This window comes from Nitrospira sp., from assembly GCA_029194675.1.
GTDB lineage: Bacteria > Nitrospirota > Nitrospiria > Nitrospirales > Nitrospiraceae > Nitrospira_D.
Genome location: JARFXP010000001.1, coordinates 1,324,380 through 1,439,722, shown reverse-complemented (window position 1 = coordinate 1,439,722; position 115,343 = coordinate 1,324,380). Strand labels below are relative to the sequence as shown.

Annotated in this window: 109 protein-coding genes, 1 other RNA gene and 3 pseudogenes (2 of these 113 cut by a window edge); 46 read left to right on the top strand and 67 right to left on the bottom strand. The window is 55.5% G+C overall.

The annotated features are described in order from the left end of the window. Positions 1-1,592, top strand: the 3' portion of a protein-coding gene (locus P0120_06900; protein ID MDF0674055.1) for a response regulator. The gene continues 1,177 nt to the left of window position 1, outside the view; only the last 1,592 of its 2,769 coding nucleotides appear in the window; its start codon lies beyond the left edge, outside the window; the stop codon is at positions 1,590-1,592. A gap of 34 nt (positions 1,593-1,626) precedes the next feature. On the opposite strand, the gene P0120_06895 is transcribed toward P0120_06900, so the two are convergent. From P0120_06895 to P0120_06840, 12 genes are all read right to left on the bottom strand, one after another. Then, on the bottom strand, positions 1,627-2,322 hold the full coding sequence (locus tag P0120_06895; GenBank protein ID MDF0674054.1) for a SprT-like domain-containing protein: 696 nt from the start codon (positions 2,320-2,322) through the stop codon (positions 1,627-1,629). After that, entirely contained in the window at positions 2,319-3,311 is a 993-nt protein-coding gene (locus tag P0120_06890) for a hypothetical protein (protein MDF0674053.1), read from the bottom strand. Before P0120_06890 ends, P0120_06895 begins: the two co-directional genes overlap by 4 nt. Then, positions 3,295-3,873: a D-sedoheptulose 7-phosphate isomerase gene (locus P0120_06885; protein ID MDF0674052.1), complete on the bottom strand. Its 579-nt coding sequence runs from the start codon at positions 3,871-3,873 to the stop codon at positions 3,295-3,297. Before P0120_06885 ends, P0120_06890 begins: the two co-directional genes overlap by 17 nt. A gap of 202 nt (positions 3,874-4,075) precedes the next feature. Beyond that, positions 4,076-4,978, bottom strand: coding sequence for a hypothetical protein (locus P0120_06880; GenBank protein ID MDF0674051.1), 903 nt, complete (start codon positions 4,976-4,978; stop codon positions 4,076-4,078). Between the two features lie 3 nt (positions 4,979-4,981). Further along, on the bottom strand, positions 4,982-6,694 hold the full coding sequence (locus tag P0120_06875) for a DUF3696 domain-containing protein (GenBank protein MDF0674050.1): 1,713 nt from the start codon (positions 6,692-6,694) through the stop codon (positions 4,982-4,984). Next, on the bottom strand, positions 6,688-7,941 hold the full coding sequence (locus P0120_06870; protein ID MDF0674049.1) for a restriction endonuclease subunit S: 1,254 nt from the start codon (positions 7,939-7,941) through the stop codon (positions 6,688-6,690). The genes P0120_06875 and P0120_06870 overlap by 7 nt, the downstream gene beginning before the upstream one ends. Next, positions 7,938-9,581, bottom strand: coding sequence for a class I SAM-dependent DNA methyltransferase (locus tag P0120_06865; GenBank protein ID MDF0674048.1), 1,644 nt, complete (start codon positions 9,579-9,581; stop codon positions 7,938-7,940). Before P0120_06865 ends, P0120_06870 begins: the two co-directional genes overlap by 4 nt. A 9-nt stretch (positions 9,582-9,590) precedes the next feature. Beyond that, complete coding sequence (locus P0120_06860; GenBank protein MDF0674047.1) at positions 9,591-11,861, bottom strand: DEAD/DEAH box helicase family protein; 2,271 nt, start codon at positions 11,859-11,861, stop codon at positions 9,591-9,593. 15 nt (positions 11,862-11,876) lie between these two features. After that, complete coding sequence (locus P0120_06855) at positions 11,877-12,158, bottom strand: hypothetical protein (protein MDF0674046.1); 282 nt, start codon at positions 12,156-12,158, stop codon at positions 11,877-11,879. A gap of 96 nt (positions 12,159-12,254) precedes the next feature. Next, a complete protein-coding gene (locus tag P0120_06850; protein MDF0674045.1) occupies positions 12,255-13,334 on the bottom strand; it encodes a sigma-54 dependent transcriptional regulator in 1,080 nt (359 codons plus the stop codon). A 680-nt stretch (positions 13,335-14,014) separates the two neighbouring features. Beyond that, positions 14,015-14,953, bottom strand: coding sequence for a paraslipin (locus P0120_06845; protein MDF0674044.1), 939 nt, complete (start codon positions 14,951-14,953; stop codon positions 14,015-14,017). Between the two features lie 26 nt (positions 14,954-14,979). Beyond that, a complete protein-coding gene (locus P0120_06840; protein ID MDF0674043.1) occupies positions 14,980-15,408 on the bottom strand; it encodes an NfeD family protein in 429 nt (142 codons plus the stop codon). A gap of 146 nt (positions 15,409-15,554) precedes the next feature. On the opposite strand from P0120_06840, the gene P0120_06835 reads away from it, so the two are divergent. Then, positions 15,555-16,811, top strand: coding sequence for a TIGR02710 family CRISPR-associated CARF protein (locus P0120_06835; GenBank protein ID MDF0674042.1), 1,257 nt, complete (start codon positions 15,555-15,557; stop codon positions 16,809-16,811). A gap of 236 nt (positions 16,812-17,047) precedes the next feature. Further along, a complete protein-coding gene (locus P0120_06830) occupies positions 17,048-17,476 on the top strand; it encodes a YbgC/FadM family acyl-CoA thioesterase (protein MDF0674041.1) in 429 nt (142 codons plus the stop codon). 204 nt (positions 17,477-17,680) lie between these two features. Here the strand turns inward: P0120_06830 and P0120_06825 are convergent, their stop codons facing one another. The 3 genes from P0120_06825 to P0120_06815 all read right to left on the bottom strand — a co-directional run bounded on the left by P0120_06825 (position 17,681) and on the right by P0120_06815 (position 20,271). Next, entirely contained in the window at positions 17,681-18,148 is a 468-nt protein-coding gene (locus P0120_06825; protein ID MDF0674040.1) for a hypothetical protein, read from the bottom strand. 106 nt (positions 18,149-18,254) lie between these two features. After that, positions 18,255-18,992 carry an RES family NAD+ phosphorylase gene (locus tag P0120_06820; GenBank protein ID MDF0674039.1) on the bottom strand — a complete coding sequence of 246 codons (738 nt, stop codon included), beginning with the start codon at positions 18,990-18,992 and terminating at the stop codon, positions 18,255-18,257. Positions 18,993-19,413: 421 nt separating this feature from the next. After that, the gene (locus tag P0120_06815; protein MDF0674038.1) at positions 19,414-20,271 is read right to left on the bottom strand and encodes a methyltransferase domain-containing protein; all 858 of its coding nucleotides are present in this window, start codon (positions 20,269-20,271) and stop codon (positions 19,414-19,416) included. A 261-nt stretch (positions 20,272-20,532) separates the two neighbouring features. Between P0120_06815 and P0120_06810 the strand changes: the two genes are divergently transcribed. Next, complete coding sequence (locus tag P0120_06810) at positions 20,533-21,759, top strand: hypothetical protein (protein MDF0674037.1); 1,227 nt, start codon at positions 20,533-20,535, stop codon at positions 21,757-21,759. A 98-nt stretch (positions 21,760-21,857) separates the two neighbouring features. Here P0120_06810 and P0120_06805 read toward each other — a convergent pair whose 3' ends face one another. The 10 genes from P0120_06805 to P0120_06760 all read right to left on the bottom strand — a co-directional run bounded on the left by P0120_06805 (position 21,858) and on the right by P0120_06760 (position 31,460). Next, the gene (locus P0120_06805) at positions 21,858-23,585 is read right to left on the bottom strand and encodes an OmpA family protein (GenBank protein MDF0674036.1); all 1,728 of its coding nucleotides are present in this window, start codon (positions 23,583-23,585) and stop codon (positions 21,858-21,860) included. Between the two features lie 467 nt (positions 23,586-24,052). Next, the gene (locus tag P0120_06800; GenBank protein MDF0674035.1) at positions 24,053-24,427 is read right to left on the bottom strand and encodes a hypothetical protein; all 375 of its coding nucleotides are present in this window, start codon (positions 24,425-24,427) and stop codon (positions 24,053-24,055) included. A 589-nt stretch (positions 24,428-25,016) separates the two neighbouring features. Beyond that, on the bottom strand, positions 25,017-25,193 hold the full coding sequence (locus P0120_06795) for a hypothetical protein (protein ID MDF0674034.1): 177 nt from the start codon (positions 25,191-25,193) through the stop codon (positions 25,017-25,019). Between the two features lie 167 nt (positions 25,194-25,360). Next, positions 25,361-25,822, bottom strand: a complete 462-nt coding sequence (locus P0120_06790; GenBank protein ID MDF0674033.1) for a hypothetical protein — start codon at positions 25,820-25,822, stop codon at positions 25,361-25,363. A gap of 416 nt (positions 25,823-26,238) precedes the next feature. Next, positions 26,239-26,925 (bottom strand): hypothetical protein, encoded by a 687-nt coding sequence (locus tag P0120_06785; GenBank protein MDF0674032.1) that lies wholly within the window; start codon positions 26,923-26,925, stop codon positions 26,239-26,241. Then, entirely contained in the window at positions 26,873-27,613 is a 741-nt protein-coding gene (locus tag P0120_06780; protein MDF0674031.1) for a peptidoglycan recognition family protein, read from the bottom strand. Before P0120_06780 ends, P0120_06785 begins: the two co-directional genes overlap by 53 nt. 171 nt (positions 27,614-27,784) lie before the next feature. Then, positions 27,785-28,183, bottom strand: coding sequence for a hypothetical protein (locus tag P0120_06775; GenBank protein ID MDF0674030.1), 399 nt, complete (start codon positions 28,181-28,183; stop codon positions 27,785-27,787). Between the two features lie 120 nt (positions 28,184-28,303). After that, positions 28,304-29,326 (bottom strand): DUF2278 family protein, encoded by a 1,023-nt coding sequence (locus P0120_06770; protein MDF0674029.1) that lies wholly within the window; start codon positions 29,324-29,326, stop codon positions 28,304-28,306. A 926-nt stretch (positions 29,327-30,252) separates the two neighbouring features. Next, positions 30,253-30,426: a hypothetical protein gene (locus tag P0120_06765; GenBank protein ID MDF0674028.1), complete on the bottom strand. Its 174-nt coding sequence runs from the start codon at positions 30,424-30,426 to the stop codon at positions 30,253-30,255. Positions 30,427-31,025: 599 nt separating this feature from the next. Continuing rightward, entirely contained in the window at positions 31,026-31,460 is a 435-nt protein-coding gene (locus tag P0120_06760; GenBank protein MDF0674027.1) for a GFA family protein, read from the bottom strand. Positions 31,461-31,767: 307 nt separating this feature from the next. On the opposite strand from P0120_06760, the gene P0120_06755 reads away from it, so the two are divergent. Together P0120_06755 and P0120_06750 are read left to right on the top strand one after the other, a co-directional pair. Continuing rightward, on the top strand, positions 31,768-32,037 hold the full coding sequence (locus P0120_06755) for a hypothetical protein (GenBank protein ID MDF0674026.1): 270 nt from the start codon (positions 31,768-31,770) through the stop codon (positions 32,035-32,037). An 812-nt stretch (positions 32,038-32,849) separates the two neighbouring features. After that, positions 32,850-33,623, top strand: a complete 774-nt coding sequence (locus P0120_06750) for an EcsC family protein (GenBank protein MDF0674025.1) — start codon at positions 32,850-32,852, stop codon at positions 33,621-33,623. Positions 33,624-33,742: 119 nt separating this feature from the next. Here the strand turns inward: P0120_06750 and P0120_06745 are convergent, their stop codons facing one another. From P0120_06745 to P0120_06710, 8 genes are all read right to left on the bottom strand, one after another. Then, positions 33,743-33,880 carry a hypothetical protein gene (locus P0120_06745; protein MDF0674024.1) on the bottom strand — a complete coding sequence of 46 codons (138 nt, stop codon included), beginning with the start codon at positions 33,878-33,880 and terminating at the stop codon, positions 33,743-33,745. A 268-nt stretch (positions 33,881-34,148) separates the two neighbouring features. Continuing rightward, on the bottom strand, positions 34,149-35,480 hold the full coding sequence (locus P0120_06740) for a serine hydrolase (protein MDF0674023.1): 1,332 nt from the start codon (positions 35,478-35,480) through the stop codon (positions 34,149-34,151). 108 nt (positions 35,481-35,588) lie between these two features. After that, a complete protein-coding gene (locus P0120_06735; protein ID MDF0674022.1) occupies positions 35,589-35,861 on the bottom strand; it encodes a hypothetical protein in 273 nt (90 codons plus the stop codon). A 562-nt stretch (positions 35,862-36,423) separates the two neighbouring features. Then, a complete protein-coding gene (locus P0120_06730; GenBank protein MDF0674021.1) occupies positions 36,424-36,672 on the bottom strand; it encodes a hypothetical protein in 249 nt (82 codons plus the stop codon). Between the two features lie 35 nt (positions 36,673-36,707). Next, a complete protein-coding gene (locus P0120_06725) occupies positions 36,708-36,875 on the bottom strand; it encodes an XRE family transcriptional regulator (protein ID MDF0674020.1) in 168 nt (55 codons plus the stop codon). 218 nt (positions 36,876-37,093) lie between these two features. Further along, the gene (locus P0120_06720) at positions 37,094-38,041 is read right to left on the bottom strand and encodes a phospholipase D family protein (GenBank protein ID MDF0674019.1); all 948 of its coding nucleotides are present in this window, start codon (positions 38,039-38,041) and stop codon (positions 37,094-37,096) included. A gap of 994 nt (positions 38,042-39,035) precedes the next feature. Continuing rightward, the gene (locus P0120_06715) at positions 39,036-39,869 is read right to left on the bottom strand and encodes an IS4 family transposase (protein ID MDF0674018.1); all 834 of its coding nucleotides are present in this window, start codon (positions 39,867-39,869) and stop codon (positions 39,036-39,038) included. Between the two features lie 57 nt (positions 39,870-39,926). Further along, positions 39,927-40,523, bottom strand: a complete 597-nt coding sequence (locus P0120_06710; protein MDF0674017.1) for a thermonuclease family protein — start codon at positions 40,521-40,523, stop codon at positions 39,927-39,929. Positions 40,524-40,644: 121 nt separating this feature from the next. Here P0120_06710 and P0120_06705 point away from each other — a divergent pair, with 121 nt between their 5' ends. Together P0120_06705 and P0120_06700 are read left to right on the top strand one after the other, a co-directional pair. Then, complete coding sequence (locus P0120_06705; protein ID MDF0674016.1) at positions 40,645-40,875, top strand: hypothetical protein; 231 nt, start codon at positions 40,645-40,647, stop codon at positions 40,873-40,875. A gap of 117 nt (positions 40,876-40,992) precedes the next feature. After that, positions 40,993-41,154 carry a hypothetical protein gene (locus P0120_06700; protein MDF0674015.1) on the top strand — a complete coding sequence of 54 codons (162 nt, stop codon included), beginning with the start codon at positions 40,993-40,995 and terminating at the stop codon, positions 41,152-41,154. 24 nt (positions 41,155-41,178) lie between these two features. On the opposite strand, the gene hemL is transcribed toward P0120_06700, so the two are convergent. The 3 genes from hemL to P0120_06685 all read right to left on the bottom strand — a co-directional run bounded on the left by hemL (position 41,179) and on the right by P0120_06685 (position 43,706). Then, positions 41,179-42,462, bottom strand: coding sequence for a glutamate-1-semialdehyde 2,1-aminomutase (hemL, locus tag P0120_06695; protein ID MDF0674014.1), 1,284 nt, complete (start codon positions 42,460-42,462; stop codon positions 41,179-41,181). A gap of 237 nt (positions 42,463-42,699) precedes the next feature. Further along, a complete protein-coding gene (locus P0120_06690; protein ID MDF0674013.1) occupies positions 42,700-43,125 on the bottom strand; it encodes a barstar family protein in 426 nt (141 codons plus the stop codon). Positions 43,126-43,274: 149 nt separating this feature from the next. Further along, positions 43,275-43,706, bottom strand: a complete 432-nt coding sequence (locus tag P0120_06685; GenBank protein ID MDF0674012.1) for a ribonuclease domain-containing protein — start codon at positions 43,704-43,706, stop codon at positions 43,275-43,277. A 339-nt stretch (positions 43,707-44,045) separates the two neighbouring features. Between P0120_06685 and P0120_06680 the strand changes: the two genes are divergently transcribed. The 7 genes from P0120_06680 (at position 44,046) to P0120_06650 (ending at position 51,198) form a co-directional block, all read left to right on the top strand. Beyond that, positions 44,046-44,510 carry a hypothetical protein gene (locus P0120_06680; protein MDF0674011.1) on the top strand — a complete coding sequence of 155 codons (465 nt, stop codon included), beginning with the start codon at positions 44,046-44,048 and terminating at the stop codon, positions 44,508-44,510. Further along, positions 44,510-45,157, top strand: a complete 648-nt coding sequence (locus tag P0120_06675) for an HAD-IA family hydrolase (protein MDF0674010.1) — start codon at positions 44,510-44,512, stop codon at positions 45,155-45,157. The genes P0120_06680 and P0120_06675 overlap by 1 nt, the downstream gene beginning before the upstream one ends. Continuing rightward, positions 45,154-46,764: a pitrilysin family protein gene (locus P0120_06670; protein ID MDF0674009.1), complete on the top strand. Its 1,611-nt coding sequence runs from the start codon at positions 45,154-45,156 to the stop codon at positions 46,762-46,764. The genes P0120_06675 and P0120_06670 overlap by 4 nt, the downstream gene beginning before the upstream one ends. Before the next feature lie 20 nt (positions 46,765-46,784). Next, positions 46,785-48,239: a pitrilysin family protein gene (locus tag P0120_06665; GenBank protein ID MDF0674008.1), complete on the top strand. Its 1,455-nt coding sequence runs from the start codon at positions 46,785-46,787 to the stop codon at positions 48,237-48,239. Between the two features lie 254 nt (positions 48,240-48,493). Continuing rightward, positions 48,494-49,336, top strand: coding sequence for an MBL fold metallo-hydrolase (locus P0120_06660; protein MDF0674007.1), 843 nt, complete (start codon positions 48,494-48,496; stop codon positions 49,334-49,336). Between the two features lie 62 nt (positions 49,337-49,398). Continuing rightward, the gene (locus tag P0120_06655; protein MDF0674006.1) at positions 49,399-50,328 is read left to right on the top strand and encodes a site-2 protease family protein; all 930 of its coding nucleotides are present in this window, start codon (positions 49,399-49,401) and stop codon (positions 50,326-50,328) included. A gap of 294 nt (positions 50,329-50,622) precedes the next feature. Continuing rightward, on the top strand, positions 50,623-51,198 hold the full coding sequence (locus P0120_06650; protein ID MDF0674005.1) for a hypothetical protein: 576 nt from the start codon (positions 50,623-50,625) through the stop codon (positions 51,196-51,198). 120 nt (positions 51,199-51,318) lie between these two features. Here the strand turns inward: P0120_06650 and P0120_06645 are convergent, their stop codons facing one another. Both P0120_06645 and P0120_06640 read right to left on the bottom strand, forming a co-directional pair. Beyond that, positions 51,319-51,765 (bottom strand): putative toxin-antitoxin system toxin component, PIN family, encoded by a 447-nt coding sequence (locus P0120_06645; GenBank protein MDF0674004.1) that lies wholly within the window; start codon positions 51,763-51,765, stop codon positions 51,319-51,321. After that, complete coding sequence (locus P0120_06640) at positions 51,732-51,980, bottom strand: hypothetical protein (protein MDF0674003.1); 249 nt, start codon at positions 51,978-51,980, stop codon at positions 51,732-51,734. The genes P0120_06645 and P0120_06640 overlap by 34 nt, the downstream gene beginning before the upstream one ends. 311 nt (positions 51,981-52,291) lie before the next feature. Here P0120_06640 and P0120_06635 point away from each other — a divergent pair, with 311 nt between their 5' ends. The 9 genes from P0120_06635 (at position 52,292) to P0120_06595 (ending at position 64,221) form a co-directional block, all read left to right on the top strand. Beyond that, positions 52,292-53,068, top strand: a complete 777-nt coding sequence (locus P0120_06635; GenBank protein MDF0674002.1) for a hypothetical protein — start codon at positions 52,292-52,294, stop codon at positions 53,066-53,068. 220 nt (positions 53,069-53,288) lie between these two features. Further along, positions 53,289-54,479, top strand: a complete 1,191-nt coding sequence (locus P0120_06630) for an outer membrane beta-barrel protein (GenBank protein MDF0674001.1) — start codon at positions 53,289-53,291, stop codon at positions 54,477-54,479. A 219-nt stretch (positions 54,480-54,698) separates the two neighbouring features. Then, positions 54,699-54,788, top strand: a complete 90-nt coding sequence (gene kdpF / locus P0120_06625; protein ID MDF0674000.1) for a K(+)-transporting ATPase subunit F — start codon at positions 54,699-54,701, stop codon at positions 54,786-54,788. Next, a complete protein-coding gene (gene kdpA / locus P0120_06620) occupies positions 54,788-56,590 on the top strand; it encodes a potassium-transporting ATPase subunit KdpA (protein ID MDF0673999.1) in 1,803 nt (600 codons plus the stop codon). Before kdpF ends, kdpA begins: the two co-directional genes overlap by 1 nt. An 18-nt stretch (positions 56,591-56,608) precedes the next feature. Next, on the top strand, positions 56,609-58,732 hold the full coding sequence (gene kdpB / locus P0120_06615; GenBank protein ID MDF0673998.1) for a potassium-transporting ATPase subunit KdpB: 2,124 nt from the start codon (positions 56,609-56,611) through the stop codon (positions 58,730-58,732). Positions 58,733-58,877: 145 nt separating this feature from the next. Next, entirely contained in the window at positions 58,878-59,483 is a 606-nt protein-coding gene (gene kdpC, locus P0120_06610; GenBank protein MDF0673997.1) for a potassium-transporting ATPase subunit KdpC, read from the top strand. Between the two features lie 124 nt (positions 59,484-59,607). Continuing rightward, a complete protein-coding gene (locus P0120_06605) occupies positions 59,608-62,310 on the top strand; it encodes a sensor histidine kinase KdpD (protein MDF0673996.1) in 2,703 nt (900 codons plus the stop codon). Positions 62,311-62,337: 27 nt separating this feature from the next. Beyond that, positions 62,338-63,030, top strand: coding sequence for a response regulator (locus tag P0120_06600; GenBank protein MDF0673995.1), 693 nt, complete (start codon positions 62,338-62,340; stop codon positions 63,028-63,030). A gap of 654 nt (positions 63,031-63,684) precedes the next feature. Then, a complete protein-coding gene (locus tag P0120_06595) occupies positions 63,685-64,221 on the top strand; it encodes a hypothetical protein (GenBank protein ID MDF0673994.1) in 537 nt (178 codons plus the stop codon). Between the two features lie 49 nt (positions 64,222-64,270). Here the strand turns inward: P0120_06595 and P0120_06590 are convergent, their stop codons facing one another. Together P0120_06590 and P0120_06585 are read right to left on the bottom strand one after the other, a co-directional pair. Beyond that, positions 64,271-65,014: a hypothetical protein gene (locus P0120_06590; GenBank protein ID MDF0673993.1), complete on the bottom strand. Its 744-nt coding sequence runs from the start codon at positions 65,012-65,014 to the stop codon at positions 64,271-64,273. 138 nt (positions 65,015-65,152) lie between these two features. Next, complete coding sequence (locus P0120_06585) at positions 65,153-65,620, bottom strand: hypothetical protein (protein MDF0673992.1); 468 nt, start codon at positions 65,618-65,620, stop codon at positions 65,153-65,155. A 112-nt stretch (positions 65,621-65,732) separates the two neighbouring features. Between P0120_06585 and P0120_06580 the strand changes: the two genes are divergently transcribed. The 5 genes and pseudogenes from P0120_06580 (at position 65,733) to P0120_06560 (ending at position 70,690) form a co-directional block, all read left to right on the top strand. Next, positions 65,733-67,100 (top strand): M20/M25/M40 family metallo-hydrolase, encoded by a 1,368-nt coding sequence (locus tag P0120_06580; GenBank protein MDF0673991.1) that lies wholly within the window; start codon positions 65,733-65,735, stop codon positions 67,098-67,100. A 297-nt stretch (positions 67,101-67,397) separates the two neighbouring features. Beyond that, positions 67,398-67,727, top strand: a complete 330-nt coding sequence (locus P0120_06575; GenBank protein MDF0673990.1) for a divalent-cation tolerance protein CutA — start codon at positions 67,398-67,400, stop codon at positions 67,725-67,727. A gap of 132 nt (positions 67,728-67,859) precedes the next feature. Then, positions 67,860-68,879, top strand: a complete 1,020-nt coding sequence (locus P0120_06570; protein ID MDF0673989.1) for a M23 family metallopeptidase — start codon at positions 67,860-67,862, stop codon at positions 68,877-68,879. 183 nt (positions 68,880-69,062) lie between these two features. Next, positions 69,063-70,319: pseudogene (locus P0120_06565) on the top strand (formate--tetrahydrofolate ligase). 80 nt (positions 70,320-70,399) lie between these two features. After that, the gene (locus P0120_06560) at positions 70,400-70,690 is read left to right on the top strand and encodes a formate--tetrahydrofolate ligase (GenBank protein MDF0673988.1); all 291 of its coding nucleotides are present in this window, start codon (positions 70,400-70,402) and stop codon (positions 70,688-70,690) included. Positions 70,691-70,714: 24 nt separating this feature from the next. On the opposite strand, the gene P0120_06555 is transcribed toward P0120_06560, so the two are convergent. From P0120_06555 to P0120_06540, 4 genes and pseudogenes are all read right to left on the bottom strand, one after another. Further along, the gene (locus tag P0120_06555; GenBank protein MDF0673987.1) at positions 70,715-71,575 is read right to left on the bottom strand and encodes a protease modulator HflC; all 861 of its coding nucleotides are present in this window, start codon (positions 71,573-71,575) and stop codon (positions 70,715-70,717) included. Beyond that, entirely contained in the window at positions 71,572-72,699 is a 1,128-nt protein-coding gene (gene hflK, locus P0120_06550; protein MDF0673986.1) for an FtsH protease activity modulator HflK, read from the bottom strand. Before hflK ends, P0120_06555 begins: the two co-directional genes overlap by 4 nt. Positions 72,700-73,837: 1,138 nt before the next feature. Continuing rightward, positions 73,838-74,152: a PepSY-associated TM helix domain-containing protein gene (locus tag P0120_06545; protein ID MDF0673985.1), complete on the bottom strand. Its 315-nt coding sequence runs from the start codon at positions 74,150-74,152 to the stop codon at positions 73,838-73,840. A 6-nt stretch (positions 74,153-74,158) separates the two neighbouring features. After that, positions 74,159-74,737 (bottom strand): annotated as a pseudogene (locus P0120_06540) (PepSY-associated TM helix domain-containing protein). Between the two features lie 270 nt (positions 74,738-75,007). Between P0120_06540 and P0120_06535 the strand changes: the two are divergent. Further along, the gene (locus P0120_06535) at positions 75,008-75,967 is read left to right on the top strand and encodes a hypothetical protein (GenBank protein ID MDF0673984.1); all 960 of its coding nucleotides are present in this window, start codon (positions 75,008-75,010) and stop codon (positions 75,965-75,967) included. 95 nt (positions 75,968-76,062) lie between these two features. Here P0120_06535 and P0120_06530 read toward each other — a convergent pair whose 3' ends face one another. From P0120_06530 to P0120_06485, 10 genes are all read right to left on the bottom strand, one after another. Then, complete coding sequence (locus tag P0120_06530; GenBank protein MDF0673983.1) at positions 76,063-77,082, bottom strand: cysteine synthase A; 1,020 nt, start codon at positions 77,080-77,082, stop codon at positions 76,063-76,065. A 294-nt stretch (positions 77,083-77,376) separates the two neighbouring features. Further along, on the bottom strand, positions 77,377-78,216 hold the full coding sequence (locus P0120_06525) for a phosphate ABC transporter ATP-binding protein (protein ID MDF0673982.1): 840 nt from the start codon (positions 78,214-78,216) through the stop codon (positions 77,377-77,379). Then, positions 78,213-79,076, bottom strand: a complete 864-nt coding sequence (gene pstA / locus P0120_06520; GenBank protein ID MDF0673981.1) for a phosphate ABC transporter permease PstA — start codon at positions 79,074-79,076, stop codon at positions 78,213-78,215. The genes P0120_06525 and pstA overlap by 4 nt, the downstream gene beginning before the upstream one ends. Further along, complete coding sequence (gene pstC, locus P0120_06515) at positions 79,069-79,947, bottom strand: phosphate ABC transporter permease subunit PstC (protein ID MDF0673980.1); 879 nt, start codon at positions 79,945-79,947, stop codon at positions 79,069-79,071. Before pstC ends, pstA begins: the two co-directional genes overlap by 8 nt. Continuing rightward, positions 79,904-80,737 carry a phosphate ABC transporter substrate-binding protein gene (locus P0120_06510; protein ID MDF0673979.1) on the bottom strand — a complete coding sequence of 278 codons (834 nt, stop codon included), beginning with the start codon at positions 80,735-80,737 and terminating at the stop codon, positions 79,904-79,906. Before P0120_06510 ends, pstC begins: the two co-directional genes overlap by 44 nt. 68 nt (positions 80,738-80,805) lie before the next feature. Then, positions 80,806-81,843 (bottom strand): arsenosugar biosynthesis radical SAM protein ArsS, encoded by a 1,038-nt coding sequence (arsS, locus tag P0120_06505; protein MDF0673978.1) that lies wholly within the window; start codon positions 81,841-81,843, stop codon positions 80,806-80,808. A gap of 30 nt (positions 81,844-81,873) precedes the next feature. Next, positions 81,874-82,245, bottom strand: coding sequence for a metalloregulator ArsR/SmtB family transcription factor (locus P0120_06500; protein MDF0673977.1), 372 nt, complete (start codon positions 82,243-82,245; stop codon positions 81,874-81,876). Next, a complete protein-coding gene (locus P0120_06495) occupies positions 82,246-83,433 on the bottom strand; it encodes a methyltransferase domain-containing protein (protein MDF0673976.1) in 1,188 nt (395 codons plus the stop codon). 361 nt (positions 83,434-83,794) lie between these two features. Then, positions 83,795-83,980, bottom strand: coding sequence for a hypothetical protein (locus P0120_06490; protein ID MDF0673975.1), 186 nt, complete (start codon positions 83,978-83,980; stop codon positions 83,795-83,797). A 212-nt stretch (positions 83,981-84,192) separates the two neighbouring features. Then, on the bottom strand, positions 84,193-84,537 hold the full coding sequence (locus P0120_06485; GenBank protein MDF0673974.1) for a hypothetical protein: 345 nt from the start codon (positions 84,535-84,537) through the stop codon (positions 84,193-84,195). Between the two features lie 352 nt (positions 84,538-84,889). On the opposite strand from P0120_06485, the gene P0120_06480 reads away from it, so the two are divergent. The 7 genes from P0120_06480 to P0120_06450 all read left to right on the top strand — a co-directional run bounded on the left by P0120_06480 (position 84,890) and on the right by P0120_06450 (position 92,480). Further along, positions 84,890-86,041, top strand: a complete 1,152-nt coding sequence (locus tag P0120_06480; GenBank protein ID MDF0673973.1) for a RelA/SpoT domain-containing protein — start codon at positions 84,890-84,892, stop codon at positions 86,039-86,041. 51 nt (positions 86,042-86,092) lie between these two features. Further along, a complete protein-coding gene (locus tag P0120_06475; protein ID MDF0673972.1) occupies positions 86,093-87,940 on the top strand; it encodes a hypothetical protein in 1,848 nt (615 codons plus the stop codon). Between the two features lie 231 nt (positions 87,941-88,171). Further along, positions 88,172-88,501, top strand: coding sequence for a GNAT family N-acetyltransferase (locus tag P0120_06470; protein MDF0673971.1), 330 nt, complete (start codon positions 88,172-88,174; stop codon positions 88,499-88,501). Then, on the top strand, positions 88,501-88,917 hold the full coding sequence (locus P0120_06465) for a hypothetical protein (GenBank protein ID MDF0673970.1): 417 nt from the start codon (positions 88,501-88,503) through the stop codon (positions 88,915-88,917). Before P0120_06470 ends, P0120_06465 begins: the two co-directional genes overlap by 1 nt. A gap of 195 nt (positions 88,918-89,112) precedes the next feature. Then, positions 89,113-89,637, top strand: a complete 525-nt coding sequence (locus tag P0120_06460) for a hypothetical protein (GenBank protein MDF0673969.1) — start codon at positions 89,113-89,115, stop codon at positions 89,635-89,637. Between the two features lie 110 nt (positions 89,638-89,747). After that, a complete protein-coding gene (locus P0120_06455) occupies positions 89,748-90,560 on the top strand; it encodes a class I SAM-dependent methyltransferase (protein MDF0673968.1) in 813 nt (270 codons plus the stop codon). 57 nt (positions 90,561-90,617) lie between these two features. Beyond that, positions 90,618-92,480, top strand: a complete 1,863-nt coding sequence (locus P0120_06450) for an ATP-dependent DNA helicase (GenBank protein MDF0673967.1) — start codon at positions 90,618-90,620, stop codon at positions 92,478-92,480. A gap of 162 nt (positions 92,481-92,642) precedes the next feature. On the opposite strand, the gene P0120_06445 is transcribed toward P0120_06450, so the two are convergent. Beyond that, positions 92,643-92,870, bottom strand: coding sequence for a hypothetical protein (locus tag P0120_06445; protein ID MDF0673966.1), 228 nt, complete (start codon positions 92,868-92,870; stop codon positions 92,643-92,645). 739 nt (positions 92,871-93,609) lie between these two features. Between P0120_06445 and P0120_06440 the strand changes: the two genes are divergently transcribed. The 4 genes from P0120_06440 to P0120_06425 all read left to right on the top strand — a co-directional run bounded on the left by P0120_06440 (position 93,610) and on the right by P0120_06425 (position 96,500). Continuing rightward, the gene (locus P0120_06440) at positions 93,610-94,044 is read left to right on the top strand and encodes a hypothetical protein (GenBank protein MDF0673965.1); all 435 of its coding nucleotides are present in this window, start codon (positions 93,610-93,612) and stop codon (positions 94,042-94,044) included. A 191-nt stretch (positions 94,045-94,235) separates the two neighbouring features. Beyond that, a complete protein-coding gene (locus P0120_06435) occupies positions 94,236-95,480 on the top strand; it encodes an NnrS family protein (GenBank protein MDF0673964.1) in 1,245 nt (414 codons plus the stop codon). 232 nt (positions 95,481-95,712) lie between these two features. After that, positions 95,713-96,061: a transfer-messenger RNA gene (gene ssrA / locus P0120_06430) on the top strand. 178 nt (positions 96,062-96,239) lie between these two features. Then, positions 96,240-96,500: a hypothetical protein gene (locus P0120_06425; protein ID MDF0673963.1), complete on the top strand. Its 261-nt coding sequence runs from the start codon at positions 96,240-96,242 to the stop codon at positions 96,498-96,500. A 14-nt stretch (positions 96,501-96,514) separates the two neighbouring features. Here P0120_06425 and P0120_06420 read toward each other — a convergent pair whose 3' ends face one another. From P0120_06420 to P0120_06400, 5 genes and pseudogenes are all read right to left on the bottom strand, one after another. Continuing rightward, a complete protein-coding gene (locus P0120_06420; GenBank protein ID MDF0673962.1) occupies positions 96,515-97,093 on the bottom strand; it encodes a plasmid pRiA4b ORF-3 family protein in 579 nt (192 codons plus the stop codon). A 1-nt stretch (position 97,094) separates the two neighbouring features. Next, positions 97,095-97,286: a hypothetical protein gene (locus P0120_06415; protein ID MDF0673961.1), complete on the bottom strand. Its 192-nt coding sequence runs from the start codon at positions 97,284-97,286 to the stop codon at positions 97,095-97,097. Then, positions 97,283-97,531: pseudogene (locus tag P0120_06410) on the bottom strand (DUF2442 domain-containing protein). Before P0120_06410 ends, P0120_06415 begins: the two are co-directional and overlap by 4 nt. Positions 97,532-97,841: 310 nt before the next feature. Continuing rightward, the gene (locus P0120_06405) at positions 97,842-98,117 is read right to left on the bottom strand and encodes a hypothetical protein (GenBank protein MDF0673960.1); all 276 of its coding nucleotides are present in this window, start codon (positions 98,115-98,117) and stop codon (positions 97,842-97,844) included. A gap of 461 nt (positions 98,118-98,578) precedes the next feature. After that, positions 98,579-99,148, bottom strand: coding sequence for a hypothetical protein (locus P0120_06400; GenBank protein ID MDF0673959.1), 570 nt, complete (start codon positions 99,146-99,148; stop codon positions 98,579-98,581). Positions 99,149-99,527: 379 nt separating this feature from the next. Between P0120_06400 and P0120_06395 the strand changes: the two genes are divergently transcribed. The 4 genes from P0120_06395 to P0120_06380 all read left to right on the top strand — a co-directional run bounded on the left by P0120_06395 (position 99,528) and on the right by P0120_06380 (position 107,316). Continuing rightward, positions 99,528-101,762 carry a trehalose-6-phosphate synthase gene (locus tag P0120_06395; protein ID MDF0673958.1) on the top strand — a complete coding sequence of 745 codons (2,235 nt, stop codon included), beginning with the start codon at positions 99,528-99,530 and terminating at the stop codon, positions 101,760-101,762. Between the two features lie 10 nt (positions 101,763-101,772). Further along, positions 101,773-102,600: a trehalose-phosphatase gene (gene otsB / locus P0120_06390; protein ID MDF0673957.1), complete on the top strand. Its 828-nt coding sequence runs from the start codon at positions 101,773-101,775 to the stop codon at positions 102,598-102,600. Between the two features lie 459 nt (positions 102,601-103,059). After that, positions 103,060-106,230, top strand: coding sequence for a BTAD domain-containing putative transcriptional regulator (locus P0120_06385; GenBank protein MDF0673956.1), 3,171 nt, complete (start codon positions 103,060-103,062; stop codon positions 106,228-106,230). A gap of 441 nt (positions 106,231-106,671) precedes the next feature. Continuing rightward, a complete protein-coding gene (locus P0120_06380) occupies positions 106,672-107,316 on the top strand; it encodes a hypothetical protein (protein MDF0673955.1) in 645 nt (214 codons plus the stop codon). A 128-nt stretch (positions 107,317-107,444) separates the two neighbouring features. On the opposite strand, the gene P0120_06375 is transcribed toward P0120_06380, so the two are convergent. Both P0120_06375 and P0120_06370 read right to left on the bottom strand, forming a co-directional pair. Continuing rightward, on the bottom strand, positions 107,445-108,020 hold the full coding sequence (locus tag P0120_06375; GenBank protein ID MDF0673954.1) for a site-specific integrase: 576 nt from the start codon (positions 108,018-108,020) through the stop codon (positions 107,445-107,447). 52 nt (positions 108,021-108,072) lie between these two features. After that, the gene (locus P0120_06370) at positions 108,073-109,620 is read right to left on the bottom strand and encodes a fused MFS/spermidine synthase (protein MDF0673953.1); all 1,548 of its coding nucleotides are present in this window, start codon (positions 109,618-109,620) and stop codon (positions 108,073-108,075) included. 183 nt (positions 109,621-109,803) lie between these two features. Here P0120_06370 and P0120_06365 point away from each other — a divergent pair, with 183 nt between their 5' ends. Beyond that, positions 109,804-111,135, top strand: coding sequence for a UDP-glucose/GDP-mannose dehydrogenase family protein (locus P0120_06365; protein MDF0673952.1), 1,332 nt, complete (start codon positions 109,804-109,806; stop codon positions 111,133-111,135). 5 nt (positions 111,136-111,140) lie between these two features. Here the strand turns inward: P0120_06365 and P0120_06360 are convergent, their stop codons facing one another. The 5 genes in view from P0120_06360 to P0120_06340 are tightly spaced (at most 54 nt apart) and all read right to left on the bottom strand, a layout consistent with a single transcriptional unit that may run on beyond the window. Then, positions 111,141-111,845 carry a HEAT repeat domain-containing protein gene (locus P0120_06360; GenBank protein MDF0673951.1) on the bottom strand — a complete coding sequence of 235 codons (705 nt, stop codon included), beginning with the start codon at positions 111,843-111,845 and terminating at the stop codon, positions 111,141-111,143. A 25-nt stretch (positions 111,846-111,870) separates the two neighbouring features. Continuing rightward, entirely contained in the window at positions 111,871-112,638 is a 768-nt protein-coding gene (locus tag P0120_06355) for a HEAT repeat domain-containing protein (protein ID MDF0673950.1), read from the bottom strand. Continuing rightward, the gene (locus P0120_06350) at positions 112,631-113,731 is read right to left on the bottom strand and encodes a HEAT repeat domain-containing protein (protein ID MDF0673949.1); all 1,101 of its coding nucleotides are present in this window, start codon (positions 113,729-113,731) and stop codon (positions 112,631-112,633) included. The genes P0120_06355 and P0120_06350 overlap by 8 nt, the downstream gene beginning before the upstream one ends. Positions 113,732-113,764: 33 nt before the next feature. Next, a complete protein-coding gene (locus tag P0120_06345; protein ID MDF0673948.1) occupies positions 113,765-114,865 on the bottom strand; it encodes a HEAT repeat domain-containing protein in 1,101 nt (366 codons plus the stop codon). 54 nt (positions 114,866-114,919) lie between these two features. Continuing rightward, positions 114,920-115,343 carry the final stretch of a HEAT repeat domain-containing protein gene (locus tag P0120_06340; GenBank protein MDF0673947.1) on the bottom strand. The gene runs 932 nt beyond the window's last position, so the window shows 424 of its 1,356 coding nt (coding positions 933-1,356); the start codon falls outside the window, past its right edge — the gene reads right to left on this strand; it ends in the stop codon at positions 114,920-114,922.

Sequence of the window (115,343 nt, the reverse complement as noted above, 5' to 3'; positions counted from 1 at the left end):
CGACCATGAGTCACGAAATCCGGACACCGATGAATGGTGTGATCGGGATGACCGGTCTTTTGCTGGAGACCACACTGACGGATGAACAGCGTGAATACGCTGAAACAGTTCGGACCTGCGGCAATCACCTGTTAACGCTCATCAACGACATTCTAGATTTTTCCAAGATTGAAGCGGGAAAACTGGATTTGGAGGTGATTGAGTTCGATCTTCGGCTTGCCATCGAGGAGTCCTTGGACCTCGTGGCGGAACGCGCGTCATCCAAGGGGCTCAATTTGGCCTGTCTCTTTCACGCCGATGTGCCACGAAATCTCCGTGGTGATCCGAGTCGCCTCCGGCAGATTGTGATGAACTTGACGGCGAACGCCATCAAATTTACCGATAGCGGAGATGTGGTGGTGGAGGTGACGGTTGAGGCTCAATCGAAGGAGGAAGCGACGATTCGGGTCGCGGTTACGGACACAGGGATCGGCATCTCCGAGGCATCCCGTGAACGGTTGTTTCAGTCGTTCAGTCAGGCCGATGGATCCACGACGAGAAAATATGGTGGGACCGGCCTCGGTCTTGCGATTTGCAAACGTCTTGTCGACATGATGGGAGGAACGATTGGGATGATGAGCCGGGTTGAAGAGGGAAGCTGTTTCTGGTTTACCATGAATCTGCATAAGCAAGCTGATGATGCTTGCGGTGCCGATACCTCCGCCGCCCTGTTGGCAGGTCTCCGCATCTTGATCGTGGATGATAAGGCCGTCAATCGAAGGATGTTGGAGCTGATGACGAAGGGATGGGGGATGCAACCGACGGTGGCCGACAGCGGCTCCGAGGCGTTGGATGTCCTGAGAGGGCAGCAGGGGCAACCGCGGTTCGATCTTGGGCTGTTGGATGTGGATATGAGTCCGACAGACGGGATCGAATTGGCCCGTGCGATAAGGGCACGAGCTGAAGGAGGCGATATCAAACTCGTGTTGCTTACGTCGTTCGGTCGACGGGGAGATGCGAAGACAGCCAAAGAAGCGGGATTAGCAGCCTATCTGACCAAGCCGATTCGTGAGCGACAGTTGTACGATGGTCTCGTCGCGGTCATCACGCCAGGCCCTGGTGCTTCAGGTATGCCGCCCCCGAGGAAGTCGCTCCCACTCGTCACACGGCACACCCTTGCAGAAACCAAGGCTAAGATGGATCTCCGCATTCTCCTGGCCGAGGATAACATCATTAATCAAAAAGTGGCCGTTCGTCTCTGCCAGCGGTTAGGGTATCGAATTGACGTCGTGGCCAACGGGCGTGAGGTGGTCGAGGCGGTGTCTCGTATTCGCTATGACGTGGTGTTCATGGATTGCCAGATGCCGGACATGGACGGCTTCGAAGCGACAAGCCGCATTCGGGAACAAGAGGCCTCCGGAATTTGCCATCGTGTGTTGATCATTGCCATGACGGCGAATGCCATGCAGGGAGACCGTGAACGCTGTCTTGCTGCGGGAATGGACGACTATCTCTCAAAACCTATTTCGGTAGACGCGCTGGCCGCAGTCTTGGACCGAGTCAATCAGGATCACGAACGTTCTCGTCGGGACGAAAACCAGGAGGCCGCATAGCTCGCATTCCCTCCTTAGAGCCCGCTTTCCCCCATCATGTCAATTTAAGCTTCAATTGCTCCGGCGTCCTGCCGGGCTCAATCGGTCCGACTGATCGGGGTGATGAATCTAAGGCAGGAGTCAGGTAGGACTTGGGACGATCCTCGATCAGTTGGGTCGGCGACGCGAGCTCTTGCAACGGGCCTTGACAGGCACCGCAGTGGTGACGCTTGGGTTGGATCGTTCTTCGGTGCCGTCGATAGAGACGCCCGCAATCTTGGCATCGCCAGGCGAATTTCGACAAGGCAATGACTTCCTTCTCCAGCGAATGGTACGTCGTAATGGCCACTTCTCCGGTTCGATTGATCTGGGTCATCTTCCGCAAGAACTCCAAGCCGTGATCAGGCCGACGCTTCAGCACATCGAACTGCCATTGATGGATCATTTCATGAGCCAAGGTGTTGAGCAGTTCCTGTTCCGCGTACGGCGTCCCTGCGGCGAGCTGTTCAAACAACGGGAGAGAAAGGCGAATTTCACGAAGACTGTTGGTCATGGTGAGCGGGGAGAATGTCTTTGGACCCTGACGACAGGCAAACATCCCAACCGACGCGGTCAGCCGCTGACTCCAGACGATCTCGATCGGCCTGAGTGAGCCGGCAAAGTACCGTGCGTTCAGGTGCTGCCACCGAGCCTGTAACCCTTCGGTAGGGAGGGGTATCGAAAGGCCCGGGTCCGTGGAAGTCGGGATCATGCCAGTTTCTCCAGCACAGCCGCCGCGAGCAGCGGCAGCATGATTTCGTGGTGACCGGTCAAGGAATAGCCTTGTCCACCTTTTTGCGTTGGGCGCCGTATGACGTTGGTCTGCGGCCTGTATTGGGAAAGAAAGTCCATGTTCACGGTCGTAATGTCGGCGATCGGATGGCCTAGGTTTCTCCCCAACGACAGTGTTTTTAGAAAGACCTCCGGAAGAATCACAGCCGAGCCGACGTTTAGATAGACGCCGCCTTCCATCCCGGCGACGACGGCGGTCAGACGCCTGAAGTCCAGGAGAGAAGTGGCTCCGATGGCGGCGCCATCCGCCGAGGGGTGCATATGGATGATGTCGGTCCCCACCGCGACATGCACGGTTACCGGAATACCGAGTCGGGCACCAGTCGACAGAATACTAACGGCGTGATTCGGGAATTGATCGGCAGTTTGGTTTATGTAGCGGCCAATGGCCTCACCCAACCCATGGCCGTCTTTCGCGCCCCGCGTGATGGCTTCATTCAGCATCCGTCCCGTTTCCTCCGCCATGCCGAACCGACCCTCGTCGATCTCGGCATCAACTTCTTCGGAGGTATGGCCCATGAAGGCCAATTCGAAATCATGAATAATCCCTGCCCCGTTCATGGCGACTGCCGTGATGATGCGTCGTTCCATCAAGTCCGTAATAATCGGAGCCAGCCCCACCTTGATCACATGGGCGCCGATTCCGACAATGACGGGGCGGCGTTTCCGATGAGCCTTCACGATGGCGTGGGTGACGGCCCGCAAGGTCTTGACCGCTAAAATATCGGGAAGCGTTTCATAGAACCTTGTGAACGATCCGCCGGGCTTCCAGGGGGCGGCGAAGTTCGAGAGTTGCACCAGGCTTCGGCGTTTCTTCAGTGGATAGGTCTTAAGGGCCGAGACATCGATCGGCTGAATCAGTTGAGGCGCAGGCCGACGCGGAGGAGTTCGATCAGGACGCTTTCCCAAGGAGATGATCCTCTACCAGTTCGCACAAGACGTGGCCGAGCGTGATGTGACTTTCTTGAATCCGAGACGTGACCGTAGAGGGGACGATGAAGGGATAATCGACCAACCCGGCCAGCTTTCCGCCGTTGGAGCCGGTCCAGGCAATCGTGGTCAAGCCACAGTCGCGGGCGGCCTCGACACCTTTCAGTACGTTGAGAGAATTCCCACTCGTGCTGATGCCGATGGCGATGTCGCCTTGTCGGCCGTGCGCCCGCACTTGGCGGGCAAACAATTCCTCATATCCATAATCATTGGCGATGCAAGTAATGGCGGCAATGTCCGTCGCGAGGGCGATTGCAGGCAAAGGTATCCGCTCGCGTTGGTATCGGCCAACGAACTCTGCTGCGATATGTGCCGCGTCGGTCGAGCTTCCCCCATTACCGAACAGGAGAACTTTATTACCGTTCTGGAAGGCTTTCGCAATGAGCGTCGCGACCTGTACGATACGATCGGCGTGATCATGCGCAAACTGCTGTTTGACCCGGGCACTTTCTGCAAAAGCCGTCAAAACAATTGTTTGCATGACGCGATTCTAGGCGAGGTAGTCCGGCGTGTCAAACACAGGCGCAATCTGTCGGCTGGGCAAATGCTTCGTTTCCTGAGCGGCTCATGGATGCTCGCTATGTAAATGGCCGAGGCCAGGGGAAGGCTATTAACTTGTTCACTGAGGTGCATACGGTGAGCCTGCCGCCTCAGGGGATAACTACCTTTCAAATCGAACTCGTTTATCGCTTTGTACCTATGATGGTAATGGTGCTCACTTGGTCGAACGCATGGTTTGGACCCGCATATTGAGCAAGCCGCAGTTTATGCTGTTCGTCACTCAATAAATTAACGTCATCGGATGTGCCAGTATCTCCTTCACGGAGACTGTTGCCGAACTTCACGCCACCCCTATCGGTTAAAACATACCGATTATGGATTTCCTCGCCATCCACTCGTTGACTCCACAATCCGATCGTGACTTGCATTCCGACTGGAATGAGGGCCGGAATATATTTCTGGCATTCGTCAAAGAAGTGTTGTCCGGTACAACTGATCTTGTCTGATACAAAAATTCCCACAGAAGCCAGGCCGAAGCTTCTATCCTGTAGAAACAGCTCAAAAAGTTCAGCAAAGAGCATGCGATAATTGTGTTGGCTGGGACGAAAATAGGGGTCTACAAAAAGAATCTGTTTGGATATTCTTAATAGTGGACCGACGCACGCACAGATTTGCTGTGGTGTGCGGGCAACAGGTTGAGACACCTCAACTTTCCAGAGCGGATGATTCTCTTCAACATCATTGCCCTCAAGGACAAATGGTTGCGAACGTGGGTTGTGATGCGCCAAGATTGCCCGAAAAGGTCGCAGCCCATGTTCTGTTTCTGCATTTAGCAACCATTCCTTATGCTTGTCCCATGTATTTTGGCGAGTGATCATCCTGTCTTTAAGGCGTGAAAGCCTTTCCACAATCTTTGCTTTCTCTACAGGCGGACACGCAGTCAAGGACTCATACACCATCCTCTCCCAGCGTTTGGGATAACGAGAGATGAGTCGGCCTCGCGAAACGCCAAATTGTCCTGAGAAATATCGAAAGTTAGTCCAGTTGCTCAAGAGTTCTGGTTCGACGGCGTACTCGTAGATCACAGCTCAGAACAGCTCCTTTGCGCGATCGTCAAAGAAACCGTGGGGCCATTGCTTGGCAAATTCCCCTTCTGGGAGGATTGGAATTTCGATTACCCGTGAGCCACTACTCGTCGCATCGATAAATAGGACTGCCACATCATCGGGTTTGATAGGAATGGCATTGCTCGGCAATTCATTTTCAGTAGTCTCTCTGATACGCCGAAGAATACGGAGCATCAGATGTTCGCTATGGGTTTCGAGGATCATTGTGTTCTTTCGTTCACCAAGAGCAGATTCTATAAAGACATCCCCGAGCTCGGCCTGGAGCGCGGGGTGCAGGTGGATCTCTGGCTGCTCCATCGCGAGGATTTTGTTCCTCGAAGCATAAGCCGTGACTAGCACGGGGAGAACCTGGCTGATCCCGATACCAACGTCGCGATGGCTCACCTGCGTCCTCGTACGGTTATCCATCAGGATCAATTCATTGATCTTGTCGATCTCGCCTGAGCTGACTTTCTTCACGAAAGCAGTTGCGGCAGATTCAGGATCATCGAATATGGGGATAACACCTTCCTCGCTCACGAGCTCAGCCGCTTGCTGCAACATGTCGGTCAGCGGGGTTTGGAGATCCTCTGCTCCAACAAGTTCACGAATGGCCAGCAAGTAGGGAGTCTGCAAGCGCTCAGGAGAATTCAGCCATGCATTCACAGCCGCCCGAACCTGCCTATTCTTTCGAACGACATCCCAGGCGTATCCTCCGCCAGCAAACCAATTCTGATCGTGGTGTTGGGCAAACGCGATGTGTCTGGGCGGGTACGAGCGAAGAGGACCCAGATACTGTAGTCTTCCAAGCTCATTTCCGATCACATCCCGCAGCCCACGAATTAGCTCATCGATCGTACGAGGCAGGAAGAATCGGATCGCGTTTGCAAGGTCCTCTTCCCTCCGTCCTTGGCTGATGGGAAAGAGCATTGATTCTTCTGATGCGGTCGGAAGGTCTAAAGGAGACTTCTCAAATAGCTCACGTTGGAGGAACTGTTTTATTTCGATTTGTCCTTGTCCGGCATACTCACGCACACCAAACCGCAGTAGCCCACGTGGCAGCAACCCATCGACGCGCGTCAGAATGTGAGGGACTAATTCGGAAATGGCTCGGTTTATGCCCTCTTGATCAGCAGGCCCAATGTTTTCGGCTGTTGTGGTCGTTTCTAGGATGGCTTTGATGAGAATGCGCAGAACGGGATGGTCTTGCGCCAACCGATCAAGCTGAAGCGTCCCGTCTGGACGATGACTCATACGGAGTAGGCTTGCTCCATCGACCAGTATTTCATAGGTTTGGACTTGGGGGATCACGCCCACCTTCGGGACCCCCATGTCATCCTGTTCAATCCCAATCGTCACGGTCACTGCCACACGTCGAGCCGGAGCGAGGATTTCGACAATTCTTCCTCGAAGCGGACTAATATCGATCTCAGTAGAATACTCAACGCTGCGGCCGTAGTTCCTGCGATGAATGTATTGCCGAAATCCGCCTAGATCGACGGATTCTCCGCCGACTCGCGTACGGTGAATATCCAATTCCCCTGTTTCCGAAGCATGGCAAGCCAGTAGGAGACTATGGATCACGCTCGACTTGCCGGCGCTGTTCGCGCCGAAGATGAGAGTTAGTGGACGGATGGGAATGTATTGAGTGTCGGCAAAGGCTTTGAAGTTACCGAGGCGAAGACCAGTTAGCATGCTTTGCTCAAAGCTCTCGTTTGCTCTTCCATCTCAGCTAATAATCCTTTCATATGAGCCTCGCGCCATTTGGCGGTGAGTTCGCCAGAGAAGGCCCGGTGAAGTAAGCCACTCCAAAGCCTCTCTAATCGTTCCCGTAAGGTCTTTGTGCTCTGTTTCGTGGCGCGTATTTTGTTGATGATAGAAGCGAATTTGCGCTGAACTTCAATCGAAGGTAGCGGAATTCGCACACCACGAAGCTCTCGAAATCCAAGACCTGGTTTGATCTGTCCATACTGGAGACGAGCTAGGATCGAGGTCCCTCCAGCGGGAAGATTTGCAAGGGCAGTAAGGTATTCGGGCTCCAACGATGATTTTGTTCTTAAAAGTGCAACGTGCTGACTAACGTATGCTTGTCGCCCGCAATCCTTATAGACAGCGGCTTTTCCCACCACTCCTGTTATTGTGATAACAACATCACCATCCTGCAGTCTGGTCCTATTCGCTTCAGCTCCAGAAGGAGGATCAATCGGTAGCAGAGTTGAAGAGATTTCTCCATCAAGCACGTCTTGAGTCCGAACGAACAAAGAATTTCCATTACCGGCGTATATCGCCCAGCCTCTAGATCCGCTGGTTATGACCGAACAAAGGTCACCAAGCTCATGCATATCCCACCCTCGCGAGTTCGTTAGTGGATCGCCGAACATTTTGTAGAAGAGGGTGGGGAGGATGCGATCAGCTTTGGCGTCCGCCTCGGCCCGCTTCCTTCGAATAGCGTCGGCTTGGTCGAGGATCTCCACGATGCGATGCTGTTCTTGAATGGGAGGCCATGGGATCGAAGCTTGTCGAACTATAGCGTCTGTCACTGCAGGATAGTTTGCACCTCGCATTCTTGCTGTTAAGTAGCTGATGAAGTCAGGGGTCAGGGTACGATAGAAGAGGTACTTTCCGACAACGTATTTGGCATTAGGTCTCAAAACGCAAAATCCTGTCGAGGCTATCTGCTGATCAAGGCTTTCAGGGACAACCGCCACCGTATTCAGGTTTGGGCGTACCGTTGAAACTAAGACATCGCCTTTGCAAATAATCTTCCTAGCCCGGCTCGGTGCTTCGGAACCAAGTATTGTTTGAGTCTGACTTATTACTTTGAAATCCTTGTCGACGGACGAAATATCGATGTACTCAAAAAGCTTGCCCGGATTGTCGCGAGGATCAGCGTGATCAATAGTGAGGCATAGCTGTCCAATCTCAACTTCAGACCATTTCATCCTGCAGACTCCACGTCCTTCAGTAACTTCTCTAGACCATCAGTGATGTCTCGCTCAATGGTAATCATTTGCCGGATAAGGTGGGTAGGGTCTTCATCCGGGGGCTTCTCGGCCAGCTGCGGCTTGTACCGTCCAGCGGCGAGGTTGTAGTCGTTCTCCGCAATAGTCTTGAATGGCGCCCACCAACAGCGGGGCTCTTCGCTGCCAGGATCGAGGAGCGTCTCCGCTTCAACACCGGGAGCTTTCTTGAAACTTGATTTTTTATAGTTTTTCCACTGGGTGAGTAGATCAGGAATGTCGTTCCGCTCCGGAGATTCCGGGCGCCCCCCTCCGGTGATCTTGTCTGGATCATATCCATCAGCACGTATGTCGTAAAACCAAATCTTCTCGGTTTTCTTTGCCTTTGCATCAGTCGGCCGTCTGAAGACCACCACACCAGTCTTCACCCCTGCATACGGCTTAAAGACACCGGCCGGCAACGACACGACGGCAAGCAGTTCGTAATCTTCGACTAATTTCCGCCGAAGCTCGACGTGAGCGCTTGTTGAACCGAACAGTAGCCCTTCGGGGACTACAACGGCGCATCGGCCTCCTGGCGCTAGCGCCTCCATCATCACCCCAAGAAAGAGCAGCTCACTCTTTTTTGAGTTCGTCGGCAAATCTTTGCGGACTGATTCCTGAGGAAGGACTCCCGAGAATGGAGGATTTGAGAGAATCACTTTATATTTCCGACGAAGATCCTCTTCGGTCAATCCTCCCATTTCGGAAAGAGCATTGGCGCGCTTCACATGAGCTTTTCGGATGCCGTGCAACACCAGGTTCATCATGGCGATGCGCATCATCTGGCGACTGACGTCGAAGCCAAAGATGGAACGTTCTAGCAATTCCCAATCAGGGACCTTCTCGCCGGCTCCTTTCTTGTATTGTTGCAGCGTGGGCAAGCGTTTCTGTTCATCCGAAGCTTTTTCAAGCCATTCTTCGCCATAAATCGGTACCTGCTTCGGCTCCGTCGAATACTTGGCCAAGATGTACTCTACAGCGTCGATCAGAAAGCCGCCCGTGCCACACGCTGGATCGAAGATAGTGTCACCCAAATCAGGATCGACCATCTCAGTCATCATGGCGCGAATTTGACGTGGCGTTCGAAACTGACCGTTCAGCGCGGACTGCCCGAGATGGGTGAGGAGATATTCAAAAATGTCGCCTTTTACATCGGTGCCGAGCTTGCGGAAGTCGATACCATCAAGTTCGTCCATTACATGTTTCAGCACATTAGGATCGACGATTTCTAAGACCGCATCACGGAAGTACTCAGCGATCTGTGGTTCTTCCTTGACGAGCGAAGACATGTACGGAAAGACCTCATCGCGGAGAAAGTCGCGCAGGTCTGTGCCGCTCTTGAACCGCCACTTTGACCAGCGATAGCGCTCTGACTGCTTGGGGAATAGCAGCTTGTCGTTCCCGTTTCCTTTCCCACTTATCAGTCTTGCTCTTAATTCACGATCAGTTTCTTCTTCGTCCAGCAGTTTGAGGTAGATGAGATAGGAAATCTGCTCGATGTAGGTGACCGGATTGGTCACACCTCCTGCCCAGAGAATGTCCGTAATGCGATCGAGTTTTCGCCGAAGATCCTGATTCATACTTGAGGCTTACCCGGCCTTTCTTCGAAAGACAGATGTGTTGAGGTCTTGAAGGATGTCTTTCAATCCCTGCTCGCCAAAGAGTTCGACACCAAGGCCGGCTGCATTCAGAATGGAGAGTGGGGGTCGGAACAAGTCATCGAGTTCGATTTTTCCACTCGCGATCCCTCTATTCTTGAGCAATGAGAGATATTGTGCTTGCTGGGGTGTGAGCGATTTCGTGACAAGCCAAGCATGGAAATTTTCGGTGAGCTCTTCATCACGACTCTTAATCTTTATGCTTCCCAGTGCGGCCTTAATAAAGTCGATCAGGCTTCCGCCAGGCCGCCGATATGCCCGTCGCAAATTGTCCTCATTGAAATAGAACTTGGGATTGTTCAGCTTCGACGCGAGGGCCGATTCCTCATCACTTGTCAAGGTCTTTCCGTCTCGAATCTTCTGCAGCGTCCCATCATCTGGAACGCTCGAGCGAATAGTTCTTTCCCAATTCGTGACATAGTCCCGTTTATCGACTCGCTCACCTTCTGGCCCCACTTCGACGTATGTAACAGCCTGAAGCCATTCATCCTCTAGGCCAAGCTCAATGAGGTCGCGGGACGGCTTGGGCAACTTTCTTTGGCCTGAAGCGGCATGGCCTCCACCGGTTCCGGTGAAGATGTCAGTGTCGCTGTCGTTGAAATAGTCGTGATTGCCGAAAAAGTCATAGATCACAAACTTTGTCTTGTTCATATGGGGTGCAGTCCTTGTCCCTCGTCCGCGCATCTGCTGGTACAGAATTGGGCTTCTCACCCGCCGACACATCACCAAATGGAGGACTTCTCGGCAATCAAACCCTGTGTCCAACATGCCGACGCTGACGGCAATTTGGGGATAGTCTTCGCGTTTGAACTTGCGGATCAGACCATCGGCGTTCGGCACATCACTGGTAATGATCTCGGCATACCGGCCTTTGCATTCCGGATGTAACTCGTTGAGATAATAAGCAAGCCGAGCCGCGTGATGTTTGGTAATGGCAAACACAATCGTCTTGCCGGGACCAATCTTCTGACCAGGCGCTAGGTCTTTGTAGCTCTGCCAAGCCAGACGATCGAACTCCTGCATCATTTTTCTATTGGTATCTTCATTCGTCCACTTGCGCTCAAACTCCGCTGGGTCATAGTGCTCGTCGTGTAAGTCTGCGCCCTCAGCAAGAAGGACAGTAATCCCGGTCGCGAACCGATAAGGGACTAGGAAGCCTTCTTCAAAGGCCTTCTGAATGGAATAGGAAAAATCAGGCTGGTCCTCCTTGCATTGATAGAACTGAAAGGTGTTCCGTTCGATGTATGTCGCGGGGGTTGCCGTCAATCCGATATGCAGCGCATCAAAGTGCGTCAGCGCCGTTTGCCAGGCTCCATAGATCGAGCGATGACATTCGTCGGCGACCACAACGTCAAAGTACCCGCTTGTGAAGTCCTCATACCGACCGATCATCGTCTGGAGGAGACAGACCGTAATCTGCTGCTCCTGCCGATCCATGCCTGGTTTGAGCCAATAGCTCCCGTGTTGATTTAGGATGTCTTGCAACGCTTCAAGCGCTTGTTTGGCTAACTGTTCACGGTCTACAAGAAAGAGGATTCGTTCGGTACGACCAGCCTTGATGAGCCGCCGAAGATAGAGGCAGATGAGATCTGTCTTGCCAGTTCCCGTAGGAAGCTCTACCAGGAAGCGGCGCTTCCCCAGCTCAACCGCTTGGTCGAAGGCCTGCATCGCTTCCTTCTGGTACGGGCGTACTTTTCGCTGTTCCCCTTGTCTGAGGTAGTACTCGGGAATGGCAACGGTGGCTAACGCCTTCCGAGTCGAACGTATTTCAACCAAGCGTTCGAGATCCCGGCGGGAATAAAATGAATTGATGATTCGGGCATCGTCATTTCTGTAGTCCCAAAAGTAGATAAGCTCCCCATTGGTCAGGAAAATGAACGGAGCATCCAACCGCTTTGCGTATGGGAGGACTTGCTGCTTAGCCGTGTATGGCTCAGTCGCTCTACGCTTCGCCTCGATGACGGCAAGTGGACGCCCATTCTGACCCAACAGTACATAGTCTGCACGGCCAGCAAGATTCTGATCGCTCGCAAGTGAAGCTCCGGCCAATCCACTGACTTCTCCAGCAAAGGTTGCCACATCCACCATCAAAGTATGTACTTCGGTGAGGACCATAGATTTGTCGGCCGGATCCCACCCAGCTTGGCGCAGCAGGTCATCAATGACAATGCGGGCATCAGTTTCTTTCGAGAAATCCTTCAAAGACGCCCCATCTTGCTAATATCTGGAGAAGTAGTTCTCCAGTTTCTTGCCGTTGAAATACACGTCACACACCAGGCGGTCTCGATCGACTCTGTAGGCCGAACCCAATTCGATCTGTTTCCCAAGAATTAGTTTCGCCAGCCTGCCTTTGGCCATCTGACCCGCCAGTGTGTTCATTTCTGGCGTGTCATAGCCAGTTGGCCGCACTCTGTCCCCCGTGAGCTGCTGCCATTTCCAGCCGGGATTTACCTCGAACGTATCGCCATCGATGATTTGCTTCACTGTGAACAATGCCATCGCTTAGCTCCTTTCTCATGGGCGGTGGAAGACTCTTTGCCTATGGGGAACGGCAAGCGATGTGCCAAATGATTTAAACCGTAGAAAAGTTCTATTTCACCGAGACTTGCGAGTTTCGTTTGTCTTCCTCGCTCGACGGCTATCTTTAACCGAAGTTGAAGTTCTTTTCAAACCAGGTTGAAGGTCGACGCGTGTGGCCCGGAGAAACTTGTGGACAGCTTGAGGCGACACTCCCAGCAGACGTGCTGCCTCGCTCTGATTACCTTCAGCCATGTCTATGGCCTTGAGCATCAGCTGTTTCCGCGCGCTGGCAAGAAACTCTTCTATGGAAAAATCATCGGATGGCTCTGGTAGTCCTGACAGAGGGTCGGCGTAGGCAATTGGTTCAGAGATCAGCAGATCATCGGCCTCCAAGACATCTTGCTTGGCAAGTCGGGCCGAGCGTTCCAGACAATTCTCCAGGTCCCGAACGTTTCCAGGCCAAGAATGACCTTGTAGACGGGACAATGCGTCGGGAGAGAGTCGCTTTGGTTTCTTCAGTCCTGCATTGATTCGATCCAAGATATGCAGAGCGATCTTGGGAATATCGGATCGCCGTTCCCGGAGAGCTGGCAAGCGAATCTCGCCGACATTTAAACGATAGTAGAGGTCTCCCCTGAACTGGCCTTCTCGGATTGCCTTAAGGACATCGGCATTTGTTGCTGCCACAATGCGCGCGTCAACTTTGTGCGACTGCTTCGCTCCAATCGGCTCAACCTGACCATCCTGGAGAACTCGAAGTAGCTTGGCTTGCGTGGGTAGCGGTATTTCTCCTAGTTCATCGAGAAACAGCGTGCCGCCGTTTGCTTGGTCAAACTTCCCAATTTGATCGGCAGTTGCTCCCGTAAACGATCCCTTTTTGTGCCCAAACAAGATGCTCTCCACCAGTTCTTTTGGGAGGGCTGCGCCATTTACCGGAACAAATCGTTCAGCGGGGCGACCGCTGAGCAAATGCACGAATCTGGCGAACAATTCCTTCCCGGTTCCCGTTTCTCCCAGAATAAGAACCGGTGCGGCTGAAGGAGCTAGAGCCTCGGCGATTTCAAGAACTTTGCGGGTTCTTGGGTGTTCACCAACAATACCTAGTTGTTGTGCAACCACAGCGGCTACCGGGTTTCCCTCTACGACAGTTCCCATCAAGGGCATTTGAGAACGTACTATGGGGAATTCACGAGATGTGAAGTCTATCTCAGATACTAAAGGGGCGGCAGTAGTAACGAATTTGCGTGGCCGTACCTGAAGCACTCGCGCGGGAATTTCACCTGAGGCTGCGAGCAAGAGCCAACAAGCATGCATTTGTGGGGTGCCGGATGCCACCGAGATAAAAAATTTCGCTCCAGGGAATGATTCCATGATGTTTTTGAGATGTGGTCGTAGTCCTCCCAAAATCCCATGGTAGTCAGTGGGATCTGACAGAGAGAGATGTTGTGTTTCCACTAACGAAGAGGGACACGTTTTCTTCAGGGCGGACTGGGTGGCAGAGGTGTGTTTTTCTGTGTTTGGCGTGGAGAAAAGAATCACACGGTCGAACTCACTAGACATGGTGAGAGATAGGATTGGGCCAGGAACCTCCTCTTCGCCTACGAGTCCTAAAGAGTAGGGGTCGTTGAACCCCGTGAATGTCAGGAGGATGTTCATCTACTCAGAAATCCTGAGGGAATCAGCTATCTGACTGGGAGAACTTGCCGCTGAAGAATACTCTCTTCCATCATGAAAAATCACCAGAACTTAGGAGGGAAAGAGCTCCAAGAGAATTTGGTCGCCTACTCTCCATCAAACTCGTACAATTGCGGAATCCGGAATAACGCGGGTTATCATCATGACTTCACTGGAGGTGAAATTCCGGGCTGTCTCATGGCATTCATCGCCAGCGCGATCATCGATCCCACATCGGAGACACTTGCCGGAAGCACAAGCGTGTTGCTCGATTTTGCAAGTTCGCCGAACTTGGTAATGTACTGCTCAGCGACACGAAGTTGCACGGCTTCTTGGCCTCCGGGAACTTTGACGGATTCTGCCACCTTGCGGATTCCGTCGGCGGTGGCCTGCGCAATGGCGAGTATGGCAGCCGCAGCTCCTTCCGCCTCGTTGATCTGCTGCTGTTTCTTGGCTTCAGACGCCTTAATCACTTGTTGTTTTTCACCTTCGGCCTGATTGATCGCGGCGTCGCGCTCTCCTTCCGACGTCAGAATCAGTGCGCGTTTTTCCCGTTCGGCTCGCATCTGTTTTTCCATTGCGTTGAGTACATCTTTCGGTGGAGTGATGTTCTTGATCTCGTATCGAAGGACTTTCACACCCCAGGGTTCCGACGCCTTGTCTAATTCATTGACTATCTGGGCGTTGATGGTGGTTCTGGCCTCAAAGGTCTTGTCCAGCTCGATCTTGCCGATCTCGCTTCGCAGCGACGTCTGGGCCAATTGTGTGAGCGCAAACTGGTAGTCGTTGATCCCATAAGACGCACGCTCAGGATTAAGAACCCGCATGTACAGGACTCCGTCGACGTGGACCTGGACATTGTCGCGCGTAATGCACACTTGTTCGGGAATATCCACGGCATTTTCCTTCAGCACGTGCCTATATCGTATTGCGTCGACAAAGGGCACAAGAATGTGCAGTCCCGCATCAAGCGTGGAACTGTATTTCCCCAAACGTTCCACGACGTAGGCATTCTGCTGAGGGACGACGATGGCAGTTTTCGCGAGTGCGATTAACACGATCAGGGCCAGCACGATGAGAACAAACGTTCCAGCTTCCATGCCCACACCTCGTTTGATAGCATTTGTTATTCTGATCTGACCAAGAGCATTAACCCGTCCACGCTTGTCACTATTGCGCGCTGGCCTTTGGCCAGCGGAGAGGGTCCGTCGTTGCGGGTAGTCCACGTAGTGCCGCGCAATTCTGCTTTGCCTGTGTGCCCCGAAGGAAGATCGTCAAGTAGAACGGCGGATTCTCCAACCATGCTGTCCACCACATGAGTCGGAGTACTTCTGGTCATTCGCAGCAGAGGGCTACGGAAAAGCAGGAGCGAAACGACAGCCAGAATGGAGAACAGCAGCCATTCCAGCCATGTAGTCTGCACGATACCAAGACCGGCCAGTGCGCCAACGATCAGCGCCGCAATGCCGAAGAACAGGAGATAGAATCCCCCCGGCGCAATCATTTCTGCGCCGGCAAGGACTAATCCCATGAACAACCAGTACGACCAGGTCATTGAAAAACCTCGTTGTGCGAGAGACACCGATGGGATATCGAGAGCCCTTGCGAAGTCTAGGGATCATTCGAACAACCGTCAAGAGGAGTACGGTTGAACGGCAGCGAATTGAATGGGCCTGAACGCGATGATATAGTCGTCCCGCTATGGCACAAGATCAACCTATCAAGACACTCGTAATCGCATTGGTCGATGACGCGGCGTCGGCGGTCTACTCAATCAACCGGCTCAACCCGGATATCTTGTGTTTCGTGTTGCCTGAAGGGAGCAAGGCCTTGGTGGAGTCGGACGTCCAACCGAAGATCCAACAGATGCCGAGGCGGTGGGATTGGATCGTGTTGGCGGGCGCTTCGGAGTTTCCATCCACTTACCAGACCATTGCACGGTCCTTGCCGGATCTCTTGCGGACATGGGAGGTACAGCCGGGAGAGCTGGTTGTGGATCTCAGTGGAGCGACGGCGGCGATGGCGGGCGCGCTCACATTGGCGGCGTTCCCTCTGACCTCTCGGGTGGTCGAGCTGGTTCAGGCGCGAGAAGGTCTGGAGGGTGATCGTGTGGAGTTGGGCTCCAAGACGCTGGTCTGGACTCAGACGAATCCATGGGATGAACAGGGGACGGTGTCGCGTCGGGAAGGATGTGAGTTGTTCAACAGAGGTCTGTTTCACGGCGCCGCCAAAATGTTTCACGACATAGAACTGTTAGTAAGTGGTGGACAGAAGCCGTTGTATCGGGCGTTGAAGGATTTAGCCGAGGGCTATGAACTGTGGGAACGGTTTCATTACCGCCAAGCCTGGGATAAATTGAAGACCGCCATCAAGGCCCTTGAGATGGCTTCGCTGTGGGGCGGACCATCTGGGTTGAAGGCGGTACTACCACCCATCAAGGCAAACGCGGGATTCCTTGAGAAACTCGTGCTCGATCCCGCTGAGATCAAAGAATTTGTATCCTTGGATTTGCTCGCCCATGCAGAGAGAAGGCTCCGAGCGGGACATGATCCTGAAGCGGCCATGACCGCACTTGTTCGCGCGCTGGAGGCGTTCGCGCAAGTCCGGCTCTATAAGTTGCACAAGATCAAAAGCTGGGATGTGTCGCCGGGACAGCTTCCGCACGCGCTTCAAGAGACTTGCCGCGCTTGTTATCTTGAAGATATAGACGGCAAGTACAAACTGCCGCTTCAAGCACAATTTCGTGTGCTGGCCGGGTTGGGCGATCAGTTGGGCCAAGCCTTCCTCAGAGAATGGCAGAAGATGAAGCCGTTGCTGGACGCAGCGAACCGCGCGGTCTTGGGGCACGGCTTCGAGCCGATCAAGGCAGAGCGAGTGCAGCAGCTCTATGAGGTGGTCGTCAAACTGTCGGGCGTCAATGAGCCGTCACTGCCGAAGTTTCCTGCGTTGCATCTCTAGCCCACATTATTCATGAGCGCTTCTACTGCAACCACCGATACGCCGCTGCGACTAGCCTGGACGCGAGCTTTGCGCGACCAGGCGGACGGGCTCGCCCCGCGTGGCGTCTTGGCGGTTTCGTCACGAACCGTCATGAATAATGTGGGCTAGGTGCCGTCGTTCGTGAAGTGCGATGTTGAGCAATCTCACCAAACGACTCTGAACAGTACTGGTTCTCGGGATACGAGTTCCGACACATGCGAGATACGCTTCACGAACGACGAGATACGATCGAAGTTAAAATCTACTACGAAGATACCGATTGTGGTGGGGTCGTCTATTACGCCAATTATCTGAAGTATTTTGAGCGGGCTCGTACCGCATACCTTGAAATGCGAGGATATTCGGTTGCTGCCTTGATGAAGCAGGGCGTCTTCTTCGTGGTCGTGCATGCCGAACTGGACTATTGCTCGCCCGGCCGCTACGGAGAAACGCTGGTCGTCGAAACGGACGTAGGCGACGTGACGAGGGCTGCTCTGACATTTTCCCATGTCGTGCGCGAAAAAGTGAGTGGCCGCGTAGTGGTGAAAGGCTCGGCTCGGTTGGCGGCAACGGACGGGAACGGAAAAATCACACGACTGGACGGAGTCATGATCACTGCCTTGAAAGCGGGCTCGCCTGCTTGACGGAAATCCGATGCGCTGAGTCGCCGGCGGGAACTCCCTTTTCCTTTCTGCCTCCCTGCCGCCCTGAACAAAGTCCCTATTTACGCCTGCTCCCCAATTCTGACGGCGGGGTCTTCCATGACTGGTGCCAGGGCTCCGGGCGGCTGGCAAGATCAGCAGCCCGATAACACACAGTTCAAGATCCGACCCCGTGTTCAGGTGCTGCTATGTGAGTCTGTTCGCGCTGAAGAAAGTGTTCCAAGCCTCGATGCAATCCGTTGCCAATTGGAACGCGTCGATTGCTCCACCAGTCGTGTCGATCTCGTATTTGAGATTGATGGTGGTCGGTCCTGTCCCCAACGCAAGACCGAACTGCTTCCGGCCGAAAGCCGGGTTTTCGCCGCTACGGCTGGACGTGAGATGTAGATGCTTTAGAGAGTTACAGATATCTGCGCACAGCTTCAGCGCGCGGCTTGAGTTGATGTGCGCCTCGACCACCTGCTTGGTTGCAACGGTAACCGTGGCATCATGCTTGATCCAATCCTTAAGGTGATAGCAGTTCATGAAGAAAGCATAGATCTCGTCCAGGTAATTGTCAGAGGGCACATTATGCGGTCGTCCCTGATCGAGCGCAGCAAACCTGTCGTACCAACGCTTCATCCGGTCGTATTGTTCACGGTAGGGTGCCGCCATCTATGTGACCTCTCACAGGATCGGTTGGAAGGTCTAACATTCGCCGTAACTGGCGTGCAAAAGCAGAGCGATGCGGAGCTTTTGCATGTCCGCGTTGATGGCGTTGTTATGAGCCGTTCCACTCATGCTTGTAGTTAACTCCCATTACCTTTGCACGCCGCACGATTTGAACTTTGGCAAGCGCGCAATCAAATAAAGCAATGTTCTGACCTGAAGGAGACAGGGCGCTTTCGTAGCGAATGCCGTCAAAGGATGCAGCTTTGAAAGCCTCTGCAAGAAATTGGGTGGGTAGATAACGCAGGCTATCTTCCTGGTGATGCGGTATTGAAAAGCTATCCCCCACCATACCCCATGTGAATTCTTGGCCCTTTTCCCAGTCTTCTGGCTCAGTAGCGGGAGGCAACTCCAATGTTGGCCGACAGAAATCTACGACGTTCACGTCTCGAACGAGGTACAAGGTGGCCACCGACACAGCAGCTCGCTGCCAGGGGCGCACTTCAGCAATCGCTGTTGCCTCGTTTGTGGCGATGTACAAGTACGGTATGCCTTCCGGATTCAGTCGGCCTCCCTTAGTTTTTTCGGCCGGTGGAGCATTCATTTCTTCGGGCGGAAGCGGATAAGAGGAGAGTTCCTCTGGATTGAAGGGATGAATTCGAGCCCGATGGAATACTTGGCCTTCAGCGAGAACACAGTGCCGTCGCAGCCGCGCATACTCGATGAGTTGACTCACCAGATATTGCGAAGATTTTGACGGAGTGAATCGATTTCGAGACCTGATGTCCTTAATGAGAGACTCGAACGAAAAAATATCTCCGAAGGGCAGATGAATCTTACGTACGACCATCGTGTGAGCCCCTCTTTCTCGTCTTTTGATCTTGGCGCATAAGAAATAAGTCTGCTGCGGCCTACCTTTGCTGCATATCACGGTAGACTCACGACTCCAGGGAAGCGCAGTCTACTGACAAATCCAACATTGATTCAATGAGTCACTTTGCTTCACACTTCGGGATAGACTGCGACTTCCGCAGGAAGGTCAGAATCGGGGGAGAAACTGAATTTTCGGTAACGGTCAGCCGGAACTCGCTCGTGAGTGTGTTCGTTCGGGCGGGATGAGGCTTTTCTTAACTGACCCTGGGAGTCAGGCTGCAGGCCAGCTTGGCGGCAACGGACGGGAACGGAAAAGTCAAACGTCTGGACGGAGTCATGATCACCGCGCTCCAGTCAGCGGATCACCCTTCTGAACTGCCTCGATCCTAAGGCGAGACTCAGGAGACTCCTCGTTGGCCCCAACAGGCATGGATGAGCGCATTGAGAAACCAAAAAGATGGGTCGGTCAAAGGGGCAGTGAGCACTCCGTACTCTTTGTCTCGTTTCTCAGTCAGGCTCCCATCGGTCTGTTCAGAATCACGTATTGCTTCCAGGCTTTGCAACCACCACCGCCCCCATGGGCTGCCTCCACGGACCACCGTTGCACTCGCTTCGTGATGGATATTCACCAAGCCGCAGCGTTCGAACAACAGCGGCAGCTTTCGTCCAAACGTAGGGTCGTATCCGCGAGACAACCACCATCCGCCGTTCTTCCAGACGCGATGGTAGGGGGCGTAGTGTGAATGAGAAGGATCGATCGGGGCGACCATGCCCCAGTCACCATCCTCGTCGATCAGCCATCCCCCCGGTCGCAGGCATTCCACCATGCGGTGGATGGCGATCTCCTGTTTGCCCGCAAGCCAAAATAACAGGAGCCGTGCACAGACAAGATCGAATGACCCGGGACTTAGCGCATCCAATGAATCGCTGAGGATGTTGTGCCGGTGGACTTCGAGATTCGGGAGGTCAAGTCGATGGAGGTAAGTGGTATCGACATCGGTCGCCACGACTCGACCGTCGGCCCCGACTTGCTGGGCAAGCCACACAGCCATAGATCCTCGGCCTGCGCCCACTTCGAGACAGCGCCAGCCGGGTTGGACCAAGGCACGTCGTTGACGCGAAAGGGGATCGAAGATGTCTTCGAGGAGACCGAGCCGCTCATCTTCAGTCTCATGGCGTCCCGTTGCAGACAGGCGATACCGTGGTTCGGATGTATGGATACGCTCACCGTTCGTTCCATCTCGCTGTTGCGCCACGCCTGTTACCGTAATCCGCCACCAACGGCCCTGTCAATCTTGCGTGAAATGACTTGATGGCAAAGGCCCGAATCGGTCTTTAGAACCGGCTTGAGTACCAACGCACGGTCTGTGCCGCTGAGCCGTGATTTGGCGACGCAGCGTCCCTTGTTGTTTTTCATGGTTTCTGGGATGGCGAATCCTGTCAATATAATCCACGACTTAAGACCCCAATCCTGGCTGCTACACTTCAGAAAGACTGGTTAATGGCTGAAATCATACATGAAGCATCCTCTATTGGTCGCGAGCCTAGTGGCGTTGTTCTTGGGCATCGTCTCTCAGACCTGGTGCAGCGATGGCTTCTTTCTGAACCCACCACTCTCGCATCGGTCCATCGAATTTCCGACTCCGCAAGCTGGTGACCTCATGTCTGCTCAAGCCGAAGGAGTGCGGACCATCTTCACATCACATGTTCAGTACCCCTCCGTTGTAACTCCTCGCTTCCGGGACCTGACTCCGGAGACCACGCGTCCGCGGATCGAACAGCTGCTGGCGACAACGACATGGTTCAGCGGAAAGTTAGGGACCGAGACGGAGGTCGCATACAGTCCGACCGGCGAGAGTGGGACGATCCCGTCGATCATCGGAAATACACAAACCGATGCGTCGGCACGCATGTTCAGGATTGGGCTCACCGGCGTGGAGGGAAGTCTTCGATACGGAGTGACATTTCGCCATGCAGGACAAGGTTTCCTACTCTCCCCTGACCGAGCCAGCCGCGAAATTTGGAGCGAGTGGAAAACCGGATGGATCACATTCCGGCATGCCGTTGGTCAAACATGGAACAATGTCGAAGGAGAAGTGACGCGGTCCCGATTGGGGCAGACGTATGGGCGAGTTGGCCTGTTTCTTAGCAAGCCCCTATGGCCGGAACTCAGCGTCACCTATTCGAGAAACTCCCTGAATAGCCTGTTCGAACCGATAGGAGTGGCTCCTCAGCGATCCTCGAACCACACGATTGAAGGTGCCGTGACTCTCCAGCGCCCCGGCTGGGATATCAGAGTCGCGTCGAGTTATATTCTGGCCAGCGATCTGCTCCGCAGCGACGCCGGCAGCAACATCAGGGCGCAATCGTTCTCGGTGATTCTTCGACCGATCAGCCAGCTGACCATCACACCGGTGCTCGCCTATCGCCAAGAGTTTCAATCCTGGTCCGGCGTACGCATCGACAACCCTACCGCCTCTCTTGCGCTCAGTTACCAGCAGAGCCCGCAGCTCCTTTTCAGCACCGTGGGCAACTATTCGAGTTCCCAGTCCTCCGACGGATTGATCCACAACGAAAACCTCAAGTGGAGAGGTGCCCTGGATTGGTCGTTGCACTCCTCAACCAGGTGGGTGACCAAGATTGGATTTGAAGGCGGTTACAATCGCGTGACCAATCGAATCGCCCGTTCCGCCGACACTGAGGATATCTCCGGGCTTATCCGGTTAGGGATCGTGGCTCGCTGATTGCTCGTCATGAGAATACCGGACTCGCTATTGTGAGGAGCTTCTGAAGCACTCTTCCCGCCCCCGATTAGGAGGGAACACGGTCGGTTCTGTTCCTGTCAGCGATGGGTCACAGCCTGAGTGGAGAATCCCCGGAGTTTCTTGCCGACTTGCGTTTTCGCATCGCCTGAATCGGCGCCGTGTTCTGACCACTGAGTAATCACGATTTCCATTCGTCGGTTCTTACTCCGACCCTTTTCAGTGTCATTAGTCGCGAGAGGTTTAGTGTCCGCGTACCCAACTGCTGTGACTCGATCGGCCTCAAGCCCTCCATTGACCAGCGCGTGGGTCGTACGTTCGGCCCGTGCACGGGAGAGCTCGATGTTATCCCGGAAGCCCTTCCGAGGATCGTTTCGGAGGGGCGTGTTGTCGGTATGCCCAGCAACCTCTATGCTCTGGTAACGGAAACCGTGCAGGACGGTTCCGACGCGCTCGAGCAACGAGGTGCCTCCTAGCGTAACTGTGGCGTCACCAGGGGTGAATAGTTCACCGGTCGCAAACGCAAGGGTCAATTTGTTGCCTCGCTGCCTCAAGGTCACATTGCCCTTCTTGAGTTCGGGCTGTAACAGGTTCGCAAGGCCATCACTCATTTTGCCGAGGTCGCTACTTAACAAGGCTTCTGCATCCTCTGCAACCGAGGGGCTGGGAGGCAGCAGGTTGGCCACCGAGAGGTTCTCCTCGACCGATTGCGGAGGAAGCGAATTCTTGTCGGGATGACTCTCCTCTTGAGCGGGATTTGCCTCGGCCGGTTTGGAGGACTTGCGTTCGATGTCCGCCAACAATTGCTTCGTACGTGCGAGTTCCGCCTCTTTCGCCATAAGTTGGGGATTGAGGGCTGCCAGCTTTTGCGTGACTTGTTTGAGGTCGTCCTTGGCCTGGGCCAGTTCCTGGTCTTTCCCCGCCGTCTGTTGTTCAGCTTCGGCGGCACGACGTTTGGCCTGGGCCAGGTCCTGGTCTTTCCCCGCCATCTGTTGTTCAGCTTCGGCGGCACGACGTTTGGCCTGGGCCAGGTCCTGGTCTTTCCCCGCCATCTGTTGTTCAGCTTCGGCGGCACGACGTTTGGCCTGGGCCAGGTCCTGGTCTTTCCCCGCCGTCTGTTGTTCAGCTTCGGCGGCACGACGTTTGGCCTGAGCTGGTTCCTGGTCTTTCCTCGCCATCTGTTGTTCAACTTCAGTTGCGCGACGTTTGGCCTGTGCCAGTTCCTGGTCTTTTCCCGCCATCTGTTGTTCAGCTTCGGTTGCGCGGCGTTTGGCCAGTACCAGTTCTTGCTCTTTCCCCGCCATCTGTTGGTCAACTTCAGCTACATGCCGCTTGCTCTGGTCCAGTTCTCGTTCCTTCCTCGCCGTCTGTTGTTCAGCTTCGGCGGCGCGGCGTTTGGCCTGTGCCAGGTCCTGGTCTTTTCCCGCCATCTGTTGTTCAACTTCAGCTACACGCCGCTTGCTCTGGTCCAGCTCTCGTTCCTTCCTCGCCGTCTGTTGCTCTGCCTCGGCAGCGCGGCGTTTGGCCTGACTCAATTCTTGCCCTTTCCCCGCCGCCATTTGTTGTTCGACTTCGGCGATACGGCGCTTGGCTTGGTTGAGCTCTTCAGTTTGTGATGCAAGATCTTCGCGAAGCTTCGCGGAATTCTCGTAGGCGCTGGATCTCAGGGCTGCGATCTCATTTTCCTTGGCATGGAGCTGGAGAATGAGCTCACCGATCCGGCGCTTTGCATTCTCCAGATTGCCGGCAGCAAGCTGCCTCTCAAGCTCATCGATTCTTTCCTTGGCCTGCCGGAGCTGGTTTCTCATCACGCTCGATTCATCTTGTGGTGATCGACCGTCCGAATCTGAGTTCATAGCGATCGACTGAACGGCCGCGATAGAAACCGGCACGGTTTCGCATAACATAGCGCTGAATATAAGAGCGAAGACGGATACCTTGATGATCATGTCTCACTCACAAGTAAGGTGCGGTGGCCATACTATGGATTCCCCCCACGCCATCGGACTTCAATACACTCGTGTGTACATGAAATTCGCCAATGAAGCACAGGCGGAAACACCTGAGTTGAACCCTAAACCGATGTCGGCGCTTTCCCCTCTTCATGAATGGAAAAAGACAGGGAGAAGGCGATCCTATCGTCTTCCTGATTCACTTTGCAACGGGGCAGTGAACCTGTTCGCTATTGAAGTGATCGTCGTCTGCCGGGTGGCGCCGTGTCAGCAGGCGAGATCCGACACAGTGACGAAAGGAATGAGGTGGGTCGCTGCCCTCGTTAATCGATGGGATAGAGCGGATCTTTGCTCAAGGGCCGCTTCTCTCGTTCGACGAAACTTCCCGAACACCGATAGCCTTCGTGATTCACGATTGGGATGAGAAACATGAACGCAGTCGCTTCCGTTTGTACGTCGTCTGGTATCAATCGCACGTTTTTTTCGCGCGCGATTAGCTTCAGATTCAACAGACAGCCTTCTTCGGTGTACCCGCTTGCGGTAATCCTTCCACGCCCATCCGGCCCTCCTGCTGCCTTGTCAGCGTGGGAAGCGCAGCCGACTAGAAACATTGAAGCGACGACAGCAAGCACTGCGAAAAAGCGTTTCATGACTACCTCGATAAATCGGTAGGTGCCGACCGGATTGCTCATTGCCATGGACCTCAGGGAACGACACGTGGGCCACTTGATGAGAGCACCTGATCGTCGCCCCAACGGAGTGCGCTCAAAGGCGAAAGAATTCGCCGGATTGTCGGGGAAAGGCAAGAAGGATGTCAACAAACGGGAAGAGAGGCCTGAATTCCAAGGGTAATCATCATTCATTGCATGGACCTTGGAACGCGGGAAACAACGTTCAAATACTAGTCCCCATCTTCTGTGGATAACCTTGTGAGCAAGTCTGTTTCTGAGCCAAATCATGCACAAAGGACGTGTCTATTCATCAAACTGCCTACTTTTTAGGCGTCCGCACCATATCAGAAGAGCCCCTAGTAATAGTGGTTCATATCGTGCTCTTAGACATTTTCACGCATTCCTAGCACGGTGTTCCCGGCATCCATAAACAAATCCCTTCCGGAGTCGTTGGTCAGATAACCAGGTGCACGGCTATCCACAGCCACGAGCATTGTCTGTGGATCGCAGACTAATTGATAGGTCTAGAGCGCTGTTTCTGATCTGTCAAGAGCCGGTCGGAAAGGAAAGCAGCTCCGCAGGTGAAGAAGGTAGGGCCGAATGACGGCGAGCGGCGCTACTTTTTTCGGTAAACATTGATCCCGACTTTCTCTTGGCGATTCGGAATGGTGACGTTCCCTTCCGTCGAAGCAATGATGATCGTCTTGCCAGTTGAAGAAGGACCGAACTCCTTTGAGAGGTCCACTCTGATCGTCAACACAGACCCTTCGACGCTCATCTCAACGTTTTTCATGATCGCGCCCTTTCAGCAGCACGAATGATGACTCTTTTGGTTCTCAACGACGATCCTCTATCTGATCACGAAGTTGACCGAAGGGTTCTGCCAAAGCCGAGCCCCTGGACGAGGTTCTTTATCCGGCACCATTTGAGGAAGGACATCTTTCTCATGGCATCAGGGAGTCAGCGAGCGAAGGTCGTGCCGGCGAGTTTCTTTGCGATGCCAGGTACATGGTTTCGGGCATCGGCACCTTGAAAGCTGAAGGTCAGCACAAAACCAGAACACTGTGTGTATCCGGTGCCGCCGGGGCCCTTGCCGTTTCGAAAATCACCGACGACCATGTCACCTCCCGTACAAATCGGGAAGGTCGTTCTCTTGAACGCCGGGTTCTGCAAGTACAGGTCCATCATCTGTTTGGTCTCCGCCGCTGTTTCGCTTTGTTTGTCGATGTGCACATACACCGACAGCACTTGACCGTTAGGCCATTGCCAGGCGCAGCCTTCCCCCGTACCCATCCTGGACTGGACAGTTGATAACGCAGGAGATACAAGCATACTGCAGACTTGGGTTGCCATGGGACTCTGGGCGTGGACGGGTGATGCCCAGAACAATCCACAGATGGCGATGAAATCCCTCAGTTTCAAGTTATGTTTCCTTGGAACAACACACCCGCTGCAAGGAGGATCGCGTCGTACCGCCGGCCGTTCAATAGGTGGATTGTAATCCCAGCGCTGCGCCTATTCAATGGCCTGTCCCAAGGTCCATCCGGTTGACCCCACCTTTAACAGGATGCAGGAAGACCCTCAGTTCACCCTTGGAGAGCCTCAGGATGAACGGAGCGTCCATTGAATATACTGGGTTTTCAGATCGTGCTGAGCCCTTCGTCTGGCTCAGGACAGGCCTGTCGAAGCGCAGGAATCGAGTTTCCTGCTAGAAATCGCAGGAACAGAAATAGATATTCAAGAGCGCACGAGTTGGCTCAGCTTGTATGCCGAAAGTCATCGCAGCTGCAAACTCGCCTGCAACTGGAGCTGCCGGCAGCGAGGGGGATGTCGGTCGTCTACTGGTGCGGAATCAACGTGACGGTTTCGGTTCGACGTTCGTTGCTGCGTACGTCGGTTATGCGTAGGATGATCTCATGCGGCCGTGGTCCCCAGCTTTCAAACGTGACATGGACAGCCGAATTGCGCTCCGTCCGGTGCACGACTAAACTTTTCCCGGATTCAATATCGTAGCCCTTCACTAGACGATAGCCGCTGGCCGGCAAGTAGTCATACGCAAGTGTTCGGCCATCGGCTGTCCAATGGAAGGCCACCACGTCCCCCTCCGTCACGACGTCTATTTCCCGCACCACCATGGTCGCAAGATCCAGCAGGCCAATCAGATTGTGATGTCCCGCAGCTGAAAAGGCCGCATGCCGTCGGTCCGGTGACACGCGAACCAGCTCGAACCGTCGTGGGTGGTAAAAAAGACCCGGCGCAATCGTCGATTCGGTCGGCAAACTTTGAAGGAGAAGTTGAGAGGGTGTCGCCCGATCGGAGGGAATCACCAGAATGGCTTGTCTGTCGGGCGTCACTTGCACGGAGGGATAAGCCGATATGGGCTTGGCACCGCAGGCTACTACGAAGCTCCCGACGAGAAGAAGCCCCAACGTGGAGCAGCGGCGAGTACCACCACTAACTCGTGGATCGGTCTTAGAGTCCAGGAATCGGCCGCTCGGTTGCTCCGGCCCAGAAGTAATTGTCATCGGAATCCTTATACCAATGGGCATTCCCGTTGACGGTCATCCCGTTGCTCGTCCAACCTTGATACATGAGTTTCCGCCCCTTCTTGATCTTTCGGACCACCGCTGTTCCGGTGGTGGGAGCCAGTTCTCGAATGTTCAAGTCGACGCGCGCTTTCACGACGCCCGGTTTCTTGATGAAGTTGAACGTCGCTGGATCACGCTGGAATTCAATGGCCATGTCGACGAGCTTGTCGAGATCGACGTCGAATCCGGGACACGTCTTATCCGAGCGGATTTCCCGATGGCCTATGATGTGATCGCGGTTGCAGGGGATGGCCCACCGTCGGCAAATCTCATCGATCAACCGAGCGCTGGCGTCGTACAGTGCGTCGGACCAGAGCGTATCGGCATGTCCTTCATGTTCAATGCCGATCGTATACAAATTCGGATTAAGATCAGGTTTCAACAGGCCCCAAGTCGGAGAGACGATTCGTCCGGCATGCCAGGCCTGGTCACTTTCGCCCACATACTGATGGACCTGTCCCTCTTTCCCGATCCCATAGTGGGCGGAGACTCCTGACTCCTCATTGGAAAACCAGGCGTCGGTGCCCTTGAGCGTGCCTTCCATGATATGGATCACGATCGCCTCGGGCCTGAATCCCTCTCGTCCCTTGTCTCTGTTCGGACTTCCGATCCACTGAATAGCCATCCTACCTCCGGATGTTCTTCTGATTCTGCAGACCCTATGAATAGGCGAGGCCAGTTCTCCTTACAACCTCGGCTGGACATCATACTCAAGAGAGCGCCATCACCCCATGGCCGAGTGTGCGAAAATTTTCCGTACTCACTTCGCAATAAAACCAGGTTGAGCAACTTATGGTCAGGACACGATAAACTGTGCGGTCCCCCTCAGGTAAACTGCGGAATAGAGTTGTTGCGGTCCTGGTGGTGGTCCTGCGATCGTCGTGGGGGCCGTTGTGGTAATTCCGAGCACCTTAATACTAGTTCCACTCGATTGAGTCATCACCGTTACCATGGGCACAATGAGAGAGAAGGTTACGGTACGCAAGTCCGGAATGGTCTCCAGCGTGACAGTGACGAGGTCTCCAATGGCGGTGTTCTCGATACGAATTTCTTCGCCTCTGAAGGAGCGGCTGAGCGTGTCATCGCGATAACTGAAAATGGGGCCTCCTAAAATACTTGTCGTTGAATACGTGATCTGAATAGTCCTGCTGCTGAGCTCGAATAAGTTGGCGTGTGTAAATCCTTCCATCATCATGCCCTCCATAAGAGTAAGGTATTGGTAGCTGCTCTCGGGGTCATGCAAGGCGTGGCCCTTTGTTGAGAGCAATTCGCATCAGCAATTCGTCGTGACACAGCATGCCTGTGCCGTAGTCTTCTAGAACACGATTGTCCATCCTTCCTTTTGTGCCTGCCGGGCGGTATACGAGACGCCATCCACCTTCAAGCCTTTGTTGTTCAGCAGGGTAATGATCCCACCCTTGTTTCCCAACTGAACGTCTTGGGGTAACGTGATCATCAGTGTGGAGCCGGGATTGATGACACCAGAGAGGGTGTGAGTCTTCTTGAGCCGATCGGCGATCTTCCATCCCGTCAGGTCGATCGATTCCGGTGATGTGTTGAGCAACGTGACGGTTTCCTGTTCCGGCGCGGGACCGATCGGATTCACCAGCGCGCCGACAATTCTGACGAGATGATCAGGTTCCGTAGGACCGGGCTGCGGTCCCGGTCCGGGGTTCGACACGTCGGGACTGGTATGACCAGTGCGATCATCGGTATGCCACGCTTGAGACTGGAAGGCCAGGAAGACCGCCACCCATTGATGAGAACCAGGAAATGCAAACATCAAGGCCCCATCCTGCCACACTCCATCATCACCGGTATGGGGTGGAACATTCCCCTGATTCATGTGAATGTCGTGAATACCGTTACCCGGGGTGAAGCGGAACACTTTGTCGGGTACCTGTTCCTCCGGGCCCCACCGTTGGCCGAACGCGTAGATCTGCGCATCCGGCTCTTGGATCGCTCGGGCGACATAGTGCTCGATCTGGTCGCTCAAATCGTTATTTGGGCCGGGCACATTTGGAGGAAGGAGCCTCATGTCCAGGCGATTGAACAGATTGCCGCGAATAAAATCGAGCGCAGGCCCCCCGGGCTGACTCCGCAACGGTGTGAATCCGACGGGCAATCCAGGTAGAGCGGCTGTAATTGAGTGTTGGAAATCGTCGTCTAGCAAAAACAGCAGCTCTGACGGGCTGAGCTGGGATTTCACATTCACCGCAATCCGGTACTCGACTGTGCCCGCTTGGATATGAACCTGGTAATGTGGAGACTTGGGCTCGGTTTCTCGCTTGGCGCCAATGGCTTTGCCTTTGAGCACCCCGTAATGTTTTAGTGGCATTCGTCACCTCCGCCGCTGCGTCGTCCTACAATTCAATGATCAAGGGTGGAATTTACAAGGCTCAGTCAGGTTGTATCGCGATCGTTATGCAATGACTGGACCTTCACGGATAAGCCTTTCCCTTCAGTAGATTGAAGAAGTTCCGCGCGGTCTGTTTACCTGAGACTGTATCCAGACCGATACGCATAGAATCTTATTCGATACAGTGACAGAGGGTAGGAGTGAGCAGATTGATACAGGAAGCGCGACGATTCTGTTTACTCATAAGACGGTAATTTGCAGAACACGATGTCACCGTTGACCTTATTCTATGCGGGTTTCATTCGGGTTGTTGTTGCCTTAGTTTGTGACTACTGAGTAAGTTTCCAACAATGATGAACTCCACGTGAGCCGATGCCAATAACCAGATGAGTGTTTCAAAGTCGGTCATTCTTGGACGAGCGAGCTGCTCGTTTCCGCGCGGAGGCGAACCGCTGGAGCTTGTGACCCTGACGGAATCGTTGTTCGATAGATGACTGTAAGTTTTCCCGCAGCAGCGTTCGATGACGAGGTCCGGAGGCGGCGTCGTCGGGTGATCGTCGACCATGAAACGGGGCGGAGCAGTTGACCTCATCCATGTGTCGGCTTAGCTATTCTTTGATCAATGCTCGGAATCCCAATGCAGGTCGATGAAATGCGAGGACGCCCAAACGGGGCATCGCTGGGGCACTCCGACCACAATGGTCTCTCCAGAGACAGGTGAAAGATTGTCATGCACAAGACAAGATGTGACCCCGCGTTTCGACATGGTCAAAACGGTCACCGCGAGGGCGCTCCAGCCACTGGCATGCACCGGACATGATGTGTCCCCAACTTTCTTAAGAGAATCACCGGATGACCGAGCTGCCGAAGAAAAGGAAGGCGATCGCAAGATTGCTGACCTCTGCCTATGGCAGTACCACAACCGCCAGCTCGCCGCTGAAAGTTTGGAGCAGTAGTAGTATTACGCCTAGAAATAGCGTAATGATCGCGGGCCAGATCATCGATAGCGCACCGAGAACTAGGACGAGCGTTATCACCACCAACGGCCGCTGGACGAGCTGACTCTTACCAGTGATCATGAGATCCTCCATGACATCCGTTTGCCCGGGTTACGCCTCCAACACAAATCGTATCGCCATCCACCGTGCGCTCTTGCAACGTACTCAGCATGACCCCTCCGACATCAACGTCTCCGCGACATTCTGTTCGTTCACGAACACATCGATCACGAAAGCACTTTTTGCGCCACGCGTGTTCTAAACAGAAAGTCAGGTATTCCAACAATCTGAGCGAGGTGTCTCAAAGTTGGACGGCGTCCATCTGTATCTGAATGGATTCCAGGTGGATCGGATCGGATTCAGACGAGATTGAGGGTCGGGCCGTTACGTAGTAATCTTCCAACGGCTGCTGGACCGCCAAACCGTGGAGCTCACTCAGTTCGGGCTTGCTGATGCGACGGATCTGATGAGTTGAGCCGTGGGAAAAGCTCTCGCCTCACGTGACCGGTGTTTTGGAGGTGGTCCATTGCATTTGTCAAGCCTCGGCAGGATACCTGGTTCGTTTCGCTGGTCTCCTGCCCCTCACGGATCGTTTCCAGCTATTTAGCCTGGTCGCTTATCAAGAGACCACCCTTGTGGTTGCAGATCGCAATCCCCGATGGTGTGAAATCCCGATAGAGTCATTCGGGTATGCTGACGCCTGAGCCGCCCATCTCTTTTGGCAAGTCCTTCATCTTTGGCAACCCGTCCTTTATTCGCAGCCTCGTTTCCTCATAGTTCACGTGGATGCCGGCTTGGTAGGGAAAGTCCGGAATGACCGCCGCATACACGTCGGTGAGTCCCCATGTGGGATGTTCTGTAAAGACGTGGCCTCCACAGGTCTTGCACCATTTGCGATAACTGAGAGGTGTCTTGCTATACGTGCCGATGTGCTCTGCACCCTGCGTGATCTTCACCGCGTCGGGTTTCCACAGGGTGAAGGCGTTGACGGGCGCAGCCGCCCAGGTTCGACAGGACTCACAATGGCAATAGCCCATTGCGGCCGGTTCACCGCTGACCGTGAATCGAACCGCGCCACAAAAGCAGCTTCCTTGGTAAACGTTCCCGTTGCTCATGGTGTCTCTCCTTGGTGGTGTGCGGTTGGTGTAATATATACCGGCATGACGGCCGTTCTTTTCTGAGCCCTGGATCCAGAATCGAGTGCGCGATACAGATCCATTCGCATTGTGGATTGTCTCATCAGCAGAAGTAAAGATGTGGGCGGGGAGCGCTTACTCGAATAGTGGAGTAAGAAAACCAGAATGGCTCCTGAAACTCTCCTGGGAAGGACGAGCGCGGAGAGATGAACGGCGAATCGCCAGGCCAGCTCCGTCTTGCTCACGCAATGTTTGATCGCAAGACGCGACTATAAGTCAGACGGAAATGTATACTAAAAGACTCCCGACCCCTTTGCTGTTTCACAAAGAGGCGGGCAACACGAAGAACGGCAACACGTATCTCAGTTGGGCGTTCATCGAAGCCGCCCACTGTGCCATTCGCTATGAGGCGGTGATTCGCACGTATTATCAGCGGAAGCAGGCACGATCGCATCCGTTGGTGGCGCTCAAGGCCGTGGCGCATAAACTCGTGCGCCCCTGCTATCACATATTGCGCGAGCAGGTGCCGTTCGATTTGGTCCGCGCCTTCGGCTGACGGTGAACAGCTGAGAGCTCGCAAAGGGGGTGGGGCACGACCCCGCCCTCCCGATGAGCCTCAGTCTCTATACCGTCCTCGCCCTCGCCACTAGCGGGGGGACTGAGACGCCTCGGTCGTGAGCCATGATGGGGTTGGCGCCAGTGAGCTGGTAACCAGACATCCTGTGTTTGCATACAGTGGACATGGCCGGGTCCCGACGGTTGTCTGGGGCACATGGTGCCAGGGGCAGAGGACGCTTCATGTAGGGTCCTCCTCGCCGTGATCCTGATGGGTGACTGGTGCGGCTCAGGTGCGAGCCGACACTGCTGACGAGGACAACCGGGATGCGACTGGGTCCCGCGACGGGAGGGCGAGGGGAGATGTCGACGTCTTCATCCTTCGCCCCGTTTGCAGAATACGGAGGGCACGAGGTCCTGTGCCTTCTTGACCGGGGCCTTCGAGATGGGCGACCCCTTTTCTGTTTCCCTGACCGGCATAGTACACACCGACTCACTGCGCACTGGCGCGAGATTCTTTCGGTTATTCAATTGCTTGTCAACTAGCGCCGTGTCGGCGTGTTATACAGACCAGCTTAATTCCGGTTTTAGCTGCTTCGCCCCAAAGTGTTGAACTCTCAGTCCCTGTATCCAAGGGGCCACGGGCTGAAAAAGCCACGCGCTCAAAAATCCTCTGTCTTCATCGGCATGCTGCTACACATTTTGCTTGGCAGATAATCTTGATTGCAGAACTTTGGGACCGGGATGTATTGATAGTCAATGGGCACATATAACAGTTGTGCCTGCTCCTCAACCATCTCATGATGTTCATCCATGGAACAACCACATCGTAATGAGCTGGCAAAGGCAAAACAAATACTGGAGGAACCTGCATTCGCGGCTAAAATTTCTAATCTAATTGCCATGCCACTCGAGCAAGGTATCCAAATCCTGCCGGATAGCTGGGTTGAGACTATGACTAATGTCTCTCGAGATGCTCTGGAGAAAGCCCTCAAAATTGCTGTGCTTACATTGGACGATAATAATCAAACCACTTCTCGTGAAATGTGGCATAAGTTCGCAGTTACCGTCACGGGCGCAGGAGGCGGCGCATTCGGCTTACCTGCCCTAGCAGTCGAGCTGCCTATTTCGACTGTAATTATGCTCAGGTCGATAGCCGACATTGGACGATCCGAGGGAGAAGACCTGCGACAGCCAGAGGCAAGGCTCGCATGTTTACAGGTGTTTGCACTAGGGGGGAGAGCAACAGAGGATGATGCAGCTGAATCCGGCTACTTTGCCGTGAGAACCGCGCTTGCTTCCACTATTACCGAAGCAGCCCACCATATTGCGCAAAGCGGCATTCTGAACGAGACTGCCCCAATAGTTCTGCGGCTAATAGGAAGTATCGCAGGACGTTTCGGTATTGTGGTTTCACAAAAAGCCGCAGCGCAGGCTATTCCTCTAATAGGTGCTGCGGGAGGGGCTCTAATCAATCTAGCTTTTGTAGATCATTTTCAAGGTATGGCGAGAGGCCATTTTATCGTTCGTCGCCTCGAACGACTTTACGGTCAGGACATCGTAGAGGCGGAATATGACGAGTTATAGTCAGCGATAAGGAAGGTTTGGTTGAGCGAGCGATTAAGGGGGCGGATACCTTTGTGGCCCATCTTGGGCTCACAACGGATCGCTCGTACTCGTGTTTCAACAATGTGGGATCAGAATCTCTATGACCGCGGCTTTTCATATCCCTCCATGAGCAACGTCTCCGCCACATTCTGTTCGTTCATGAACAGATCGGCCAGGAGGCGATTGGAGACATCCCGGCCATGCGGCACGATGCGAATCGGGCCGTTGCGCGGCAACTCTTCAACCGCCGCTTCGCTGCGGGCTTGACGAATTCACTGAATTTGGGCCGGTCGATACTCGCGAAGCCTGATGCGTTAACTTCAGAAAAGACTCCTCGATCATTTTCCTTTCCCCCCGACCCCCGAAATCAGGGGAAAGACTGGCATGGACAGAACAAGATGTGACCCTACCTGCTTTGCATAGCCAACGCTGTCCCTAGCACTTATAACCTAAATCACCTTGCAACGTCCCCTATACGTCTCACCTCGGTCACTGCCGCGCCGGCTACATCTGGAACTGGCGCTGCCTGAGTTTCTGAATGATTTTCCCGCAGGCGAGTCCACCGTTGCCGTTCGTGCCTGCGCCGATGTTCGTGACGGCGAGGAATCCCATGCCTTTGCCCGGAAGAACCTGGCAGCTGCAATACCAGAGGTTGTTGGATCCGTCATGGCCGAGCGCAAGCGCGCCGAAATCGTCGAACATGATCCACCCCCACCCGTAACGATTCGGGTACATGGGGTTCGGCGGATACTGGGTGTGGAGCCGCGCCAGCGACGTGGGCGACAGGATGAGGGAACCCTCCGATCCATCCAGGTGAAGGCGAATGAACTTGGCCCAGTCCTGGAGCGACGCATGGACAGTGCCTGCGGGTCCGAGCCCCGGCGTGTTGTCGCCCTTCGATGCGAGACGCTGTCCGGACGCATCGCTGTGCCCCCAGGGTTCGTTTACATCGGTTGCGCTGCCGGGCGCACCGAACCCCGCCGTCGTCATCCCAAGCGGCTGGAACAGCTCCGTCGTCATTAGATCTTCCCATGACTTGCCGGTGCAGCGCTCCAGCATCGCGCCCGCCAGGATGAAGTTCGCATTCTGGTAGCTGAAGATGACCCCCGGAGCATCAAAGAGAACGTTGGGGTCGCCGTGTTGCCGATGGGTGATCAAACGGGCGAATTCGCGGCGGCGCTGCGGGACGGTCTTGCTTGTGTCAGCGAGTGCCGTGGACTCGTCCGAGGTCACGTTGAGAATCCCCGATCTGTGCGCCATCAGTCGTTCGAACGTTGCGTTCTTGAAGATGGCGTTCATCGTTTGAGCCCATTCGGGAAATGCCTGGGCCACCGTCACGTCCCAGCCAACGATGCTTTTCTGCGCCAGGACGGCGAGCAGCGTCGCCGTCATCGCTTTTGTGTCCGATCCGAGGTGCCAGCGATCGCTGGCCTCGACCGCGACGCTGTTCCCATACTTACGAATCCCCGACACTCCCAGTTCCTTGATCCCCTGCGTGGTGACCGTGGCGCCTCCCACCGCGGGGACGCCGAACTCCGCGCGCACCGCGTCGAGCATGTCCCGCAATGACCAGTCCCACCCCAATCCCCACACATCGATATCGATCGTCGTCGCTCCGGTGTTCTTCACGTCAAAATGGAGCTCACGCTCTGATGGGCTCCCGTGCACGACACTGCTGATCTTCGTGATTTCAGCGGACGCGGCGACACCCGGCGCTACCTTCGGCCAGGCATTCAGTCGATAGACCTCGCTGTTTGCGTTGTTCCACCAGCCGTGAGCCGTCGCTCCCGGCTGAATATCCGTAAAGGTGAGAATTTTGAAACCTTGAAGTGCCATGTCCTTTACCTCCGATCTCCTTGAGCACCCGCGCTTCGGGCGGCGGTGCCATCCTCCGGCGGCAGGGCTCGGGCGTGCTCGAATCCGCGAGCGGCCTTCCGGAACGACTCACGCGTTCCACCAGAATGCCCAAACGTCAATGTCGACTTGTGTTGTCCCCGTGTTCTTCACCCAGTAGTGGAGCTCGCGCTCCGACGGGTTGCCGTGGACGATGAAGCTGGTTTTCGTTATCTCCACGGAGGCATTAACTCCTGCACTGACGACCGGCCACGCATGGAGGCTGTAAACCTCCGCGTTGGCGTTATTCCATTTGCTTCCCCGCGTTTCGCCCGGAGCAACCTGGGATAGGGTTCCAAATTTCTGACCTCCACTTGTTGCCATGGTTTCCTCCCTTATGTGGGCAGGCACGTTTCCGGTTTACCGTCCAGCGCGACCTGCAGGTTATGAAATTCACGTCCATTAGCCAGGTTATCTATCGCCGCATCCGGTATGCGATAGCGTCCAACGGCCCCGTGGCTCACCGGCAGGCGCGGAGCAACCGGAGTTGTGTAGCGGCTGTCCGGTGCAGCCGCTGGGGAGCGCTATTAAGGGGTCGGATACCTTTATTGCCAATCTTGGACTCAGGACGGAGCGCTTGCACCCGTGTTTCAACGATGTGGGATCAGAGTCTCTATGACCTCGGCTTTTTGTATCCCTCCGAGATCAACACCTCCGCCACATTCTGTTCGTTCACCAACACATCGATCACGAAAGCATTTCTTGCGCCACACGTGTTTCAAGCAGAAAGCCAAGTATTCCAACAACTTGAGCGAGCTGTTTCGACGTTGGACAACGCGCAGTTGTATCTGAATGGATAACAGGTGGATCGGATTGGATTCAGGGGATGTTAGAGGATTAGGACAAATCAATGGTTCCCGGAACCATGATCTGCTTCTGGCAGCTGTCAGCCGGCTTTCGCTCGCTTATGTTCCCGCTCAGGTAACGTCGCGATGACTGAGCGAAGGAACGTATTGACGGCATCTGAAGAACGAAAAACCGAGGCGACATCCGGATCGAGGATGACCGCGATGGCACCTTTCTTCACGCGAGACATAAACCGGTTCGGTTTCGCCTTCGCATAGTCGAAGCGGTATTCGGCCTGCATCTCGTCCGTGGTTCTGCGTTGACGTTTATGAGGTATGGGCTTCTTCATAATCTTGCCGTTCCAGTTTGGTGGCCTTCCGGGCGCTATGCGGCCAACTTGACTGCCACAGTCAAACCGGCTTTGGCGCAGAGGCCCACCAGGTAATCAAGGGAACGCTTGTCCACTTTGTTGCACGCGATCTTGGAGATGCGCGGCTGAGCCACACCGAGGCGTTTGGCTGCCTGTGCCTGGATCAATCCTTCGCGGGTCATTAAAGTATCCGACCCCTTATTGGCGCTCCCACGGAGTCTGACGCGCTAACTTCAGAAAAGCCTCCTCGATCATTTTCCGTTCCCGCGACCCCCCCAAATCAGGTGAAAGACTGGCATGCACAGGACAAGATGTGACTCCACTTGTTTTGCACTAACGCTCCGCCTCAGCCGCGGCGGCGCGTCAGCCGACGTCGGCTGGAAGAGGTTGTTGGGCAGCATTATGTCCATAGGCGTCCGAGGGTATAGATAAGATCAGGGTCACGAATCTGTCTTGTTCGACGTGGATTTCCTAGCTGTTCTGCAATCGGACCTAGTCTACGGAGAAACGAGGCCAGCTGCTTCCGGCGGTACTTTTTGGGGACTTCGAGATAGACGATCGCCCGTTTCTTTCCTTTGACAGTGTATGGCCGAATACTGACTATACGGGATGGTGGTGAGACAAGCACTTTGTTGCCATCTGCTCTTGTGCATTGGATTACTCGCTGTCCAACCTTGTACCGCTCCAGAATCTTGCCTCCTGACCATTGAAAGTCTTCCAACTCAGATGATCGAGGATTCATCATAGCTTTTTCAGCTGTCGGTCTACCCTTTTCTTCCTGTTCATAGTCTACGTCCTGCCAGCCGCGCTGTACGAGAGACACTAACCAAAGGTCAGAGTGAGATGGCGTTTTCTTCTTCCCCTTGATACGGGCGCCCTGTTGTCTTGATCGCAGAGGAGGGCGATAGAAGGGAATCATCTTCTCAGCATACTCAAGCCCCACTTTGTCCCCGAGAAGGCTGCAAACAAATTTCTTGGCATTCGAGATAACCTCTCTTTCCGTGGTTTCGACACAGGCCTCAAGAAGATTGTTTTCGGAGTGCCTCGAAACATTTGATGAGCCAACAACAGCGGTATTTCCGAATACGTAAACTTTGGCGTGCAGGTTGGAGCAGGAATGAACCTCAACACCACGTTTTATTGCTTTTACAACCTCCCGCGGATCGACTTGGCCAGACCCAATCGTCTCACGGTCAAACTTGACGACCAGCAGGCTTCCTTCGCGAAGTTTCAGTAGATCGGATGCGCCAGCGCCGAAGTACGGAACAGCAGCAAGAGCGGGCGACATGGATTTGGACAGTTTTTTGATACGCCCCCAGACGGAGCCTGTTATCAGTGTTGACGACATATCTCTCCTTTATGCTGCCCCAACTATTGAGTAGATTGGTCAGCCTATCCGCGCCAACCGGTTTCATCTTTACGCCCAATCCTAATTCTTTTTCCGTACTTGGCAAGAAATTCCTCGGCCTTCGAGCTGTTTCGAAGTTGGACGACGTGTAGCTCTATTGAATGGATTACAGGTGGATCGGACTGGATACCGACGATGTTAGAGGATAGCGTGGGTGCATCGTTTTGGCCATTGAGGGAATGAAGATTAGCGAGGAGAGGAGTGTCTGGTTGTTATGCTATCAAGGGCGGCTCGATATAGCGTATAGGGCAGAACCTTTATGACCTCGGCTTCTCATATCCCTCCAAGATCAACGTGTCCGCGACATTCTGTTCATTCACAAACACGTCGGCCACGAGGCGATCGTAGACATCTTGACCATGCGGCACGATGCGGATCGAGCCGTTGCGCAGGAGCTGATCCAGCCGCTGCTTGGCCGCCGGACCTTCAAGCTCACTCAGTTCGGGTGTGTCGATCCCGCGAAGCCTGATGCGTTAACTTCAGAAAAGACTCCTCGATCATTTTCCTTTCCCACGACCCCCGAAATCGGGGGAAAGACTGGCATGCGCAGAACAAGATGTGACCTCGATTCTTGTCAGGTCTGGATACAAATCCATTCGCATTTTGGATTGTCTCATGAGCAGAAGTAAAGCAGTGGGCGGGGGGTTCTTACTCGAATCGTGGAGTATGAAAACCAGAATGGCTTCTGAAACTACCGTGGGAACGACGAGCGCGGAGGGATGAACGGCGAATCGCCAGGCTGGCTCCGCCTTGCTCACGCAAGGTTAGGTTGCAAGACGCGACCTTAATTCAGACGGAAATGTATATAAAAAGACTCCCGACCCACTGCTGTCCAAAATAGTCGGCTGTTTCGAGTTCTTCCCCCGTGAATGCGGCATATGAGACGGTCTCTGGTCACCCATCCAGTTCAGGTTGTCCGGTCTGCTGTCCAAGATCAGGTAGCGAATAGCCTCTGTTGGGGCGGCGCTGGTATGAGCAGCGGCCGTTCAAAGGGCGCATTGAGCCAGTCCCACAGATCCCGATAGGTCAACAGATTGAAGCGGAGCAACGCGGCCAGATTCGAGAGACTCCAGGGCCACGTGGACTTCAGCTGCAGAAATTTCAACAGCAGCATCGCGAGCAGGGCGATCCAGATTTGGACCTGTACGGCGTTCTCACTCGTGCCCACAAACGTCTTGATCCGGAGATGCTGTTTCAAGGCCTTGAAGAGGAGTTCGATCTGCCAGCGCTCCCGATAGATGGCGGCAATCGTGCTGGCCGCAAGCTGCATGAGAGTGGTCAGGAACCGTAGCGGCCGCTGCTGTCTCTCATCCCAGATCGTCACCTGTCGCAGGGGGACCGAGCACCGGTCAGCCGCATGGGAACTGGTGAGACGGATCACCTCATCGACCAGCACCGGTCCGCGTGTCGGCACGGAGCGTTGCTCCAGCACTTCGTAGAGCATGTTGGTGCGTGGACGGGTGACAAATCCCACCTCGTCGACCGTCCAACGATGATAGCGGGCATAGTCGAGATACCCGCGATCGATCACCACGATGGTGCCTGGCGCAAAGGTGAGCTGTTGGGCGATCCGCACGTCGTTGGTGTCGCCGTCGGTCACGAGGGCCCAGCAGGGCAAACACCCCTGGTGATCCAGCTGCAGATGGAGCTTGATCGCCCCCTTCGTCCGCTGGAATCTGGCCCAATCGAACACCGTGGCACAGAGTTCAATGATCGTTGCGTCGAGGGTGCGCGAGCAACTAAGGGGTCGGATACCTTTGTGGCCCATCTTGGGCTCACAACGGATCGCTCGTACTCGTGTTTCAACAATGTGGGATCAGAGTCTCTATGACCGACGCTTTTCATATCCCTCCAAGATCAACGTGTCCGCCACGTTCTGGTCGTTCACGAATACATCGGCCAGGAGACGATTGTAGACATCTCGCCCATGCGGCACGATGCGAATCTGGCCGTCGCGCAGCAATTCTTCCAACCGTCGCTTGGCTGCCGGACCGTCGAATTCACTCATTTCTGGCGTGTCGATCCCACGGAGTCTGATGCGCTCACCTCCAACACGGATCGTATCGCCATCGATCACGCGCGTTTGTAACGTGCTCAGTACCCTCATCTCGTGTCTCGCCCTGGCTCGAAGAGAGGAAAGCCGGGTCTGTTTATGGCTGGGCGCGAGTTTGTATCGTCCCTTGGGATAGCGCTGGGGCCGGCTGTCCGGAGGACGTGGGTGGCGTCGTTGCTTGTACGTGGGGAGGCGATCCGAACGTTCTTCATCCGGCGATGGATACCAGCAGAGATCACATTGCTGGTTGAGGGTGGAGCCAAGGGCGGATTTCTGCAGAGGCTCTGCCGAGGCATCGGGAGATAACGGGGCAAACCATGCCAGCCCAGCGAGCAACCAAGCTGAAATCGTTATTGGGTGCGGCTTCATGGCCTGTCTGTGTACGCAGGTGTCGTGCCAGGTTCCGATCGATTGACAACGATCAAAATGGCATGCTGCAATGCGACGGAGCATCTCATAGGACCTGAATTGATTCACGGAGGGTTATGTCATGGATATGATGGGAAAGGTGGGGCTGGTCGAAATTCCTGTGTTGATTGCCCCTGATCAGAAAGCTTGGATGGATCGTATGATTAAGGAAGGGAAAATCGCCATCCCGCCAGGTGGAACGCTGGAAAAAGGCTCGCTCTATTCCATGTTTATCCGCATGCTGCTGCACAACGCGATGGAAGAACAGAGGCGGCAGGAGGCCTTAGAGGCAGAAGACGAGGACGACGAATAGCAGGAATCGATCGTCAAACAGACGGATCTCAGGGTAGGGGGTCTGTATCCAAACAGATTCTATCTGTATCGTTTCAGATACTGGCAATGTGGCTCGACTGCATTGATGGAAGGCGCTATGAGCGACTCTGCTAGCATCGCGGCCCAGGAGTCCGTTCGTGGTGAGCCCTTCGACTGGCTCAGGACAAGCCTGTCGAACCCTGCGGTGAGTCCGGTCGAACCGCATGAACGGAACAAGAGAAACCTCACGCCCTTCGACCAGCTCAGGGCGAACGGGTGATAATCGAAACTTAGAGACACGACGCTAGAGTTTCTTGAAGGCGGTGTGCGCGGCGCGGATGGTTTTCTCGATGTCCTGTGCACTGTGGGCAGTCGAGAGGAAGGCAGCCTCGAATTGAGAAGGGGCGAGATAGACGCCCTGCTCCAGCATGTGGTGAAAAAATTGGCCGTACCGCTTCGTGTCGGACTGTTTCGCCGTATTCCAATCCACAACAGGACCAGGGGTAAAGAAGGTCGTTAACATCGACCCGACTCGCGTCTGTGTCACGGGAATCCCGGCCTTCTTCGCCGCCTCGCCAATCCCCTTGCCTAGAGCTGCTGATCGCTCTTCGAGTTTCTTGTAAACCCCCTTCACCCGCAACTGCCTGAGGGTTGCCAATCCCGCTGAGACTGCCAGCGGATTACCGGAGAGAGTACCGGCCTGATACACCGGGCCAACCGGTGCGATGAGATCCATGATCTCTTTCCGTCCGCCGTAGGCACCGACCGGCAATCCACCCCCGATGATCTTCCCGAGAACCGTGAGGTCCGGTGTGATGCCATAGAATGCCTGCGCCCCCCCATAACCGACACGGAACCCCGAGATGACTTCATCAAAAATCAAGAGGATGTTGTGATCGCTTGTCAGCTGCCGCAGTGACGCCAGAAAGTCTGGAGCAGGAGGGACGACTCCCATATTCCCTGCGATAGGCTCGACGATGATGCAGGCAAGATGATCTCGGTTGGCTTTGATCAGCTGCTGAACCGTACGAATGTCATTATAGGGAGCGGTGAGGGTATGTTTGGCAAAGTCTTCCGGTACGCCCGGTGAATCCGGAATTCCCAATGTCGCCAGACCTGACCCGGCTTTTGCCAATAGATAGTCGCCGTGGCCGTGATAGCAGCCTTCGAATTTCATGACGCCGGTCCGCTTGGTGAATCCACGAGCCACACGGATCGCGCTCATGACGGCTTCGGTGCCGGAGCTGACAAGCCGGATCTTTTCCATGGAAGGGAAGGCGTTCCGGATCTCTCTTGCCAGTGATACTTCCGACTCGGTCGGCGCTCCGTAACTCGTGCCTCGCCCGGCCGCGCTCTTGATCGCGGCGATCACCGCGGAAGGGGCGTGGCCTAAAATCATCGGCCCCCACGACAGCACATAGTCGATATAGACGTTGCGGTCCACATCATAGAGCCTGGATCCTTTCGCCCGTGCGATAAAGCGCGGTTGTCCTCCGACCGAGCGGAAGGCCCGAACAGGGCTATTGACGCCACCGGGAATGAGTTGCTGAGCCTCGGTGAAGAGCTTGGCAGAGCGAGACGTTCTCATAACGGGGGCGCACCCTATCACGTGGGCGAGAGCCGGTCAAGAAAGTGATTGCTGTGCGATCTGTTTGGAGAGTGTCGTGAGAGGTCAAAAAATGTCGTAACAGATACAGTTCTGTCGATTCAGATACGGTGACAGAGCTCATGCATCGACTGGAAGTTGGAAATTCTCTTTCGTTTTCGTCCTGGTCGTTGTTTTGGCCTGACAGTGCGATCTAATTCCAGCTTGTCATAGAAGGCTCTATTTTCGAGGCCGCTTGGCTGAACGTCTCGGACTGGGTTTCGTCTTGGGTGTCTCCGATTCGATAGAGGAGAATTCTTCCAGCTCCCAGTGCTTTCGCTTCGATTTGTCTTCCTCGGCGATTACAAAAACTACATGGAATGGGGCGCTCCGACCCTCCGCCGTTTGGCCCTTGCTCCAGGCTTCACCGGCGTCGTCGAGGATTTCCAGCAATGTATCGTACTCTTCTTCGTCCTCTGGAAGCACGGCTTGTGTGTCGGTAATGAGTAAGATATACCCTTTGGCCGGAAGCCACTCCAAATCAGCCAGACATTCTTCGAGTGCATCCCAGTTGTGTCCGAAGTAATCCGGGAAGTCGAGCGCCCGTGCGAACTCATCGAAGAGACCCGATGGAGTTCGGCATTTCTTCCCCTGGATGGTACGCATCGCATATCCCGGCGGCGTTTTCACCAACCCCGAGGGTGAGGTCCCACGAGGAACGATAAGGAGAGCCGACCAGGGGGGTGTGGCATTGCAAAGATGAATCTGTAAGGTAGGGTTTCCCGCCATAGAGATGTTCTCGGTTCGGACGTTCGTCAGTTCAGAGGGGCAAACGTTCGGTAGTGGTCTCCGGTATAGTAAGCTTTTCCGGTCCGCTGCTCGATGACGAGTCGTTCGGCGTCGCGCCTACGGCCTTGTCTCTTGGGGTTGACATCATACTCCCGATAGTAGCCTCGTGGAAGACGTCGTTCCCGGTTTTGGAATTCACGCCCTCCAACATAGCCCGGCAGCGGTATCCCGCTTCGCTCTTCGAGCTGTTTGAGCAGGTTGTAGGCTTTCTGAGGAGGTGGTGCGAGCGAGGACTGTGGCTCGATTTGACTCGGCGGGCTGACAACAGTGTTGATATTCAGAGGTCCGTTACCAAGATCGGCAGCGGCAATGGAGACAGGGGACGCCAGGCTGAACGTGCATAACAGGCTGATAAGAAGACCGATGGGCCGAATCCATCTCCATCGAAGCGTGAACACAGGCTCTGGTTCCTTGGCAAGACGTTGACCTGAAGGGCGACCGTAGCATTCGCTTTTCAAAAAGGTCAAACGACGCGGGAGCGATCACCTCGTTGCCTGGATGTCTCCAGTCCCGTTTGCTAGAATGAGACGGCTTAAGCGCACATCTGAAGAGACAGGTGTCGGACTTATGTGTGGCGTATTGCTATGAGGTATCGTGCAAACCTATGTACTGCGTGCGAGATCCATCCGGTTGAACGGGTGAATCTTTTATCCAGACACCTCGTCCATTGCCTTGTCGCTCTCGCTGTCCTCGCCTTGACCGTCCCGTCGAGCGCACAAGTGAGTCCGAGCGGCTCGATGAGACGATCTCCAGTAGAGGTCGTGAAGCGGTATGTTCTTTTGGACAAGAAGGGCGCTCGCTTAGACGCACCGTCATTCGAAACCTTGACCCCCTATATTGATTGGAGGGAAGAACCTGTGTGGGGCCGTATCGTTGTCGTTGAGAAAACAACCGTCCCGGAGGATTATCGAAAGTGGGAGATCCTCAACAATCTGGAAGTGGTCATCCCGGTCACCTTTCACGTGCGGGGGGCGGTCTACCTAGAAACTGCCACCTTCGTGCCTGAGAAAACGACGGAAGAGGTTCGTTTTCACGTGAAGGTCGTGGAGAACTTCTGGCGCATCATGTCGCCGGTCATTCCTCCACACGTCGGACTAAAGCGGATGATGAGCTTCGCGCGCGAAGCCGAAACCAATGAACAAGATGAGGCTCATCGTAGAATCCTTGCGGCACTCGTTGAATCCTTGCGAAAGGCAAATTAATGGCCCAGACTCCCGTAGATCTGCTGATTTTTGACCTCGACGGTACGCTGATCGAATCGAAGTGGGACATCGCGCAATCCGTCAACTTCACCCTTGCCCAGCTGGGGTTACCCGAACGCCCCATTGAAGAGATTTTTGGTTTTGTCGGCGACGGTGTCAAGCGGTTGCTGCGCCTTGCAGTAGGAGAGGGCAATCAGGCCAAGTTCGAGGAAGCGTTGAAAATATTTCGAAATTATTATCTCGAACATTGCTTGGACCGGACGACTTTCTATCCCGGCATCGAGCCGATGCTGCAACATTTCGCACACAAAGACAAGGCGATTGCGACCAACAAGTCGATCGAATACACCCGCGTAATCCTGAACGGGTTGGGCGCCCAACATTTTCGGTACATGGTCGGTGGGGACAACGGGTTTGGGTTGAAACCGGAACCGGGAATGTTATTGCACATCATGGAAAAGGCAGGTGCGCTGAAAGAGCGGACGGTCCTCGTCGGGGACAGCACGAATGATATCAACGGAGGACATAACGCGGACATTCGTGTCTGTGCCGTCGGATATGGCATGGGAAATCGAACGAAAATGGAAGCTTGTCAACCCGATTGGTTCATCGAAAGACCGGAACAACTGATGGAGATATTCGAATGAAATCCAGATTAAGACTGGGGTTGAGTGAAGATCTTGTCCGCAGGCGAGATACAATTCTGATTTCTTGTTTGGGTGTCATCCTGAGCCTTACCCTCAACCTTGCCCCACTTCTTGCGGGGTCGCCGAATCTTGCCGAACGTGTGATCGAGCATCGGCTGGCCAATGGGCTGACCGTTCTCATGGTCGAACGACATCAGACGCCTGTGGTCTCCATCAACATCACATTCGCAGTGGGAGGGATCAATGAGCAGGTGGGCCAAACCGGCCTCGCGCATCTCTATGAGCATATGGCTTTTAAAGGTACCAGGTTGGTCGGCACGATGAACTATGAGAAAGAAAAACCGATTGTGGATGAACTCGCGCTGGTCGGGACCGAGCTTGACCAACGTCAGCGTGACGCAGCCACCAAAGGGGATGGCGCGACGGCTGAAGAGCGAGCCACGATCGAATCACTTCAGAAGCGCCTCATAGAGCTACAGAATCAGGCCGCTCAGTACGTGGTCGGGAATGAAATGGCCCTGTTGTACCAGCGACATGGCGGGGTGGGACTCAATGCATCGACGGGCAAAGACGTGACGCGGTACATGATCAGTTTGCCGTCCAATCGGTTGCCTTTGTGGGCGGCGATCGAGTCGGATCGAATGGCCAACCCTGTGTTGCGCGAATTCTATAAAGAGCGCGGTGTCGTGATGGAAGAACGGCGTCTGCGGAACGACGACAGCCCGAACGGTCTGTTGTTCGAAACCTTCACGTCAGCGGCATTCCGGGCTCATAGTTATGGTGTCCCGACCATCGGATGGGGGTCCGATATTCTGTCACTGACACCTGCTGCTACGGAGGCCTTCTTTAAAGCCCACTACGGTCCGGATCAAGCCACGATTGCTCTGGTCGGTGATATCAACCCGAAAGAAACGATTGCCTTGATCGAACAGACGTTTGGAAAGATTCCTGCCGCACCACCACCGCCATCCCTGGTGACGGTCGAACCGGAACAACGGGGTGAGCGACGAGTCGAGGTGGAATTTGATGCGGAACCGGCAATCGTCATTGGGTACCACAAACCGGCCTTGGGGCATCCGGATGACGATGTATTCGACGTGATCGATGCGGTGCTGAGCGATGGACTCACGTCTCGCTTGCATCAGACGTTGGTGCGGGAGAAACGTCTGGCTGCCTCAGCCGGGTCGGATGCGAATCATCCTGGCGTGCGTGCGCCGAACCTATTTATTTTTACAGCTACGCCGTTGGCCCCTCATACGACAGCGGAAGTAGAAGTCGCCATCTATGAGGAGATCGAGCGGCTGAAGCGTGAACCGGTTTCTTCCAAGGAGCTGGAGAAGGTGCTGAACAATTTGGATGCCGATTTGGTGCGGGGTCTGCGATCGAACAGCGGTCTGGCTTCTCAACTATCATTGTATCAAGCGGTGGCCGGTGATTGGCGCTATATCTTGAAAGCGCGCGACAAGGTTGCAGCGGTCAGGGCCGAAGATATCCAGCGAGTGACGACACAGTACTTTACCAAGTCGAATCGTACCGTCGCGGTCTTGGTGAAGAAAGGTACCGATCACACCGTTGCGGCCATGACGGTCGGCGAGGTGAGGCCATGAGGCAGGCGAGGAGGCAGAGGTTGAGTCGGAGGAGCTTTCGCCAGGTGGGGACGGTGCTCGGCATACTGGCGATACTGTTGACGTCAGTTGGGGTTGCTTATTCAGCCGATCCGACCGTCAGCGATCCCAGAACCATGACGTTCAAGCCGGTGGAATTCTCGCCGCCCGAACCAGAGCGGGTCGTTCTGGACAACGGCATGGTCCTCTATCTGCTGGAAGACCATGAATTACCACTGGTGACGATCACGGCGACCATGCGAACAGGCAGCTGGCTCGATCCGACCGACAAGATCGGACTGGCGGGCATGACCGGTGCGGTGATGCGGACCGGTGGTGGCGGCGGTCTTTCGGCGGAGCAGGTTGATGCGGAGTTGGAGCAATTTGCAGGAGATGTGGGTATCGGAATCGGAAGACAGTCCGGCTCGGCATCCCTGGATGTGCTGAGTAAGGATGTGAATCGGGGACTGGAGATCTTTGCTGGTCTCCTGCGAGCGCCGGCGTTCGAGCCCGCTCGTGTCGAGCTGGCCAGGTTGCAGGCCATCGAGGGGATCCGCCGACGTCAGGATAATCCCGGCTCCGTCGTCAGCCGGGAATTTGCCAAGATGCTCTATGGCCCTGATCATCCGAGCGCGCGAGAAAGCTCGGTGGATTCGATCAAACGCATCACGAGGGACGATCTCGTCGCATTCCATCGCAACACGATTCACCCGAACGGTATGATCCTCGGTGTCACGGGTGACTTCAAGAGAGACGAGATGATCGCCTCTCTCCGTAAGGTGTTCGGAGATTGGGAAAAGGGGAAGGTGCCGGAGCTGAAAATTTCCGATGTACCGGAGGCGGAGTTGGCCAGACCTGTTGTCAGGTTCGTCGGGAAAGATACCTCGCAGACCCATCTCCGGGTGGGACATCTCTCGATCAAGGAGAATGATCCCGACTACGTCGCATTGGCCATCGCCAACGATATTTTGGGTGGCAGTTCATTCCGCAGCCGTCTGTTCAACGATGTGCGGTCGAAACGAGGCTTGGCCTATTCCGTCGGCAGCCGCCTCAATACCGGCATGCACGACCAAGGTATCTGGTTGATGCGGGCGGAAACCAAGTTGATTTCCACCCAGGAAGTGATCGAGCGGTTTGTGGCGAATATCGAACGGATGCGCGCTGAGTCGGTGACCGATGCGGAGCTTGCCGAAGCCAAAGAAGCGTACGTCAACTCGTTCGTGTTTTCCTTTTCCAGCCCTTCGGCGATCGTCAGCCGGTTGGTCGAGTTAGAGTACGATGGATTACCGAAGGACTTTCTGCAGCAGCTGCGCGCCAAGGTGGTCAAGCTGACCAAGGGAGACGTCTTAGCGGCTGCCAAGAAACATTTGCACCCGGATCGCTTGAAGATCGTCGCTGTCGGATCAGGGGCAGCGCTGCCAAAAGCCCTTGCGACGTTTGGGGATGTGAAGGAGATCAAACTGAGCCCGGAAGGGTGAAGGGGGATGACGTGGCAGGGGAGGCCGTGCATTTCGGCGCCATCGTCATGCATCCGATACGGATGGCTGGCCGAGATCATCGCGGCATGGCCGCACGCTCCTCTAAGGCTGCGGCCTTGGGGCCGCAATGCCGTCGCGTGCTGGGGCATTTTGCTCACGTGAGCCGAATCACGCGATGTCGGCGCCACAACGCGCAGCCTCACCTGCCACGCATAGGATAAGGGGAGAAAGAACTCACCGCTCATGGCTTATTCATGCCGTTAGAAGATGATTTTTCCGACATCCTAAAAAAAGCACGTACCGGACAGGGATTGTCGGTCGGCGACGTCGCGCGGATGACGGGGTTGCCCGGCGGCGATATTACCGCGCTGGAACGTGGCGATGAGCCGCGAGATCGTGCGGAGGTGCGCGCACTGGCAAAGGCCTTGGGCCTGCGGGCTGAGCCGCTCGAGCAAATCGCCATCGATAAGTGGGAACCGGTTGCCCAACACATGCCGCCCTGGGTGGACATGGTTCATGGGTCCATTAACGGATATGGCGTACAAGGGTACGTGTTTCATGATGAAGGTGAGGCCCTCTTGGTCGATACGGCCTATAACGCGCCTGCGATGCTTGATCTGCTGCGTCGGCGAGAGATGCGCCTCGTCGGCATTTGCCTGACGCATGGCCATGCGGACCATGCGGATGGGATCGAGCAGATCTTGGACTCTCACGAAGTCCCTGTGTACCTGGGACCGGAAGATATAACTCTATTGAGTTGGCGGCCACGAGCGGATTTACTTGTTGCACCGATCGATGGAATGTCGATCAGCGTCGGACGCCGTATGGTTCACTGTTTAACGACGTCAGGCCATACACCGGGCGGCATCTGTTATCGGCTGGATGATGCACAACATCCCGTCTGCTTTGTCGGTGATACGCTCTTTGCCGGATCAATCGGCCGATCCAATCCCAAGGAGCTGTATTCGACTCACCTCAATTCGGTTCGCCGCCGTGTGCTGACCCTCTCACTCGACTATCGTCTCTTGCCAGGACACGGACCTGCCACAACTGTTGAGGAAGAACTCGATCATAATCCGTTTGGGGCGATTCAATAAACAGGGATTGCATGGATGGATTGGGACGACATGAGCATCGCGAGCTCAATGGAGGTCGCGTCATGGAATCCGGCGAAGAGCGGGTTTCACAGTCGGCGTACCAAATAGACAGTGATGCTGACGAAGAGCCGTCGTTTTTTTCGAAGTGGACGTTACCGATCGTCCTCTTTCTCATGACGGTCTTTACCACGCTGTGGGCAGGGGCCTACCAAGTCTATAACGGTCCGGTGCGCGGACCTCTGAATTTTCTCCTGACCTCTCCTGAGACCCTCTGGCGGGGAATCCCGTTCGCCGGCGCGCTGCTCTTTATCCTTACGACGCATGAGTTGGGGCATTACCTCTTGTCTAAGATCCATCGGGTGCCCGCTTCCTTGCCGCTGTTCATTCCCGGGCCTCCTCATTTTATCGGGACGTTCGGCGCCATCATCCGCATGCGGGGTCCGATCCTGAGTCGTCGCGCCCTGTTCGACATCGGGGTCGCCGGTCCCTTGGCGGGCTTTGTGGTCGCCGTCATCGTGCTGATCGTCGGACTCGGTCTGTCCACGGTTGTGGATCGAACGGCCACCTATGGCTTGCATTTGGGCGAGCCCTTGCTGCTCCAGTTCATATCGTGGCTGGTGATCGGGCCGTTACCGCCGGAGGCTGACGTCGTGCTTCACCCGATCGGGTTTGCCGCCTGGTTCGGGCTTTTCGTGACTTCCCTCAATCTGCTTCCGATCGGCCAGCTCGACGGCGGGCATGTCGCATACGCCTTGTGGGGTCGGCGCCAACGGACGATGGCGCTTGCCTTTCTCCCAATTTTGTTGATCTTAGGATTCTATGGCTGGTCGGGCTGGTTCCTGTGGGCGTTCATGGCGGGGCTGTGGGGGATCGGGCACCCTCCTGTCATGGACCCTCATGTTCCGTTGGGTCGTAACCGGACGATCGTCGGATGGATTGCGTTTGCGGTGTTTGTTATCACCTTTGCCCCAGTGCCGTTTTCCTTCCATTAATCACTCGTTGCTCAAGCCTATATCATTCTTCTGATTTTCTTGTCCGATCTCCTGCGCGACCCTACAGCGTAGAGGTCATCGCGGAAGTGGTGTCCACAACCAACTGCCCGTCGTTTCCGTAATGGAGGACTTGAGGAGCTTAGTCGGCGGCGTACACGTGTGGAATCCGAGGCAGAGGGAGTTGAACGGAAGGGCCAAGCAGATGAGTACGCAGGCGAAAAGTAGCCTTCTCATTCTTTGCGGATTGAGGGTTTTTTGCTAAGCTTCTGCGTAAGGCCCAGTTCACTATCCCCGATGTATTGGAAAATCTCTGTTAACAAATCCTCACTTGTTGCTGGAGTCGGTTGTAGTCTTCTGACATTGATAGCTATATTGATTATTCTAGAAGTACTGCAACGCAGTTTTCCTTCTTCGCCGTACTCAGAAAAGTTGCCTTGGGCGCTCGGACTCGCTTTTGTCCTGTTCGTCTGGGTGCTGACACGCGGGCGACACAGTTTTTTGATCGGTTATATCTCTGGTTTATGTGGAGTGCCGATCTTGCTTGTTGTTGCACTACTTGCTGGTCCAACGCTTCGTGACTACGCGATGCAGACATCTTTTGACGAGGCCAGATGGAAGCAAGAGGCCGATTCAGGCCAGCGGGTTTGGATGGTAGATGGCCTTCTCCACAAATATTCCCTTGTTGGTTGGTCTCAAGAACGTGTGGAGCAACTGCTCGGCAAGCCGCCAGCTTCGGAGTATTTCAAGACGGAATGTGATTGGCTCTATTGGCTTGGCCCCGAGCGAGGGTTTATTAGCATCGATTCGGAATGGCTTTGTTTGAAGTTCCAAGAAGCACTGGTGATTAAAGCCACTATCGTCAGAGACTAAACGTGTGCCACCTGCTCTATGTTAGCTGGAAGCAAGAGGTCTGATTAAATGAAAACGGCTGCAGTAAAGGGGTCGGATACCTTTAGCAGGCATCAAACCCACCCCGTAGCTCGTAGTATTCTATGGTTTGGCTTTCAGGTGTTGGAGGAATGCCGTGACTGAGATGATCTCCACCGATTGGATCCGGTGAAGGCTCAGGAGATCGTCGTCTCCACTGACAAGCCAGCGTACTCCCGCCTTTGCCGCACAGGTGATGAATTTGGCATCGTCCGGGTCACGCACCTCGGGAACTGTTGATTGAATGACTTTGACTGTTTCAACAAAGGGGAGGACTTCTTCTTCGATCAAACTCCGGATCTCGACAGGTCGGAGCTTGAACTGGGGGTAGGCTAGGACGCGAACGTATTCCTGCAGTATTGGGCCAGATACAACCGGTCGAAGACGGCTGGATTGCCAGGCAGAGACAAGTTGTGACGGTGGTCCTGAGAAAAGCAATGCCGAGATGAGGACGTTTGTATCCAGAACGGCGCGGATCACCGGCGGCGGCCTCGGCGTCCTCTTGCCCATGCGATGGCGCGATCCACGTCCTCCGGATCAATGCCAAGCTCTCTGATTTTCTGCCGTACGGATGCCAGCCGAGATCCTGGATCTGACATGGTAACGGGCCTGAGGATCAGCATCCCGTCCTTGATGGTGACGTCGAAGTAATCCGTATCAGGAATCTCCTGCAGAGCTTTCTTCGGCAACGTGACTTGATTCTTCGAGGTCTTTTTGGCCAGCACGCTCACCTCCGCCAATGCAGTAAGGATATCTTACCTGATAGTATTCTGGCAAGGCAGAGACAAAGGGAGTACGATTCTTTTGCGGAGGCCCCCGTCACCTTCCTGTTGCGTCCGCGCTCCTTCTGCGTCGGTGGGGTCGCTCATCAACCGTTCTGTGCGTCATAGCCACTAGCGCGCTCCAGACACTTAGGCCCCTTTCTCCTTCGATACAGCAGCTCATTCGTTGTCTCGAATGCATTCCTGCCTGCTCATCGCCGCAGCGTTCTTGAGATTTTCTTGTCCGATTCAACCCTCGATCTTAGAGTGGAAACATGATTGCTGCCGGAGCATCGACCACACAGTGTCCCAAATGTTATGCCGAACGACCTGATGAGGCAGAAGAGTGTATTCGATGCGGCATCGTCTTTGCCAAATACCGGCCCAGCGCGGAGAAAGCCCGTCTCGCATCATCCTCCTCGTCGCTTGCGAGATCGAGGTGGCTTCTGACGGCTAAACAGTGGTTGATTGAATCTGACACAACGACTGAATCAATAACGTTCTACGGTCGGGTGATTGTATTTGTGACTATGGTCTGGTGGGGGTGGACGTTCATCACCACGCCGCTCGAAACAAATTACACCGGCGAATCGTTTCTTCACCTGATCAATCTGCCCTTTCACGAAGCCGGACATGTGATCTTCATCCCGTTCGGTCGCTTCATGACGATTCTCGGTGGGAGTCTCGGCCAGATTCTCATGCCGATCATCTGTCTTGGCACATTCATTGTGAGGACGCGCGATCCATTCGGCGCGTCGGTGGCCTTGTGGTGGACGGCGGAGAGTCTGATGGACATCGCTCCCTACATCAACGATGCACGAGCGCTTGACCTCATGCTGATCGGTGGAGTGACAGGAAAAGAAACAGACGGACATGACTGGAACAACATTCTGACGATGCTGGATTTGTTGGAAAGGGATCATTGGTTGGCTCATCTCACCTACAACCTCGGCATCCTGTTGATGCTCGTATCCTTCGCCTGGGGAGGCCGGCTTTTGCTGCGCCACTACCGCCGTCTCTCAACGTCGTCCTCGCCTTCACGGCCCCTGTAACTCGGAAGAAACTTATCCCGGGAAGGCCCTTGCCAGTTTGGATAGTCCTTCACCTCGTTCGAGCTAACTACTCGCACAGTTTCCGACGGTCGTTTTTATACGGTCTTAACACCTTCCGGCGTCGGTTTAACACGGTTCTGACGCCAGTCATGATAGGGTCTCGGCAAGGCATGCCGAAGCACCGAAGCCACTTGAAGATGGAAAAAGAAGGTTGGGCCTGATGATGCAGGTTGTTTGGCGGTCAATGATACTTGTGGTGTGTGTGGTATGGAAGACGACCACTCCAGCCTTGGCTGAGGAAGTGGTGGGACCGATCACTCCGGAGCGACAACAGAAGGCTGAAGTCAGCGAAGCACGGAACAAGGCCAAATTGTTCCACTACGGCGGGTTCGTGGATCTGGGATATCTCGTGGACTTCAATTTCCCAGCCAACCATTTATTCCGCGACCGCAGCACCACACCGAAGGTCAATGAGCTCAATATCAATATGCTGGCCGGCTACGTTCGGAAGGATGCGACCGAATCGTCACGATGGGGAACAGAATTACTGGTGCAAGCCGGAGAGGACTCCAAGGCCTTTGGATTCGCCGTCGGCCTGCCGAATGTGCAGGACTCCAATGTATGGCGTCACTTTGGACGGGCGAACGTATCCTATCTGGCGCCCGTCGGCAACGGGCTCACGGTCCAAGCTGGACTGTTCAACAGTTTCATCGGCTACGAGTCGCTCTATGCCAAGGACAATGCGAACTATACGCGCGCCTGGATCGCCGACTATTCGCCGTACCTGATGTTCGGAGTCAACGCCGTCTACTCGTTCAACGACCGGTGGACCGGAGCCTTTTTCATCATCAATGATTACTTCCACCTTGAAAATTCCAACAGCGTCCCGAGTTACGGTGGGCAAGTCCAATATAAGCCCACGTCGGCTTGGACCATCAAAGAGACGATCTATTACGGGCCGGACCAGTCCAACACCTCGATCGAATTCTGGCGCTTCTTCTCAGACAGCATTGTCGAATGGAAAGGCGACAGCGTCACCGTGGGTGTTGACTGCCAGATCGGGACCCAAAGAAATGCCTCGGCGCCCGGGAACCCTCGCGATTTCTACACCGGAGCGACCTTGGAAACGCGATGGCACATCGCGGGGCCTTGGACTGCTTCGGTCAGGCCGGAGTTCTACTGGGACCGGAATGGTCTCATGACGGGATCCGAGCAATTCATCAAAGCGATCACGACGACGGCCGAGTATGCCTTTCGCTACAAGTGGACCAACACGATTGCCCGGCTCGAATACCGCTATGACGAATCAACCGGTCCTGGTGGCGGTTTCTTCAAAGGGTCTCAGAATGTCCTGGTGCCGGGGCAGCACATGGTGATTGCGGGCCTTATCTTGACGTTGGATTCTCCGTGAAGGAGGTCAACTATGTGCAGCATGATACGACGTCAGGAGGGCCACAGAGAGCAGGACTATTTACACCGTTTTTACGCGCCGTTTGTTAGGTTCTTCACCGTGACTGAACGGAGGGAATATGGATCTCGTGTTCATCGGATTGGCAATCGGTTTCTTTCTCGCGTCCGGCTGGCTCATCTCGGCGTTGGATCGATTGTAGGGGTTTAGGGAGGTATGGCTATGAACGGTATGTACCTACTCGGCGGCCTTCTCTCCTTGGGCCTGCTCGTCTATCTCATGATCGCGCTCCTGAAACCGGAGTGGTTCTGATGACGATCAACGGCCTCGTGCAAATCGCCCTCTTTTTTGGAGTCCTGCTCGCGCTCGTCAAGCCGCTCGGTTGGTATATGGCGCGCGTGCATGAAGGCAAGTCCTGCGGCCTGGATCGCCTGCTGGGTCCTGCGGAGAGAAGCCTCTATCGACTCTGCGGCGTCCGACCTCAGGAGGAGATGACGTGGAAGACCTACGCCGTCGCGATGCTCCTGTTCAACGGGTTCGGACTCCTGGCCCTCTACCTGCTGCAACGGATACAGGGATTCCTGCCGCTCAATCCACAGGCGTTCGGCGCCGTGGCACCCGATCTTGCCTTCAATACGGCGGCCAGTTTTACCACCAACACGAACTGGCAAGCGTACGGCGGCGAATCGACGATGAGCTATCTCACTCAGATGATGGGGCTCGCCGTTCAGAACTTCGTTTCCGCCGCCACCGGTATAGCGATTCTCGTCGCCTTCATCCGAGGGCTGGCCCGCCGCAGTTCCCAGACCATCGGCAACTTCTGGGTGGATCTGGTTCGGAGCATTCTATACATTTTGCTCCCGCTCGCGACGATCATCGCCCTGCTGTTGGTCGGGCAGGGGGCGGTCCAAACGTTCGATGACTATCACACAGCGCGCGTCGCCCAGCCGGTACCGTATGAGAAACCGGTGACCGATGAGACCGGGCAGCCGTCATTGGATGAGCAGGGCAAGCCGAGGATGGAGCCGGCGACCGCGCACCATCAGATATTGGCCGTCGGCCCAGCCGCCTCGCAAGTCGCCATCAAACATCTCGGCACCAACGGGGGCGGCTTCTTTAGCGCCAACGCCGCGCATCCGTTTGAGAGCCCCACGCCGTTCACTGACTTCCTGTTGATCCTGGCCGAAACCGTGCTTGCCGCTTCTTTGACCTACACGTTCGGCGTCATGGTCGGCGATACGCGGCAAGGCTGGGCGATTCTCGCGGCGATGCTGATCGTGCTGCTCGTCTTCATGCTGGGCGGCTATCTGGCCGAATCCGATGGAAATCCCAGGATCGCGACGCTCGGCGTCGATCAGACCCCGAGCAGCGTCCAGCCGGGCGGAAACATGGAAGGCAAAGAGGCGCGCTTCGGCATCGCGCGCACCGCGATCTTTGCCGCCGCGACGACGGCGACCTCGACCGGCGCCGTCGATTCAATGCATGACTCATTCACGCCCTTGGGCGGCCTGGTCCCGCTGTTCCTGATGCAGTTCGGCGAGGTGATCCTGGGCGGCGTCGGCTCGGGCCTCTATGGGATGCTGGTGTTTGCGATCATCGCCGTGTTCATCGCCGGACTGATGGTTGGCCGCACGCCGGAATACCTCGGCAAGAAAATCGAGCCCTATGAGATGAAAATGGCCTCCCTGCTCATTTTGATCATGCCGATCGTCGTATTGGGTCTGACGGCCGTTGCGTTGGTCACGACTGCCGGCACGGCCTCGATTCTCAATCCCGGCCCTCACGGCCTCAGCGAGATCCTCTATGCCTACACTTCTCAGGGGAACAACAACGGAAGCGCGTTCGGCGGGTTGAACGTCAATACGGTCTTCTATAACACCACCGGTGGATTGGCGATGCTCGCCTCCCGCTTCTGGCTGGCGGTGCCGACCCTCGCTCTTGCCGGCGCCCTGGCGCGGAAGACATCGGCGCCTACCGGTCCCGGAACGTTACCGACGCATACGCCGCTGTTCGTGGGCTTGCTGATCGGAGTCGTGCTGCTCGTCGGTGGGCTGACGTTCGTGCCGGTGCTGGCGTTGGGCCCGATCGTCGAGCATCTGTTGATGATGAGCTGATTCTTGCTGAGGAACGTCATGACGAAACAGACACAAGCGGAGAAGAGCCGCTCCTTATTTGCCCCGACGATCGTGCGGCAGGCAGTCGTCGATTCCTTCGGCAAGCTGAGCCCGCGTCACCAGGTCAAGAATCCGGTGATGTTTGTGGTATGGATTGGTTGCGTTGTCACCACTATCCTATTGTTGCAGGCGCTGGTGGGGATGGGGGAAGCTCCGACATGGTTCATTTTCTCCATCACGGCCTGGCTCTGGTTCACGGTGCTGTTCGCCAACTTTGCGGAAGCCATGGCGGAAGGTCGAGGTAAAGCGCAGGCCGACTCGCTCAAGAGGGCGCGCCGTGAGCTCACGGCCAAGAAGCTCGGCACAGGCGATCTTGGGAGCGAGCACGATGTTGTGTGGAACCGACAGTTTAAGCGAGGCGATACATTCAGCGTGGTGTCGGCGAATCAACTGAAGCCGGGAGATGTGTTCCTGGTCGAGGCAGGAGATTTTATCCCGTCCGACGGCGAGATTGTGGAGGGGGTGGCATCGGTGAACGAGAGTGCCATCACCGGCGAGAGCGCGCCGGTCATTCGAGAAAGCGGCGGCGATCGCAGTGCCGTCACCGGTGGAACAAAGGTGCTGTCAGACTGGCTCATCGTTCGTGTCACGGCGAGCCCGGGGGAAAGTTTTCTGGACCGGATGATCGCCATGGTGGAAGGAGCCAGGCGCCAGAAGACACCGAATGAAATCGCTCTGACCATTTTGCTCGCAGCGCTGACCATCATCTTCTTGTTGGCAACGGTGACGTTGCTGCCCTTCTCGCTGTACAGCGTACAGGCCATGGGTCACGGGACGCCGGTCACTGTCACGGTGCTCGTGGCACTCTTGGTCTGTCTGATTCCGACGACCATCGGGGCTCTCCTCTCGGCCATCGGCATTGCCGGGATGGATCGCATGGTGCAAGCCAATGTGATCGCGATGTCGGGCAAGGCGGTGGAAGCGGCCGGCGATGTGGACGTCCTGCTGCTGGATAAGACCGGCACCATCACGCTGGGCAACCGTCAGGCGACCGCCTTCACTCCCGCAGAGGGAGTAGGAGCCCAGGCGCTGGCCGATGCAGCCCAACTCTCGTCACTGGCTGACGAAACACCGGAAGGCCGCAGCATCGTCGTTCTGGCGAAGGAGAAGTATGGATTGCGCGCGCGCGACCTTCGTGAGATGGGCGCTAGGTTTATTCCCTTTACGGCCCAGACAAAGATGAGCGGGGTCAATCTTGACGGACGGGAGATTCGCAAGGGATCGGCGGATTCTGTTGAAGCCTACGTGACATCGCAGGGAGGACGCTTTTCTCAGTTTGTCCGGCGAAACGTTGACATGATTGCCAAACAAGGCGCGACGCCGCTAGTGGTCGCCGAGAAAGCGAAGGTGCTCGGAGTGATCACGCTACAAGATGTCGTCAAGGGAGGGATCAAGGAGCGGTTCGTTGAACTACGCCGGATGGGCATTAAGACGGTCATGATCACCGGCGACAACCCGCAAACAGCCGCAGCTGTGGCGGCGGAGGCAGGAGTGGACGACTTTCTGGCGCAGGCCACCCCGGAAGCCAAACTGAAATTGATCCGCGAGATGCAGGCGGACGGAAGGCTTGTCGCCATGACGGGGGACGGTACGAACGACGCCCCGGCCCTGGCACAGGCCGATGTGGCAGTCGCCATGAATACCGGAACTCAGGCCGCAAAAGAGGCCGGGAATCTTGTCGATTTGGATTCTAATCCAACCAAGCTCATCGAGATCGTGGAAATCGGAAAGCAGTTGCTCATGACCCGGGGCGCCCTCACGACCTTCAGCATCGCGAACGATGTGGCTAAATACTTCGCGATTATTCCCGCGGCCTTCGCCACGACCTATCCGGCGCTCAACGCATTGAACGTGATGGGGCTGACGACTCCCCAGAGTGCGGTCCTGTCCGCTGTCATCTTCAACGCCCTGATCATCATCGTGCTCATTCCACTTGCCTTAAGAGGAATCAAGTATCGGCCGATCGGCGCCGGTTCATTGTTGCAGCGCCACCTGTTGATCTATGGGTTGGGCGGCATGCTCGTGCCGTTTGTCGGCATCAAGTTGATCGATATGATTCTCGTCGCGCTTCACCTTGTATGAGGATGATGAAAAAGGCCGCCAGCTTCGTTCTCGGCTCGCCAACATCCTCAATGTACCCCAGAGGGTACACCTGCGTTGTTGGCATCGCCTGCGGTCTTGCTGGACGACCTTTTTGATCATCCTTTAGAAAGACTACTGAGGACTTATGAAAGACCAACTACGACCAGCTCTGACCATGCTACTGCTTCTGACGGTTTTGACAGGCCTCATCTATCCGTTGGCTGTCACAGGGATGGCTCAACTGTTCTTCCCAGACCAAGCGAACGGTAGCTTGATCGTGCGGGAAGGCAAGATGGTCGGGTCGAAGTTGATCGGACAGTATTTTGACAAGCCGGAGTATTTCTGGGGCCGTCCGTCGGCGACCGCGCCGTTTCCCTACAACGCCGCTGCATCGGGAGGGTCGAACCTCGGACCGACCAACCAGCTCTTGATCGAAGCGGTCAAATCGAGAGTTGCCGCCTTACGAGCCGCAGACCCAGGGAACGTCTTGCCCATCCCCGTCGACCTGGTGACCGCTTCTGGAGGCGGGCTGGATCCCCACATCAGCCCGGCAGCTGCCCTGTACCAACTGAAGCGAGTGGCCCGCGCTCGAGGCCTGGATGAGAACAGCGTGCTGACGCTGGTGAGCAAGCACACGGAAGGACGCCAGTTCGGCCTGTTGGGAGAGCCGCGTGTCAATGTCCTTGAGCTCAATCTGGCGTTGGACGTACTGGAGGATGTCGCTACGAGTCTGGAGCATTCACGATCTTGACCAAGGCCAACGCCGCCGGCGGGCAGTGCTCCGACAATCGCGTTGACCCTCTTTTCCCGCTGCCATAGAATTCCGGCTTCATGGTCCGTTCCGCATCCAAGACCGGTTGAGGATCTGTCAACGTATGAACCAGAAACGACCAGATCCCGACGTGCTGCTCACGCGCGTTCAGGCCGAAGAAGCTCGCCGATCGGAAGGCAAGCTGAAAGTCTTCTTCGGTGCCAATCCCGGTGTGGGGAAAACCTATGCCATGCTTCAAGCGGCGCACGAGCAGCGACGTGATGGAGTCGATGTCGTCATCGGCGTCGTCGAGACCCACGGACGGGCGGAGACCGACGCGCTGGTCGAGGGACTTGAGATCCTCCCCCGCCAGCGTGTCGAGTACCGGGGCACGACGCTGTTGGAGTTCGATCTCGATGCTGCGCTCGCGCGACGTCCCTCCGTCATTCTCATCGATGAACTCGCACACAGCAACGCGCCGGGCTTGCGTCATGTCAAACGGTGGCAGGATGTTCAGGAGTTATTGAAGGCCGGTATCACGATCTACACCACCGTGAATGTACAGCACCTGGAAAGCCTGAACGATGTGGTCGCACAGATTACGGGTGTGCGGGTGCGTGAGACTGTACCGGATTCTGTACTCGAACGGGCGGATGATGTGGAGCTAATCGACCTCCCGCCCGACGATCTTCTTCAACGACTCAAAGACGGGAAGGTGTATGTCTCGGAACAGATCCAGCATGCGATTCACAATTTCTTCGCCAAGGGCAATCTGATCGCGCTTCGCGAGCTCGCCCTCCGGCGCACGGCCGAACGTGTCGATCAGCAGATGGAAATGTATCGGCGTGACCATGCGGTGGTGCGGACTTGGCCCGCGGCCGAAACCATCATGGTCTGCGTCAACATGAAGGCCCGTGGTCCTCGCCTGATCAGAACTGCGCGCCAGATGGCGGCGGATCTTCACGCCAAATGGATCGCCGTGTATGTACAGATTCCCCGGCATCTTCGCTCACCGCAAACCGAACGGGATCGTTTGGTGCAAACCCTTCGGTTGGCGGAGCAACTGGGCGCCGAAACAGTGACGCTGACGGGCGAAGATGTGGCGCAGGAACTCCTGAATTACGCGCGGAGCCGGAACGCTACCAAAATTATCGTCGGAAAACCCCTCAGATCTCACTGGAAAGAATGGCTGTTCGGGTCGGTGGTCTCGGATCTTGTCCATCAAAGTGGAGAGATCGACATCTATGTCATTACGGGAACGTCCGGCGAGGGACAACCACTTGTGCGCCGTCCCGCCCGAAGCACCGGCGGTGTCTCAGGATATGCCTATGCTTTGGCAGCGGTATTGATCGCGACGGCGGTCGACTGGCTGATGGTTCCCTATTTCGCGGCTCCGAATCTAATCATGATGTATCTTGTTGCCGTCATCGCGATCGCGATTCGTTTCGGTCGCGGTCCGTCGGCGCTCGCATCGGTCTTGAGCGTGGCTGCATTCGACTTCTTTTTCGTGCCTCCCTACTTCTCCTTCGCCGTCACCGACATCGAATATCTGTTGACCTTCGGCGTGATGCTTGTGGTCGCACTGATCATCGGCAACCTGGCGGTACGAATTCGGCAACAAGCTGAGCTGGCACGTGATAGAGCGCATCGCACGGGTGTGTTGTATTCCATGAGCCGCGATCTCGCCACTCATCGAGGAACGGGGATGTTGGCCCAACTCGCAGCCAAGCATCTTCGGGATGTGTTTGATGCGCAGATTGCCGTATTCCTCGCGGATGCCGATAAAAAGGTACAGCTGCAACGAGGGGAACTCCTGTTTTTTGAGTTGAACCCAAAGGAGTCGGGTGTGGCTCAATGGGTGTACGACCACAACGAGCGAGCAGGGCTCGGAACCGATACGCTTCCAGGGGCCAGCGCGCTGTATTTGCCGTTGGTATGCTCAACGGGGCCGATCGGAGTCGTCGCTCTCCGTCCGAAGAACGCCGCCCTCCTCCTGGACCCTGAGCAATTGCATCTGCTGGAATCCCTGACGAACCAGGTGGCCCTGGCAATCGAACGGGCTCGCTTATCCGACGAAGCTCAGCAGGCGCACGTGGAAGCAGAATCGGAGCGCACGCGGAATGCGATTCTCAGTTCGGTTTCCCATGATCTACGAACTCCGCTGGCCACCATCACCGGTGCTGCCAGCAGCCTGGTTGAAGGGCAAGGAGAGCTCAGTGCCATAGATCGGCAGGAGCTCGCTCGATCCATCTATCGAGAGGCTGATCGCCTTGATCGTTTGCTGAAGAACGTCCTCGATATCATGCGCATTGAGACGGGGGCCGTACAACTCAGCAAAGAGTGGCATCCTTTAGATGAGATTATCGGTGCGGCCTTGGCCAGACTAGAGGGGCGGCTGCGCGATCATACCGTCAATACGTCGCTACCTGCAGGCCTTCCGCTCGCGCCTGTCGATGGAGTGCTCCTGGAACAAGTGGTAATCAATCTTATCGAGAACGCCGTGAAGTATGCGCCTGCGAGAACGATGATCGAGCTGGCCGCGTCGGCGACTGATCGAGAAATCGTCGTGGAAGTGGCAGATCGAGGACCAGGCATCCCTGTTGGGGAGGAATCCCGCATCTTCGACAAATTCTATCGTGCAAAGCCCGCGCGAGAGGGAGGAGTCGGGCTGGGGCTGACGATTTGTCGTGGTATTGTAGAAGCGCATGATGGACGTATCTGGGCTGAGAATCGCTCCGGAGGCGGAGCCGTCTTTCGCTTCTCGATCCCGCTGCCTGATCAGCAGCTGCCTGTAGAAACCGAGCAGCCGGAGGCTCGGGAGGCGTAATTCTGGTCAAGCGAACCGGCAGGCCCTATGTCACAGGAAGCCACGATACTCCTTATCGAAGATGAACCTGAGATCCGTCGGTTCCTGCGGACGACACTTCCCGCGCATGGCTATCGCCTCCACGAAGCCGCGACGGGGCAGGATGGGCTCACAGAGGCGAAAGCGAGGAATCCCGATCTCATTCTCCTGGACCTTGGTCTGCCTGATCTCGACGGAGGCGAGGTCATCCGCCAGGTGCGGGAGTGGACCGCGACGCCCATCATCGTGCTGTCGGCTCGTGATCAGGAACAGGGAAAAGTAGCGGCTCTGGACCTCGGCGCCGACGACTATATCACCAAGCCGTTCGGAGTGAACGAACTTCTCGCACGGGTGCGAACCGCGCTTCGTCATGCAACCAGAACCGGTGACGGTGGGGAATCGGAGTTTGTGCTCGGCGATCTGAAGGTAGATCTCGGACGGCGGCAGGTGTTTGTCTCAGGGAAGGAAGTTCATCTCACACCGATCGAATACAAGCTGCTCACCACGTTGATCCGCTATGCCGGCAAAGTGCTGACCCACCGGCAGCTGCTGAAGGAAGTCTGGGGTCCGCTCCATGTGGAGGAAGGCCATTATCTACGGGTCTATATGCGTCAGTTGAGAAACAAATTGGAGAAAACCCCTGCACATCCCCGCTATCTTGTGACGGAGCTGGGAGTTGGATATCGCCTTCGAACGGAATGACCCACCCAAGCTTCGGCTAAATACCGGCAGCTATCTTCAGCAAAGGGCGAGAACTTTCGGCATGACCGACCTTCCTTCAGGCACAAACCGTCACTGCCTGGTCGGATGGCGGCGTCTCATCGGTTCAACCCTGCTCGCCGCTCCCTGTCCAGTGCGAGTTTAACCCAACAAAGGAAGCGAACCATTAGACATGATGTCGCGACCTACAAATGGGGAAATGTTGAAGGATCGCAATAAAAGAATACAACGCATTTTTTATGCTTTCGTTGTACAAAGTAAAGTATTGAACTTAGTCTCACGCCGGGGAGCGTCATCGAGCCTCCCATAGACTGAGGGGCTTGGGAGACCCGTGATGCAGACATGTCCACAGAGAACTCGTTTCGTACGCTATGCGCTCCTCTTTCTCGGGCCCATCGGTGGTTCCTTCTGTCCAGACGCAGCGCTTGCCGTTCGGCCCTTCGTCACGGATGATGCCCGGATTGTCTATAAGGGGCAGCTTCTGACTGAATCGTACGGCGGTGTGACAGTGGTGAAGGGAGATAAGCCGGCCTTTGAGGTGCGTACATTGCAGGGCGTTTCCATCACCGACCGATTCGGATTGACTGCCGGCGGTTCGGTTTCACCTATCAGGACCATCGAGCCCGTCCGCTCGATATGCTCATTCAGCCGAAGTATGTCCTGCATGGTTCCCTCGGCGCGTTTCCCTCGCTCTCCGTTGCCGCCGCCACGTTATTTCCCCTCAGCGGCAATCGCCAGCTTTGGGATGGTTACGCCATGGCGCACCTCAGTTGGTTTTTGTTTACACCGGATCCCGAGACCGACCCCTACGACAACAACCTGGCCATTCATTTCAACCTCGGCATGAAATACCGCTATGATGCAGGTCCCATGACTTTCCAGGGTAAATTGTATTGGGCTGCCGGTTTTGAGGTGATCACACCGCTGACGCGCGAGTTGCGGATCTTGGGAGAAGTTTTCAACGGCGATCCCTTTTCTTACGAAGAAAAGTTTCCCGCCTTTCAAACCGGCTTCCGCTGGTACAAAAATCCCATGACCCAGATAGATCTGGTCTTTCGAGGCCTGCGGAACGGCTCACTGGAAACAGAAGCCCTGACGGGAGAAGAGTTTGCTCCCGGCTGGAACTTTACGATTCAGGTGGGACTCCGTATGTTATTCGACGTCTTCCGATAATTGTGCGACTTCTCGAAAGAGGCAAGCAGCTTCTTCTCCACAATTCGATTCACTGTGAAGGAAGCTTCGCGCGTGGAAGCTCTTCTTTCAGGAGGCGCAGCTGATCGATGATGCGCTTGCCCAATGCTTCGATCGCGGCTTCCTTGGCCTGCGCCACGACGCCATCGTCCTCTACGAAGACCGCGGGACCGACTGACTTTGCTACTCCTTCGACCGCTTGGGTAGGAGGGTGCCATTCGGATTGGATCCCCCATAAGCTGCCGGTGAGAGCAACAAGCGCGCCACTTTCGGTGCCGGGAGCGAAATAGGCACCGATCAAGGTCGGATAGAACCGCGCGTAGGCGTTGTTGTACCGATCGACGGCAGCCGCCCCTTCCACGATCAGCACGACATCGGCTCCATAACGGGCGCCAGACTGTCTGATCCCAAGTATATTCTCCCCTCGCAGTGTGGCATCCATCAGCACGACGGTATCCGTGAGTATCCGTTCATCTTGCAGGGTCGTCAGCAAACGGAGAAGTTGGTCCCTATCCGCGACCAGCCACTCCACTTTCCGGATGGACTGTCCGGTCGGAATGTCGTGGTTCGCGAAAAAGACACCGAGGCGAAAGGGCAGGGATAGATTCGAAGCCGGATTTGCAGGTGGCTGGTCTTCATTTCTGTCAAGATCTATGTGAAGCGCTTCGTTTATTGCAGTTCGGTCGAATCCTTGGCTGCTCGTACAGCCGATCAATACTGTCACAATCAGCACGAGGATGATGGTGAGACCTCGCCTTCTAATCTCCATACTCATTGGTTGAATCACCTCATGCCATCAGACTCCGCTTCCCTCTCCCAACACAACGTGGATGAATTCGACAAGGTTCCTGCTGCACGATCTCGTTACGCGGCAATCCCATAGCATTTCGGTAGATCTATTGAAGAGAAAGACCTACTCCACGATCGGGAGAATGCGATCGGCCACTGCTTGCACGACTCCTTCCTGCTCGGTCACCACTTTCAATCCTTTGAAACTGAGATAGTAACCCCCGTGACTCGGTGCCTGAATCGTGGCACTCACTTCGACTCGATCTCCATCCTCGACTTCCGGGTCACGGACAATTGGTCTACCACAAATACCCAACACTGCTACTGGAATGGTGGCCTCATCGTCCTCAAGGCGGAACAGGTAAGCGCCATAACAGTTGTCGCCATTTGGAACTGTGTAGGGATCGAGCGGCTGTACATCTCGTACAATCCCTCGCAATGTCGCACGCCGGAGATGATAGATCCGCGGTTCTTCGAGTATCTGTTGGATGCTGGTCGATTCCTCTGCGTACAGCAGTGTTCGTGGGGTAGCTCCTATAAGCGTGAGCAGAACGACAACGAGAGGGATGACGATTCGTGCGGATGTGGTCATGGTGAATGAAAGGCATCTTATCATCATTCTTACTTTATAACCCGGATCTGCTTCCTCTCGCGGGGCACGATCGCTATAATCCCCTGTCTTTGAGTCAAGGAGGATCATTCGTATGGTGAGTGAGCGGCGACTGAGGAACTTTGTAAAGGAGTCACGCCCAAGGTTTGAGGATCTGTTGGGACAGATGGTAGAGGTGCCGTCAATCAGTATGGATTCATCCCGTTCGAGCGATATGCGACGCATGGCTGACCTTGCGAGGCAGTACTTGACCGGAATGAATGCCGAGGTTCAAGTGGTAGAGACCGGAGGATACCCTATTGTTTCTGGAGGATGGACCACAGGTGCCCAGTATCCGACTATCACCATCTATAATCATCTGGACGTGCAGCCGGCGCAAGAGCCGGAATGGAGGCAGGCGCCGTTTGTCTTTAAGAATGAAAACAGCATTTATCGGGGGCGAGGAGCGACCGATGACAAGGGACCGGCTCTCACGGCGATGTTCGGCGCTCGATATGCTATCGAACAAGGTTGGCCGATCAACATCCGATTCTTGTGGGAACTGGAAGAAGAGATTGGGAGCCCACACTTCGCCGCCGGGCTTCGACACCCCAGCGTGATTCCGCGACCGGATTCCGTGGTTGTTTCGGATACGATCTGGATTGCCAAGGGACGACCTGCTGTGCCATACGGTTTGCGAGGCCTGGTCGGTGCACGTCTGATTCTGCGTACTGGAGCCAAAGACGCACATTCAGGTGTGACAGGAGGAGCGGCTCGCAATCCCTTGGCTGAATTGATCGAGGTGGCGAACACCTGTGTCGATGCCAGGACCGGCAGGGTAAAGCTACCGGGTTTCTATGACGATGTGATTGGACCCACAAAGAGTGAGATCAAGAATTTTCTCAAGTCGGGCTTCGAAGTAGAACGTTTCAAAGAGGCCTACGGGTTTCGGTCTCTTCGTACGCAGAATCGTGCAGATATCATGAGACGGATCTGGGCATCTCCCACCTTCGAAATCCATGGACTCAGCGGGGGATATCACGGACAGGGTGTTAAGACAATTGTGCCAGGTCATGCCGAACTCAAGGTCAGCATGCGCCTGGTTCCCAACCAAGTACCCGAAAGAGTGTTTGCCCTGCTCAAAACGCATGTTGTCAAGGTCAATCCAAGCGTGAAGGTTGAGCGAGAGGGCATGCTCCATCCCTTCAAGGGCAGTTTTGCCGGATCCTACGTAGATTGTGTGAAACGCGCGGTAAAGGCTGGGTTTGGTAAGGATCCTGCCTTTGTGCGAGAAGGAGGATCAATCGGTGCCGTAGTCACCATGCAGAAAACCTGGAAGGTGCCAATCCTTTTCATAGGTTTGAGTCTGCCCGAGCATGGATATCACGCTCCCAACGAATATTACGACTGGGGCCAGGCCTCGGGAGGAATGAAGACATTCGCCCATTACTTCTTGGAGATAGCAAAGATGGGGAAGGCATAAGATCGGTCTTAGCTCACCTCTTAAACGGCTCGTGCAATGACTGGAAACGGTCGGTTTTGAACATCGTGTTCAAAAAATTGTTTGATCGCCACGTTTACCATACAGTCGCTTGTCTCAGACCAACATCCTCAACCGGGGTTAAAGTCATAAGTCATTGTAAAACAACACAATGTTATTCATGAGCCTTAATTGGCAAGGCATGGATGTTGCTCAATAACCCAAGGGAGTTGGGAGTCATTCGCTCCGCTGGAATGGTCAGGTTGATTGTAGAGAGGGGCTTGGGTATTCTGGTCACCTATGGCGGCTGAACCGATTCATGTGGTGGTTGTCATGGTCACAGCAGCAAGCCAAGATGAAGCGGGTAAGATTGCCGACCAAGTGGTACGCTCTCGCCTCGCAGCTTGCGCTTCGACGATTCCCACCGTGCGCTCAACTTACTGGTGGGAAGGAAAGATAATGAATGAACAAGAGTCACTGCTGTTGATCAAAACAACTTCTGATAAATTCAATGCCCTCGAAGAAACAATACGGAAGATTCATTCGTACAAGGTCCCGGAAATAATAGCAGTTCCGGTGAGTAATGGGTTTCCACCTTATCTTGAGTGGGTTCACCGAGAGACATCCTAGATGATGTGGTTGAAACTGCCTCGTCAAAACATTATCCTTAGGGTCGACGAGGAGGAGTCAGTCGGTAGTTTGCGAGGCTTGGTCGAGGTACCTATTTTATAGTAGATACCACAGGCATGGGGGGAGAAGGTTATGGGTCAGACGAATGTTCAAGACAGCGATGCCTTTACCGTTGTAGTGTTCCGAGGTTCCACTGCAAAGCCCATCCGCTTCAGTTTTTCGAGGAAACTCCTTCGTCGATTGCTGGTTTGTCTGGGTGTGGTCATCCTTGCCGATCTTCTCGTGGTTTCACACTATGTCATCAGAACGGGAGAGGTATGGGAGCTGACGGCTTTCCGTACTGAAGCCATGAGTGCACGAGAGCAGACTGCGGCATTCTCAACCGCCATTGATGATTTGAAGAAGCGCCTTGGAGCGATGAATGAGGTTAATCAAAGGCTTCGAGTCATGCTGGGCATAGAAGTTCCCAAGACGGGTGATATGGCAAACGGCAGAGGTGGAGAAGAGGTACCGATTCCCGAAGGAGGAGACACGATTTCCGGTGGAAACGAACCAAGGCCTTCATCGGGTGCCTCAAGGCAGATATCCGACGGCGATCAGGAACACTCCTCTGCCGTTGGCCTAGGGTCATCTCGGGATAACCTCCAGGCCGTTGCATCAGTGAAAGAAGGTCTGGAATGGCTTTCAAGGCAAGCAACGGTGCAGGAACATATCCTTGACGAATTGTCACAAGCAGCCGAGCAGCGTTCGTCCCGCTGGGCATCGACGCCCTCAATTTGGCCGGTGAAGGGCTGGGTAACGTCTGGATTTGGCCCGCGAATTTCACCTTTCACGGAGAAGCCTGCCTGGCATGATGGATTGGATATCGGGGCCGCGCCAAACACTCCGGTCCATGCTCCAGCCCAAGGAAGAATTACGTCCATAGGATACGATCCTAAGCTTGGGAATATCGTCCGCCTGGATCATGGATTCGGAGTTGAGACGCTCTACGGACACCTTGCGAAGGCCTTGGTAAAGGAAGGCCAGAGAGTCGAGCGTGGCGATGTCATTGCGCTTGTCGGGAGCTCAGGCCTGTCCACCGGTCCACACCTGCACTACATGGTGAAATTGAACGGCCAGGCACTTGACCCCACCAAGTACATCTTAGAGTAGCGGGCAGTTCAGATCTTAATTGATGCTCCACGGACTTGTTTCTGACCTCTCGACAGTCCAATCGTCTTACGCACGTTAACTTGCTTCCAAATCGCTGCCCAACTGCCTGTGCTGTTACCTGCCACCTAGACAAGGCATGATGAGCGCCTCTTGACCGACATCGAGATCGCCCAATCCGTTACCTTGCGCCCCATTGTCGAAATCGGTTCTCTGCTCTGGATCCGTGCCGAAGAGCTCACCCTCTACGGACGCGATAAGGCGAAAGCCTCACCGCAGGTATTGGATCGTCTTATGACTGTCCCGAAGGGGCGGTATATTCTCGTCACGGCAATTAACCCAACGCCCTTGGGAGAGGGAAAGACCACGACGTCGATAGGTCTTGCCATGGGACTCTCGCGGCTAGGGTATCGTACCGCGCTTACTCTCAGGCAGCCATCGCTCGGTCCTGTGTTTGGGGCGAAGGGAGGAGGGACTGGTGGAGGACGTGCCCAAGTCGCCCCGATGGAAGATATCAACCTTCACCTGACTGGGGATGCCCATGCGGTGGCTGCCAGCCACAATCTGCTCTCCGCGTTCCTCGATAATCATCTGTTTCATGGCAACGCTCTCTCGATCGATCCTCAACGGATTACGTGGCCTCGGACCTTGAGCATCAGTGATTGTGCTCTCCGGAAGATCATGTTGAGTGAAGAACCGGACAGACGCCTGGGGCAATTCGTCATCACCGAGGATTCAGAGGTGATGGCGGTGCTGGCGCTAGCGAAAGATAAGCGCGATCTCCGCGAGCGGCTCGGGCGAATACTCGTGGGGCTGACAAGGGCCGGTACGCCAGTCACGGCCGAGGAGCTTCGTTGCGTGGGATCGATGGCCGTCCTCCTAAAGGACGCCCTCATGCCGAATCTGGTTCAAACTCTTGAAGGGACTCCGGCATTCGTCCATACGGGGCCTTTCGGTAACATCGCGCATGGCAACTGCTCGATCATTTCCGACGCGATTGCGCTGAGATGCGCAGACTTCGTTATAACAGAGGCGGGCTTCAGCAGCGATCTTGGAGCAGAAAAGTTTTTTAACATCAAGTGTCGCGCATCGGGATTTGCTCCGACCGCAGCAGTGGTCGTGGCGACATTACGGGCACTGAAGCTCCATGGCGGTGGAGGCGTTGCCAAGGCAGGCGTTGCCTTGCCTTCGAGTCTAACGGGTTCGAATCGGGAAGCGCTCTCGAAGGGAATCACCAATCTTGGGCAGCATATCACCAATGTCCTAACGCATGGTGTACCGGTCGTTGTCGCCATCAATGCCTTCAAGGATGATCCTCAGGATGAATTGGATTGGGTTCGGGAACAGTCGCTTAAGATGGGAGCGGCAGATGCGGCAGTCTCAACCCATTGGGTCCATGGCGGGAAGGGAGCTGACCAGCTGGCCTCCGCCGTCGTCAGGACATCGGAGAAACCGGCTCACTTCAAACATCTCTATGAATTGTCCTGGCCCATCAGAAAAAAATCAAAACCATCGCGACTAGCATGTATGGCGCGACCGGCGTCACGTACGAACCTGAGGCTGAGCGTCAAATCGAAACAGCAGAGGCGTTGGGATATGGCGGCTTACCCGTCTGCATGGCAAAAACTACTCTGTCGCTGTCACACGATCCTGGGTTGAAGGGGAGACCAACCGGGTTTACGGTTCCGATCCGAGAGTTGCAGATTCTAGCCGGAGCAGGATTTGTGACCGCCGTCTGTTCAGGGATTCAGCTCATGCCGGGATTGCCCAAGAAGCCGGCCGGTGAGCGGATCAATCTCGACCCAAAAAGCTGAAAGATTGTGGGGCTTTCCTGAATCTCAGCGTTGCTTGAGGTAGCGGAAGAACTCTGAGTCCGGGCTCATCACCAACGTCGAGCCGTCTTTGAAGGCGCTCTTGTAGGCTTCCATCGAGCGGGTAAACTCGAAAAACTTCTGATCCTGCCGGTAGGCATCGGCATAGATCCGAAATGCTTTGGCATCACCGCCGCCGCGGAGTTCTTCAGATTCTTTATAGGCCTGGGCGAGGATAATTTCGCGGTCTTTTTCGGCTTCCGATCGGATTTTTTGCGCTTCCTCTGCTCCTTCAGCGCGATATTGCTTGGCCTGCCGTTCCCGTTCGGCTTGCATGCGTGCAAAGACCGCCTTCTCGTTCTGTTCCGGCAAGTCGGCACGCTTGATCCGCACATCCTGAATTTCAATGCCGTACGCCGAGGCCTTTTCGTTCGCTCGTGCGGTGACCACCTTCATGATGTCGGCCCTCGTGCTTGAGACGATCTCAATCAGGTCGTGTCGACCTAACTCCACGCGGAGTTCAGAATAGATGATGTCGTGCAGCCGTTGAAGAGCACCGCGCTGGCTTTGGAACGCCTGATACACCTTCAAGGGGTCAGTGATTCGCCATTTGGCGAAGTTGTCCAGGAGCAGCGTCTTCTTGTCCTCGGTGATGACATCCTGGGCACTCGAATCGTAGTCTAACAGTCGTTTCTCGAAGTACGTGACCTCCTGAACAAACGGTATTTTCACGTACAGCCCCGGCTCAGTGATGTTTCGAACGGGCTTCCCGAGTTGCACGACGATCGCAGTCTGGATCACATCCACGACGAAGAGGGGGGAAGCCCCAAGTACAAACAGCGCAACCGTCACAGCGAGGAGTGCGATCACCAATCCTTGCTTCGTCATGGCCTGGTGTTCCTTGACCTTAGGGTGGACGATGGGTCAGGCCTGGGTTCCTCGCTCTCAGGTTGTGGGACCGGTTTGGCAGTGGGTGTGGACACAGGTTTGGAGAGACGGTCCAGCGGAAGATACGGCAAGAGGCGCTCCCCGCCTTTCCCCTCGATGATGATCTTCTCCATATGGGGAAGGATTTCTTCCAAGGTTTCGATATAGATGCGTTTGCTGATGACATCCTTCGCTTGGTTGTACTCCTTCAAGGTGGCGAGGAACCGATTCGTCTCGCCCTGAGCACGATTGACGCGCGCCTGAGCAAACCCCCTTGCCCGGTTGACCAGTTCAGCGGCTTCACCCTTTGCCCTCGGAATGATGTCGTTGCGGTACCCTTGCGCCTGGTTGATGAGCTTTTCCCGGTCTTCTTTGGCGTTCGTCACGTCTTTGAACGCGGCAGCAACGGCTTCTGGAGGATCGACGTCTTGGAGTTGCACTGCGGCGATCTGTACGCCGGCCTGATACTGGTCGAGGATCGTCTGGAGCAAGGTCATGGTATCTTGCTGAATCACCGCTTTCCCGGTGGTCAGGGTTTCGTCAATCTTGCTCTTGCCGACCACTTCTCGCATGGAGGCCTCAGCTGCTTTACCGATGGTCTCATGGATATCGGCCACGTTGAACAGGAAGTTGCGGGCTTCTTTGATCTTGTACTGAACGATGAATTCGATCGCAAGGATGTTCATATCGCCGGTCAGCATCAAGGCTTCCTGAGGTACCATCTGTTGGCGGCCTTGCTGATTGGTGCGGAAACCGACCTCCACGCGATAGAGTTTGGCGACCTTCGGCTGGAGGACGGTTTCAGCGAGAGGGATCTTGAAGTGAGGGCCCGGTTCCACCGTACGGACCGGAACGCCGAACCGTTTCACGACACCCTCTTCATCCGGTGCAACGATAAACACGCTCTGCCAGACCAGGACGATCAGCAAGGCGGCAATGGCGAGGTTCACGATGCCGCCTGATGGTAGGATATTTTTCAACCCACCGGGAGGGAAAATGTTCTTGAATTGCGATTGGGCCTGCTTGAAAGCCTCTTCAAGTGGATCAGGCTTTTTGCCCCACGGATCTTTTGGGTCCCAGACCATTCAGAGATATTGATGTCCAGTGTAGAAGTAAAGATGGAGGCACACCTTAACAGAGTGCCGTCTTAGGAGCAAGATGGCCATGTGCATAGGCGACGGTTGTAGGATTCATTCGGTGCTTTTTTCGGCGGCTTCGAGATCAGACGCCGTTCCAGTCCCACAATTGGTTGTTCTAAGCGCTGTAGGATCTCCTGAAGTCTTTCTTTTCTGCCATCCCAGCTTTCTGTGCAATGCTGCCGAATCGTCCGGCGCATGCGGCGCAGTGAAACTCATTCCTTCTGGACTCCATAGCAGTTCAGCAAAACGCTCTTTTAATGAGCGCGATTTGCGACGTCGCTGATACTGCGCCAGTTTGTTCTCGGTACTTATCTGTTCAACGGGCTGTGACTCCGATTGGCGGGACGGTCTTTGTGAGACGTGGTGCCTGGCATGTGTCTTCCTTCCCGAGAGCCTGTGGGCAGCTGTATAACCTTGGTGATTTCAAGCAGAGAAAGGAGTAATTTTTGGACTCGCCTCAGGGCTGACCGACGCATAGAACTACGGACGGCGAAAGATGCAGTGAGGCTAGTTGTGATAGGGCACAGGAGCAGGGGCTATGGAGATACTACACAACGGGAGAAAGATCGTCAGTGCGGCACGTCGCATTGGGACCAGTTGGCTGCTTGAAACCACCATCTGGCCCCCAGCATCCGAGGGGGCAGACGAGCCGCAGCTTATACAGACAATTGGCGCAGCCAGCGAATCTGAAGAGGAAGCCCATACCAAAGCGATCAAGATTGGACAGCAATTGATAGATGCCAATTGTAATTGTATATGACAACTGCACATTTTGCCGGATGAAATGATGTGTTTATTCGTGATTCCTTAACGCCCTCTTTCCGACCCGTCGAGCAGTCCAGCCGAGCAACGTACCCACCGTGAGCCCCGTCAGGTCAACACCCGCTATCGCCCATTGCGCCTTTGGTACCGTCGTCAACAGATGACTGTTTGTCGTCAATCCATTGAGCAGGGGCAAGGATCCCAACAGGCACGCAGACCCGTACAGTTGATCTCTCCAAGCCTTGATGGAACCTCGGGAGAGAAGACTATGGATAAGACACAGGCCTCAGACGATAAAGAAACAGCGAATCTCCCAGAGCGATCATTCAGTCAGTGCCATGGGCAAGAGTCGATTAGCCCAGAAGAACGCCGCCACGCCTACCGGTAATCCTGCTACTGTGGCGACATTGAGGACTTCAACGATGCGATACCCCGTCTGGCTTGAACGGCCCGCTTGAGTTCTCTGCCGCTTGGTGGTCCATAGGACGAGTCCTGTCGCAATCATCACGGTGGCCGCTAATCCCATAATGAAATAGAGCCACCGCATCGGACGGCCCCCGAATTGCGCGAAGTGCAGAATGGAAAGCAGAGGCAGGATGTTTTCGCTTTCGCGGAGAAATGGGAGGTCCACCGGCATATAAATCGACCAAAACATCGCGAGACCCGTGACGACAATCATCAGATGAAACGGGATGACGAGAATGCCAGTCAGGTTGTGAGCATCCAACCAAGCGCGTGGAAAAGGCCGAAGACGAACCATCACCACGTCCTTGTATGTCCACCGACTATCACACACGCCGGTGGCGAGGGTGATGAGCATCACAATCGCAGCGATACCGACCAGCCATGCGCCTGGCCACCCGAATAGAAGTCCATAGTGAAAGTGGTAGAAGAAATCACCACCCTATGTGTCGCGGAAGCTCACCAAGCGGCCGGTGGCCGGATCAATCGTTTGTCCGGAGAAGGTCCGCTTCTCTTGTAACTTGACTAGGAGAAGGGAGCTGTCGATAGAACCTCGATCGTCGCGTGCAAGCGGCAAGTTCAGTTGCGCCAGCCCATACGCAGATTCACCATACTGTCCCGTATCCGATGTGATCTCGTGTAACTCCGGCTGCATCCACGCCGTGATCTCGGTGTCGAAGACCGTCAGCGTCCCGGTAAGAAACACCGCAAACAAGAGCCATCCAAAGAGCAAGCCACACCATGAATGGAGCCAATTCATCCATTGTGTGAGGCGGTTCATCATCAGTCAGGACGGTCTACAACAGTGGGAGCACTCTCGATTCGTCCGTTCATAGCTGAGAGTGGTAGATTCTGCCTGTATCTCTCTTTTAAACTCAATGGCCCCCCTGATCAGCATGCTTATGTATGAGGCGTCCGGCAGTCCTGGACGAGTTCAGGGATTCGCCAGATCGGAATGGCGTCCGCCAAGACCAGCATGGTATGGCTCGCTTTCAACCGTATGCTGCACTAAAACTTCATGGATGACACGATGCGACACCAAGACAAGTCAGGGACGACATGGAACCTTGATCAGATTGTCACGGAGCTACGTGCTTCGCGTGAGCTGACCCGCAACATCCGGCATCAAGGACGGATTCACAAATTACCATCACGAAAAGCCCTCCTCGGCATCGTGGAAGGCCTGTGTGCCGTGCTGTTTCCGACGCACTACGGACGAGCGGATTTGAACGAGACGAACATCGATTATTTTGTCGGGCACACATTGGATCAAACCTTGCCGCTTTTGCAGGATCAAGTCCGGAGAGGATTGGCCTTTACAGCCAATCCCGACACACAAGATGACCGCTCGCTGGCTGAGCGAGCAGGCCACATTGCGAGCGTATTTGCCAGCCAGCTCCCGACCATCCGGGCATTGCTCGTTACTGATTTGCAAGCCGCTTACCGAGGGGACCCCGCGGCCACCAGCCATTCAGAGATTCTCCTGTGCTATCCGGGCATGAGGGCCATCATCTATTATCGTCTCGCCCATGTCTTGCATCGCTTGGAGGCGCCGTTGATCCCGAGGTTGATCTCGGACATCGCGCATGCATCCACCGGGATCGATATTCATCCAGCTGCCGAGATCGACAGTCACTTCTTTATCGATCACGGGACCGGTGTCGTTATCGGTGAAACCACGGTCATCGGCAAGCGGGTCCGCCTCTATCAAGCCGTGACGCTTGGCGCCAAACGGTTCACAGAAGGCGAGCAGGGCGGCCTGATCAAGGGGGAACCTCGCCATCCGATCGTGGAAGACGACGTGGTGATCTACGCGGGGGCCACGATTTTAGGGCGCGTCACCGTCGGGCAGGGCTCCATCATTGGAGGGAACGTGTGGCTGACGCAAAGCGTGCCGACACTAAGTCATGTTGTCCAAGCGCAAATGCGGACCTCTGCAACCATTCAACCGAAATCGATCAAGGTTCAACCCACAGACAAGGAGGTGTAGCGCTCGCTTGGTTTGTATTCGTTATCAGATGAGCCGAATTCTTCCTTCGTCTCTTGCCTTCCGGTTAAGATTCAGACCAGAGAGTCTGAGCTTCGCTATCTCTCGCTGCACGATTCAAGAAGGATCTCGACAGATACATCGACCCTCAGCCCGTGAGCCGAAAGCCATTCTAGATTGAAGAGTTTTGACTTATAGTTCGCGCCGGAGTCGCACAGGATCGTCGTGATGGTTTGACCTGGTCCGCGCTCGAGTGCCAAGCGCACTGCCCCCGCGATGTTGATACCAGAAGACAAGCCGAGAAACAGCCCCTCCTCGCGCAGGAGCTGGTACAGAATGGTGAGCCCATCCTGATCGGGAATACGCCACGTGCGATCCACCGTGAGGCCATCAAGGTTCTTGGTCACCCGAGACTGGCCAATCCCTTCAGCAAAGGAATCGCCATCATTCGTATCTGTATTGCCGTTGGTAAACCACGACCACATCGCCGCGCCGTAGGGGTCGGCGCAGCCAACCGTGATGTTCGGATTGCGCTCCTTGAGATACAGGGCGGTGCCGGCCAGTGTACCTCCGGTGCCCACGGCGGATACAAAACCGCTCACTTCTCCATGGGTCTGTTTCCAGATTTCCGGGCCAGTGGTACGGTAATGCGCGAGACGGTTGGCGGTGTTGTCGAATTGGTTGGCCCAGAACCATCCCTTGTCCTCCGCCATTCGCCGGGCGACATGATTGTAGTTGTTGGCATGAGAATAGGGCTGCTCCGGCACGGCAAGCACTTCCGCGCCGAGTGTGCGAAGCAGGTCGATTTTTCCCCGCGACTGAGTTTCGGGAATCACAATGACGGAATGGTAACCCCTCGCATGGCCGATGACAGTGAGCCCGATGCCGGTATTCCCTGCTGTGCCCTCAACGATAGTGCCACCTGGCCTGAGAAGCCCTTTCTCCTCGGCATCCTGGATAATCCCGAGCGCCGCGCGATCCTTCACCGAGCCCCCTGGGTTCATGAATTCCGCCTTGCCGAGGATTTCACAGCCAGTCAGCTCAGAAAGGCGACGTAGGAGGATCAGCGGAGTATTGCCGACGTGGTGGTCCACGCCATGGTAGTGCGATGTATTCATTGAGGGGAAGGAGACGGGTTAATCAGCCGAGCCATCATTGCGTTTCTCCTGGATACTGCTCTTCGTGACAAAACGCAAGGGGGGCCAGCAAAGACAGGCGAACGGGAGTCGGGAAATAGACGAGCAGATCGCATAAACACGCAGAGATATCTCGATGTACATGAGTAAAGGTGCCCCCATGTGTACTGTGTGCATTCATCGGGAATTGGAGTCGTTACTGGGGCCTATCGAAAATGAGGTGTGCACAACTAATATCAGTGATCCACCGATTGTGTACCGTAGCTAATGACATCACTATCCTCGCATGCCGCTGACATATGCAGCGGTCAGTGGGTCACGGGGTTCCTCAAATATCTGTTTCGCGGTTCCAGTCTCAATCAACCGTCCGGCTCCGTTTTGGACCCAGAAAAGGGCAGTATAATCCGAGATGCGCCGGGCCTGAGCCAGGTTGTGAGTGACGATCAATATGGTGTAGCGGCCACGCAGTCTCACAATCAAATCTTCGACCACGCCGCTGGAGAGAGGATCGAGGGCGCTGCACGGTTCATCCATGAGTAACATTTCCGGCAGAAGGGCCAGGGCCCTGGCGATACAGAGGCGCTGTTGTTGGCCTCCGGATAGAGCCAGGGCCGGCGAGTCCAGCCGATCCTTGACCTCGTCCCAGAGACCGACATCTCGTAAGGTGGCCTCGATCGTCCCTGCAATCTGTGTTCGATCACGCAGTCCATGTTCCCTCAGAGGAAACTCTAGGTTTCTTCGGATTGTCAGTGGAAAGGGATTCGGTTTCTGAAAAATCATGCCGATGTGGCGTCGAAGCTGGATCACATCGGTGTCTGGTGCCAACACATCGAGGGTATCGATCGTGATCCGTCCCCTGACACGACACCCAACGATCAGATCGGAGAGTCGGTTCAGGCAGGTGAGGAAGCTGGTCTTTCCGCATCCGGACGGTCCCACGAGAGACGTAATGCATCCTTTGTTGATCGACAAGGCCACGTCCTGAAACGCAGGCTTTTCCCCGTAGTGCAAACTGAGCCGATCGATCTCAACGAGGGGTTGAGGCTGACAGGAAGCAGGTCGATCTTCGAGCGGATATCTTGGGCGCGGCCCTGTGATGGGTTCGACCGGCGTCATACTGTGACGATCTTTCGGTGGAGCCCGTATGTTGCCAGCCAGGAGGAGGTGCCGTTGATGGCGAGCAACAAGATAACCAAGACCAGCGCTGAGGCATAGGCATTCGCGTCTCCGCCGGACACATTCATGGAGAGATCGAAGATGTGTATAGACAATGCGCGGCCGGAATCGAGTAGCGACTCCGGCATCCGATCCACATAGCCGCTTGTGAAGATGAGCGCAGCCGTCTCGGCAATCGCACGGCCGATTCCAAGGACCAGACCAACCAAGAGACCTGGTACCGCCGCCGGTAGCAAGAGGTGAACGAGGGTCGTGGTGCGAGACAGTCCTAGTGCCGCAGCGGATAGGCGGTAACTAGTCGGCACAGCGCGAAACCCTTCCTCCGTTGAGCGGATCAAGATCGGCAATACCATGCAGGCCAGAGTCAGCCCGCCGGAGAGGATCGAGAAGCCGAGCCCCAGCGTCTTGCAAAAGAACGCGTTGCCGAATAGGCCCAAAACGATCGACGGCACACCGGCCAGGATATCAAGGCTGCGGCGAGTCATCCGTCCGAACAGGCTGTAGTCCGATGTAAATTCAGCGAGGAGGACGGCGGTGCCGATACCAATAGGGAGGGAGACCGCGAGACAGACTCCCAGAATCAAGGATGTCGAAACCAGAATAGGGCCGATCCCGCCTCGGCGTCCAGCGTTTTCTGGGGGGGCTGTCAGAAACGTCCAGGAGACATGGCTCAGTCCATGCCAAACGATGTCCCCCAACAGCCAGCAGAATACGGCGGTCACGAGCGCTGCCGCTCCCCAGACGAGAATGAACGCAAGCCATTCATGCGGATTCTGTGGTCGGCTCAGAGCCTCAGCCATACATTCTCCCACGACTGATCCATTCGGCGACTATAACAAGCGCCACGATCATGGCCATCAAGACGAGTCCACTGGCGAACAACGCAGCGCGATGGTCTCCGAGCGCATAGGCCATTTCCAGGGCGATATTGGCGGTCAGCGTTCGGATCGGGTCGAAGATGCTGGAAGGAATCTGGACCACGTTCCCACAGACCATCAGAATCGCCATCGTTTCCCCGATGGCTCGGCCTGTTTCCAGGATCACCCCAGTGAACAACCCAGATTTTGCCGCCGGAAACACAATGCCTCGAATTGTCGCCCAGCGCGGGAGTCCCAATGCAGCAGCCCCCTGTAAATATTGTTGAGGCACATTGACAAGACTGGCATCAGCCACCAACGCGATGGTGGGGAGAATCATGATCGTGAGGATCAGGATGCCCGCTAATAGACTGGGCCCGGGCGGTTGTATCTCTGCAATCAGCGGGACCAGCACCACGAGCCCCCAGAATCCGTAGACTACGGAAGGAATGCCTGCGAGCAACTCGATCAGGCGTCGATAGGGCCGGGCAAGAGCAGGTGGCGCATAGTAATGGCAGAAGACGGCGGAGAGAATGCCCAAGGGTGTGGCGATCAACACAGAACCAGTCATGGCGAACAGCGTTCCCCACAACATCGGGGTGAGGTTATACAATCCCTCGGCTGGATGCCAGGAAGGGTCTGTAAAGAATCGGAGCAGACCGACGTGATGGAGAACGGGAAGCGCTTCCGCGATCAGGAAGACCACGATGAGCATGACGATGGTGCCGGCGATGGTTGCGATACCGCGCAAGCTCCAGCACAAGAGTTCGTCAGCCGACCAGCGGGACAAAATATTGCTGTTTGATAATGTCATGCACGGCTTTGGACTGTGCATACTCGATAAAGGCCTTAGCCAATCCGGTCGGTGGAGTCCGAGTGACGATGTGTAGTGGCCGAGAGATCGGAAAGGTACCGTTCCGCACCGTCTCAGTGGAGGCTGCAACCCCCCCGACCGAGAGCAGCTTAATCGGTACCCCCTGCGATTCATCGTATTCTGCCGTGCCGATGGAGACATATCCGATGGCATGTCGATTCCCGGCTACGGTCTTGACTCCCTGTTCGTTGTCACCGATGACCACATGAGCTTTCACGTCCGTATTCTTCATCTTGAAGTAGTGCAAAAACACTTCCAGCGTAGATCGCCCCTCTGCTTTGTTCACGACAGTGATGGCGACGTCTTTTCCGCCGACTTCCTTCCAACTAGTGATCTTGCCCGTATAGATTGCGACAACTTGCTCGTCGGTGAGGGTCTGAACAGGGTTCTCTTTGTGCAGGATGATGCCCACGCCGTCGCGTGCCACCGGAAACGCATGAAGATCCTTCTCGTCATCCTTCATTGCGCGAGAGACCATGCCGATATCGGCGAGACCCTGACGAGCGTCCGCGACCCCGCGGGATGAGCCGCCGGTCTGAATATCCACACGCACTTTGGGATAGAGACTCTCGAATCGTTTGCCGATTTCAGCCATCAATGGAGCCAAGGTGCTGGCACCGGTAATTACCAGCTTGCCCGATAGTGGATCGGGCGCAGTTGTTTCGGCGGTCGCTGATCCTGGAGTCCCAAGGAGGGTAAAAATCAATCCCGCAGCAAGCGAGGCGGGCATTTTCTGCAGAAATAAACACATAGATCTATACATTGAGATATCTACATATCTTAGTCATGGATAATTATTCAAGTAACTGACCCACCACAAGAAGACCCGGAGCCTGCTGTGCAGCCATAGCAATGGTTGCGTGTCACGATCCGGCGATGATGGAGCTGTGCTGGATCAAAGTCTCGGATATGTGACGGCGCTCCATGCTCGACGGGGAGTTCCAGCATCTGGTTGAAGTCGCAGTCATACAGGCGGCCGTCCCATCCGACGGACAGGGTATAGCGGCACATGACGCCGGTGGCGGCGGCAGGATTGAATGCGTTGGCCAGGCGCGTCATGTACTGTTCATAGTTGCCGCTCTCAATGAGAAATTCTAGGAACCGGCTGATCGGCATATTGGTGATCGTATACAGCCGGTTAAACTCGATATCGTAGTGGGTGCGCAGTTCTCTCTTGAACTGTGCCTCGATGGCTTCTTGTCGTGGAGGCAAAAACGCTCCTACAGGGTTGTAGACCAGGTTCAGCGAGAGCCCGCTGTCCGGTCGTCCATAGCCGAAACGATTTAAGAGACGGAGTGCTTCGATCGATTTCTCAAAGACGCCATTGCCTCGCTGCGCATCGGTCTGGCTGGCCCGGTAAGACGGAAGCGACGCGATAATCTCGACTCGGTGACTGGCCAGGAATTCCGCCAGGTCCGCCTGCGAAGGAAGCAGCAACACAGATAGGTTACAGCGATCCATCACGTGTCGATCGAGTTTCTGAGCCTGTTCGACCAGCCAACGGAAGTGAGGGTTCAGTTCCGGCGCGCCTCCTGTGATGTCCATCGTCGGAATATCGGTTTTCGCCAGAGCGTGAATACATTGTTCAGCCGTTTCCAAGGACATGGTCTCGAGACGATCCGGTCCGGCATCCACGTGACAGTGGCGGCAAGTCTGGTTACAGAGTTTCCCGACATTGATCTGGAAGACGGTGATCCCAGTGGCACGTAGCGGATATAAGCCGGCCTGATTCAGCTGTGCTTCAAAGGGGAGACGGGTGCCCGATTGTTCCAACAACTTGAGTTGTTCGGACGAGGAGGCAAGCGGATTGTCTCGTCCAAGCAGGGTCAGCGGCATATTTACACTCGCATCAACGTCGGATGTCCATCAGGAATGAACACTTAGCGTGCGAGATTTCATTGTGGTCAGAACAGATTCGGGAAAACGCAGTTCGCAGCAGCCGAAATTCAAGGCTTTCCCTTCACGGTTGGCCAGCGCCCGCTGCACGATCGGGGCGATCCGATAGCAGACCTGCTTCCCTTCTCGTATGCCTTCCACCACGCCGCAATCCCGCAGAATGCGCAGGTGGTGCGAGACATGCGGCTGTGAACAGCCCAACTCCCGCACGAGGTCCATGACGCATTTCTCTTCGACCAGGAGCGACTCGAGGATGCGCAGTCTGGTCTCATCTGCCAACGCCTTCAGAACCGTCGCGCATTGGCGCGGGTTCAGAATTTCGCCTCTCGACACGGATTTCATCTAGCAGCAGCCTTCGTCCGGCGAACAGGTCACGGCTTCGCCGCTCACACGATCGCCGGCCCGATTCAGAATGACGAAATGGGGTTGGTATCCTGCCGTTTCTAGGACGGCCACTGTTTTAGAGCAAATCTCCAGCGGCTCTCCACGGCGATAGAGATGGTCGTCGTCGTCGGCCGCTTCGACGAAGGGTCCGGCCAGCAGCGCATAATGGCCTTGCCAGGTGCAAGGAGCATCAGCTGGGAAGATGGCGGTCCAGCGTGGATCTTCGCTGTCGAGGTGGACAGATTCGGTGGTCAGAAGGAAATGGTCGGCGAAGGGAGAAGTGCTAAGCAACAGTGCCTCTTCTAGTGTGATAGGCTTCGGAATGCCACGCCGGTACGTTGTCCCTCGTTCATCCACGACGCGGCTGAAAGGCCCCCGAAGGGTGGCGTAACGAATGGATGAGGAGGCGAGCGTCTGGGATAGTTTGTAGCCGGTCAATGTCACGGAAAAGAAATGGATACCGTCGATGACGCGCCAGGGTGAAAACTTGACGAGGTGAATGCCGAGAAAACCGGCTGCCGCCATGCCGTTCATGTAGTCGGTCAGCGTCAAAGCGCCGGATAGACAGTCTCCCCATTTCTGCGTATCGTGGACGAGGTATTGTGGGACGGTTTGATCCGACACGATGTCGGAGATGGTGAACCGTCCCCCGGGCTTGGCGACCCGATACATTTCCTGAAACACTTTCCGCTTGTCCGGCGCGAGGTTGATCACGCAATTGGAGATGATGAGATCGATCGTCCCGCCGTCGACCGGCATCGCATCGGCCAGGCCTTTGCGAAATTCCACGTTCGATGTCGGATAGCCCAGATTTGCAGCCACCACCGCAGCATTCCTGCAGGCGATCTCCAGCATCGTATCGGTCATGTCGATCCCGATCACCCGTCCAGCGGGGCCCACCAAGCGGGAAGCCTCGAAACAGTCGATGCCTCCGCCCGAACCGATGTCCAACACCGTTTCACCCGCTTGCACCGTCTGGAGCCCAGCCGGTGTCCCGCAGCCATAGGAGACCTTCAGCACTTCTTCGGGAATGAAGGTCTTGAGATGTCCCATGTCGTAGCTGGTGGGGCAACACATCTGCTCGCCCGTAGTAGCGGCCTTGGCATACCGGTCGCTGACTTTTTGTGTGATTTCATCAGTGGGCATGGTCGGCCTCGCAGAATTGGTCAGGAAAACTGCAAAATATGTGTATCAACACTCCACCCATCGGGTCAATCTGAGTTTCCCCAGGGTCCACAGCCATTGGTAAATAGAACATCCGATCGGTTCTCTTCCAGAGTCGGTTTCGGGACCCCAATGTTACAGGTCTTACTGGTGTTTCAAAGTAATCGGATAGGAGATGCGACTTCGGCAGGCAGGCTACGACCTAGCATGGGCGGAGAAACATCCGGGATAGCTCGAGGTCAGGAGCGTAAAGGAGGCCTTACGGTCAGCGTGATGCCGGCTGATCACCTCTGTCGGTGCATCAGTCGTTGGTCTCGCGTTGTCGAGCGTACTCTATGGCCGCTTATGGAAGGCTGAGTTCAGAAACTTTGCGCAGCGCTTCCAGCAACGTCAGGTCAAAATTTAGACGGGATAGGTTGAGTTGCAGCGCCTCGAAGGTCTCTCCTTGTGCCCAATGGTCAGGAAAATTCGGCAAATAGCCCAGCCACTGTTTCTCATTATCCAGATAGAAACATTTGAACGTCTGCACAAGGCACCTCGTTTCTAGGCTATGGACCTGGACCGCCGACGCGCCGTCCCGGCCTCCAGGGGTGCTAGGTTCATTCCAACACGCCCTTGTCGATGGATCAAGAATCCCCATGAAACCAAAATCTGTGGCCGTTCAGGGAGGATGGCGTGGTCTCGATTGAGTCGAATTCTGTGTCGAGACATGAAATGATCCGGGACAGCGATCGGCTGCGTTCAGCGATTACTGATCATCGCAAAGAGGAGCTGTTCCACCCGGGCTCGGCGCTTGATCTGGGCGCGCGACAGGGGGCGGGACCTCGTGGGCGTGCGACGGGGTAGCGTGGACGTGTGATTATCCTGCCGGTTCTGCGCTCCGTTCCCGTATTGGCCGTGTTCTCTGTTGTGGTACCGGTCTTGGTCCCCTTCCGATTCTTGGACGATGAGCTCCTGGTGCAGTTGCCACAGCTTAACCTGTAAGTCTTCGAACGAGTCCCCATGGGTCTCGTGCTCCGGGTAGCCCTGCAGATAGCCGCGCCACCCGTTTCCGTCTTGCATAATGATGTATTTCGTGGACTGCATCAGGGAAAGTATAGCTGGTCATTTCAGATGCGCAAGTGAACAGAAGAAATGAACTTCTTAGGATTCCGATCTTGGAAAGTATTAGGGAAGCCAATGAGTTAAGCCGATATCATTCCTTCCGTGGCAAGTCTTTTAGACATCGGTTCTAACAAGAAAATGATTCTTCAATAGCTGTACGCCAGGCTTCTAGGCGAATGCATGGAGAGGATGGAGAGAATGCACGTTGTCCCCTCTGTTCTGTTGACTTCCACCAACGCTCGGCGTAGAAATTGGCGCCACTCGTAAGTAGTACGAAACCTTCGGTTATTTCAATGAGGATGCTGAATTGGATTGGAAGTGAGATTCGACCGTTGTGAACCTTGACGAGTACGAGCAGAAGTTTTTTCTGACCTACAAAGCCTTCGCTGAGACGGTCCGCTTCATCCTGGAGAAGGCGTTGCTATCGGCAGAAAACCTGCCTCGGTCTCAGTCGATTCAATGCCGCGCAAAAGGGATCGAAAGCCTGCGGCGCCGCTTGGCCAAAGAGGACAAGCTGGACACACAGACGTTAGAGTGTGACCGGCGCGATCTCGCCGGCGCCCGACTCATCTTCTACACCAACAATGACGTTGACCGCTTCCTGGCATCGCCACTGATCCGCGACAACTTCGAGATTGAGGAGGACTCACTCAAAATCCACCATCCCACCCAGGAAAACCAAGGCGCCAGATACCGCGCAGTCCACTACACGATCCGGCTTCGTGAGGATCGCCTACGCCTTCCAGAGTATGCGAGATTCACTGGCCTGCGCTGTGAAATTCAAGTCCAAACCATTCTGGAGCACGCTTGGTCCGAGACTTCCCACGACATCGTCTACAAGAACAAACTGAACGAAGGCTACGGCGAGAAGGCCATGAAAGGTATCGCCAGCCGATTCGCGCGGATCATGGACAAATACCTGATTCCGGCTGGCTTTGAGATCCAGAAGGCTCAGCAGGAGTATGAACGGGTTATCCAGGGCAAGGTGCTCTTCGACAAGAACATCGCTAACCTGCTGGATAATGCGCAAAACAACAACGAGCGTTACGAGATTCTGTCAGGACTGAAGGATTTCGCCATTCCTAATTACGGCGACCTGTCGGCTGCCTACGAGGGACTGAAAGGCCCCTTGCTGAGGGCAGTCAAAGCCGCACGTGCCACGGAGCCCGTTCCGATGGAAACGACCTACGGAAATATGGATGGCTTCAAGGCCGATGCAGTGACGAGGCTTGTCGTGGAGATCATTGAGAATCTGCGCTACGCCGACGTAGTTGGAACTCTGCAACTGCTTATCGACATTTATAGAGACGAGCCAAACGATAACATTCAACGACAGATTGTGAACGCCGTCAAAAAACTGTCCGAGTACAACATCGACGCGTACAAACAGGTCGGGCCGATGCTCCAGATGGCATTGGTAGATCACCTTGCCGGAATGAGCGATGCCGAGGTGGACAATATTCGGCCCATCGCTCTTACCGTCTGAACCAAAGCGATTCAATCAGACATCACCGGCACGAAGTGGAAGGCAGACTCCGTGGTCTTGAGTACGGGAGCTGTGCCCGTATCTGATCAGCTCAAGGACATTCGCGATAAGGCGATCAAAGCCCTTTTCGCAGCCTTTGATCGATCGACCGACGATGCGCAGAAGCGCGCAGTTCTTTCAGCCATGGACGCTGCAACAAGGACTCCCAATCAGACGCAATATTCGAACGAGCTCCTGGCTACGACGCTCAAAGATGCCGCGCGCATTGTCGATTTTGTGACGGAACGTGCCAAGGCTACAAGTTACGAGCTGCTGCAGCACATGGAACACCGATTCCTCTACGATTATCGCCGGGTGAAGCCTCTCACGGAAGACCCAGGAAATCGGTTCGGTTGTCAGGCCGAAGCCAATGCGCTCGTGTTCGCCATCTTTAAGTTTCGCGACACAATCAACGTCGATGTTCGGTTTGTTCGATACAAGGTTCTGGTAGGATTCGAATCTGTCTACCCTGACCACTGGACTGACGAGGGGTTCGACTACAAGGGGGCCGACGAATATCGGCGCGGGGAAGCTGACCGCTATATCGACGAAATCAATGCGGCGAATGAGAGCGATTGGTTCGACCTGATTGAGCGTTGCGCGGAAACCAAGTCGAACGATCTTGCCACCTTCCCAGTTTTCGGCAATTTCATCAGTAAGCTGGTTGAGCGTAAGCCCGAAGTAGCCGAGAGGCTTTTGGCAAAGACCTCGGACGACTTACGAAACTTTCTCCCAGGCTTCCTCAATGGATTTGCCAAAAGTAGCCGACCTGACATTTATGAGCGAATCATGGAGGGTGAACTTGAATCAGCGAGGGACCTTTCGAGCGTCACTTGGCACATTCGTAAGTCAGATGTTAAGAAACCAGACTTTGCAGCCCGCCTGCTGAAGCGCGCGATTGAGAAGGGCGATCAAAGAGCTGTCACTGGGTGTTTCCTCTTCGCTTTGGAGCATTACGGAACGGAAAAACTTCCAGACGCAGACATATTCGTGCGAGACGCTCTGCATTTCTTGAATAACCGACAAAACGCGAGCTGGGTCTCTGAAGGCTGGTTTCTCGAAAGGGCAACAAAGTTCTATGGGCAATTAACTACAGAGAGGACGGTACAGGTCCTACAGAATCTTGGCTATCTACGCAAGATTGACTATCGAACCGATCGAGTTTTAGCCAGACTTGCCAAGCATCATTTAGAGGCGGTTTGGGACTACTTTGGGGCTCGGCTTGCCAAGGACACTGCAGACGACGAGCCAACCGACTATGCAGAGCGATTCGAGGCGGTGCCGTTTCAGTTCCATGGTCTTGAAAAGGAGCTTTCGAACAACCCACAGCTCGCAATCAGCAAGGGGCGGTCGTGGTTCGATCGAGACCGGAAGCTATTTCAGTTTCGAGGAGGGCGTCTGCTTAGTATTGCGTTTCCCACCTGCCCCCCGGAGTTCGCTACCGCACTTGCCGACTTGATAAAAGCCGGCGGTGATATGGAGGCGGATTTCGTACTGTCGATTCTCCAGAACTATCGCGGTGAGGCTTCCACTTACGTTGTCTTGAAGGAAATTGTGTCGCGCTTTCCAGACGACCAACACAAATTGCGTGGAGTTCGGGTCAGCATCGACAGTACTGGTGTGGTCTCTGGTGAATTTGGTCTTGCGGAAGTATGGCAGACCAAGAAGGAATCCTTGGCGGAATGGCTGACAGACAATCGACCGGCGGTCAAAGCGTTCGCCGAAAAGCATATTGCAGAACTCGACCTCATGATTGCATCAGAAGGTCGTCGCGTCGAGTCCGAAACGGAAATGCGAAACAGGAGCTATGACAGAGATGACGAATCGGACGACAATTCTCGTAATAAAGACGAGCGGTAGTTTGGAAAGAGGGAAGGTATAGGTTGGGAGTGTGTTCTAATTTCTTCGGGCTGTTACGCCAGTAGCCTGGCGTGGTGAATGCCCTATGACATTTTACCTGGCGCTTGCAAAAGCTGATGATGCGGAGGCCATCGCGACCATGGTGGGGGAACTGTTGCATGAAATCATGACCCTCGTGAGCGTCAAGAGCTTTGGGTTTGATTTTGCCGAGACTGTAGGTCGGGCTCGCTCCTGGTTGGAGGAAGGACTGTACACCGTGTTGCTCGCACGGATGGAAAACAAGCCGGTTGGAGTGCTTGCTCTCTACGAGAGTTATGCTATGCATTGTACACCGGGGGTGTGTATGGAACGATCCCGGAGTTCTATGTCCGGTCGGCGTACCGTTCGCAGGGGATTGGATCGGCATTGCTGGCCGAGGCCAAAAGGATTAGTCGGCAACGAGGGTGGAAACGTCTCGAAGTCACAACTCCTCCATTACCGCATTTTGATCGGACGCTGTGCTTCTATCAGCGGAACCACTTTGCTCTCTCCGGTGGACGCAAGCTGAAACTGGAGTTGTGATGAAGCCGGTGATTCAACAGGAAAGAACTGGTTGTGGTATTGCCAGTGTTGCGGCGCTTTCCGGTGTGAGTTATAGAGCCGCAAAGCGTGTAGCGAATCGGATGGGCATCTCTGCGGCGGACAGCCGATTGTGGTCGGAGACGGCCCATGTGCGTCGACTCCTCAAGCATTATCGGCATCACACGTCGTCAAGGGCGCTGCCGTTTGTCTCCTGGGGTGCGTTGCCGAATCGAGCACTCCTGGCAATCAAGTGGCATCGGCTGAGGGGTCGGGCATTTTGGCATTGGGTTGTTTTTGTTCGAGATCCGGATAGAGCCTACGTGCTGGATTCGAGTCCGAGTCTCAAACGTCATGTACGGACGGATTTCAGCCGCATGAGGCCGAAATGGTTTCTTGCCGTGAACCATACTTCGTGACCTCGTCATTTCGTTTGCACATCACCCCTCAGAGATAGATTCCAATTCTGGTTCGTCACTCAAGTGAAACGCTCGTGGGGTCTGTCAATTTGGCGTGAAAAGATCGACAAGAACGGCTTTCGCCGCTACATTTCGAAACAGGCGTTGTGAATTTCCATTTTGGTACTCCGATCGAATGCAGAGAGGAGGCGAGAGATGATGCCAACCCAAACCCTCACGGATGAACAGTTGAAGGACCAGGCGATCAGGCAGGCGTTGGTGGGCGAGGCCGCTGGGGCGCGACAAACTGCGAATGAGATCGTTAACAGACGGTACTTGAGAGAGGCGTGGCAGATGGTGCTGTTCGTCGAATCGGAGCGGGGGAATGTACAGGCCGTGACAGACACGATCCTCTCATGCCCTGATCCGTCGCTCTTGGCCAGCCACTTTTACCTTGAGCTTCCTCAAGTCTTTGTCAAGGCCGGGGATAGGTCTGGAGCCATCGAAATTGCCAAAGCCATGGGCGATGCAGGAGTCTTGCCGCTCATCGGCATCGCCGCCCACCTGGCGCAAGACGGAGATCTCGAAGGGGTGCGAGACGCGCTCTCTCACATTGATGATGAAGACTTGAGAGCCATGATCTTACGCAAAGTGAGTGTTTATCAGCCGAATATTCAGCGACACGATGGACTGAACATGGTGGGAAACCAAGCCACCGCAGCCAATTCACTGGCGGCATGACAGTCTGCGTTACGTAGCCCTCCCGCTCCGCTCTCTTGACTGCTCTCTCTGAACTGCCTACTCTCCACTCCTGTCCTGCGACGATTGTGGGTACACAAGGGAGTACGTCCATGAATCCTAATAAGGCACTCTGGGAAAAAGGCGACTTTACGCGCATCGCGGCGAGCATGAGGGAAAGCGGAGAAGCACTCATCAATGCGCTCGGAATCACGCGAGGACTCAAGGTGCTGGATCTGGGATGCGGCGACGGCACGACGGCGGTCCCGGCGGCAAAACTCGGTGCGGAGGTCCTAGGCGTCGATATCGCCAGGAATCTGGTGGATGCGGGGAATAAGCGGGCACGGACGGAAGGCCTCACAAACCTCAGGTTTCAGGAGGGCGATGCAACCAATTTACATGAATTGAACAGTCAGACGTTTGACCTGGCCATCAGCATTTTTGGCGCCATGTTTGCACCGAAGCCGTTTGATGTGGCCAAGGAGATGGTACGGGTGACCAAGCCCGGAGGCCGGGCGGTGATGGGCAACTGGATCCCTAATGACCCGACGCTGGTCGCGCAGATCTTGAAGATCAGCGCCGCTTACTCCCCACCTCCGCCGGAAGGCTTTATCAGTCCGATGACCTGGGGTATCGAGAACCATGTGGTCGAGCGATTCACGAGCGCAGGGGTTCCCCAAGAACGGATCACGTTCGTCCGAGATACCTATACGTTCAATTATCCAGGCACGCCAGCTGCGTTCGTCGATACCTTCAGAAGATACTATGGACCCACGATGAACGCGTTCGATGCCGCAGAGAAGAATGGTCGGGCGGCTGATCTGCAGAGGGAGCTTGAGACTCTGTTCGAGAACCAGAACCAAAGCACAAATAAGCAGGTCACCTCTGTTCCGGCGACCTTCCTGCGGGTGACTGTTTTCGTATAATCGATCAATGTGCAAGTGTGTGTGACCGGCATGCTTTCTTTCTGATTCACCTTCCCAGTGGATGATCTGACTCGACAGCTCAACGACCGGTTCGGGTTTGCGACGTTCCGGTCGGGTCAGGAAGACGTCATTCGCGCCGTGTTAGCGGGGCGCGATGCGATGGCCGTCATGCCGACAGGGCAGGGGAAGTCGCTCTGCTATCAATTACCGGCGACCCTTTTGCCGGGGCTGACGCTGGTGATTTCTCCGCTGATCGCGTTGATGCAAGATCAGGTGACGGCCATGAGGCAGCGGAAGATTGCCGTGGCGGCGTTTCACTCCGGCCTCAGCGGTTTGGAAAAGAGCCGCGTGATGCAGGATCTTCAGCAGCGGCGAGTTCAGTTGCTCTATCTGGCGCCGGAACGGATGCAGCATGAAGAGTTTCTCCGACTGTTGCGTTCCCTCTGGGTGTCGTTGCTGGTGGTCGATGAGGCGCACTGTATTTCCCAGTGGGGTCATGATTTCAGGCCCGACTATCTCAAGATCGGTCGCCTGCGCCGGGAGATCACGAATCCACCCTGTTTGGCCTTGACGGCCACGGCCACCGCTCGTGTGCAGACGGATCTGTGCCAACGGTTGTCGCTTCGTGATCCGTTCCGATTGGTCGCGGGTTTTCGGCGGACGAATCTGGCCCTGTCCGTCCATCATTGTCAGACCCTCCGAGAGAAACTGGGGACGGTGGAGCGCTTGGTTTGCGGAACAGAGAAGGGCACGATCCTGATCTATTGCGCGACCCGCCGAGCGGTGGAGGAGGTGGCGGCCTGGTTGGGACAATCCCACTCGTCGGTCGGCTACTACCATGCCGGGCTCTCGGATGAAGAGCGGCGGCTCGTGCATGACAAGTTTCGCCGGGGGAGGTTGAGAATCCTGGTGGCGACGAATGCTTTCGGCATGGGGATCGATAAGCCGGATGTCCGACTGGTCCTCCATTTCGACATTCCGGGCAGTCTGGAGGCCTATTACCAGGAGGCAGGGCGTGCGGGCCGTGATGGACAGCCCGCTGCCTGTGTGTTGCTGTTCCACGAACGTGATGTGGCTACGCAGGAATATTTCATCGCGCAGGCGTCGAAGGATTCTGAAGGCGCCGAACGTGGGAAACGCATGGCGACTATGCTGCAAGAATTGCTGGGGTACGTGTCGGCGTCGACCTGCCGCCAGCTCGCGATTCTTGACTACTTTAGCGATCAAACTGAGCTGGCCCTGGGGCCTTGCGGCCTGTGCGATCGCTGTGTTGCGCCGGTGCGCCAGCCGAGCCGGATGATCTCCCAGGAGACCGTCCTGTCCGCGAAGGCAATCGTGGAGACCGTGTCCTGGTGCAGGGGACGGTTCGGCATGGGCCGAATCGTCGACATTCTTCGTGGAAGCCGTTCAAAGTCGCTGCTGGCCTATGGCGGAGAAGACTGTCCGACCTACGGCGTCTGTCGTGCCCAGACGAAGGTGTCGCTGACGAATCTCGCGAAGACTCTCATTGCCTCCGGGTATCTCCATGTACAAGGTACGGAGTATCCCACCATCGATGTGACGCCCAAAGGACGAGAAGTTCTGCAAGGGCTTCGCACGTTAGCCCTGGAACAGGTGAAGGACTATCCAGCCGGTAGATCGGGGAAGCAACCGGATCGTCCGCAGGCCGCCTTGGTGAATATCCCTCAGGCTTCCCCGCCGGATCGACAGCTTGTTGAGCGGCTCAGACAACTCCGCTCTGAACTTGCCGAGGAAGAGGGTGTCGCGCCGTTTCTCATTTTTCACGATCGAACGTTGAAGGCCATTGCGGGTTCCAAGCCGGGGACGCCGGCAGCCTTGTTAGAGATTCCGGGTATCGGCGAGATAAAAGCAGAACGCTATGGCCGGCGAGTGTTGGCCGTGGTCAATGGACATCAATAGCGATCAGCGTTCAGCTATCGACTCACACCCAGTGAAAGGTCTTTGTCAGGCTGAGGAGATCCTCTTAGTTCCTGACGGCTGGTTGTGCAAAGCTTGCTACACGCGAATGCCACCAGAAATTTCCACCTGTGCCAAGCCTCGGTAGAGTAGTTCGCTATCCGACTACGCCGCTGCTGCCGGTCGAAGTGTCTTTTTAGCCAAGGCCAAGCGTGACGCGAGCTGCTTGGCTCTGCGAGCGCGCCGCTCCGTGCGGTGATAATGAATCAATGGGTCCACGATATTGCCGCAAGCCAGACACCGGAGTGCCGACATCCACATCGGCAGATAACTTTCTTTCATATCCAGTAAATGGTCCACGACCATGAGCCCGCTGCATCTAGTACACGTCATCGGAATCCCTCCTCGGTAAGCAGTTGAGAACCGCTGATTCTCGATCCATCCATTGATCATCAAACTAAGCAATGATGATGCCACCAAGAAATCGCCGATGGTGGGCGAGGGCTATCGGCAATCAATGCGGGATCTGAGCGCCCTTCCATGGTTTGCTCTATCGGACGCTATGACGAGGATTCCATGTGGAGATCGTATCTCAATCGATACGCTCCGAGAGACAAAATGATACAGGTCTCTGCGATTGTAGAACGGTGCTATGAGGTCATGCGCATAGGTTGAAAGGCGTATGTTTCTCAACGTAAATGGTCGGCCCTGGTCGATTCCATATGGTACCTCTTTTGTCTGAACTATCGGTGATTCCACGGGTATTGGGTTTGGCTCCCTAGACGGCTGCTGAATCCGGAGAGATTTGCTATGAATCGTATTCGATTCAGCACCGCTCGAAGTCGTTCATCCTAAGAGCATATTACAAAGCATGACGTCGCCTCTGTCGGTTACTTATATTAGAACTGCGTATGACAAATTGCGTATATTGGAGCCCCGAGTCTCCGCACGATCTTTGCACGGTTGTTGGTCGGTTATGGGTCACCTAACACTGGAATCCTATGAGACTTTATTTCAGGCAGCGATCGAGGTTCAGGTTTTCGAACGGAAGACCGTGCGAACCCGGCGCGCCGAGGACCTATGACAATTGCGTGGTCAACAAATCGAAGTGGGTCATACGAGGAGGTGCTTTATGAGATTCATACCGAATGTGATGTTCGCCATGGGGATGCTAACCCTCATGAGCGGGTGTGTGGAGAGGCATCGCACCTGCAATAGTCAGGAGATGATCGCAATGAAAGAGAAGGGGTTCAGCGTTGATGACATCGACAACATGTGTACCACCTTTAAAGTAAGAGACGAGTCCATCAAGGCCGTTGCCGATGTGATAAAGGTCGTGGCGCCCATTGCGGCAGACCCATTCAAGCAGAACCGTTCCGGGGAAGCCAATTCAAGCACAGGAGGAGGTCAGACGAACCTACCATTCAATGTTCCCGCGTTCTCAAGCAGAAACGCAACTTTCTGCGCCACTCAGTATGGGAGCTGTCCACTGGAAACGCGCGTGCCGACCGGACTCCCCTGCGGATGCCGGACGCCCTTCGGAGCTATGCCGGGTGTCACTCAATAAAGACAGGGTTGAAAGGAATGTAACCGGTCGAACCTATTGGTTGAAAAGTTGATCGAGTTATCAAGGCAGCCTGCAGCTGTGTCGGCACGGAGATGGGATGATCGGCGCCTGGACGATCGGGGACAGAGTCAGCTGTGGTAACGCAGTTCTCAGGATTGACATGACTCCGATTCCCCGGCGAGAATCAGACAATGGCAACAAAGGAAATTCAGATTGTAAATCAGCCGGTAGCCGCCTCCACCGAAGGGGACGACGAACCATCGTTTCCCCTTTACGCGGGACCAGCATTTTTGTCGTACGGATTCCGGCCGTTCTTTCTGGGTGCCGCGCTCTTTGCGGGTCTCACCGTCCTCTTCTGGGTTGCCCTGTTCGCGGGCGGTGTGCATGTTGAATTTCTTTATCGCCCGCGCGAATGGCATGTCCATGAGATGCTGTTCGGATTCATACCGGCGTTGATTGCAGGATTTCTGCTGACGGCGATGCCGAATTGGACCGATCGCATGCCGCTCAGGGGCGCCCCGTTGCTCGCCATGTTTCTCCTGTGGCTGGCTGGGCGACTGTTGTTGGTTTTCCCGTGGACAGGGGGTCCTGCGGTCGCCGCGATCGACGGAGCTTTCTTGGTCCTGCTGGCGGCCTACGTCTGGCGGGAGATTATCGCAGCAGGATGTTGGGACCGGGCACCGATCGGTGTACTGGTCAGTCTCTATGCCTGTGCGAACATTCTCTTTCACATATCGGCACTGCCTGGTGTACCCACTGATTTCCCCGAACGCGTTGCCCTGTCGGTGATGACGCTGCTGTTGACGATCATCGGCGGGCGTCTCACGCCCACTTTTACGCGCGAGCTCTTGGCTGGTAGGAACGTGGCAACGCTGCCGGAAGTATTTTCTCCGATGGATGCTGCGACCATTCTGCTGGTCCTCGTGGCTGCGATTGCCTGGATCGCTGAAGCGCAAAGTGTGTGGGCAGGGGCCATGCTGCTTGTCGCCGGAGTGGCAAGTGTGGTGCGTTTGCTGCGCTGGGGAGGGTGGCGGACCTGGGGCGAGCCGCTCGTGCTGATTCTCCATATTGGCTATGGATGGGTGGGATTGTTTTTGATAGCGCTGGGTGGATCGATTCTAGGCATCGGCTTCTCTCCCGAAAACGCGGTTCATCTCCTCACTGCCGGAGCAATGGGCGCGATGACCTTGGCGGTGATGACCCGCGCGAGCCTGGGCCACACAGGACGACCGCGGCATGCTGATCGGCTCACGGCGGCGATCTACATGCTCGTCAATGTCGGAGCATTACTGCGAATTTTTACCCCGAACCCCGAGACACCGACGACCCTTACTCATGCGTTACTTGGCCTGTCGGCACTCAGCTGGAGTGGGGCGTATCTGCTCTTCGCGTTCCACTATGGACCCTTCCTTGTCCGTCCGAGCCTCGATGAGTAGAGACCCGCGCGGACAAACAATTGGCGTCATGTTGACCCGTGCGGTATGATGGGTATCTGTAATAGCGTTGGACATGCCTGAAATGCCTGCCTCATTGTGGTGAGCAGGTTGTCCAAAATGGCTGTCCAGCAAGGCCGCAGCGAGCGAGATGGCGAGGCGTACTTCTCAGTACGTTGAGGCGTTGAGCGAAGCGAGAACGCAGCTGGTGGTCATTTTCAACAACCTGAACAAAGGGGGCGACCGGTTTCGACGGGGATACTGAGGTCACTGTCGCATGTCGAGCTCTCGGGAACTCGTAAAAGTCCGAGAAAACGCAACTGCCAATCAAGAACTGGCACTCGCAGCTTAATTAACTGCGACGTTCTTCCATCTGATGCCCGCGGGGGTGGAAGAGCGCGATGCAGCGGGCTGGTCCCAAGCCGGTGCTCAGCGGCTAAGGATGAGACTTTTCTGGGCTAGGGGGCTGTTCTAAGCCTGCCGATGGGCGTGGATGGCCGCGAAACTCAAATTGTCGGCTACACATGTAGACGCAGTGCACTGACGATCTTCGGACAGGGGTTCAACTCCCCTCGCCTCCACCAAACCGCACTTCGTGCGTACCGCCGGCCTCTTTATCGTCTTTTTGCAATTGAGGTCGGCGGAAGGAGTCTTCAACCTACTTGCTTCCCATATATTCTGTTTGCGCGTACCGGCGGCTTCGCATCGAAGTATCGTGAGAAATGCTGCCGGATAGAGTTGTCAACCAGGTACCACTTCCACATGGATCTGACGGAACTCCAAGAGGAACAGCACCGGATAGATCGGGTCCGCCGGGTCGCGGATGTGACGCTCTATCTGTTGGCCAGGACACTACTGGGCCGTTCCGACGCGTTGAGTGTGATCGAGCATGCGCGGAGCGAGATCCTGCGTCTCTGTCCGGGCAAGGAAGACGTCTTCGACCTGGTGCTGCGGCCCCGATTCCTTCGCGTCGTGAACGAGCGCGCGTTACGGGAGTGGGGTCTGAAGGACTCCGCCAACTAACAGTCGCCATTGCTTCAGACCCGTAGACGCCGGAGTGATGTGTTGACGGCGTCCAGATCGAATGCCTCCGGATCAAAGCTGCCGCCGACCCAAGCTAACATCTCCTCGTGCTCTTCATTAGCCGGGTCCATGATGGTTTCTAAAAACTTCTCATAGCCCCAGACACCACCGCAATCCTCAGGCGGACATGCCCGCTCGCCGGCCACACAGATGGGGTAGGAGACTCCGGGCTCAGGCTGAAGCGTCTTCTCGACGACGAGGTCGTGCTTCCAGCCATCTCCGAAGTCATATTCGTACTCGAACGTCTGCTTTGCGCGAGGCACATTGTTCAGGCGAGCGCGCCGGTCGCTCTGAAAATTCAGGAACCCGTCCGGGTCCGGCTCGGCATAGTCCACCCCTCCGATGCTGAACTTATGGAGGTGTGAATTGGTCCATCCCATCACGATCTGTAACACCAGGTGCAGCTTCGCCAAGGTGATGTCGCCGGGCACTTGCACGCGTCGCCAAATCGTGGGCTTGATCTCTCGCAAAGAGACCTTGAGCTGGTGCACGGACGCGCCGATCTTAGTCTTCTTATCCTTGCCTTGTTTCATGTCAGCCTCGTTGTTTGAGAATCGCCCACTCAGGATTGTACTTCCCGACCGGTGTGCCGACCTCGAACCACCGCGGCAGCTTGTTGCTGACGGAATAATCGGGAGCACACAGGGGCTGGCCATCGAGGAGGTCCGTGACGGCGGCGATAGCGTCGATTTGGAATTGCTGGTTCGCGTCGAATTGAAGCTTCACGGCTCGACTGTCCAGTATCCCTCCGTTCGAATGTTGTCGTACATCGCATCCGGAGCGAGGTCGGTACCGTTGGGCCAGGTGACCACCCCAAGCTCGATGCGGACCTGCGGAAAGAATGCCGTGTCCCGAAGCGCCTCGAAGACCGTTCCGGCGACGCGCGACGCGCTCAGAAACGGATCGAGCCGTACTTCCCCGGCAGTTCCATCGGCAAATTCGACGTGCAGCCGCATGCCTGGCTTGGCCGTGACGCGCGCGACGCGCCAAGGCGTTGCCGGCCTGGGGGGGGTGGAACTACTCCAGAGGTGGAATCGGTTTTGGTGGTTTGAGTTGGCGGCATAGCTCCCAGTCCTCCATCAATGCTTCCCGATATTCAGCAGCCCATTCTAGCCCCAACGCGAGCGCCCTGCGGGGAAGCGCCCCCGGGTTACCCGCAACTCACGGATGTCAATGATAGGCTCGTGCTCCGCATAGACGGCATGGAAGTGCGGTGGTCCATGCTCGGCCCAGAACATCTGAATCACGACGCCGAGGAACGTGCTGATCGTGGGCATCAGGTCACACCGTCTTAAAGCTCGTCACGCCTTTGGTTTTGAAAATCTGTACGGCGTTGGCCTTGAGCAGGTCGTCGCCGGCAAAGCCTTCGTCGAGGTAGACCACGTGCTCGGGTTTCTTCTCTGCCATGACGCGGATCAGTTCCAGGATGGTGTCGAAGTGCGCGGTCTTGCCCGGCCGGGTCATGCCGTAGTGCTCCTTGCCCACTGATAGCGCCTCGCCGAGTGCGAGCTTCAGGTGCCTGAAGTCGAGCTTGTCGCCAGGATCGCCAGATATCACTCTCAGAACTGTAGGAGCGGCTAATTGCAAGATTAGGGGGGAGAGAACGGATTCCGCAAGGGGTTGACGAAGGTACGCTAATCGTTTTCCCAAGGCCCACTTCGTCGGCAAGGATGGCCCCTTTCGAGAAGGGACTGCGGAAGGCGAAGAGTGTCGCCTCCACCTGGTGAGGCTTGAGGTCGACCTGCGCATCAGCGAGCACGCTCGCAAGCTTCTCGACGCTGTCCGATGGGCAGCGTTTGGTCGGCTCATGGGCGGAGTATTTCGCGTGGTAGTCCGTCAGTCTCATCCATCGGCCCATAACGACTTGTCTATGATCGAGATACGGGTATTGGCCAGCGAAGAATAGCACTAATGATATCTCAGGTGGGAGGGCTGGCTCACCATTCGACTCGCGTGAAAGCGGGGTTCTCAGGAGAAAAACTGGCTTGGCGGCGCAAGCCAAGAAGCTGCACCTTGATTTACCTCTTTCTTTTCGCCTGTGTTCTGCTCTTTGTCGTTCTTTTCTGCGCCTTTTTCTGACCGTGAGCCAAGTTAGGTTGGCGTCCATGCTTCTTCGACGAGAGAGCCCTCACCTGGTGACTCCGGGCCCGCCGTTGCTGCTCTGCTTTGACAAGGCGCATGAAGGCTGGGTCTCTATACCTTCGGCCTGCTGCCACCTGACGCACGGCCTTCAGGAGGCTGTCCAATGACAGACTCTTCAACGCAAAGCCGGCTTGTCCATGGGTGAGATCCTCCATAAGTCTAGGCAGCGAGCACTGTTCCAGCGTCTCGAAGGTGTAGAGCACACGGAGAGTGCGCATTCGACCCAACACTCGTTTTGGGATCGGGAAGATATCTGTAATCAGCACATCAGGCTTGCAGCGTCGTAAATCCGGTAGGGCAGCGGCGAGCGTGGAAGCGTCACCTACGACGGAGACGGACGGCTGGTTCTCGAAAAAAGAACACAGCCCGAGTCGAGCGACTGGATGTGCATCGATGAGATAGATCAGCAAGGGGCCGGAGGATCGCTTCCGTGCTGCTGTGGTCATGACCCACCTTTCGTCTGGAGTTTGAGCGTCAGCATTGATGGGCAAAGCGTCGCCGAGTGGGCGCTCCCAAGGGTATCGGTCAAAGGTCGGGGCACACCCCCCGAGCGGGGACTTCCTTTGACGAGTGGTATGGCGGTGCCGGTGAGCGAGCCTTTACGAAGATGGTCGAGGGTGTTGACAGATGCAGAGGAAGACGACGGATCGGTCAGTCGATAGGTGGAAGGTGTAGCACGTCACCCCACGGAGGACTGACGGCGAAGGCGGAGCTGATTACGCCTGTGGGAAATTACCGGGCAATCACCGATGAGTCAGTACGAGTCCACACCGGAACGCATTTGATTTCTCTCTGGAAGTACACTACCTTGTTCCCATGAGGCTCTTGAGGCTCTCATTTCGATTCGTTCTCCCGTTGGCGATCGTGTTGGGAGTGATCGCCTATGGCGTAATCCCTCTTGTCGACTCGCTTGAATTGAAATGGTTTGTTCGAGATCTCGACATGCGGTCCAAAGTCATGATCAATACGATGGAGGGACCGCTTGCGGATCTTCTGGTATCCGATTCAAAGGACAAGATCCTGGCCTATTTTACGCGCATTCTTCAGGACGAACGATTGTACGCCCTGGGATTTTGTGATCTCGACCACCAGCTGCTCTATGAGACGCAGGCCTACCCGCAGGACGTCACCTGTAAAGCTACACGCGACCTTGCATCCGACTCGTCCACTGTTCGGTCATTCAGTAGCGGACCGCTCCATATCACTTCTGCCTTGATCGAAGCAAACGGGCGCCGGCTGGGGCGCCTCCTGCTCATCCACGACATGAGTTTTATTCAGCAACGGAGCAGCGACACAAAATGGTATGTCTTCTATCTGTTTGCGGGGCTTACGGCCGTCATCTCGCTGGTCACCGTGTTGGTGGCACATTTCAGTTGGAAAGGATGGATGGCCGGAGTTCGGGCCATGTTGAAGGGAGAAAGGCTGCTGACCCCGCTGGCGCACGAGCAGCATGCGCCGGAACTCCGGCCGTTGGCGAAGGACTTGCGCTCGTTGGTGCAGGCTCTTGAAGCTGACCGCCGCATGCGCGATGAGAGCCAGATTTCATGGACCCCAGCCAGCCTCAAGACGATCCTGCATGAGCAACTCGCCGGCGATCAGGTGTTGATTGTCTCCAACCGACAGCCCTATGCCCACTACTGGCAGGATCGAAACATCGTCCTACAGGTACCGGCGAGCGGGCTCGTTTCGGCGCTGGAGCCGGTGATGCGTGCCTGCTCCGGCGTATGGGTCGCGCATGGGAACGGTTCCGCCGATCGGGAAGTGGTGGACGGACGAGACCATGTCCGTGTGCCGCCGGCACATCCCAGCTATGAGATCCGCCGCGTGTGGCTCACTGCGGAAGAGGAGGCCGGATACTATTATGGGTTCGCCAACGAGGGATTGTGGCCGCTCTGTCATATCGCCCATGTCCGGCCCACGTTCCGTTCATCGGATTGGAAACACTATGTGGCCATCAACGAGCGATTTTCTCAGGCCGTCTACGAGGAGGCCACGAGCGACAATCCGGTTGTCCTCGTTCAGGATTACCATCTTGCCCTGCTTCCGAAGCTGATTCGAGATAAGTTGCCGACCGCGACGATCATCATGTTCTGGCACATTCCATGGCCGAACGCGGAAAGCTTTGGGATCTGTCCCTGGCGTGAAGAAATTCTGGAAGGGCTGCTCGGAAGCAGTATTCTGGGATTCCACACCAGAGTTCATTGCAACAATTTTATCGATAGTATCGATCGGTTGCTTGAGGCGCGGATCGATCGAAACAGTTCAACGGTCTCCTATGGGGGCAAGATGACGGCGGTCAACCCCTATCCGATTTCCATCGAGTGGCCGTTGCGATGGCTTCATGATCAACGGTCGGTCCCGGAATGCCGAATCAAACTCCGGGAGACCTATGGGATGCCTCCTGATCGTCTGGTCGGCCTTGGCGTGGAACGTCTGGATTATACGAAGGGGATCCTGGAACGGTTTATGGCCGTGGAACGGTTGCTGGAGCTCCAGCCTGAATGGATCGGAAAATTTACGTTTGTCCAGATCGCAGCCCCCAGCCGGTCAACGATCGAGCAGTACCACCATTTTACCGGCCAAGTCTCTACGCTGGCAGAGCAGATCAACAAGCGGTTTGGGCGGGACGACTATGAACCGATCTGCCTGCGGATTCACCATCATGAGCCGGCACAGGTCCATGAGTGTTACCGTGGCGCAGACCTGTGCGTGGTGAGTAGTCTCCATGACGGCATGAATCTGGTCGCCAAAGAGTTCGTCGGTGCTCGGGACGACGAGCAGGGAGTGTTGATTCTGAGTCAATTCACCGGAGCCGCGCGGGAACTGACGGAGGCGCTCGTGATCAATCCCTACGACATCGATCAGTTTGCGGCCGCGCTTCACCTTGGCCTGACGATGCCGAAGGTGGAACAGCGGGCCAGGATGCAGAGTATGAGGGGGCTGATTCAGGAGTTCAATGTGTATCGTTGGGCCGGTCGTATGCTTATCGATGCGGCACGCATGAGACAAAAGGAGCGAGTCATGAAACATGTGCGCCGGGGGCCCAACCTGCTGAATTGATGGGTAGACGATGGACTATTTGTTGACGGAAACAGGAAGAAACGACCTCGGGGCGCTTCTGAAAGGGCGTTCTCTGTTTGCGTTTGATTTCGACGGGACATTGGCGAAAATCGTCCGAGATCCTCCCGCTGCCAGGATGACGCGTCCCATCCGTGTCCGGCTTGAGGAACTCGCGAAGCGCGCTCCCACCGCGATCATCTCGGGACGCTCGGTGGAGGACTTGCGCTCACGTGTCGGGACTGCCGTTCCCCACTTGATCGGGAACCATGGCTCAGAAGGCCCTCATACGCGCCAAGAGGATATACAGCAAGTCCGAGAAACCAGTTCCGGATGGCTGCAATTGATCAACGAACGATTTCAGGACGAACTGGCTCGAAGTGGAGTGCTCGTCGAGGAGAAGTTCTACTCGCTCTCATTCCATTATCGAACCGTCGATCACCGAGATGAGGCCCGGGCGCTGATCTCGCGAATCGTTGCCGAACTGTCTCCTCCTCCCCGCATTGTCCTTGGGAAATCCGTCGTCAATGTGATGCCGCCGACGGCGTCGCACAAGGGTACGGCCTTGTTGGAGTACATGCGTCGACTTAATTGTAGCAGCGCTCTCTATGTGGGAGATGACGAAACCGATGAAGATGTCTTTGCGCTACGAGATGCCCGCATCGTCACCGTGAGAATCGGCAAGAAGAACGGGTCCTCGGCGCGGTATTTCCTAAAAAGACAGGCAGAAATCGCCGAGGTGCTTCGACTTCTTGTCGAGGGTGGTGACCAAAACATTCACCCGCTTCCGCAGGAAGCCACAGTTGCCCGTCTCTCCAAAGTAGTCTCCGGCGGAGGATGAAGCCATGGAGGAATGCGCAACGGCCGTCCTTCGAAGCCTAGGCAAAGGATGACACACTGCGGCGAGGTGTCGCCGAAGAACCAAGAGGAACCACGGCTGTCAAGCCGTGGGGCTCCACACCTGGAGCGGCTGCCACGAACAGGGAGTTTCGCGGCCTGCTCAACATTCCGACGAATAGATCCAGCCGGATGTTGAAAAAGTTCCCCAGTTTCGTTCTCAAGGCACACAGCTGTCTCCCTGGAGTGGGTGAAGACTCGCAGGCGATCATGCTAATGTGTTGGAATACGATAGATACTAAAATTAGCGAACCACGTCATCATCACGAACGGACACCGGTAAGCTGACCATTGGGAAAGTAACTGCGCCTCGTCCGCTCTGCCCCTTGCTCAAGCGGGTTGGGTCTGTAATCTCACTGATCTCATAAATCTCAAGACTGTTTCTGCAGTGAGCGATGCGGAAATGCCAAGACAGCCGACCACCCTTGCGAAGCTAACCCGCCCGAAACTCTTCCGGGTGGTTGCTCGTGATCGATTGTTCACACGGTTGGATCAAGAGCGCCAGAGCCATCCCGTTGTATGGATTGCCGGGCCTCCTGGATCTGGAAAGACAGCACTTGCGGCAAGTTATACAGAAACACGCAGATTACCAAATATCTGGTATCAAGTTGACGGTGGTGATGCCGATCCCGCGACCTTTTTCCACTATCTGACCCTAGCGGGCCAAACGGCGGCAGGAAAAAAGCGACTGCGATTGCCCGTCTTGAGACCTGAGTACGCGCCCGATCTCCCCGGATTCACAAGGCGCTACTTCCGCGAACTATTTGCCGGTCTGCCAACAACCACGACACTGGTTCTAGACAACTACCAGGACGTTATCGCTGATTCCTCTTTCCACAACGTCATCCAGGGAGCAGTGCTGGAGCTTCCTGCGGGCATAAACCTCCTCGTCATCAGCCGCACGCCACCGCCGCCGCAGTATGCGAGGATTCTTGCTAACAACCTCATAGGACAGGTGAGTTGGGATGAACTGCGCTTAACGCTTGAAGAAACTACCATTATAAGCCGCGCCGTAAAGGGACTCAGTGAGGAGACACTATTTCATTCACTGCAGAATCAAACCAATGGGTGGGTTGCCGGATTGATTCTCGTGCTGGATCGGTTCAAGGGCACCGCGAGGGCTGACCATTCTTCTCGGTCCGAAACTATGGAATCCGTATTCAGTTACTTTGCTGGGCTGATGTTCGATCAAGCCACCGTGGAGTTGCAAGAATTTCTGATGCGCACCGCCGTTGTGCCGCAGATGACGGTGAGCATGGCGATGGAGATTAGTGGCAATGCCCAGGCGAGTGATTTGCTAAACGATCTCTACCGCCGTCGGCTCTTTATAGATCGACGAGACGGTGAGGAGATCCACTATCAGTATCACGATCTGTTCCGTAAATTCTTGCTTGACCGTGCCAGTCGCTATTTGTCCGTGTCGCAACTCCGTGAAATCCGGTATCTCGGGGCGACCCTCGCCGCCCAGGACGGTCAGATCGAAGCCGCTGCGGCCCTGCTTGCCGAAGCGGAAGAATGGGCTAAGCTCACCCAGCTGATTTGCGACCATGCTGCCGCCTTACTCGCTCAGGGTCGTCATCAGGCCCTTCAGGGATTAATCGCTCTCTGCCCTCTCCCCATAGTGGAACGCATGCCGTGGTTGCTGTACTGGCTGGGCCTCAGTCATACGAATTTCAATCCCCCGGCAGCGATAGCAGACCTAGAGTTGGCCTATGACGAATTTCAGATCGTGGGCGATAGCGCAGGATTGTTTCTCACCTGTGGTGCCATCATGGATGCCTATTTCTATGCAGAGGGGGAGATGACCCCTGTGGTGGCATGGGCAGAACGGCTCCAACAGCTCTTGACTCGCTATAAAGGGTTTCCATCGATGCAAATCGAGGCCAAGGTGCTGGGTAGCCTCCAGGGCCTTGTGTATGCGGCGCCACATCATCCATTGCTCATTGCTCTGGAAAAGCGAGCGGATGATTTTCTCCGATCCGCCGCCGACCCAATTGCCAGAATTTGGGTGGCATGCACCTTTTTGAAACTCATTATTTGGCGGGGCGATTTTCGCAAAGCGCGACGGGTTCTGGCTGAAATTAATCCCTTGTTAGCGGCCGGGCCTATACCGCCAATATTGCTTGTCCTCTGGCGGGTGACGGAGGGAAATTATGCCTGGAATACGGCCTCCCACTCGCTCGCCGAGGAAAAGCTTCGCGAGGGACTCCATATCGCACAAAAAGCTGGCATGCCACTTCTGGAATGCATGTTGTACGGACTCAATGTGTACAACGCACTTGCTGAAGGCGACTCACGAAAGGCCGAAGCATACCTGGATAAGGCGGAAGCATCCAACCACTTACAGCTTAAGCATGCGACTTCACAATTCTGTTTTCTCAGAGCTGGCATCGCATTATTACAAAATGATTTGGCCAACGCACACGACCATGCATTGAAAGGCATGGAGATGCATGAAGCACTAGGACGACCGTTTACACTAACGGCCAACCGCATTGGGTTTGCTCAGATCTTAATTGAATCCGGCAATGGAGAAAAAGCGCGTCACTACCTCGAGAAGGCAATTCAATATGCCCGAAAGATGAACAGCTCATTTCTAGAACATAAAAGTCTACTCGTTGAAGCGTATTCGTGGATAAAAGATGGCGAAAAGCAGAAGGCACTGACTCCTTTGCGCGAGGGGCTGCGGATCGCACGAGAAAACGATTATCTTGCCCTCGACCTTTGGTGGCGCCCGCATGTCATGGTACGTCTGCTTTCTCAAGCACTCCAGTCTGAAATCGAAGTGGTATACGTCAAAAGTGTTATTCATCGCCGTAATCTTACAGCCGACTCACCGCACATCGAGAACTGGCCGTGGCCAATCAGGCTCTACACATTGGGTCGGTTCGAACTGATGTGCGATGACAAGCCGCTCCGCACACCAGGGAAGTCTCAGCGGAAGCCGCTTGAACTGCTTCAATGTTTGTGTGCCTTCGGAGGACAAGCGGTGCATCAGGACCGCGTGACCGATGCCCTATGGCCAGACGCCGAGGGTGATGCTGCGGCCCAGGCGCTCAGAACCACTTTGCATCGTTTGCGAAAACTATTGCAACATGAACAGGCCGTTCGCCTCGAGGATCGGCAATTGTTTTTAGATCCCCGCTATATCTGGGCCGATTGTTTAAGGTTCGAACGTGCCGTAGCACAGGCCGACATGACCGATCGAGGTGCACTGGAGCGCGTCATGAACCTTTATCACGGCCATTTTCTTCAGGGTGAACCAGCACCCTGGGCCTTGACCTATCGCGAGCGATTACGCGCGCATTATATGAGCCTGGCGGAACGGCTCGGGATCAGCCTTGAAGAGGATGGTAATTTGACAGGTGCGGTTGATTGCTATCTCAAAGCATTTGAAGTCGAGCCCGTCGCTGAAGTTTTCTGCCGTAGGATTATGATCATCTATGGTCGGCTCGGCCGACGGACCGAGGCCCTGGCTATCTATCAGCGTTTCGGCCATTCCATCCGGTCTCGACTGGGCATAAATCCCACCCAAGAGACTCAAGCCCTTTACCAAGCACTATCCAAAGAATAATCCTGCTCGGTTTCACATCCTCGCTCGAAATTGGGCTCGCCTTCGTCCATTTGATCTTGGGGCGATGGCTGAAGCCATGTCCGTCTTCACTGAGTTCAATTCAAATAAATCATCCTATCCGTCACCCATCTGTAACGTCCACGTTGGTACGATGGCCACGTGATCACGAGACAAAGCTAGCATGATGAGTATCTCGATGGCGAATTCGCCAGGCAATGGAGGGAGCAACGATGTGAGCAGCAAACAACAATTGACCAGAAAGGAGTTCACACTTGGATCGTAAAGAGCAAGGATCATGAAATTGGCAATCCATCTACGGTCACTTCATTTTCTGTTGGCGTCTCAATACAGGTAATAATACCAATATAAGTGAGGTACACGGCTTAGATGATCGAACGCTAACTCTTAACGTAGTAACCTTTTATAGGAAGGAAATAACTCATGCCGCCTACCGAACCCAAAAAACAAAAAGGGAATCTTTTCCATAACATGACACAAGCCCACTTACATGCTGAAAACCACATGGTGCGCTTCGGTCACACTTACAAGCCTACCCTAGACCTAGCCGCTTTAGATAAGAAGAATAGCGCTATATGGTTAGCTTTGCATCCTACCGAGGATCCACCGCAGGCTCCTCCTCCGCCACCCAAGCCATTCATCCCTAATGTAGTTTGGGATTGGGGACCGATCGTGTTTGGTAACGGTATACCTGTAGGTGGCAATGCGCATGTGGCATTATACCCAGACGGGTCCTTTCAGTTCAGCGGTCATTTCCATAACTCAGGCTTTCCTGACGAAAGCGTATCTCTCGGGGTAGCGATAAGAGCCAATAATGGGCGGCTATTTACCATGGCGACGAGTGGCCACATGGGGGGTACAATCACTGCCGGATCTCGCGATTATGACTGGAATAACACTGGAAATAATCCTGATATAGCGGCGAACTGGGACGCTTTATCCGAAGGGTGGCATTTAGAAGCATCTGCAAGAGCTAGCATGGATTGGACGGCACCTCTAGACGCGGCGATTGAAGCCTGCAAGACATACGGTCCTTATATAGGAGCAGCTATTGCGCTGGTGGCGTAAGGTGAGAGGAGGGCTTGCACGAACGTACAAGCCCTCCTCTCATCCCATCTTTGGCTAGGAAATTACCCCTTAGTTGATGTGAGAGATATGCTTTTGAGGAGCGGAAGCATCCGCCACTCCCTCGCGCTTTAATACCGCACCCGAAAGGTAGGCGAGTCCTCCGGCCTTGTTTTCCGCCGATCGTAGAGTCGGGTCGTCGAAACATTCGCATGGCCGAGCCATTCCTGCACCTTCGCGATGTCGGCTTCATGCGAAAGCGCGTTCGTGGCGGCCGTCGCTCGCATCGAATGTACACACAGCCCGTTCACTTCGATATTCAAACCGGTTGCTTGCCCGTATTTCCTGACCACGTTTCTATAAAGCGAATTCGGATTGAGCGGCCGCTCCAGCTCACCCGTGCGGTTGTTGCGCACCGGCCGGAAGAGCGGACCGTCCTTATCGTCGCCGTGGCCAGCCATGAGGAGATAGCTTTCGATCAACCGCTGGGCCTGCGCGTGCGCCGGCACGAAGCGAATCTTCCCGCGCTTGCCCTTCACCTTGAAGTGAATCACGCCCTGGCGGCTCTGCAGATCTTTCACTTTGAGACTGCACAGTTCTTCCCGCCGTATCCCGTGATAGAGCAGGGTGGCGAGAATCGCGCGATCGCGCATGTCCTTGAGTGTGTCTTGGGGGTGGGGCTTCCAAGGGTCGACGCGTGTGGTCATCGGACAGTGCAGGGGTCGTCCCTTCGTTACTGTGCGCCATTGGACGCGGACCTCATTCCATCAATCGTGATCGTTCTCGCCCGAGGAGAAGATCGTAGGGAGCAAAATCGTCGCTCAAGACGACGCCGGTCGGCCAAGGCTCGGTCCGACGAGTGGTCAACAGCGCGATCGCCTCACGCGGCAGGCGCTGATTCATCGCCATCTCGGTAATCTTTGCCACGAGATGGTCGACTGATTCGCGTTCGATGAGACGGCCTCCAAAGAAGACCAGATTTTTTGCCGGGGTCATGCCTGTCTTCCACGGCCCCTCGACAGCGAAGGTGGTGAGAACGGGAAAAGCCTGTTTCATGGTTTGTACGACTGCGGCAGCTCGAGCGAGATCACCTTCCTTGCCGGACGAGGCCAGATTAACAGCGACGATGCCCTCCGGGTTCAGGTGCGTTCGGACTAAGGAGTAAAACTCCGTCGTGGTGAGGTGAAAAGGGATCATGTCTCGCGCGAACGCATCGATCCACATGACATCGTACGTGTGATCCGTCGAGTTGAGAAAGGCTCGACCGTCCTTCACAAAGACATGATGATTGGCCGGCGGGCGATAATCAAAATACTCTTCGGCCATGCGGACGACGACTGGGTCGAATTCCACGATGTCCAATTCCAACGCCGGCCAGTGCCGTGCCAACCATTTCGCCAACGAACCACCGCCATGACCGAGAATGAGGCCGCGCTTCGGCTCGGACACCAGTGCCAGCGAAGCCACCATCATTTGGCTGTAGGGGAGAAAAAGGGAAGTCGGGTCGACTTTCCACATCGTAGCGTGAAAGGTACGATCCAACACGAGATACCGGAAGAGATCATCTTCGCGAATACGGACCTGCTGATAAGGACTCTCCTCTTGATAGATGGGGACCTTCAATCGTTGGAGTGGGTGGAGGGCTATGGCTCCCAGGAGCGTGCAACAGCCGAGAATGATCAGCAGTACGAACCGGCCGGTCGAGGTGCCTTTTACAAGCCATAAGACTCCAAGCCCTAGCTGAATGCCACCCAGCCAGGCGATCAACGATTGGCTTCCGATCCACGATAAGAGAAAGAATGCAGTGCCCCAGGTGCCGGCCAGACTGCCGACGGTCGACAGGGCGATCATGCGGCCTGTCTGGCGACCAAGGTGATCCATGTCTGCGACCGCCAAACGCAACATGGCCGGCAAGACGCCGCTAAGCCCGAACGCAGGAGGGGCGAGGAGCACAGTCGCGGCGAGGCAAGGGCCCCAGCGAGGGTCTTGCGCCATCTTCTCGATCTCAAACAGAATGGGTTGGTTCGCCCACGCGACTATAAACGTCCAGCTTCCTGAAAAAAGGAGCAAGGCCGCCAACACATGTCCGCCGGTATAGCGGTCGGAGATCCACCCACCGAACGCGTACCCACTGCTCATGGCGGCCAAGATCACTCCTATCAACGCGCCCCAGACAAACAGCGAGCTGCCAAATACGGGAGCCAACAGCCGACTGCCCAAAATTTCCAAGGCCATCACCACCGCACCGGTGACGAGGGCGGTCACGAGCAAGAACCAGCGGGGAATTCGTGGAGGATGAACAGTCATCGATTCGATGAAGGTGCAGAGTCTCTCTCATTATCGAGTCAGAGAGGGCGTCGGATTGTACTCAACGCATTTTCCGAGAGTCAACGAAAGGACAGCGGTGATAAGTAGGTGTGGATTCGTTGCTCCCTCCTTGCACTGACTGCTATACTTTCTCCCGATTCAGCCATTGAGGAGGGTCGTTCGATGCACATTAGTGTGATTGGCACCGGGTATGTCGGCTTGGTGACGGGCGCCTGCTTTGCCGAGTTCGGCGTCCACGTCACCTGCATGGACAGCGACAGCCGAAGAATTGAAAAGCTCGAAAAAGGCGAAGTCCCGTTCTATGAGCCGGGGATTACGGAATTGGTGGCCAAGGGGGTTCGAGAAGGCCGACTGAGCTTCACCACCGATATTGCCAAGGCTGTCGATAAAGCGCTGGTTATCTTTATTGCCGTTGGAACTCCGCCGAGGGGTGATGGTTCCGCCGATCTCTCGTACGTCGAAGAAGTTGGTAAAGGGATTGCGCGCCACATGACCGGATACAAGGTTATCGTGACCAAGTCCACGGTGCCGGTAGGTACTGGTAAACGACTTCGTGAAGTCATCACGAAAACTCAAGCGAGTGCCTTTCGGTTCGACATTGTGTCGAATCCGGAGTTTCTACGGGAAGGATCGGCGATCGAGGACTTCCTGCGCCCGAATCGCGTGGTGATCGGAGCCGACAGCGATCAGGCCGTCGCCATTATGAAAGATCTCTATCGTCCGCTGTACCTGATTGAGACGCCGATCGTCGTCACGGATATTCCCACGGCTGAACTGATCAAATATGCTTCAAACGCCTTCTTGGCCACGAAGATTTCATTCATCAACGAAATGGCCAATCTATGTGAACGGTTAGGGGCCAACGTGCAGATGGTGGCCAAAGGGATGGGACTGGACAACCGCATCGGCTCAAAGTTTCTGCATGCTGGAGCCGGATTTGGAGGTTCCTGCTTCCCAAAGGATTTGGCGGCGCTGATTCAGACCGGAGAGCGAGTTGGGTATCCAGTGCAGGTTGCCCTTGCCGCATCCAAGGTGAACGATGATCAGCGACGTCGAATGGTCGACAAGATTCGTGATGCGGTGGGAGGGCTCAAGGGAAAAACCTTGGGCCTGCTGGGACTCTCGTTCAAACCCAACACGAATGATTTACGGGAGGCCCCTGCGCTGGTTATCAGTCAGAAATTGTTGAGCGAAGGGGCGACCGTACGCGCCTATGATCCGATCGCGCTCGATGAAGCGTACCGGACGCTATCGGCACTAAAGCCCTGTGCAGATCCCTATGACGCTGCTGAGGGAACGGACGCGCTGATCATTATGACCGAATGGAATCAATTCAGGAATCTCGACTTTGAAAGACTGAAAAGGATCATGAAATCGCCCGTCCTCATCGATTTGCGGAACGTCTACGATCCTGACCGTGTCGTCAGTCATGGATTCCACCACATCTCGGTGGGCCGACCCAGCAAACATCCTTCAACATCCGGACAGTCCTAGTAAGGCTAGGTCAGCCTCGGCAACTCGGGCTTGGCCTGGTCTTTGGTTTTCGGCTTGTACCCCATTCGATCGAGCACCTTCATGATTCGGGTCTTCAGCCGATCATCGGCTTCGGCCAGTGCGGTGGCCAGCGGCTCGACGGCCGGTTTGCCGATCTTCCGGAGAATCTCGGTGGCGGATTGACGAATTTCGTCCTCTTCGGACACCAATAACGGAATCAGTGAAGGCACGGATGGGCCACCGAGTTTGATCAACGAATCATAGGCCCGTTGCCGCACGTCACCGACTTCATCGGTCAACGCCTCTACCAAGGGATCGACGGCGCGGGGATCTTTCAACTCACCCAAGACCTCCGCCGCATACTTCCGATTCAGCCAGTGCGAATCTCTTAGGTCGAGCAACATGGCGTCGGCCCTGGCGGCGTTCGGATCTTTGGGGCGAATCCTGAAGCTCTTCGCGATGCGCTTGCCGTTTTCTTCCACCACTCGAATCGTGGCGCCGTCTCCCGCCCTGATCCTTTTGAGGTCCTCCAGCGCCTCTTCGGCCACCTCCAGCAAGACCGTCTTACCATCGTAGGCCAAGAGTTCGACCTCGAGCTGTCTGCTCTCAGGGTTGACCGCCACGACACGCTCTGTCACCAAGTTGAAACCGTCTTTCTTGTCTCCGCCTTTCGGAGCGATCTGAATCAGCTTCGGAGCTTCATCTGCCATGGGCATGTGTCCCCTTTGGTTTGAGTTATTGCGGTTCGGGGGTCCAGCCAAGACTGGCCAGCACGGCCTCGACTGTTTCCTGGACCATGGTGTTCTCGTCCTCGCGCAGCACCAGCAAGGGTTGAATGGCTTCTTTCGCGCCAAGCCGCGCGAGTGATTCGGCGGCATTGCGTCTGACCAGCCAGTCCTCGTCTTGCAGCGACTCTATCAATGGGGTGACTCCTCGATGATCGCCGATCTTGCCCAGCGCCTCAGCCGCATGGCGGCGAACCATCCAATTGGAACCCAAGAGTCCGTCGATCAGCGCCTCGACCGCCCGCACGTCGCCGATCTTCTTCAAGACTCGGGCTGCATCCTCGCGCAGAGTGCTGTCCATGAGGGCCTCGATGAGCCCGGGCACTGCTTGTGGATCGCCGATTCGTTCGAGCGCCCACACCGCTGCCGTCCGCACCGCTCCGTCTCGATCCTTAATCGCCCTGACGAGAGGTTCGACGGCGCGTCGGTCCCGCAACTTGCCGAGAGCCGAGGCTGCCTGTTCTCGGATCGCCCAAGAGTCATCTTGCAGCGCGTCGATCATCGGTTCGATGACCGAGGGGCCTATCCGTACGACCGCACTGGTGGCCGCCTCTCGAATCACCGCATCTTCATCGGTCATCAGGTCGATCAGCCGAGGCAGTGCCTCCGGTCCGCTTTGGCCGAGGCTCGCGATGGCGTGCTCGCGCAACGCTTCGTTCTCGTCGTGCAATGCCTGTATGAGTTGTTCGATTCGCTCGGATGCGCCCTGTTCAGTCATTCTTAATATCCTCTTTGTGGGCCTGGCTTTCCATGGCCGTGATGGCTTCGAGCTTGTCGGCGATCAAGCCGGCATTATAGGCCACCAGGCCGTCACGATCCGTTCGGAGTCGGTCGAAGAGTTCCTTGTGCGGACGCAGGACCCCCACCTCCTTGATCTTGGCCAAGGCCTCCATGGCATACACCCGCAGTGGGCGGATGGGAATGGCCTCTAGATAGAGCCGGGAGGGGCGCGCATCGCCGATCAGTCCAAGGGCTTTGATCGCCAACTCCTTGACTCCGGTATCCTTGTCCTGTTCCAGCCGCTTCATTAATGGTTCGACGGCTCGCACATCGCCGATTTTCCCCAGTAGGTCAGCCGCTGCCTCGCGCACGAGCCAGTCGTCGTCTTCCAGATACTCGATAAGGATCCCCACGCTCGGGCGCCCGATCCCGAGTAGGTCGATGACCGTCGCCATCCGCGCTTCCTCGCGCTCGCCGGCTCCTTCGACCTCCCGCAACGCATCGAACGTCCCATCGATTCGTTCGCGGATTGCGCTCAGCTTCTTCAATGTCCCAACGGCGATATTCCGCACAGCCGGCTGGCCCATGGCATCGATGAATGCATCGATGGAACGAGGATCCAATAATTGATCCAGCATCAATGCGGCCGCGACTTGCGCATCCTGATCCGGATGTTTGAGCATTTCGCATAGGGGGAGGACGGATGTGGGAATCGCCCCAATCAGGTGGGTCAAGGTCTGCCGTTCATGGCTTTCCGAAGTCTTCGGCAGCAATGAAACTAATGCCCTGGCTGTGTCCGTGTCGAGCACACCCGCCATCTGTTCAAGGGCTGCCGCACCTGCTTTCCGGACGACCTCTTCATGATCTTCAAGGAGTCCGACGAGGGCAACACCGGCATGTGGATCCTTGATTCGCGCCAGCATCGCCGCCGCTTCTTTCTTCAGCTCGGTAGGCCCGGACCGTAAAGCTTCGATGAGCGCCTGAACCGAACGAGGACCGCCGGCCACACAGGCGGCCGTCGCTCGCATACGGCGCCAATCCTCTTCATGGATCAATTCGGAGACCAGCGTCTCAATCGCTTCTTTCGACATGACATTCAGTAGCGGAACGGCCTAATCCTGAAACTATGTTTTACCGGTCTGTGATCGCCTGCCGGTTTTCCATCCTGCTGACGCCAACGTTTCACGGACGTGAAACAGGAGATTTTCATCGCGAGGCTCGTTCAGCAGTGGAAGCAGCAATGGAATAACTTTCGCCCCGAATTTGGCCAGAGCCGCCGCCGCTTCAGTTCTCGTAAAGGTCTGGTTCAGTGCCGAGACGAGCGAAGGGATTGCCCTCTCGTCGCCGATCGCCCCGAGCGCTCGCGCCGCCGCGTCTTGTGTTATGAATTCTTCATTCCACTGGTCCCCGCAGCCGGCCACTGTTCTCGTCACAGGTGGACGGCCGGCTCCTAGAAGGACGTCGATCAGCAGGGGAACCGCACGAGCATCACCGATGCGGCCAAGCGCTTCAACCGCCAATGTCCGCAATCCCGGCTCCCGCATCGCCGTCAATAGGAATTCGACTGCTCGCGGGTCGCCGATCTCGCCGAGCGCTCGCACGGCATCTTCGCGAACCGCCGAATCTCGATCGTTGAACAACACCGACAACAGAGCTTCCACAGCCTGTTTCGATTTAGCCTTCCCCAACGATTCCACCGCGTGGAGACGAACGAGCCAGTCCTCATGCCGCAACGCCTTCAAGAGGGATGGAATCGCCGCATCGCCGATGGCGGCCAGAGCGAGAGCCGCCTCCTCACGAACCGCTTTGACCTTGTCTTGAAGCAGTGGAATGAGCGGCTCGACCGCGTCTGCGTTCCGTACCCGACCCAAGGCCTTGGCGGCCTGCATTCGAACGATCCAGTCGCCGCTGTGCAGCGCCTTGATGAGCGGAGCGAGCACCCGCTCATCCGCGATGGCGGCTAAGATTGCGGACGCTGATTCCTGGATAGAGAGATCCGGTTCAGTGAGGCAGGTCCCCACCGTCTCGACGGCCGGTGCTCCGATCGAGCGCAAGGCTTCAATTGCCGCGTCCCGGACTGAACGGTCCGGGTCTCGTAGTAGCGACACCAGAGGAGCGACAGCACAGGGGTCTTTGAAGGTACCGAGAAGACCGGCTGCCTCCTGGCGGATAGCCCAATCTTGGTCCTTGAGTGCCGCAATCTGCTCTGCGACCGCATCGATCATATGGTTGTCCGTACAGAATTCAGCGGGTCACTTCAGGAAACTCTTGCGGCATCCTCACACGAGGTCGCCGGACGGGCCAAAGCGCCCGGTTTGACCTAACGGCCGATCGACGCGCAGATTGTCGGCCTGGCTCGAGCTGATTTCTATCTGTTCATCAGGAGGCGTCCATCCAAGCTTTTCCAAAGTCTCGAGCGTGATCTGCTTCAAGGCGTCTTTTGCGGTCAGTCGAACAGACGCATAAGAAAGCACCCGTTCCTTCTCAGCCTCAACTTCAGAGGCTTTGGGGTCATAGAGAAAAGCAATCAAGGGTTCGATGGCCGCGTCACCGATCACCGCCAGCGCCGCCGCCGCTTTTTCCCGCAAGACCCCGTCCTTCAGCAACATAATCAAATCCGGAATCACGAGAGGGTCGCGAAATTGACCGAGAGCGGTGGCTGCGGCCTCCTTGATGAACGCATCTTCGCTGACGATGCAACCG

What these genes read in the sequence shown, in the direction of transcription:
- P0120_06385 (MDF0673956.1), top strand. Translation starts at nt 103,060, where the DNA reads ATGCCAAGACAGCCGACCACCCTTGCGAAGCTAACCCGCCCGAAACTC.
- P0120_06350 (MDF0673949.1), bottom strand. Translation starts at nt 113,731, where the DNA reads ATGTCGAAAGAAGCGATTGAGACGCTGGTCTCCGAATTGATCCATGAA.
- P0120_06530 (MDF0673983.1), bottom strand. Translation starts at nt 77,082, where the DNA reads ATGAATACATCGCACTACCATGGCGTGGACCACCACGTCGGCAATACT.
- P0120_06590 (MDF0673993.1), bottom strand. Translation starts at nt 65,014, where the DNA reads ATGAGTATGGAGATTAGAAGGCGAGGTCTCACCATCATCCTCGTGCTG.
- P0120_06345 (MDF0673948.1), bottom strand. Translation starts at nt 114,865, where the DNA reads ATGATCGATGCGGTCGCAGAGCAGATTGCGGCACTCAAGGACCAAGAT.
- P0120_06710 (MDF0674017.1), bottom strand. Translation starts at nt 40,523, where the DNA reads ATGAAGCCGCACCCAATAACGATTTCAGCTTGGTTGCTCGCTGGGCTG.
- P0120_06850 (MDF0674045.1), bottom strand. Translation starts at nt 13,334, where the DNA reads ATGGGAACTGTCGTAGAGGGAAACCCGGTAGCCGCTGTGGTTGCACAA.
- P0120_06720 (MDF0674019.1), bottom strand. Translation starts at nt 38,041, where the DNA reads ATGTCGTCAACACTGATAACAGGCTCCGTCTGGGGGCGTATCAAAAAA.
- P0120_06795 (MDF0674034.1), bottom strand. Translation starts at nt 25,193, where the DNA reads ATGAAAAACGTTGAGATGAGCGTCGAAGGGTCTGTGTTGACGATCAGA.
- P0120_06885 (MDF0674052.1), bottom strand. Translation starts at nt 3,873, where the DNA reads ATGCAAACAATTGTTTTGACGGCTTTTGCAGAAAGTGCCCGGGTCAAA.
- P0120_06840 (MDF0674043.1), bottom strand. Translation starts at nt 15,408, where the DNA reads ATGACCTGGTCGTACTGGTTGTTCATGGGATTAGTCCTTGCCGGCGCA.
- kdpB (MDF0673998.1), top strand. Translation starts at nt 56,609, where the DNA reads ATGACGAAACAGACACAAGCGGAGAAGAGCCGCTCCTTATTTGCCCCG.
- P0120_06770 (MDF0674029.1), bottom strand. Translation starts at nt 29,326, where the DNA reads ATGCCACTAAAACATTACGGGGTGCTCAAAGGCAAAGCCATTGGCGCC.
- P0120_06775 (MDF0674030.1), bottom strand. Translation starts at nt 28,183, where the DNA reads ATGATGATGGAAGGATTTACACACGCCAACTTATTCGAGCTCAGCAGC.
- P0120_06525 (MDF0673982.1), bottom strand. Translation starts at nt 78,216, where the DNA reads ATGACGCCGGTCGAACCCATCACAGGGCCGCGCCCAAGATATCCGCTC.
- pstC (MDF0673980.1), bottom strand. Translation starts at nt 79,947, where the DNA reads ATGACATTATCAAACAGCAATATTTTGTCCCGCTGGTCGGCTGACGAA.
- hemL (MDF0674014.1), bottom strand. Translation starts at nt 42,462, where the DNA reads ATGAGAACGTCTCGCTCTGCCAAGCTCTTCACCGAGGCTCAGCAACTC.
- P0120_06375 (MDF0673954.1), bottom strand. Translation starts at nt 108,020, where the DNA reads ATGACCACACGCGTCGACCCTTGGAAGCCCCACCCCCAAGACACACTC.
- P0120_06740 (MDF0674023.1), bottom strand. Translation starts at nt 35,480, where the DNA reads ATGGCACTTCAAGGTTTCAAAATTCTCACCTTTACGGATATTCAGCCG.
- P0120_06870 (MDF0674049.1), bottom strand. Translation starts at nt 7,941, where the DNA reads ATGAAATGGTCTGAAGTTGAGATTGGACAGCTATGCCTCACTATTGAT.
- kdpA (MDF0673999.1), top strand. Translation starts at nt 54,788, where the DNA reads ATGACGATCAACGGCCTCGTGCAAATCGCCCTCTTTTTTGGAGTCCTG.
- pstA (MDF0673981.1), bottom strand. Translation starts at nt 79,076, where the DNA reads ATGGCTGAGGCTCTGAGCCGACCACAGAATCCGCATGAATGGCTTGCG.
- P0120_06510 (MDF0673979.1), bottom strand. Translation starts at nt 80,737, where the DNA reads ATGCCCGCCTCGCTTGCTGCGGGATTGATTTTTACCCTCCTTGGGACT.
- P0120_06570 (MDF0673989.1), top strand. Translation starts at nt 67,860, where the DNA reads ATGGGTCAGACGAATGTTCAAGACAGCGATGCCTTTACCGTTGTAGTG.
- P0120_06500 (MDF0673977.1), bottom strand. Translation starts at nt 82,245, where the DNA reads ATGAAATCCGTGTCGAGAGGCGAAATTCTGAACCCGCGCCAATGCGCG.
- P0120_06575 (MDF0673990.1), top strand. Translation starts at nt 67,398, where the DNA reads ATGGCGGCTGAACCGATTCATGTGGTGGTTGTCATGGTCACAGCAGCA.
- P0120_06420 (MDF0673962.1), bottom strand. Translation starts at nt 97,093, where the DNA reads ATGAAACAAGGCAAGGATAAGAAGACTAAGATCGGCGCGTCCGTGCAC.
- P0120_06605 (MDF0673996.1), top strand. Translation starts at nt 59,608, where the DNA reads ATGAACCAGAAACGACCAGATCCCGACGTGCTGCTCACGCGCGTTCAG.
- P0120_06855 (MDF0674046.1), bottom strand. Translation starts at nt 12,158, where the DNA reads ATGGCATTGTTCACAGTGAAGCAAATCATCGATGGCGATACGTTCGAG.
- P0120_06765 (MDF0674028.1), bottom strand. Translation starts at nt 30,426, where the DNA reads ATGATCACTGGTAAGAGTCAGCTCGTCCAGCGGCCGTTGGTGGTGATA.
- P0120_06655 (MDF0674006.1), top strand. Translation starts at nt 49,399, where the DNA reads ATGGAATCCGGCGAAGAGCGGGTTTCACAGTCGGCGTACCAAATAGAC.
- P0120_06755 (MDF0674026.1), top strand. Translation starts at nt 31,768, where the DNA reads ATGTATACTAAAAGACTCCCGACCCCTTTGCTGTTTCACAAAGAGGCG.
- P0120_06750 (MDF0674025.1), top strand. Translation starts at nt 32,850, where the DNA reads ATGGAACAACCACATCGTAATGAGCTGGCAAAGGCAAAACAAATACTG.
- kdpC (MDF0673997.1), top strand. Translation starts at nt 58,878, where the DNA reads ATGAAAGACCAACTACGACCAGCTCTGACCATGCTACTGCTTCTGACG.
- P0120_06600 (MDF0673995.1), top strand. Translation starts at nt 62,338, where the DNA reads ATGTCACAGGAAGCCACGATACTCCTTATCGAAGATGAACCTGAGATC.
- P0120_06865 (MDF0674048.1), bottom strand. Translation starts at nt 9,581, where the DNA reads ATGAATCAGGATCTTCGGCGAAAACTCGATCGCATTACGGACATTCTC.
- P0120_06785 (MDF0674032.1), bottom strand. Translation starts at nt 26,925, where the DNA reads ATGACAATTACTTCTGGGCCGGAGCAACCGAGCGGCCGATTCCTGGAC.
- P0120_06630 (MDF0674001.1), top strand. Translation starts at nt 53,289, where the DNA reads ATGATGCAGGTTGTTTGGCGGTCAATGATACTTGTGGTGTGTGTGGTA.
- P0120_06535 (MDF0673984.1), top strand. Translation starts at nt 75,008, where the DNA reads ATGCGACACCAAGACAAGTCAGGGACGACATGGAACCTTGATCAGATT.
- P0120_06730 (MDF0674021.1), bottom strand. Translation starts at nt 36,672, where the DNA reads ATGAAGAAGCCCATACCTCATAAACGTCAACGCAGAACCACGGACGAG.
- P0120_06645 (MDF0674004.1), bottom strand. Translation starts at nt 51,765, where the DNA reads ATGGGCAAGAGGACGCCGAGGCCGCCGCCGGTGATCCGCGCCGTTCTG.
- P0120_06485 (MDF0673974.1), bottom strand. Translation starts at nt 84,537, where the DNA reads ATGCAGTCCACGAAATACATCATTATGCAAGACGGAAACGGGTGGCGC.
- P0120_06800 (MDF0674035.1), bottom strand. Translation starts at nt 24,427, where the DNA reads ATGGCAATGAGCAATCCGGTCGGCACCTACCGATTTATCGAGGTAGTC.
- P0120_06580 (MDF0673991.1), top strand. Translation starts at nt 65,733, where the DNA reads ATGGTGAGTGAGCGGCGACTGAGGAACTTTGTAAAGGAGTCACGCCCA.
- P0120_06820 (MDF0674039.1), bottom strand. Translation starts at nt 18,992, where the DNA reads ATGGTCGTACGTAAGATTCATCTGCCCTTCGGAGATATTTTTTCGTTC.
- P0120_06425 (MDF0673963.1), top strand. Translation starts at nt 96,240, where the DNA reads ATGGATCTGACGGAACTCCAAGAGGAACAGCACCGGATAGATCGGGTC.
- P0120_06705 (MDF0674016.1), top strand. Translation starts at nt 40,645, where the DNA reads ATGGATATGATGGGAAAGGTGGGGCTGGTCGAAATTCCTGTGTTGATT.
- P0120_06635 (MDF0674002.1), top strand. Translation starts at nt 52,292, where the DNA reads ATGATTGCTGCCGGAGCATCGACCACACAGTGTCCCAAATGTTATGCC.
- P0120_06465 (MDF0673970.1), top strand. Translation starts at nt 88,501, where the DNA reads ATGAAGCCGGTGATTCAACAGGAAAGAACTGGTTGTGGTATTGCCAGT.
- P0120_06365 (MDF0673952.1), top strand. Translation starts at nt 109,804, where the DNA reads ATGCACATTAGTGTGATTGGCACCGGGTATGTCGGCTTGGTGACGGGC.
- P0120_06680 (MDF0674011.1), top strand. Translation starts at nt 44,046, where the DNA reads ATGAGACGATCTCCAGTAGAGGTCGTGAAGCGGTATGTTCTTTTGGAC.
- P0120_06545 (MDF0673985.1), bottom strand. Translation starts at nt 74,152, where the DNA reads ATGCCGGTGGACCTCCCATTTCTCCGCGAAAGCGAAAACATCCTGCCT.
- P0120_06360 (MDF0673951.1), bottom strand. Translation starts at nt 111,845, where the DNA reads ATGGCAGATGAAGCTCCGAAGCTGATTCAGATCGCTCCGAAAGGCGGA.
- P0120_06435 (MDF0673964.1), top strand. Translation starts at nt 94,236, where the DNA reads ATGGCAACAAAGGAAATTCAGATTGTAAATCAGCCGGTAGCCGCCTCC.
- kdpF (MDF0674000.1), top strand. Translation starts at nt 54,699, where the DNA reads ATGAACGGTATGTACCTACTCGGCGGCCTTCTCTCCTTGGGCCTGCTC.
- P0120_06700 (MDF0674015.1), top strand. Translation starts at nt 40,993, where the DNA reads ATGAGCGACTCTGCTAGCATCGCGGCCCAGGAGTCCGTTCGTGGTGAG.
- P0120_06650 (MDF0674005.1), top strand. Translation starts at nt 50,623, where the DNA reads ATGTATTGGAAAATCTCTGTTAACAAATCCTCACTTGTTGCTGGAGTC.
- P0120_06460 (MDF0673969.1), top strand. Translation starts at nt 89,113, where the DNA reads ATGATGCCAACCCAAACCCTCACGGATGAACAGTTGAAGGACCAGGCG.
- P0120_06895 (MDF0674054.1), bottom strand. Translation starts at nt 2,322, where the DNA reads ATGATCCCGACTTCCACGGACCCGGGCCTTTCGATACCCCTCCCTACC.
- P0120_06440 (MDF0673965.1), top strand. Translation starts at nt 93,610, where the DNA reads ATGAGATTCATACCGAATGTGATGTTCGCCATGGGGATGCTAACCCTC.
- P0120_06670 (MDF0674009.1), top strand. Translation starts at nt 45,154, where the DNA reads ATGAAATCCAGATTAAGACTGGGGTTGAGTGAAGATCTTGTCCGCAGG.
- P0120_06495 (MDF0673976.1), bottom strand. Translation starts at nt 83,433, where the DNA reads ATGCCCACTGATGAAATCACACAAAAAGTCAGCGACCGGTATGCCAAG.
- P0120_06380 (MDF0673955.1), top strand. Translation starts at nt 106,672, where the DNA reads ATGCCGCCTACCGAACCCAAAAAACAAAAAGGGAATCTTTTCCATAAC.
- P0120_06585 (MDF0673992.1), bottom strand. Translation starts at nt 65,620, where the DNA reads ATGACCACATCCGCACGAATCGTCATCCCTCTCGTTGTCGTTCTGCTC.
- P0120_06760 (MDF0674027.1), bottom strand. Translation starts at nt 31,460, where the DNA reads ATGAGCAACGGGAACGTTTACCAAGGAAGCTGCTTTTGTGGCGCGGTT.
- P0120_06370 (MDF0673953.1), bottom strand. Translation starts at nt 109,620, where the DNA reads ATGACTGTTCATCCTCCACGAATTCCCCGCTGGTTCTTGCTCGTGACC.
- hflK (MDF0673986.1), bottom strand. Translation starts at nt 72,699, where the DNA reads ATGGTCTGGGACCCAAAAGATCCGTGGGGCAAAAAGCCTGATCCACTT.
- P0120_06835 (MDF0674042.1), top strand. Translation starts at nt 15,555, where the DNA reads ATGGCACAAGATCAACCTATCAAGACACTCGTAATCGCATTGGTCGAT.
- P0120_06830 (MDF0674041.1), top strand. Translation starts at nt 17,048, where the DNA reads ATGCGAGATACGCTTCACGAACGACGAGATACGATCGAAGTTAAAATC.
- arsS (MDF0673978.1), bottom strand. Translation starts at nt 81,843, where the DNA reads ATGCCGCTGACCCTGCTTGGACGAGACAATCCGCTTGCCTCCTCGTCC.
- P0120_06445 (MDF0673966.1), bottom strand. Translation starts at nt 92,870, where the DNA reads ATGACGTGTACTAGATGCAGCGGGCTCATGGTCGTGGACCATTTACTG.
- P0120_06715 (MDF0674018.1), bottom strand. Translation starts at nt 39,869, where the DNA reads ATGGGCCACAAAGGTATCCGACCCCTTAGTTGCTCGCGCACCCTCGAC.
- P0120_06690 (MDF0674013.1), bottom strand. Translation starts at nt 43,125, where the DNA reads ATGCGTACCATCCAGGGGAAGAAATGCCGAACTCCATCGGGTCTCTTC.
- P0120_06400 (MDF0673959.1), bottom strand. Translation starts at nt 99,148, where the DNA reads ATGACCACAGCAGCACGGAAGCGATCCTCCGGCCCCTTGCTGATCTAT.
- P0120_06845 (MDF0674044.1), bottom strand. Translation starts at nt 14,953, where the DNA reads ATGGAAGCTGGAACGTTTGTTCTCATCGTGCTGGCCCTGATCGTGTTA.
- P0120_06810 (MDF0674037.1), top strand. Translation starts at nt 20,533, where the DNA reads ATGAAGCATCCTCTATTGGTCGCGAGCCTAGTGGCGTTGTTCTTGGGC.
- P0120_06355 (MDF0673950.1), bottom strand. Translation starts at nt 112,638, where the DNA reads ATGACTGAACAGGGCGCATCCGAGCGAATCGAACAACTCATACAGGCA.
- P0120_06660 (MDF0674007.1), top strand. Translation starts at nt 48,494, where the DNA reads ATGCCGTTAGAAGATGATTTTTCCGACATCCTAAAAAAAGCACGTACC.
- P0120_06675 (MDF0674010.1), top strand. Translation starts at nt 44,510, where the DNA reads ATGGCCCAGACTCCCGTAGATCTGCTGATTTTTGACCTCGACGGTACG.
- P0120_06875 (MDF0674050.1), bottom strand. Translation starts at nt 6,694, where the DNA reads ATGCTAACTGGTCTTCGCCTCGGTAACTTCAAAGCCTTTGCCGACACT.
- P0120_06560 (MDF0673988.1), top strand. Translation starts at nt 70,400, where the DNA reads ATGTATGGCGCGACCGGCGTCACGTACGAACCTGAGGCTGAGCGTCAA.
- P0120_06725 (MDF0674020.1), bottom strand. Translation starts at nt 36,875, where the DNA reads ATGACCCGCGAAGGATTGATCCAGGCACAGGCAGCCAAACGCCTCGGT.
- P0120_06455 (MDF0673968.1), top strand. Translation starts at nt 89,748, where the DNA reads ATGAATCCTAATAAGGCACTCTGGGAAAAAGGCGACTTTACGCGCATC.
- P0120_06735 (MDF0674022.1), bottom strand. Translation starts at nt 35,861, where the DNA reads ATGGCAACAAGTGGAGGTCAGAAATTTGGAACCCTATCCCAGGTTGCT.
- P0120_06825 (MDF0674040.1), bottom strand. Translation starts at nt 18,148, where the DNA reads ATGGCGGCACCCTACCGTGAACAATACGACCGGATGAAGCGTTGGTAC.
- otsB (MDF0673957.1), top strand. Translation starts at nt 101,773, where the DNA reads ATGGACTATTTGTTGACGGAAACAGGAAGAAACGACCTCGGGGCGCTT.
- P0120_06805 (MDF0674036.1), bottom strand. Translation starts at nt 23,585, where the DNA reads ATGAGAAACCAGCTCCGGCAGGCCAAGGAAAGAATCGATGAGCTTGAG.
- P0120_06555 (MDF0673987.1), bottom strand. Translation starts at nt 71,575, where the DNA reads ATGACGAAGCAAGGATTGGTGATCGCACTCCTCGCTGTGACGGTTGCG.
- P0120_06595 (MDF0673994.1), top strand. Translation starts at nt 63,685, where the DNA reads ATGCTCATTCAGCCGAAGTATGTCCTGCATGGTTCCCTCGGCGCGTTT.
- P0120_06780 (MDF0674031.1), bottom strand. Translation starts at nt 27,613, where the DNA reads ATGGCTATTCAGTGGATCGGAAGTCCGAACAGAGACAAGGGACGAGAG.